The 95,294-nt window shown below is 63.6% G+C and carries 83 protein-coding genes, 3 tRNA genes, 1 rRNA gene and 1 pseudogene; 38 read left to right on the forward strand and 50 right to left on the reverse strand.

Translation table 11 applies throughout. The features are described from left to right. Window positions 1-281: 281 nt before the first annotated feature. The 5 genes from BLU39_RS26155 to BLU39_RS26175 all read right to left on the reverse strand — a co-directional run bounded on the left by BLU39_RS26155 (window position 282) and on the right by BLU39_RS26175 (window position 7,976). Complete coding sequence (locus tag BLU39_RS26155; protein ID WP_092718868.1) at window positions 282-3,452, reverse strand: efflux RND transporter permease subunit; 3,171 nt, start codon at window positions 3,450-3,452, stop codon at window positions 282-284. A 25-nt stretch (window positions 3,453-3,477) separates the two neighbouring features. Next, window positions 3,478-4,683, reverse strand: coding sequence for an efflux RND transporter periplasmic adaptor subunit (locus BLU39_RS26160; protein ID WP_092718869.1), 1,206 nt, complete (start codon window positions 4,681-4,683; stop codon window positions 3,478-3,480). 10 nt (window positions 4,684-4,693) lie between these two features. Next, a complete protein-coding gene (locus BLU39_RS26165; RefSeq protein ID WP_139178496.1) occupies window positions 4,694-5,926 on the reverse strand; it encodes a TolC family protein in 1,233 nt (410 codons plus the stop codon). A 91-nt stretch (window positions 5,927-6,017) separates the two neighbouring features. Continuing rightward, window positions 6,018-6,386, reverse strand: a complete 369-nt coding sequence (gene czcI, locus BLU39_RS26170; RefSeq protein WP_092718872.1) for a cation efflux protein, CzcI family — start codon at window positions 6,384-6,386, stop codon at window positions 6,018-6,020. 42 nt (window positions 6,387-6,428) lie between these two features. Continuing rightward, window positions 6,429-7,976: a C13 family peptidase gene (locus BLU39_RS26175; protein WP_092718875.1), complete on the reverse strand. Its 1,548-nt coding sequence runs from the start codon at window positions 7,974-7,976 to the stop codon at window positions 6,429-6,431. Between the two features lie 185 nt (window positions 7,977-8,161). On the opposite strand from BLU39_RS26175, the gene BLU39_RS26180 reads away from it, so the two are divergent. Then, a complete protein-coding gene (locus BLU39_RS26180) occupies window positions 8,162-10,108 on the forward strand; it encodes a GAF domain-containing sensor histidine kinase (protein ID WP_092718877.1) in 1,947 nt (648 codons plus the stop codon). A gap of 160 nt (window positions 10,109-10,268) precedes the next feature. Here BLU39_RS26180 and BLU39_RS26185 read toward each other — a convergent pair whose 3' ends face one another. After that, window positions 10,269-11,780, reverse strand: coding sequence for a DUF3369 domain-containing protein (locus tag BLU39_RS26185; protein WP_092718880.1), 1,512 nt, complete (start codon window positions 11,778-11,780; stop codon window positions 10,269-10,271). A 434-nt stretch (window positions 11,781-12,214) separates the two neighbouring features. Here BLU39_RS26185 and BLU39_RS26190 point away from each other — a divergent pair, with 434 nt between their 5' ends. Beyond that, window positions 12,215-12,718, forward strand: a complete 504-nt coding sequence (locus BLU39_RS26190) for a DUF3016 domain-containing protein (RefSeq protein ID WP_092718883.1) — start codon at window positions 12,215-12,217, stop codon at window positions 12,716-12,718. A 17-nt stretch (window positions 12,719-12,735) separates the two neighbouring features. Here the strand turns inward: BLU39_RS26190 and BLU39_RS26195 are convergent, their stop codons facing one another. The 3 genes from BLU39_RS26195 to BLU39_RS26205 all read right to left on the reverse strand — a co-directional run bounded on the left by BLU39_RS26195 (window position 12,736) and on the right by BLU39_RS26205 (window position 15,607). Then, window positions 12,736-13,527: a substrate-binding periplasmic protein gene (locus tag BLU39_RS26195; RefSeq protein ID WP_175539422.1), complete on the reverse strand. Its 792-nt coding sequence runs from the start codon at window positions 13,525-13,527 to the stop codon at window positions 12,736-12,738. 55 nt (window positions 13,528-13,582) lie between these two features. Further along, window positions 13,583-14,026, reverse strand: a complete 444-nt coding sequence (locus BLU39_RS26200) for a thioesterase family protein (RefSeq protein WP_034753479.1) — start codon at window positions 14,024-14,026, stop codon at window positions 13,583-13,585. A gap of 132 nt (window positions 14,027-14,158) precedes the next feature. Further along, window positions 14,159-15,607, reverse strand: a complete 1,449-nt coding sequence (locus BLU39_RS26205) for a PQQ-dependent sugar dehydrogenase (RefSeq protein ID WP_092718889.1) — start codon at window positions 15,605-15,607, stop codon at window positions 14,159-14,161. A 210-nt stretch (window positions 15,608-15,817) separates the two neighbouring features. Here BLU39_RS26205 and BLU39_RS26210 point away from each other — a divergent pair, with 210 nt between their 5' ends. Continuing rightward, window positions 15,818-16,924: an S-(hydroxymethyl)glutathione dehydrogenase/class III alcohol dehydrogenase gene (locus BLU39_RS26210; RefSeq protein WP_034753481.1), complete on the forward strand. Its 1,107-nt coding sequence runs from the start codon at window positions 15,818-15,820 to the stop codon at window positions 16,922-16,924. A gap of 140 nt (window positions 16,925-17,064) precedes the next feature. Continuing rightward, the gene (locus tag BLU39_RS26215; RefSeq protein WP_046682190.1) at window positions 17,065-17,298 is read left to right on the forward strand and encodes a hypothetical protein; all 234 of its coding nucleotides are present in this window, start codon (window positions 17,065-17,067) and stop codon (window positions 17,296-17,298) included. A 12-nt stretch (window positions 17,299-17,310) separates the two neighbouring features. Here BLU39_RS26215 and BLU39_RS26220 read toward each other — a convergent pair whose 3' ends face one another. Continuing rightward, window positions 17,311-18,315 (reverse strand): GlxA family transcriptional regulator, encoded by a 1,005-nt coding sequence (locus BLU39_RS26220; protein ID WP_092718893.1) that lies wholly within the window; start codon window positions 18,313-18,315, stop codon window positions 17,311-17,313. A gap of 151 nt (window positions 18,316-18,466) precedes the next feature. Here BLU39_RS26220 and BLU39_RS26225 point away from each other — a divergent pair, with 151 nt between their 5' ends. The 3 genes from BLU39_RS26225 (at window position 18,467) to BLU39_RS26235 (ending at window position 22,943) form a co-directional block, all read left to right on the forward strand. Next, a complete protein-coding gene (locus tag BLU39_RS26225; RefSeq protein WP_175539423.1) occupies window positions 18,467-21,586 on the forward strand; it encodes a polymer-forming cytoskeletal protein in 3,120 nt (1,039 codons plus the stop codon). Between the two features lie 89 nt (window positions 21,587-21,675). Next, complete coding sequence (locus tag BLU39_RS26230; RefSeq protein ID WP_092718900.1) at window positions 21,676-22,374, forward strand: dienelactone hydrolase family protein; 699 nt, start codon at window positions 21,676-21,678, stop codon at window positions 22,372-22,374. Window positions 22,375-22,526: 152 nt separating this feature from the next. Beyond that, window positions 22,527-22,943 (forward strand): SRPBCC family protein, encoded by a 417-nt coding sequence (locus BLU39_RS26235; protein WP_092718904.1) that lies wholly within the window; start codon window positions 22,527-22,529, stop codon window positions 22,941-22,943. Window positions 22,944-23,234: 291 nt separating this feature from the next. Here BLU39_RS26235 and BLU39_RS26240 read toward each other — a convergent pair whose 3' ends face one another. Continuing rightward, a complete protein-coding gene (locus BLU39_RS26240) occupies window positions 23,235-24,851 on the reverse strand; it encodes a M28 family peptidase (protein ID WP_092718906.1) in 1,617 nt (538 codons plus the stop codon). Window positions 24,852-24,985: 134 nt separating this feature from the next. Here BLU39_RS26240 and BLU39_RS26245 point away from each other — a divergent pair, with 134 nt between their 5' ends. Both BLU39_RS26245 and BLU39_RS26250 read left to right on the forward strand, forming a co-directional pair. Beyond that, window positions 24,986-25,867, forward strand: a complete 882-nt coding sequence (locus BLU39_RS26245; RefSeq protein WP_092718908.1) for an alpha/beta fold hydrolase — start codon at window positions 24,986-24,988, stop codon at window positions 25,865-25,867. A 200-nt stretch (window positions 25,868-26,067) separates the two neighbouring features. After that, window positions 26,068-28,230 carry a DEAD/DEAH box helicase gene (locus BLU39_RS26250; protein ID WP_092719030.1) on the forward strand — a complete coding sequence of 721 codons (2,163 nt, stop codon included), beginning with the start codon at window positions 26,068-26,070 and terminating at the stop codon, window positions 28,228-28,230. An 86-nt stretch (window positions 28,231-28,316) separates the two neighbouring features. Here BLU39_RS26250 and BLU39_RS28750 read toward each other — a convergent pair whose 3' ends face one another. Next, window positions 28,317-28,478 carry a hypothetical protein gene (locus BLU39_RS28750; protein WP_157808876.1) on the reverse strand — a complete coding sequence of 54 codons (162 nt, stop codon included), beginning with the start codon at window positions 28,476-28,478 and terminating at the stop codon, window positions 28,317-28,319. A gap of 189 nt (window positions 28,479-28,667) precedes the next feature. On the opposite strand from BLU39_RS28750, the gene BLU39_RS26255 reads away from it, so the two are divergent. Beyond that, a complete protein-coding gene (locus tag BLU39_RS26255; protein ID WP_092718911.1) occupies window positions 28,668-30,323 on the forward strand; it encodes a methyl-accepting chemotaxis protein in 1,656 nt (551 codons plus the stop codon). A gap of 92 nt (window positions 30,324-30,415) precedes the next feature. Here BLU39_RS26255 and bamE read toward each other — a convergent pair whose 3' ends face one another. Genes bamE through BLU39_RS26280 form a run of 5 tightly spaced genes read right to left on the reverse strand, consistent with a single transcriptional unit; the run spans window position 30,416 to window position 33,846 of the window. Beyond that, window positions 30,416-30,724: an outer membrane protein assembly factor BamE domain-containing protein gene (gene bamE / locus BLU39_RS26260; RefSeq protein ID WP_092718913.1), complete on the reverse strand. Its 309-nt coding sequence runs from the start codon at window positions 30,722-30,724 to the stop codon at window positions 30,416-30,418. Beyond that, window positions 30,721-31,506 (reverse strand): hypothetical protein, encoded by a 786-nt coding sequence (locus BLU39_RS26265; RefSeq protein WP_092718916.1) that lies wholly within the window; start codon window positions 31,504-31,506, stop codon window positions 30,721-30,723. Before BLU39_RS26265 ends, bamE begins: the two co-directional genes overlap by 4 nt. A gap of 47 nt (window positions 31,507-31,553) precedes the next feature. Beyond that, the gene (locus BLU39_RS26270; protein ID WP_092718918.1) at window positions 31,554-31,913 is read right to left on the reverse strand and encodes a nucleotide pyrophosphohydrolase; all 360 of its coding nucleotides are present in this window, start codon (window positions 31,911-31,913) and stop codon (window positions 31,554-31,556) included. After that, entirely contained in the window at window positions 31,910-32,371 is a 462-nt protein-coding gene (locus BLU39_RS26275; RefSeq protein ID WP_092718921.1) for a GNAT family N-acetyltransferase, read from the reverse strand. Before BLU39_RS26275 ends, BLU39_RS26270 begins: the two co-directional genes overlap by 4 nt. A 35-nt stretch (window positions 32,372-32,406) precedes the next feature. Further along, complete coding sequence (locus BLU39_RS26280) at window positions 32,407-33,846, reverse strand: cytochrome P450 (RefSeq protein WP_254789070.1); 1,440 nt, start codon at window positions 33,844-33,846, stop codon at window positions 32,407-32,409. Window positions 33,847-33,981: 135 nt separating this feature from the next. Between BLU39_RS26280 and BLU39_RS26285 the strand changes: the two genes are divergently transcribed. Then, a complete protein-coding gene (locus tag BLU39_RS26285) occupies window positions 33,982-34,839 on the forward strand; it encodes a helix-turn-helix domain-containing protein (RefSeq protein ID WP_254789071.1) in 858 nt (285 codons plus the stop codon). A 134-nt stretch (window positions 34,840-34,973) separates the two neighbouring features. Here the strand turns inward: BLU39_RS26285 and ilvB are convergent, their stop codons facing one another. Beyond that, entirely contained in the window at window positions 34,974-36,725 is a 1,752-nt protein-coding gene (ilvB, locus tag BLU39_RS26290) for a biosynthetic-type acetolactate synthase large subunit (protein WP_092718928.1), read from the reverse strand. A gap of 99 nt (window positions 36,726-36,824) precedes the next feature. Here ilvB and BLU39_RS26295 point away from each other — a divergent pair, with 99 nt between their 5' ends. Next, on the forward strand, window positions 36,825-37,286 hold the full coding sequence (locus BLU39_RS26295; protein ID WP_034784295.1) for an Lrp/AsnC family transcriptional regulator: 462 nt from the start codon (window positions 36,825-36,827) through the stop codon (window positions 37,284-37,286). Between the two features lie 96 nt (window positions 37,287-37,382). After that, window positions 37,383-39,881 (forward strand): TonB-dependent receptor, encoded by a 2,499-nt coding sequence (locus BLU39_RS26300; protein ID WP_092718931.1) that lies wholly within the window; start codon window positions 37,383-37,385, stop codon window positions 39,879-39,881. Here the strand turns inward: BLU39_RS26300 and BLU39_RS26305 are convergent. Continuing rightward, on the reverse strand, window positions 39,878-40,525 hold the full coding sequence (locus BLU39_RS26305) for a response regulator transcription factor (RefSeq protein ID WP_092719032.1): 648 nt from the start codon (window positions 40,523-40,525) through the stop codon (window positions 39,878-39,880). The two genes, BLU39_RS26300 and BLU39_RS26305, sit on opposite strands and share 4 nt — an antisense overlap. Window positions 40,526-40,533: 8 nt before the next feature. Next, window positions 40,534-41,445 carry a histidine kinase gene (locus BLU39_RS26310; RefSeq protein WP_175539424.1) on the reverse strand — a complete coding sequence of 304 codons (912 nt, stop codon included), beginning with the start codon at window positions 41,443-41,445 and terminating at the stop codon, window positions 40,534-40,536. 426 nt (window positions 41,446-41,871) lie between these two features. Here BLU39_RS26310 and BLU39_RS28815 point away from each other — a divergent pair, with 426 nt between their 5' ends. The 6 genes and pseudogenes from BLU39_RS28815 to BLU39_RS26340 all read left to right on the forward strand — a co-directional run bounded on the left by BLU39_RS28815 (window position 41,872) and on the right by BLU39_RS26340 (window position 49,078). Next, complete coding sequence (locus BLU39_RS28815) at window positions 41,872-42,687, forward strand: NF038120 family PEP-CTERM protein (RefSeq protein WP_217635116.1); 816 nt, start codon at window positions 41,872-41,874, stop codon at window positions 42,685-42,687. Window position 42,688: 1 nt separating this feature from the next. Further along, window positions 42,689-45,853 (forward strand): S8 family serine peptidase, encoded by a 3,165-nt coding sequence (locus BLU39_RS29220; protein ID WP_092718936.1) that lies wholly within the window; start codon window positions 42,689-42,691, stop codon window positions 45,851-45,853. Window positions 45,854-45,994: 141 nt separating this feature from the next. Continuing rightward, window positions 45,995-46,944, forward strand: a pseudogene (locus BLU39_RS26325) (IS1595 family transposase). Between the two features lie 116 nt (window positions 46,945-47,060). Further along, window positions 47,061-47,678 (forward strand): AIM24 family protein, encoded by a 618-nt coding sequence (locus BLU39_RS26330; protein ID WP_175539425.1) that lies wholly within the window; start codon window positions 47,061-47,063, stop codon window positions 47,676-47,678. Window positions 47,679-47,695: 17 nt separating this feature from the next. Further along, complete coding sequence (locus tag BLU39_RS26335) at window positions 47,696-48,337, forward strand: AIM24 family protein (protein ID WP_092718943.1); 642 nt, start codon at window positions 47,696-47,698, stop codon at window positions 48,335-48,337. Window positions 48,338-48,340: 3 nt separating this feature from the next. After that, on the forward strand, window positions 48,341-49,078 hold the full coding sequence (locus tag BLU39_RS26340) for an AIM24 family protein (protein ID WP_092718947.1): 738 nt from the start codon (window positions 48,341-48,343) through the stop codon (window positions 49,076-49,078). A gap of 1 nt (window position 49,079) precedes the next feature. Here the strand turns inward: BLU39_RS26340 and BLU39_RS26345 are convergent, their stop codons facing one another. Further along, window positions 49,080-49,889 carry an enoyl-CoA hydratase gene (locus tag BLU39_RS26345; protein WP_092718949.1) on the reverse strand — a complete coding sequence of 270 codons (810 nt, stop codon included), beginning with the start codon at window positions 49,887-49,889 and terminating at the stop codon, window positions 49,080-49,082. A gap of 41 nt (window positions 49,890-49,930) precedes the next feature. Beyond that, window positions 49,931-50,560, reverse strand: coding sequence for a head GIN domain-containing protein (locus BLU39_RS26350; RefSeq protein WP_092718952.1), 630 nt, complete (start codon window positions 50,558-50,560; stop codon window positions 49,931-49,933). 175 nt (window positions 50,561-50,735) lie between these two features. Between BLU39_RS26350 and BLU39_RS26355 the strand changes: the two genes are divergently transcribed. Further along, complete coding sequence (locus tag BLU39_RS26355) at window positions 50,736-51,293, forward strand: flavin reductase family protein (RefSeq protein WP_092718953.1); 558 nt, start codon at window positions 50,736-50,738, stop codon at window positions 51,291-51,293. A gap of 497 nt (window positions 51,294-51,790) precedes the next feature. On the opposite strand, the gene gdhA is transcribed toward BLU39_RS26355, so the two are convergent. The 3 genes from gdhA to yegQ form a co-directional block, all read right to left on the reverse strand. Further along, on the reverse strand, window positions 51,791-53,134 hold the full coding sequence (gene gdhA, locus BLU39_RS26360; protein ID WP_058048901.1) for an NADP-specific glutamate dehydrogenase: 1,344 nt from the start codon (window positions 53,132-53,134) through the stop codon (window positions 51,791-51,793). A 213-nt stretch (window positions 53,135-53,347) separates the two neighbouring features. Then, window positions 53,348-54,595 carry a DUF819 family protein gene (locus BLU39_RS26365; protein WP_092718956.1) on the reverse strand — a complete coding sequence of 416 codons (1,248 nt, stop codon included), beginning with the start codon at window positions 54,593-54,595 and terminating at the stop codon, window positions 53,348-53,350. Between the two features lie 183 nt (window positions 54,596-54,778). After that, window positions 54,779-56,140: a prephenate-dependent tRNA uridine(34) hydroxylase TrhP gene (gene yegQ, locus BLU39_RS26370; RefSeq protein WP_092718958.1), complete on the reverse strand. Its 1,362-nt coding sequence runs from the start codon at window positions 56,138-56,140 to the stop codon at window positions 54,779-54,781. Window positions 56,141-56,189: 49 nt separating this feature from the next. On the opposite strand from yegQ, the gene BLU39_RS29225 reads away from it, so the two are divergent. After that, a complete protein-coding gene (locus BLU39_RS29225) occupies window positions 56,190-56,315 on the forward strand; it encodes a hypothetical protein (protein WP_302848402.1) in 126 nt (41 codons plus the stop codon). Here BLU39_RS29225 and BLU39_RS26375 read toward each other — a convergent pair. The 6 genes from BLU39_RS26375 to BLU39_RS26395 form a co-directional block, all read right to left on the reverse strand. Continuing rightward, a complete protein-coding gene (locus tag BLU39_RS26375; RefSeq protein ID WP_092718961.1) occupies window positions 56,312-56,557 on the reverse strand; it encodes a DUF1059 domain-containing protein in 246 nt (81 codons plus the stop codon). The two genes, BLU39_RS29225 and BLU39_RS26375, sit on opposite strands and share 4 nt — an antisense overlap. Before the next feature lie 66 nt (window positions 56,558-56,623). Then, on the reverse strand, window positions 56,624-58,978 hold the full coding sequence (locus BLU39_RS26380; protein WP_092718963.1) for an acyl-CoA dehydrogenase: 2,355 nt from the start codon (window positions 58,976-58,978) through the stop codon (window positions 56,624-56,626). Between the two features lie 122 nt (window positions 58,979-59,100). Further along, a tRNA-Ala gene (locus BLU39_RS28755) sits at window positions 59,101-59,172 on the reverse strand. A gap of 73 nt (window positions 59,173-59,245) precedes the next feature. Further along, window positions 59,246-59,656: a hypothetical protein gene (locus BLU39_RS26385; protein WP_092718965.1), complete on the reverse strand. Its 411-nt coding sequence runs from the start codon at window positions 59,654-59,656 to the stop codon at window positions 59,246-59,248. Further along, window positions 59,656-60,594: a PEP-CTERM sorting domain-containing protein gene (locus BLU39_RS26390; RefSeq protein WP_092718967.1), complete on the reverse strand. Its 939-nt coding sequence runs from the start codon at window positions 60,592-60,594 to the stop codon at window positions 59,656-59,658. Before BLU39_RS26390 ends, BLU39_RS26385 begins: the two co-directional genes overlap by 1 nt. Window positions 60,595-61,021: 427 nt before the next feature. Continuing rightward, a tRNA-Phe gene (locus BLU39_RS26395) sits at window positions 61,022-61,097 on the reverse strand. A gap of 118 nt (window positions 61,098-61,215) precedes the next feature. On the opposite strand from BLU39_RS26395, the gene BLU39_RS26400 reads away from it, so the two are divergent. Beyond that, a complete protein-coding gene (locus tag BLU39_RS26400; protein ID WP_232731290.1) occupies window positions 61,216-61,986 on the forward strand; it encodes a hypothetical protein in 771 nt (256 codons plus the stop codon). A 20-nt stretch (window positions 61,987-62,006) separates the two neighbouring features. On the opposite strand, the gene BLU39_RS26405 is transcribed toward BLU39_RS26400, so the two are convergent. The 4 genes from BLU39_RS26405 to BLU39_RS26420 form a co-directional block, all read right to left on the reverse strand. Further along, the gene (locus tag BLU39_RS26405; protein WP_092718969.1) at window positions 62,007-62,447 is read right to left on the reverse strand and encodes a hypothetical protein; all 441 of its coding nucleotides are present in this window, start codon (window positions 62,445-62,447) and stop codon (window positions 62,007-62,009) included. Between the two features lie 146 nt (window positions 62,448-62,593). Then, window positions 62,594-64,987, reverse strand: coding sequence for a S9 family peptidase (locus tag BLU39_RS26410; protein WP_092718971.1), 2,394 nt, complete (start codon window positions 64,985-64,987; stop codon window positions 62,594-62,596). Window positions 64,988-65,079: 92 nt separating this feature from the next. After that, a complete protein-coding gene (locus tag BLU39_RS29230) occupies window positions 65,080-67,338 on the reverse strand; it encodes a putative bifunctional diguanylate cyclase/phosphodiesterase (protein ID WP_092718973.1) in 2,259 nt (752 codons plus the stop codon). An 88-nt stretch (window positions 67,339-67,426) separates the two neighbouring features. Beyond that, window positions 67,427-68,254, reverse strand: coding sequence for a YggS family pyridoxal phosphate-dependent enzyme (locus tag BLU39_RS26420; RefSeq protein WP_092718976.1), 828 nt, complete (start codon window positions 68,252-68,254; stop codon window positions 67,427-67,429). An 89-nt stretch (window positions 68,255-68,343) separates the two neighbouring features. On the opposite strand from BLU39_RS26420, the gene ptsJ reads away from it, so the two are divergent. Both ptsJ and BLU39_RS26430 read left to right on the forward strand, forming a co-directional pair. Next, on the forward strand, window positions 68,344-69,645 hold the full coding sequence (ptsJ, locus tag BLU39_RS26425; RefSeq protein ID WP_092719041.1) for a MocR-like B6 salvage transcription factor PtsJ: 1,302 nt from the start codon (window positions 68,344-68,346) through the stop codon (window positions 69,643-69,645). Between the two features lie 34 nt (window positions 69,646-69,679). Beyond that, on the forward strand, window positions 69,680-70,399 hold the full coding sequence (locus tag BLU39_RS26430) for a glutamine amidotransferase-related protein (RefSeq protein WP_092718978.1): 720 nt from the start codon (window positions 69,680-69,682) through the stop codon (window positions 70,397-70,399). A gap of 46 nt (window positions 70,400-70,445) precedes the next feature. Here BLU39_RS26430 and BLU39_RS26435 read toward each other — a convergent pair whose 3' ends face one another. Next, on the reverse strand, window positions 70,446-70,751 hold the full coding sequence (locus tag BLU39_RS26435) for a PsiF family protein (protein WP_092718980.1): 306 nt from the start codon (window positions 70,749-70,751) through the stop codon (window positions 70,446-70,448). Between the two features lie 264 nt (window positions 70,752-71,015). On the opposite strand from BLU39_RS26435, the gene BLU39_RS26440 reads away from it, so the two are divergent. Then, window positions 71,016-71,555: a DUF2058 domain-containing protein gene (locus tag BLU39_RS26440; protein WP_092718983.1), complete on the forward strand. Its 540-nt coding sequence runs from the start codon at window positions 71,016-71,018 to the stop codon at window positions 71,553-71,555. 41 nt (window positions 71,556-71,596) lie between these two features. Here BLU39_RS26440 and BLU39_RS26445 read toward each other — a convergent pair whose 3' ends face one another. The 4 genes from BLU39_RS26445 to BLU39_RS26460 all read right to left on the reverse strand — a co-directional run bounded on the left by BLU39_RS26445 (window position 71,597) and on the right by BLU39_RS26460 (window position 72,940). Continuing rightward, entirely contained in the window at window positions 71,597-71,836 is a 240-nt protein-coding gene (locus BLU39_RS26445; RefSeq protein ID WP_092718984.1) for a hypothetical protein, read from the reverse strand. Beyond that, a complete protein-coding gene (locus BLU39_RS26450; protein WP_092718987.1) occupies window positions 71,833-72,264 on the reverse strand; it encodes a VOC family protein in 432 nt (143 codons plus the stop codon). The genes BLU39_RS26445 and BLU39_RS26450 overlap by 4 nt, the downstream gene beginning before the upstream one ends. A 20-nt stretch (window positions 72,265-72,284) precedes the next feature. Further along, window positions 72,285-72,737: a helix-turn-helix transcriptional regulator gene (locus BLU39_RS26455; RefSeq protein WP_092718989.1), complete on the reverse strand. Its 453-nt coding sequence runs from the start codon at window positions 72,735-72,737 to the stop codon at window positions 72,285-72,287. Between the two features lie 127 nt (window positions 72,738-72,864). Beyond that, window positions 72,865-72,940, reverse strand: a tRNA-Phe gene (locus BLU39_RS26460). Window positions 72,941-73,126: 186 nt separating this feature from the next. On the opposite strand from BLU39_RS26460, the gene dkgB reads away from it, so the two are divergent. The 9 genes from dkgB (at window position 73,127) to BLU39_RS26505 (ending at window position 83,866) form a co-directional block, all read left to right on the forward strand. Beyond that, window positions 73,127-73,951 (forward strand): 2,5-didehydrogluconate reductase DkgB, encoded by an 825-nt coding sequence (gene dkgB, locus BLU39_RS26465; RefSeq protein ID WP_092718992.1) that lies wholly within the window; start codon window positions 73,127-73,129, stop codon window positions 73,949-73,951. Window position 73,952: 1 nt separating this feature from the next. Continuing rightward, entirely contained in the window at window positions 73,953-74,882 is a 930-nt protein-coding gene (locus tag BLU39_RS26470) for a TIGR03571 family LLM class oxidoreductase (protein ID WP_092718994.1), read from the forward strand. 66 nt (window positions 74,883-74,948) lie between these two features. Next, window positions 74,949-76,193 carry an FAD-dependent monooxygenase gene (locus BLU39_RS26475; protein WP_175539426.1) on the forward strand — a complete coding sequence of 415 codons (1,245 nt, stop codon included), beginning with the start codon at window positions 74,949-74,951 and terminating at the stop codon, window positions 76,191-76,193. Between the two features lie 171 nt (window positions 76,194-76,364). After that, entirely contained in the window at window positions 76,365-77,081 is a 717-nt protein-coding gene (locus BLU39_RS26480) for a DsbC family protein (RefSeq protein WP_230492381.1), read from the forward strand. 132 nt (window positions 77,082-77,213) lie between these two features. After that, window positions 77,214-77,672: a (2Fe-2S)-binding protein gene (locus tag BLU39_RS26485; protein ID WP_070292451.1), complete on the forward strand. Its 459-nt coding sequence runs from the start codon at window positions 77,214-77,216 to the stop codon at window positions 77,670-77,672. 10 nt (window positions 77,673-77,682) lie between these two features. Next, window positions 77,683-79,956 carry a xanthine dehydrogenase family protein molybdopterin-binding subunit gene (locus BLU39_RS26490; RefSeq protein ID WP_092719002.1) on the forward strand — a complete coding sequence of 758 codons (2,274 nt, stop codon included), beginning with the start codon at window positions 77,683-77,685 and terminating at the stop codon, window positions 79,954-79,956. Between the two features lie 13 nt (window positions 79,957-79,969). Further along, window positions 79,970-80,578, forward strand: coding sequence for a nucleotidyltransferase family protein (locus BLU39_RS26495; protein WP_092719005.1), 609 nt, complete (start codon window positions 79,970-79,972; stop codon window positions 80,576-80,578). Between the two features lie 27 nt (window positions 80,579-80,605). Further along, window positions 80,606-82,486 carry a M61 family metallopeptidase gene (locus BLU39_RS26500; protein WP_302848403.1) on the forward strand — a complete coding sequence of 627 codons (1,881 nt, stop codon included), beginning with the start codon at window positions 80,606-80,608 and terminating at the stop codon, window positions 82,484-82,486. Between the two features lie 216 nt (window positions 82,487-82,702). Then, entirely contained in the window at window positions 82,703-83,866 is a 1,164-nt protein-coding gene (locus tag BLU39_RS26505) for a GGDEF domain-containing protein (protein ID WP_232731291.1), read from the forward strand. On the opposite strand, the gene BLU39_RS26510 is transcribed toward BLU39_RS26505, so the two are convergent. The 7 genes from BLU39_RS26510 to rpe all read right to left on the reverse strand — a co-directional run bounded on the left by BLU39_RS26510 (window position 83,817) and on the right by rpe (window position 89,944). Continuing rightward, window positions 83,817-84,281, reverse strand: coding sequence for a hypothetical protein (locus BLU39_RS26510; RefSeq protein WP_092719010.1), 465 nt, complete (start codon window positions 84,279-84,281; stop codon window positions 83,817-83,819). The genes BLU39_RS26505 and BLU39_RS26510 overlap by 50 nt on opposite strands. A gap of 20 nt (window positions 84,282-84,301) precedes the next feature. Next, window positions 84,302-85,102 carry an indole-3-glycerol phosphate synthase TrpC gene (trpC, locus tag BLU39_RS26515; protein ID WP_092719012.1) on the reverse strand — a complete coding sequence of 267 codons (801 nt, stop codon included), beginning with the start codon at window positions 85,100-85,102 and terminating at the stop codon, window positions 84,302-84,304. A gap of 34 nt (window positions 85,103-85,136) precedes the next feature. Beyond that, entirely contained in the window at window positions 85,137-86,180 is a 1,044-nt protein-coding gene (trpD, locus tag BLU39_RS26520; RefSeq protein ID WP_092719015.1) for an anthranilate phosphoribosyltransferase, read from the reverse strand. A 65-nt stretch (window positions 86,181-86,245) separates the two neighbouring features. Next, window positions 86,246-86,809, reverse strand: a complete 564-nt coding sequence (locus BLU39_RS26525) for an aminodeoxychorismate/anthranilate synthase component II (protein WP_092719017.1) — start codon at window positions 86,807-86,809, stop codon at window positions 86,246-86,248. 1 nt (window position 86,810) lies between these two features. Beyond that, on the reverse strand, window positions 86,811-88,307 hold the full coding sequence (trpE, locus tag BLU39_RS26530) for an anthranilate synthase component I (protein WP_092719020.1): 1,497 nt from the start codon (window positions 88,305-88,307) through the stop codon (window positions 86,811-86,813). A gap of 246 nt (window positions 88,308-88,553) precedes the next feature. Then, window positions 88,554-89,270, reverse strand: a complete 717-nt coding sequence (locus BLU39_RS26535) for a phosphoglycolate phosphatase (RefSeq protein ID WP_092719023.1) — start codon at window positions 89,268-89,270, stop codon at window positions 88,554-88,556. Then, window positions 89,270-89,944 carry a ribulose-phosphate 3-epimerase gene (rpe, locus tag BLU39_RS26540; RefSeq protein ID WP_034753544.1) on the reverse strand — a complete coding sequence of 225 codons (675 nt, stop codon included), beginning with the start codon at window positions 89,942-89,944 and terminating at the stop codon, window positions 89,270-89,272. The genes BLU39_RS26535 and rpe overlap by 1 nt, the downstream gene beginning before the upstream one ends. Window positions 89,945-90,110: 166 nt before the next feature. Here rpe and apaG point away from each other — a divergent pair, with 166 nt between their 5' ends. After that, on the forward strand, window positions 90,111-90,485 hold the full coding sequence (gene apaG, locus BLU39_RS26545) for a Co2+/Mg2+ efflux protein ApaG (RefSeq protein WP_092719047.1): 375 nt from the start codon (window positions 90,111-90,113) through the stop codon (window positions 90,483-90,485). A 24-nt stretch (window positions 90,486-90,509) separates the two neighbouring features. On the opposite strand, the gene BLU39_RS28760 is transcribed toward apaG, so the two are convergent. Next, on the reverse strand, window positions 90,510-90,656 hold the full coding sequence (locus tag BLU39_RS28760) for a hypothetical protein (protein ID WP_165829277.1): 147 nt from the start codon (window positions 90,654-90,656) through the stop codon (window positions 90,510-90,512). 283 nt (window positions 90,657-90,939) lie between these two features. Here BLU39_RS28760 and BLU39_RS26550 point away from each other — a divergent pair, with 283 nt between their 5' ends. Next, on the forward strand, window positions 90,940-91,935 hold the full coding sequence (locus BLU39_RS26550) for a murein transglycosylase A (RefSeq protein ID WP_232731403.1): 996 nt from the start codon (window positions 90,940-90,942) through the stop codon (window positions 91,933-91,935). A 32-nt stretch (window positions 91,936-91,967) separates the two neighbouring features. Here BLU39_RS26550 and BLU39_RS26555 read toward each other — a convergent pair whose 3' ends face one another. Together BLU39_RS26555 and BLU39_RS26560 are read right to left on the reverse strand one after the other, a co-directional pair. Further along, entirely contained in the window at window positions 91,968-92,405 is a 438-nt protein-coding gene (locus BLU39_RS26555) for a universal stress protein (protein ID WP_070312619.1), read from the reverse strand. A gap of 137 nt (window positions 92,406-92,542) precedes the next feature. Beyond that, window positions 92,543-93,844, reverse strand: coding sequence for an MFS transporter (locus BLU39_RS26560; RefSeq protein ID WP_232731292.1), 1,302 nt, complete (start codon window positions 93,842-93,844; stop codon window positions 92,543-92,545). Between the two features lie 76 nt (window positions 93,845-93,920). On the opposite strand from BLU39_RS26560, the gene BLU39_RS26565 reads away from it, so the two are divergent. Both BLU39_RS26565 and BLU39_RS26570 read left to right on the forward strand, forming a co-directional pair. Continuing rightward, complete coding sequence (locus tag BLU39_RS26565) at window positions 93,921-94,697, forward strand: enoyl-CoA hydratase (protein ID WP_092719025.1); 777 nt, start codon at window positions 93,921-93,923, stop codon at window positions 94,695-94,697. Between the two features lie 372 nt (window positions 94,698-95,069). Then, a 16S ribosomal RNA gene (locus tag BLU39_RS26570) occupies window positions 95,070-95,294 on the forward strand; the annotation flags it as partial.

The raw sequence follows: 95,294 nt of genomic DNA on the forward strand, positions 1-95,294 counted from the left end.
GTGCTCAGGTCGGGAAAAATATTTGATCCGACCTTGCACGCCGCTTGACGGGGATAACAGTATCTACCTCTTGCGGCATACGCCAGCCGGTACAGCAGCGGCAGGGCGTAATCCGACGCCTCCGGTACCAACAATGTGTCGGATTAAGAGTGCCCTGTGGCCACGCTCATCCGACCTGCCTCTTGCGGCATACGCCAGCCGGTACAGCAGCGGCAGGGCGTAGGTCGGATTAGGCCTGAAAGGCCGTAATCCGACGCCACCAGCGCCAACAATGTGTCGGATTAAGAGTGCCCTTCGGCCACGCTCATCCGACCTGCCTCCTCTTCTTTCCTGCGATACGCGAGCCGGTATAACAGCGGCAGCACCAGCAAGGTCAAGGCCGTCGACGATAAAATGCCGCCGATCACCACGGTGGCCAGCGGACGCTGCACTTCGGCGCCCGTGCCCGTGGCAATGGCCATCGGCACGAAACCGAGCGAGGCCACCAGCGCCGTCATCAGGACGGGCCGCAAGCGCGTGATCGCGCCTTCGCGTATCGCATCGTGCAAGGGCATGCCCTGTTCGCGCAGTTGGCGGATGTAGGCGATCATCACGAGGCCGTTCAGCACGGCCACGCCGGACAGGGCGATGAAGCCCACCGCGGCCGAGATCGACATGGGGATGTCGCGCAGCCACAGGGCGACGATGCCGCCCGTCAAGGCGAACGGGATGCCGCTGAACACCAATACGCCATCCTTCACGTTGCCGAACATGGCGAACAGCAAGACGAAGACGAGGGCCAAGGCTACGGGCACCACCAGTTCCAGGCGTTTCGTTGCCGATTGCAGCTGCTCGAATTGACCGCCCCAGCTGGTCCAGTAGCCGGCGGGAATGGCCACTTGCGCTTGCAGCTGCTGCGTTGCTTCCGCAACAAACGAGCCGATATCGCGCCCGCGCACGTTGGCGCTGATGACGATGCGGCGCTTGCCGTCTTCGCGGCTGATCTGGTTCGGTCCCGGCGCCACTTGCAGGCTGGCCACTTCACCGAGCGGGATGAAGCGGGCACGGCCTTCCGCCGCCGCACCCAGGGGCAGGGCGATGGGCAGGCGTTTCAGTTGCTCGAGGTCGCTGCGCAGGCTGTCGGGCAGGCGCACGACGATGTCGAAGCGGCGGTCGCCCTGGAACAGGGTGCCGGCCTCTTGCCCGCCGATGGCCGTGGCGATCGCCGACTGCACGTCGGCGATGTTGAGGCCGTAGCGGGCCGTCTGCTCGCGGTCGATCTGCACCGTCAGCATCGGTAAACCCGTCGTCTGCTCGACCTTCACTTCCGTCGCACCGGGAATCTTGCCCAGCACGCCGGCGATCTTTGCCGCCGTACTGTCGAGGACAAGCATGTCATCGCCGAACAGTTTCACGGCCACGTCGCTGCGCACGCCGGAAATCAGTTCATTGAAGCGCAGCTGGATCGGCTGGGAAAACTCGTAGTTGTTGCCCGGTAAACTGGTGGCCGTCGCTTCGATTTCCGCCAGCAAGCGCTCGCGCGACTTTCCCGGTTCCGGCCATGCATTGCGGGGCTTGAGCATGATGTAGCCATCGGAAATATTCGGCGGCATGGGGTCGGACGCGATCTCGGCCGTACCCGTGCGGGCGAACACGCGCGCGATTTCCTGGTGGTTTGCCATGAGCTTGCTTTCCAGCTGCTGCTGCATGGCCAGCGACTGGCTCAAGCTGGTGCCGGGAATGCGCAGGGCCTGGATGGCGATGTCGCCCTCGTTCAGGCTGGGCACGAATTCGCTGCCCATGCGCGTGGCCAGCAAGCCCGACAGCACGACGGCCACGGCCGCACCCGTCAACACGACGGGCGTGTTGCGCATGACCTTGTCCAGCAGCGGCGCATACCAGCGCTTGGCGGCGCGCATGATGGTATTTTCCTTTTCAGCCACCTTGTCGCCGATGAACAGCGCCACGGCGGCCGGGATGAAGGTGATCGACAGCAGCATGGCGCCCAGCAAGGCAATGACGACCGTCAGGGCCATCGGCGTAAACATCCGTCCTTCCACGCCCGTCAGCGCAAAGATGGGCAGGTACACGACCATGATGATCAACTGGCCGTACAACAGGGGGCGGCGTGCTTCTTGCGATGCGGCAAACACTTCGTGTAAGCGTTCCTGCAAGGTGAGCGGCCGTCCCAGTTTCTGCTGCGCATGGGCCAGGCGGCGTACGCAGTTTTCCACGATCACGACGGCGCCATCGATGATGATGCCGAAGTCCAGCGCCCCCAGACTCATCAGGTTGGCGCTGACATGGTATTGCACCATGCCCGTAAACGTGAACAGCATGGCCAGCGGAATCACCATGGCCGTGATGACGGCCGCCCGGATATTGCCGAGGAAGAGGAACAGGATGGCGATCACCAACACCGCGCCTTCGAGCAGGTTTTTCTTTACCGTATTGATGGCCTTGTCGACGAGTACCGTGCGGTCATACACGGTGACGGCGTGCACGCCTTTGGGCAGGCTGCGGTTGATCTCCACCATCTTTTTATCGACGGCCTGCGAGACGGCGCGGCTGTTCTGCCCGATCAGCATGAAGACCGTGCCGAGCACCACTTCGCGGCCGTTTTCCGTGGCCGCGCCTGTGCGCAGCTCGCGCCCCAGCACCACGTCGGCCACGTCGCGGATGCGGATCGCCACGCCCTGCACGTTGGCGACGACGATGTTGCCGATGTCGCTTTTCGACGCCACCTGGCCCGGCGCGCGTATCAGCAATTGCTCGCCCTGCTTTTCGATGTAGCCGGCGCCCACGTTGCTGTTGTTGCGCTCGAGCGCCGTCACCACGTCTTGCAGGCTGATGCCGTAGGCGGCCAGTTTTTCCGGATACGGCGCCACCTGGTATTGCTTGGCGTAGCCGCCGATGGCATTGATTTCCGTCACGCCCGTGACGTTGCGCAACTGCGGCTTGATGATCCAGTCCTGGATTTCGCGCAAGTCCGTCGGCGTGTACGGCGTGCCGTCCGGCTTTTTCGCCCCAGGTTCCGTTTCCACCGTCCACAGGTAGATTTCGCCGAGGCCCGTGGAAACCGGGCCCATCTTCGGCGTGACGCCGGCAGGCAGGCTTTCCTTGGCTTCCTGCAAGCGCTCGTTGATCATCTGGCGCGCGAAATAAATGTCCGTGCCATCCTTGAAGATTACGGTCACTTGCGACAGGCCATAGCGCGACAGCGAGCGCGTCTGTTCCAGGTTCGGCAAGCCGGCCATGGCCGTCTCGATGGGGAAGGTGACGCGCTGCTCGGTTTCCAGCGGCGAATAGCCGGCGGACTGGGTATTGATTTGCACCTGCACATTGGTGATGTCGGGCACGGCGTCGATGGGCAGCTTTTGATAGCTGTAGATGCCCAGCGCAGCCATGGCGGCCACGGCCAGCATCACCAGCCAGCGCTGGTCGATGGCGAAGCGGATCAAGCGTTCAAACATGATGGTTTCCTTAGCTTTGACGTGATCAGTGTTCGTGGCCGGCAGAATCTTTGCCCAGCTCGGACTTCAGGACAAAACTGCCTTGCGCCGCATAGGGCGTGCCGGCGGCCAGGCCCTGCTTGATGTGCGTCAATGTGCCATCGCTGCGCCCCAGCACCACGGGCGTGGCCTGGTAGCCATCTTTCACCTGCACGAAGACGACGGGCTTGTCTTCCACCGTCTGGATGGCCGTGCTGTGCACGGTGACGGGCGCGTCCGCTTCGCCGGACACCACTTCCACCGTGACGAACAGGCCCGGGCGCCACGCCATGTCGGGGTTCTGCAAGCTGATGCGTGCCTTGGCCGTGCGCGTCTGCTCGCCCAGCAAGGCGCCCACGTAGGTGATCGTGCCTTGCGCGCTGGCGTCGAACGCGGACGCTTTCACTTCCGCCTTGCCTCCCATGCGCACGGTGGCCAGATCTTTCGCCGGCACGGCGATTTCCGCCCACACGGTCGACAGGTCGGAAATGACGAAGATGTTCGCGTCTTCCTTGACGGCTTCGCCCAGGGTGATGTGTTTTTCCAGCACCATGCCGTCGAACGGGGCGCGGATGTCGTAGCGGTTCAGCGGGCCCTTGCTGGTGCCGCTGGCGCCCAGCGCGCTGAGCTTTTGCTGCGCGTTCTGCACGGCGATTTCCGCTTCGCGCCACGCCTGCTGGGCCTGCAGATAATCCTGTTCGGCCGAAATTTTCTCGCGCCACAGTTTTTCTTCACGCTCATACGTGGAGCGGGCCAGCGACAGGCGCCGCTGCGCCGACAGCAGCGCGCTGCGCTGTTCCGACAATTCCGTGCTGGCGATGACGGCCAGCACTTGTCCCTTTTTCACCAGCTGGCCCAGGTCCGCCTGCACGGCTTCCACCACGCCGGCCAGGCGCGGCACGACGTGGGCCGTGCGGTCTTCATTGAAACGGATTTCGCCGGGCAGGGCGACCGTCGTCTTGATGCGGCCCGGTGCGACCGTGGCGATGACGACGCCGGCTGCCTTGCTTTGCGCCGCCGTCAATTCCAGCTTGCCTTCCACTTCTGCGTGGCCGTGTTCGTCTTTCTTTTCCGCATGGGCTTCCGCCTTGACGGCAGGGGCGGGCGGGGCGCTGGACTTGCCGGTGCCGAGGATCAGAAAGGCCAGCACGATGCCGGCTGCCGCGATGGAAGCGATGGCGATTGTCTGTTTTTTGTCGAGTGTGATATTCATGTTGGATTCCTTACAGGGAGGCGGGGGCGCCCAGCAGGCGCTCGATGTCGGCGGCGGCGTGCTGCGCTTCCGTCAGCGCGCGCAGGTATTGGTTTTTAGCTTGCAGCAAGGTGCGCTGGGCATCGAGCACGTCGAGGAAGGCGAACTTGCCGAACTCGAAACCCTTGCTGGCCGCGTCGTAGGCGCTTTGGGCGCCGGGCAAGATGTCGCGGCGCAAGCTTTCCACGTCGAGCCGGGCCGTGGCCAGGCGTTCGGTGGCGGCGGCCACGTCCGTTTGCACGGCGATGCGCGCGGCGGCCAGCTCGTCGCTGGCCTTGTCGCTGCGGCGCAGGGCGTCGAGTTTGTTGCCCGCATTGCGGTCGAACAGGGGCAGCGGCAGGGCCAGGCCGATGATGGCCTGGTTGCGGCCCAGCTCTTCCGAACGCTTCATGCCGATGCTGACGGTGACGTCGGGCGTGGCGCGCCGCTGTTCCACGTCCAGCATGGCTTGCCGCTGGGCCAGCGCGCTTTGCGCCTGGCGCACGGCCGGCGCCTGGGCCACGCGCGCGGCCAGTTCGCTGGCCGGGGGTAGCTCCGGCAAGGTTTCCAGGCGTCCCTCGGCGACACTGAAGCGTGGCGTGGCGTTGCCCCACAGGGCGGCCAGGCGCTTGCGCGCGCCGGCCAGGGTGCTGCGGGCCAGGTTCAGCTCCAGCCGCACGCTCGCTTCGGCGACCCTGGCGCGGGTTTCCTCGACGGGCGAAGCCTTGCCGGCCGTCACTCTACGGGCCGTGATGTCGCTGGCGCGCGCGGCCAAGGCTTGCGCGCTGTCGGCCAGGCGCAAGCCTTCCTGCGCGGCCAGCACGTCGACAAAGGCACTCGTGACGGCGGCGCGCGTGTCGGCTTGCTGCATTGACAGGCCCGCTTGCGCCAGGTCTGCGCCGCGCTGGGCGACGGCGGCGCGCGCCCCCCGTTTGCCGCCTAGTTCGATGAGCTGGTTCAGTTGCACGGTGGTGCTGCGCGTGGCGCGCCGCGTGTCTTCCAGCACGGTTTGCAGTTCCGGATTGGGCAGGGCGCGCGCCTGCTGCAGGGCGCCGCCTTGCGCCGCCAGTTCATGGCGGGCGGCGGACAGGGTGGCGTTGCCGCCTTCTGCCAGCGCCAGCGCGGCGGGCAGGGTCAACGGCGCGGCGGGTTCCACGCTCGATTGCGCGTGGGCAAAGTTGCCGGCCAACAGGCCAGCGGAAAGCAAGAAAATGAATCGGTGCATCGAATTCTCCAAAAACATGGAAAAAAATTCGACGGGACGCGCAGGCTCTCGCCTGGCTTACTGCGAAAAGTGATTGAAACGTCCCGTCGGCCTAGATGGCCGACGACCAGTCAGGGCGCTTGGGAGCGTCCGGGATGTGGGAAGCGTAAAAGAAGGGGGAGGTGTCCGCGTTGACGGAGGCCGTGTCGCCGACGGGCAGGCTGGAGCCGGCCGGCAGCCACGCGTGGCCGATGCCGTGGCAGACGTTGCAGTCGCTGTGCGGCTGGCCTTTTTTCTGCTGGTCCGCCACTTTTTTGTCGCCGGCAGGCTGCTTGTCCGCATCCGCCTTGTGCTGGTGGCTGTGGTGGCCCAGGTGTTGCGCCGCCTTGCCTTCCTCGTGCAGGCAATACGCGCTCGCCGCTGCCCAGGACATCTGGAGCGGAAGCACGAACAGCAGCAAAATGAGGAAGAATCGGCGCATGGTGACGGCTATTGTACAGAAAGAAAGAAGGCCGTGTCGTGCTTAACGCGGCTGGGCGCGCCACGCCTTCAGCTGTGCGGCGATGGCCTTGCCCTGGAACAGCTGCGGCTCGGAATGCTCTTCCGCCTCCATGCCGCCTTCGCGGAAATCGGCCGCTTCGCGCGCCTGCACCAGCACCTTGGCCTTGTCGAAGGCTTCCGCAAAGCCGGCGCTCTTGGGCAAGGCTTCCTTGAAATACGCTTCGCTGAAGTAGGTAAAATCGTTCTGGTCGTCGCAGCCGAACGAGGTGCGGTCGCTGCGCGCGGCCGTGATGATGAGGGTATTGTCGTCTTTTAATGGCGCAATGAAGCCGCCCGCATAGCAGGCCGAGATCACGATGACTTTCCAGCGGATGCCGCTGTGCTTGAGCATGGTGGCCAGCTCCTGCGCGGGCAGGCTGTGCAAGTCCATGCCGTTTTGCGCCAGCGCCAGTTCGTGCTCGGGCGAGCCGTGGCTGGTGAGGAACAGGAACAGGATATCGTTCTGCTTGTCCATCTTCGCGCCCAGGGCGTCGAGGCTGGCGGCGATGCTCGTGCGCGTGGCCATCGGCTGCTGCGCCACCGTGTTGCGGCTGTTGACGAGCATCAATGAGCGGTCCGTGGTGCCGTAATCGCGGTCGAACTGGCGCTGCACGAAGGCCGTTTCGCGGTGGAACACTTCCTGCGCGCCATCGCCGGCCACGCCCAGCAGATACAGATTGATTTTCTTTGCCGCATCGCGCGGCGCGATGCGGGCCAGGGCGCCGTCGAGCAGGGTGCGCTGGTTGTACAGGGCCAGCTCGATATTGTCGCGCGTGAGCTTGTCCAGGGCCGGGTCGTCCAGCTGGCCTTCCGTCCAGTTGCCGCTGTCTTCGCGCCGGCCATCGGCCTGCGCCACGGCGTAACGCAGCACGCCCTTGCCGTCGAACTGGCCATTCTTGAAGCCGCCCCGGTATTCGTCGCCGTCGGCCGTGCGCAGCACGCCGTCACCTTCGAATTTCCAGTCTTTCAGCTCGCCTTCGTAGTGGATGCCGTCGCTGGTGGTGACCCTAGCCTTGCCCTGCACCTGGCCCTGAACGAAGTCGCCTTCGAAGACGGTGCCGTCCGTGTCGGTCAGCTTGCCGGCGCCGTGCGGGCGCCAGTGCTTGAAATGGCCTTCGAAGGTGGCGCCGTCGGCGCCCTGGAAGCGGCCTTGTCCCTCGAAGCTGCCCTTGACGAAGCTGCCCGCATAGATTTCTCCCTTGGGCGAGGTGTAGCGGCCGATGCCGTCGAAGGCGCCCTGGCGGAAGGCGCCCGTGTATTCGACGCCGGACGCCTGGCGCAGCTTGCCCTGGCCGGAAAACACGCCGCGCGCGAAGCCCCCTTCGTAAAACGCGCCACTCGCGTATTCGAGCCGGCCCTGGCCGTGCATCTTGCCATCGACGAGAGGGCCGAAATAGCGCCCGCCATCGGCCGTTTCCGCCGCCGGCGCCTTGGCTGGCGCGGCGCACAGCGGCGGCATGCCCAGCGCGGCAAAGGCCAGCAGGCCGGCGAGGGTGTAGGGGCGAAGCGAGGCGCGTAGCGTGGCGGTCATGAGGACGGTCTGGTCTGTAGGAAGGGGCCTAGTCTGCCACTGTATCGCCAAGGTGGCAAATGCGCGCGTAGTGTGTGTTGCTCTGCCTCAAGGCAAGATTCTGCGTTTTATGCCGTGCCAAGGCGGGGCTGAACTGATAATATTGATTTTCAGAACATATACTTGCACAAGGTACATAGCCACCCATGGAAAGCCGTCTCAGCCGCCTGGAAGCCGTTCAAACCGTGTTGCTGGAAATCGGGCAGCGCTCGAGCACCTGCAGCGATATCAGCGAATTCCTGCAGGCGGTGCATGCGGCGCTGGGGCGCATCATGTATGCCGCGAACTTTTACGTGGCGCTCAGCGACCATGACGACGGCCTCGTGCGCTTTCCCTACTTTGTCGACGAATTCGACGCCGCGCCCGACCCGGACGTGGGCGTGCGCCTGGCCAGCGCCGCGCAGTCGCCCACGGCATGGGTCATCGTCAACCGCAAGCAGCTGGTGATGACGGCCGATGACGACGCCATGCGCGCCATCGGCGGCGGCGCCTGGGGCGGCGGCACGGCGGCCGAGCACTGGATAGGCTGCCCGCTGCTGGACCAGCAGCACCAGGTGCTGGGCGCCATCGTCATCCAGAGCTATGACGCGCAGCACCGCTTCAGCCTGGAAGACCAGGCCCTGTTCGCGCTGATCGCCACGCACGTGTCGAGCGCCCTGCAAGGCATGCAAAGCATGGACCGGCTGGAAAAGGCGGTGCAGGAGCGCACGGCCCTGCTGGCGCACGAAGTGGCCGAGCGGCGCCGCGCGGAAAACCTCCAGCATGCGCTGTATGAAATCGCCAACCTGTCGGCGCAGGCGGCCGACGCGACGACCCTGTACGCGCGCCTGCACGCCATCATCAGCGAACTGGTGACGGCCAAGAATTTCCTCATCGCCCTGTACCACCCGGACAACAAGGACATCACGATCCCGTATTTCGTCGACGAGAAGGATGCGCAGGCGCCCGTCAAGCGCTTTCATTACGGCATCGGCATGAGCTCGTACGTGCTGGCGCGCCGCAAGGCTTGCCTGCTGGACGCCAGCAGCTATGCGGCGCTGGTGGCCAGCGGCGAGATGGACGAGCCGCTGGGCAATGTCGGCATCGCCAGCTGGATGGGCGCGCCCATGCTGCTGGGCGAGCGCAAATATGGCGTGATCATCGTGCAAAGCTACGACGAATCCGTCGTGTATGGCCAGGCGGAACTGGACGTGCTGGCCTTCATGGCCAGCCACGTGGCCGTGGCGATGGCCCGCATCCAGGCCGACAGCGCCATGCGCCAGGCCAAGGAAGCGCTGGAAGAACAGAACGCGGCCCTGAACAGCGCCCTGAGCGCCTTGCAGGAAGCGCAGTCGGAACTGGTGCGCCAGGAAAAGCTGGCGTCCCTGGGGCGCCTGGTGGCGGGCGTGGCGCATGAAATCAATACGCCGCTGGGTATCTGCGTGACGGCCACCAGCCACCTGGTGCAGGAATTGAAACTCACGCGCGAAGACCTGGAAGGCGGCCAGCTCGACGAGGACGGCTTGCGGCAATTCTTCGACATCATCGACCAGACCCTGCGCATCATGACGACGAACACGCAGCGCGCCGCGGCGCTGGTGCGCAGCTTCAAGCAGGTGGCCGTGGACCAGTCCTCGGACGAATTGCGCAGCTTTAACTTGCGCAAATACCTCGATGAAGTCCTGCTGTCGCTGCAGCCCAAGCTGAAAGGCAAACCGGTGAAAGTGGAGATCGATTGTGCGCCCGAAGTGCAGCTGCGCAGCTATCCGGGCGCCGTCTCGCAGATCGTCACGAACATGGTGGTCAATTCACTGGTGCACGGCTTTGCCGAAGGCGAACCGGGCAAGATCAAGCTGTCCGCCAGGACGGTGGGCGAGATGCTGGAACTCGATTACAGCGACGATGGCATGGGCATGGACAGCGCCACCCTGGGCCAGCTGTTCGATCCCTTCTTCACGACCAAGCGGGGCTCGGGCGGCAGCGGACTTGGTGCGCACATCCTGTACAACCTGGTGACGGGACCGCTGGGCGGGACGGTGAAGGTGGTCAGCGCGCCGGGGATGGGATTGCATTACAAGATACGTTTTCCGCTGGAGCCACGTAGGTCGGATTAGCGCTTGCGCGTAATCCGACGCCGGCGGCGGTTTCAATGATGTGTCCTTGAAAACCTAAAAACGGCGGGCCGGATTGGCCCGGAGTGCCCGTGCTGGGGGCTTGGGCCGAAGCCACGTAGGTCGGATTAGCGGCGCAGCCGCGTAATCCGACGTACGCATGCTAATCCGGGAAACGCTGATTCAACGCCAGCGCTTCATCCAGATTCGCAATCAGCAACTCCACATACTGCGGATCGAGGTGGCTGCCGCTCACTTCGCGCAGGTAGCTGACGACGCGCTCGAGTGGCCAGGCGTCCTTGTAGCAGCGCTTGTGCATGAGGGCGTCGAAGACGTCGGCGACGGCGGCGATGCGCGCGTATTTGTGGATGTTTTCGCCCACCAGGCCTTGCGGGTAGCCGCTGCCGTCGTATTTTTCATGGTGCTGGTGGGCGATCACGGCGGCCGCCTTCAACAGCGGACGCTGCGAGCCGTCGAGGATGGACATGCCTACCGTCGGATGCTGCTTCATGATTTCCCACTCTGCCGCATCGAGCTTGCCCGGTTTCAACAGCACGGCGTCGGGCGTGGAAATCTTGCCGATGTCGTGCATGGGCGCCGCGTGGCGCAGCACCATCGTTTCCTCTTCCGACATGCCGGACGCCTGCGCCAGCAGCTGGCACACTTCGGCCATGCGGCGCACGTGGTTGCCGCCTTCGTGCGAGCGCGATTCGACCACGTCGCCCAGGCGCAGGATCAGCTCGGCCTGGGTATCGGTGATTTCCTGCGTCAGCAGGATGTTGTCGAAGGCGATCGCCACGCCCGAGCAGAATACTTCCAGCAATTGCGCGTCGAGGTCGGAGATTTCTTCCACGCCTTTCAAGACCAGCAGCGAGGCCTTGCCGCTGCTGTTGGGGAAATAGCCGACATAGGTGTCGCCATGCAGGCGCGAGATCTTGTTGCTCTTCGCGTCGTCCAGCTGCGACAGCAGGGACGGGCTGAGGATGCCGCCATCGGCTTCATGGTCGCCGATCTGCGCGAGGATTTCATAGTCCTGCTCGCCCGTGATGGCGCTGGCGCCGCGCAGGCGCAGCAGCATGCTCGTTTCCAGGCGCAGCAGGGCGACGACTTGCTGCAGCAGGCCGCTGGCGAAGTCGCGCAGGTTGCGCTGCTTGAAAATGTGCGCCGAGGCGGCGATGACCCGTTCCAGGCCTTCGCGGTAATGGAGCTGTGCCTGGCGCGCTTCTTCCACCTTCATGATGTCGCGGTAGGCGCGCAGGGCGGCAAAGGTGGTGGTGAACAGCTTGGTGCGGTCCAGTTCCGTCTTTTCCTTGTAATCGTTGATGTCGTAGTTGACGATCACCCGCTCTTCCGGCGCCTGGCCCGGCTGGCCCGTGCGCAGCACGATGCGCGTAAACTGGTTGCCCAGGTCTTCGCGCATCCAGCGCGCCACTTCCAGGCCGCTGTCTTCACGCTCCATCACCACGTCGAGGAAGACCAGCGCGATGCCTTCTTCGCGCGCCAGCACCTGCTTGGCTTCGGCGCCGCTGTAGGCGTGCACGAAGCTCAGCGCGCGCCCTTCGAGGCGGAAACGGCTCAGCGTCAGTTTGGTGATGTCGTGAATGTCGGGTTCATCGTCGACGAGCAGGACTTTCCAGGGAGGTAACTTGGGCGATGCTGAAGACAAAAATGACATAAGGACGAGTTCCGCTAAAAGGCATAACTGACGCAATGCTGAGACGCCCGCGCCAGGAATTCCTGTGCGCTCATACCGGCGTTGCGCGTTTTTCGGGCGCATTTTGTCGATTGTAGACTGACAGCTAAGTATTAACAATAAGCAAGAACAATTGACTAAAATCATGTAACACGCGTGCCAAAAAAGCACTTTAAATGCATGCTGCCGACACTATCTATACTTTATCGCTTAGGCAACTATATTTTCAAGACAATACTTTGTTTTAGTTAATATTGCCATGGAATCCGCAAAAAAATACGCTGCTCCGCCTTTCCGACGGCCAGCCGAAAAAGTAACAAGGTATGAATTGAGCGTCACAATCGGCTGGAGCGCGCTATATTGGACATGCATAAGAAGTGGCGCCATGCCACCCATATCTCCTGAAAGGGTACATCATGCAAAAGCAAACGACGCGCGCCTTGATCGCCGGCCTGGCCTTGCTGGCCAGCAGCGCGGCCTGGGCAGGAACCGAAGTGCATTTCAGCAAGCCGGATCAATTCACGGATGTGCCGTTCGATCCGCACGAGCGGGAAGACGTGCTCAAGGAGCTGACCCGGCATTTCGAGAAGCTGGGCGCGGCGCTGCCGCCAGGGCGCACCTTGAAAATCGACGTCACGGACGTGGATCTGGCGGGACGTGAAAATCCTTCCCTGCGTGCGGGCCAGGATATCCGTGTCATGAATGGCCGGGTCGACTGGCCGCGCATGCGCCTGCATTATGTGCTGGAACAGGATGGCAAGGTCATCAGCAGCGGCGACGCGGCCCTGTCCGACATGTCGTACCTGAGCCGTATCAATCCTTACTTCAGCACTGAAAAGTTGCGCTATGAAAAGCTGATGATCGATGACTGGTTTTCCGATACCTTTGGCGTCAAGGTAAAGCGCCATACGCGCAAATAAGCGCCGCTGCGCGGCGTTCAGTGCAGGTAAGCGCCTTCGATGCGCGCCAGCTCGCCGTTCTGCCGCATGGCGAGCAGGGCGGCATTCATCTTCTCGATGAAATCGGCCTTGTAGACGGGCGTGTTGCGCGCGCTGTAGGCGATGTAGGTGGCTTCGGACGACAGTTCCAGCACTTCGTGTAGTTGAAAGCCGTAGCGGGCCAGTTCGCCTTGCAGCTGGCGCGCCGTATGGCGTGCCGCGCCGCGGTCGCTGGCGTAGCAATCGATGCGCCGCAGCGCCAGTTTCTTCAGGTTCGCTTCATTGCCCTTGGCCGCTTCCAGGCGCAGCAGTCCCTGGCGGGCGGGTGCCATCAGCTTTTCCGACAATAAAAACCCTGTGTTGACGCCGATGGTCAGGCCCGCAAAGTCGGCGGGGAAATGCGTGCGCGGCGTGCGCATGACGGCGTCATGGCAGAACAGCACCACCGATTCGCGGTGCAGCATGGCCGAATACGGCTCCACGTACGAGCGTTCCGCCTTGCGCCCCGGTGGAAACAGGCCGAAAACCTGGCCCTTTTCCAGCGCGTCGAGCCCCCGTTTCCAGGGGCGCGGCTGCAATTCCAGCCGGTAGCCGGGCATCGCGTCGGCCGCCTGGCGCAGGATGTCGATATACATGCCCTTGAACACGCCGCTTTCCACATAACTGTACGGCGCGTAGTCGTCGTCGCCGTACAGGATGACGGTCTGCGGCGTGGCCAGGGCGGGCGGCAAGGTGCCCAGCAGCGCCAGGGCCAGGGCCAGGCATCGTCTTGCCGTAATTGCTGATTGCATGCCGCTCCACATTCAATGTCTTCCTGGCAAGCATACAGCATCGCGGCATGGCGAGCTAATCGATCCAGTTCACCTGTGGGAACTTGCTGCCAAATTCTTCCGGCATGGGCACGACCTGGCTGCGCTTGTAGTTGAAAAAGACAAAGCCGGACTTGGCCATCGCGATCAGGGTGTTGTCGCGCGGACGCGTGATGCGGAAAGTGATGTCGCCGCCATATTTATTGAAATCCATCACGCCCACTTCGAACAGCAGCTGGTCGCGCGCATGGGCTTCGGCGCGGTAGGTGGTGGCCAGGTCGGTGACGATGATGCCGGTGCCGTCCGCTTCGATGTCGCGCACGCCATATTCGAACAGGAAGCGGGCGCGCGCCTCGGAAATCATGGAAATCATGGAATCGTTGCCGAGATGGTTGCCGGCATTGATGTCCGTCGTGCGTACCGTCAGTTGCGAGGAATAGCAGTACTGGTCTTCGGGAAATTCAAGTTTCAAACGGGCCATGGTGTTCTCTTGAGCTGGGCGCAGGGCGCGACGGAAAAAACCAATTCTAGCCGGTTCCCCGCGCCCCGTCGAAAAACACCCTCTGCCGCGTGCGCGGGTCCGCTGCACTGACGCATGTCTGGTTGCGTACGCTTATTGACGGACAATGCGGTACACCTTGCCCGTGCCGCTCAGCATGTACAGCTCGTTTTGCGCATCCTGGCCGAACGACAGGATATTGCCCACGTTTGCGATGCCCCAGTCTTTCACGGCCGATGCCGTGCCATTGCTGTAGCTGAAGCTTTTCAGCCAGGCGCTGCAGTAGTCGGAGAACAGGTACTGCCCCGCCAGTTCCGGCATGGCCGTGCCGCGGTACACATAGCCGCCCGTGATCGAGCAGCCGCCGGCCGTATCGTGGCCGTATTCGATGGCCGGCAAGACCAGTCCCGCCTGGCTGCAACCTGGGCTGTTGTAGCACTGCGTGCCTTCCATGATGTTCCAGCCATAGTTGTTGCCCGCCTGCCCCACGGGGCGCACGTCGATTTCTTCCAGGTTGGCCTGGCCCACGTCGGCGATGTACAGCAACTGGGCCGGCACGTCGAAGGCGTAGCGCCACGGGTTGCGCAAGCCGTAGGCCCAGATTTCAGGGCGGCCGCCCGCCGTGGTAAACGGGTTGCCGGATGGGATGGCGTACGGCTGGGCCACCGTGCTGGCGCTGACGTCCAGGCGCAGCAGCTTTCCTAACAGCACATTCGTGTTTTGCGCATTGCGGGGCGGGTCGCCCGCGCCGCCGCCGTCGCCCGTGCCCGCATACAGATAGCCGTCCGGGCCAAAGCTGAGCAGGCCGCCGTAGTGGTTGCTGAACGTGGGGTGGGGAATCGTGAGGATGGTCAGCGCGGACAGGGGATCGGCCACGTTGGCGTTGCCGGCCGACACTTGGCGGCGCTCGATGACGATATTGCCGGCCAGGTCGGTGTAATACAGGAAGAAATAGCCATTGCTGGCGTATTGCGGATGGAAGGCCATCGACAGCAAACCCCGTTCGCCGCTGGTGCTGGTGAGCGTACTGATGTCGAGGAAAGGTGCGGCCAGCAGATTGCCGTTCTGCACCACGCGGATGCGGCCGGCCCGTTCGAGGATGAACAAACGGCTGTCGCCGGGCGGCGCCGTGAGGAAGATGGGCACGCTCAAGCCGCTGGCTACTTCCTGCAGGCCCAGGGCCAGCGGCGTGGCTGCCGCATACAGGACGCTGGCGCTGGCCGTCGCTCCCGCATTGACTTGCGCCTGCTGCGTGACGGGCGTGGGCGCCAAGGTCCCCGTGCCTTGCGCCACGCTGGCCGCGCTGATCGTGTAGGCGCCGGGCGCCAGGTCCGTCAAGGTGCTGCTTGCCGTCAATGTCTTGCTGTACGACGCAGGTCCCGTGACCGTGACGGCGCCCGCCACGCCGGCCGGCAAGCCGCCGATGGTGAGCGCCAGGCTGCCGGTGGTGGTACCGGGCGCTGGATCGTCATCGCCGCCGCCACAGGCGGACAGCAGGGCCAAACAGCATGCCAGCAGCAGGGCCAGCCAGGCTCGGGGAGAGCGGGAAAGGATATGGCGCATGTCAGTCTCCTGCGGGAACGGCGCAACGGCGACTCGAGGGAGCCTGTGCCAAGAATGCGCGTCTTGCTGCCTGCAGGTTTGTGCTGGCGCAAACGTGCGGCGCCATCGGACAAATGCGCCGCGTTTTCAGACAAGCGCGGAGCCAGCTGCGCCACCGCATTCGTAGCGGCCCGATAATGGCGCATCTGAAACCCAGCAGGAATGATACCCATGAAAACCAAAGCCGCGATTGCCTGGAAGGCGGGCGCCCCGCTGACCATCGAAGAAGTCGACCTGGCCGGCCCGCGCGCCGGCGAAGTGCTGGTCGAGCTGAAAGCCACGGGCATTTGCCATACCGATTACTACACCCTGTCCGGCGCCGATCCGGAAGGCATTTTTCCTGCCATCCTCGGCCATGAAGGGGCCGGCGTCGTCGTCGACGTCGGCCCGGGCGTGACGACCCTGAAAAAGGACGACCACGTCATCCCGCTGTACACGCCGGAATGCCGCCAGTGCAAGTTCTGCCTGTCGCAAAAGACGAATCTGTGCCAGGCCATCCGGTCCACGCAGGGCCGCGGCCTGATGCCGGATGCGACCTCGCGTTTTTCCCTGAACGGCCAGCCGCTGTTCCACTACATGGGCACGTCCACGTTCTCGAACTACATCGTCGTGCCGGAAATTGCCCTCGCAAAAATCCGTTCCGATGCGCCGTTCGACAAGGTCTGCTACATCGGCTGCGGCGTCACCACCGGCGTGGGCGCCGTCCTGTTCTCGGCCAAGGTGGAAGCGGGCGCCAACGTGGCCGTGTTCGGCCTGGGCGGCATCGGCCTGAACGTGATCCAGGCGGCCAAGATGGTCGGCGCCGACAAGATCATCGGCATCGACATCAACCCGGCGCGCCAGGCCATCGCCCGCAAGTTCGGCATGACCCACTTTATCAATCCGAACGAAGTGGAAAACGTCGTCGACGCCATCGTGCAGCTGACGGACGGCGGCGCCGATTATTCTTTCGAATGCGTGGGCAACACGACCCTGATGCGCCAGGCGCTCGAGTGCACGCACAAGGGCTGGGGCAAATCGTTCATCATCGGCGTGGCGGCGGCCGGGCAGGAAATTTCCACCCGCCCATTCCAGCTGGTGACGGGGCGCGAATGGCGCGGTTCGGCCTTCGGCGGCGCGCGGGGGCGCACGGACGTGCCGAAGATCGTCGACTGGTATATGGAAGGCAAGCTCAATATCGACGACCTGATCACGCACCGCTTGCCGCTCGAACGCATCAATGAGGGCTTCGACCTGATGAAGAGCGGCGAATCGATCCGTTCCGTGGTCCTGTATTAATCGTATTGTATTAATCCTATCATCCTATCGGACTGTACTCATTGCGCAACACATGACGGACGGGGCAGGGCGGCAGGCTGTACTTCGCCGCCTGCCCCTGCTAGGGTGTAGACATCACCGCCTTGCTTTGGGAGCCGTTCATGTTTGCCACTGCCTATCTCGCGACCTTGCGCCGCATGCTGCCCGTCTTCCTTGGCGCGGCCCTGTCTTCCCTGCTCGCCTTGTGGTGGAGCAATGCCGCCATCCTTGCCACGCCCGCCATCTGGCTGGCGTTGCTGGCCACCTATCTGCTGTGCGCGCTGATGTTTACGCCGCTGGCCTGGCACCGCCAGCAGCTGGCCACGCGCCACGTGCGCACCAACAAGTCGCGCTGAGCTTCCCTGCGCCTAGCGCGCCGTGCTGGAAAAGCGCTCGCGATAATCGCGCGGCGTGATGGCGAGCTTCTTTTGAAACAGGCGGCGCAGCCTGTCCTCGCTATGCAAGCCCGCCTGTACGGCCACCTGTTTTAAGGAAGACACATTGTCCTCCAGTAAACGGCGCGCCACTTCGAAGCGGGCCGTGTCGATGAATTCCGTGGGGCTGGTCCCCGTTTCGCGCTGGAACACGCGCGTAAAATTGCGTTCGCTCATGGCCAGCCTGGCCGCCAGCAGCGGCACGGTGAGTTCTTCGGCAAGATGCTCCATGATCCAGCCCTGCAACTGGCGGATGGTCGGATGCGTCGTCATCTGGCTCGACAGGTGCACGGAAAACTGCGACTGGCCGCCGGGCCGCTTCAAATACACGACCAGGTCGCGCGCCACTTCCAGTGCGATATCGCGGCTGAAATCGTCTTCCACCAGGGCCAGCGCCAGGTCGATGCCGGCCGTCACGCCGGCGGATGTCCAGAATTTCCCTTCCCGCACGAAAATCGCATCGGCATTGACCTGTATCAATGGGTACCGCTGGCGCAGGCTGTCCACGGCACTCCAGTGCGTGGCGGCGCTCTTGCCGTCGAGTACGCCGGCTTCGGCCAGGAAGAAGCAGCCCGTGCACAGGGCCGCCAGCGTGTCGATGCGGGGCGCCGCCTCGGCCACCCAGGCGGCGAGGGCGGGGATGTCCTGCAAGACTTGCTCGACGTGGTGGCAGCCGACGATGACGGCCAGGTCGGGCAGGCGGCTGGCATCGAGCGCCTTGCTCGCGTGCAGCGACATCAGCGTGTCGGACTCGACCGGGCCGATGGCCGTCGAGGCGATGCGCACGTCGTAGCCGCCGGGCAGGTTGCGCAGGCGCAAATGGGTGTTGGCGTAGTCAAACACCTTCATGGCGCCGATGGCTTCGAGCGCCTTGAAGCCGGGATAGACGATGATGTCGACGGTGCGCAAGGGGAATTCTTTGGGGCTGTGCTTGATCATGCGATATGCGCGAGGGTGAAAAATACTGCCATAATGCAATAACAGCGAGGACATAGATTAGCATGGAATAAGCCACGCGCCCGCTGTCTTCCCATTCATCGAATTCCTGGATATCGTGCGCTTACTTCCCTTTTTTGTCTCCCTGACACTGTTGCTATGCTCAACTTTTGCCCAGGCGGCCACGCTCAATTTCAACGGCGGCGCCGTCAGCGGCTGTACCTTGCCAGCATCAAGCACCCAATACACTTGCCCCAGCCTGATCATGGGCAGCACCGACAATGTCGTCATCGCCAGCGGCTATGGTGTGACGGTCAACAGCGACGTGACCATCGGCTATAACCAGGGCTTGAGCATGAGCGGCACGGCCGCCCTGACGGCCAACCGGAATATCGACATCAGCAATGTCAATCCGCCCAGCCTGAAGATCACGGGCGGCAGCCTGACGGCCAAAGGCGGCAATTTCAATACAGGGTCGCAGGGCGGCACGGTGATCGTGGCCGATATCTCGGCGGCTTCCGTCTCTCTGGGCGGTACGCCCGTCAAGGTGACGGGCAATATTACGGCCACGGGCAATATCGACATTTCCTCCGGCTCGACGCTGAACGGCGCCATCAGCGGCGGCTCGGTCAGCAGCAACTCTAACGTCACGATCAGCGGCAGCGTGAAAGCCAGCGGCAGCGTCAGCATCGGATCAAGCTCGACCATAACGGGGCCCATCAACGGCGCAAGCATCACTACCAGTTCCAAGGTCACGATCGCGGGCGACGTGACGGCCGTCAACTCCTTCAGCCTCGGTTCTGGCAGTAATCTGAAAGGCACGACGAAGGCGCCCGTCGTCAGCATCGACGCGTCCAGCAGCCAGGTGCAGGGCGATATTACGGCCAATACCTCGCTGACTGTTGGTTCCGGCAGTCAGATCAAAGGTGACCTGATATCGCCGACGATGGAATTGCAGTCGGCCGGCATCATCGTGACGGGCGATGTCAAGGCCAGCAAATCGCTGGTCATCGGTTCGAGCACGGTGGTCACGGGTGATGTTGACGCCGGTGAGGTATCTCTTGCGGCAACAAAATCTTATATTGGCGGCAATGCCTTGGTGGACCACATCACGCTGGAATGGGATACCCGCGTGTATCAAACCATTACCTGCAGAGCCTACACGCCAGCCAACCCCTGCAGCTGCGTGACGAACAACAGCGGCTACCCCGTTGGCAGCGTGAGCGGCCCGAAATGCGGCCCCGCCACCCCGACCGGGCCTCATCATTTCCAGATCGATCATTCGGGCAATGCCCTGACGTGCGCACCGCAGACGGTAACGGTGACGGCATGCGCGGATGCCGCCTGCAGCGCCAGGTACACAGGCGGCGCGAGTGTCACTGTCAGTCCTGGCGGCGCGACGACGCAGATCGGCAGTAGCGGCGTGGCGACGGCCAGCGTGCGCCAGTACACTGTCGGTACGGCCGCCCTGGGCCTGACGAGCGTGCCCGTCGCCACGGACCCGCTCGTATGCAAGCGCGCGTCGGACAACAGCCGCAGCTGCGACATGAGCTTTGCGGCGACAGGCTTGACGGTTACTCCCGTCAATCACAATTCCGCCGTGGCCACGGCATTCAAAATCAGCGCCTTGCAAGACAAACCGAACGAGCAAGCCTGCGTGCCTCTGTTTGCGAATGCCAGCAAGGATCTGACCCTCAGTTGCAGCTACAGCAATCCCTCCACCGGCACCTTGCCGGTCCTGGTCAAAGGGACGGGGACCTTCGTTCCATTGGCCGCGAGCACCGGCAGCGCGTGCAGTGCGACGGGCCAGTCCGTCAACCTGGCATTCGATAACGCTGGCGTTGCCACGGCAACCATGTCTTATGCCGACGTGGGCAAGCTGACGTTGACGGCGAAATATGAATCGGCCAGCGGCGATGACAAGGGCTTGAAGATGCAAGGCAGCGGCACCGTGGTGGTCGCTCCATACAATTTTGTTTTCAGTGCGATCGCCACGCCACAGCGTGCGGGCCTGGCCGTGACGGGCGTGCCGTCGGCAACGGCGGTTAACGTATCTGCACGGAACTTTTTGAATGCAGTCGCACCCAACTTTGGCCGGGAATCGACGCCGCCAACCGTGCTGCTGGGACGTACTGTCGTCGAACCCACGTTTGCCGGCCACGCCGAGCCGTCGGCCGATGGCGGCCTGGACTTCAACGGGGGTGTCCTGAGCGCTACGGGCATGAGCTGGAAGGAAGTGGGATCTGTTCAATTTACGGCCAGTCTGATCAACTACCTGGGATGGCAGCTGCCTGCCGTTAACGGTGTCGTTCCACCGCTGGCAAGCGGCACGAGTGGCCAGGTGCAGTTCATCCCGCATCACTTCATCACGGAACTGATCAAAAAGGATGACGGTGACAAGCCGGCCGCCGCCAACGGCATCGCCACGCCGTGCGCTGCGCCGCTCACCTGCGCCAATGACGGGGAAAAAGGCCGCTACGCTTACTCGGGGCAGGCGATAGGCGTGCGCGTGACGGCGCGCGCCTTTGGCGAGACGACGACCCAAAATTATGACGAGCTCAATCCGAGCGTCCTGGCGCCCGTGCTGCTCGAAGGCCTGGATGCGGCCACGGGCACGATTTCCTTTCCGCCGAGCACCTCCGATGGCAGCAGCCGCCTCACCGATGGCAGCAAGGCACAAGTCACCATCACCAGCGTGGCGCCCGCGAAATTCACCCTCGGCGTTGCCTCGCCCATGGTCGCCTACCGTTTTCCAGGCAAGGCAGGCGTACCCGTGAAGGTGGCGCCCACCGACGTGCGCTTGCGCGCCAGCAGCACCTATCCCGGCGGCGCCGTCGTCAGCTCAATCTCGCCATTGATACAGAACGAGGCACGGATGACTGTGCTGTCGGGGCAATGGCAGGTAGCCCACGGCTATGGCTCCGAATTGCTGCCCCTTAAACTGGCCGTGCAAGTGCAGTACTGGAATGGCAAGAAATGGACCACGAATCTGCTCGACAGTATCAGCGCGTTCAACAAGTCGGACATGGTGTTGGCCAATTGCAAGAAGACGCTGGACTGCAGCAAGCTGGCCGTTGATGACCGGACCTATACCGTCGCTCAAGGGGCGCTGCCGCAAATCAATCTCCTGACCTTGCTGGCGCCCGGCGCCGGCAAGGCCGGCAGCGTGGACGTTTCCGTTGGCAACCATCCCTACCTGGGCAGCACGGTGGGCGTCGCCGTCTTTGGCATCCTCAGATCGGGCCCCGTGATTTACCTGCGCGAGATCTATTAGCCTGGACCAAGGGCAGGCGCAGAAAGGCGGAAAAACCAGTAACATGGCTGGCTGTGGCATTCCCCCCCAACCTCAGACTGGAGTTTTCTATGAGCACAACTTCGCAGTGGATCGATATCGCCGGCCCGGACGGCACCTTCCAGGCTTACCTGGCCGTGCCGCACGTGGGCAAGGGCCCCGCCATCATCCTGTTGCAGGAAATTTTCGGCGTAAACGAGCACATCCGCGCCGTGGCCGACCAGTACGCGGCCGATGGCTACGTGGTGCTGGTGCCCGACCTGTTCTGGCGCGCCGGCGCGCATATCGAACTGGGCTATGACGCGGACGGCTGGAAGCGCGCCGTCGAACTGATGCAGGCCACCGACAACCCGCATGCCGACGCCGATATCGCCGCCACCGTCGCCGTCCTGCGCGCGCGCCCTGAAGTGACGGGCAAGCTGGCCTCCGTCGGCTATTGCTTCGGCGGCCGTCTGTCGTACCAGGCAGCCGCGGCCGGCCTGGTTGACGTGGCCATCGCCTATTACGGCGGCGGCATCCAGAACAAGCTGGACCTGGCCGACCAGATCAAGGTGCCGCTGCTCATGCATTTCGGCGGCCAGGACAGCCATATCCCGCCGGAAGCCGTGCAAAAGATCGCCGAGCGCTTCGAAGACCGGCAAGATGTGGAAATCCATATCTACCCGGGTGCCGAGCACGGTTTCAACTGCACCCATCGCGACAGCTACCAGCAGCGCGCCGCCGCCCAGGCACATGGCAATTCGCTGATTTTCCTGGCAGAAAATCTGTAAGACTGCCTCGCCAGACTGGCCGGCCGCCATTGCCGAATCCAATACGCGCCCAGCAGCAATGCCGCATGGGCGCTAAAATAGCGGCTGTGCCGGGCAACTCCGGCCGGCCGGGCGCCGCGCCCGGCAAACCTGGATGAGGAACCGAATTAAAGATGGCCCAAGTAATTGTTTCTGTAACGTTGGCGGCAAGCGCCGAAAGAGTGTGGGATTTTATCGGCGGCTTCCAGTCGCTGGCTGAATGGTCGAGCTCGATCAAGACCAGCTTGTCCGAGCACGGCGGCCGCGTGCGCCGCCTGAAAACCACGGACGGCGCCGTCATCGCCGAACGCCTGCAAAGCTACAGCGAAGCGGACAAGAGCTACAGCTACACCATCGTCTCGGGCCCGATCCCCGTCAAGAACTACCGTTCCACCCTGCGCGTGACGGGCGAGCCGGGCGCGAACGAGTGCGTGGCGCAATGGTCGAGCGAGTTCGACGCGGCCGAAGGCGTGGAAGAGGTCATGGTGGGCGCGTTTCAGCATCTGTATGAGACGGCGTTTGTCGACCTGAAACGTATCATGGCCATCTGAAGCCGCGTATCCGGCATTCCCACCGGCGCTAACAATGTTGTCGGATTACGCAGCTGCGCCGCTAATCCGACCTACGGGACTCAAGCACATGTCCACGTTGGCAAATGCCTGTCATCCGCCACTTCATCGCCGCGTAGGTCGGATTAGCGAGGCCTCGCCTCGCGTAATCCGACAACATTGTTGACAAGGCTGCGTTGTCGGATTACGCGGCTGTGCCGCTAATCCGACCTACGGGATTGTGGCCGGCACGCTTGTAAAAACACCGGCCAAGGCCGGTGTTTTTCATGCAGCCTAGCGTTTTACTTTTCCAAACGCCTCGCCCTTGTTCCATGTCGGCAACTGCTTGTCATTCGCTATTTCATAGCCGAGGTTCAGGGTGAACTGTGCCTGCTGCACCATGCCCGACAGATCCCACGACGGCTTGTACTCATCGGTGACCTGGTGGTAATCCTTCTTGAAGGCAACCAAGCGCTCGCCCGACGCTTTCGGCTCCTTGACGAAGTCGAACGAGCCGTCGCCGGAAAACACGGCCGAACCGACGTTGAAGGCGGGCACGCCAGCCTTGGCAAACGCAAAATGGTCGGCCCGGTAAAACGCGCCGGACAGGTCGGGGATCGTCGGCGCCAGGCGCAAGCCCATGCGCTTGGCGACCTTGGCGGCGCTCGCGTACAGGCTGCTGCGCTCGGCGCCGGCCACGCCGATGTCGTGCGTCTTGCCGACGAAATTCATGCTGTCGAGGTTCAGGTCGGCGGCCGTCTTCGCCAGTGGCCACAGCGGCGCGCGCGTGTAGGCGGTGCTGCCCAGCATGCCCGTTTCCTCGCCGGCCGGCCACAGGAAGATCTGCGTGCGGCGCGCCGGCTGTTTCACGGCCACTTGCGCCATGGCCAGCAAGGCCGCCGCGCCCGAGGCGTTGTCGATGGCGCCGTTGTAGATGTGGTCGCTCTGGCCGCTGCGTTGGCTGCCTTCGTCATCCTTGCCCAGATGATCCCAGTGCGCCGAGTAGATGACGGCTTCGTCCTTGAGCTTCGGGTCCGTGCCCTGCACGATGCCGGCCACGTTGAATTGTTCGATGCTGCGCACTTGGCTGTCGAGCGCCACCTTGACCGTCGCGTTCAAGGCGACGGGGCGGAATGCGCGCGTTTCCGCCTGTGCGCGCAAGGCGTCCAGGTCTTGCCCGCCCGCCTGGAACAGCGCGCGCGCCATGTCTTCCTGCAGCCAGCCTTCCATCGCATTGCCCGCGCCCGCCAGGTTGAAGCGCTCATGGCCGAAACCGTTGGCCGGCACCGACCACGGATACGAAGCCGATGCCGTCGTGTGTATCAGCAGCACGCCAGCCGCGCCCTGGCGCAGCGCTTCTTCGTACTTGTAGACCCAGCGGCCGTAATACGTGAGCGACTTGCCGGCGAAGCGCTGCGGTTCGGCGCTGGTCGGCTGCGGGTCGTTGACCATCATGATGACGAGCTTGCCCTTCAGGTCGACGCCCTTGAAATCGTCCCAGTTTTCTTCCGGGGCGCGAATGCCGTAGCCGGCGAACACGACGGGCGCGTCGAACGCCACTGTCTGCTGGCCATTCGCCGCGCCAAAGACGATGTCCTTGCCGAAGGCGGGAGACAAGGTCTTGCCGCCCGCGCTGAAGGTGACTTTGCTTGATGGCAAGGCCTTGCTGCCGACGATGGTCAGCGCCTGGCGGTAGCTGCCATCCTTCAACGGTTGCAGGCCGGCCACGGCCGCCTGCGTTTCCAGGTAGCGCACGGCCAGGTCGCCGCCGCGCTGGCCCGTGCCGCGTCCTTCGAGCAAATCATCGGCCAGGAAGGACAGGTGGGCGCGCAGGGGCGCTTCGGCCACGAGCGGTTGGGCGAGGGCGGCCGTGCTGAACAGGCTGGCGGCGAGGACGAAGGGAAAGCGCATGACAACTCCAAAAGTGAATACGGGAAAGCAAAGCAGCGGCAATCTTACTCTACCGCAATGCTCCAGCGTAGCGCGCGGCGTGCGTGCGCCATTGCGGCCACAATGGCTGCTCGTTCACCTACAAGGAGCGTTCCATGACCAGCCCTAACTTGCAATCGAGCAATACCCTGCTTACGGCCGACGGCACATTGATCTACTACAAGGACTGGGGCAGCGGCCCGCCCGTCGTCTTCAGCCACGGCTGGCCCTTGTCGTCCGACGCGTGGGAAGACCAGATGTTTTATCTGGCCTCGCGCGGCTACCGCGTCATCGCGCACGACCGGCGCGGCCATGGCCGCTCGAGCCAGCCGTTCGACGGCAACGACATGGATACCTATGCCGACGACCTGGCCGCCCTGATCGACGCGCTGGACTTGACGGGCGCCACCCTCGTCGGCCACTCGACGGGCGGCGGCGAAGTGGCGCGCTATATCGGCCGCCACGGTACCGGGCGCCTGGCCGGCGCCGTGCTCGTGGGCGCCGTGCCGCCGCTGATGCTGCAAACCACGGAAAACCCGCTGGGCTTGCCGCTATCTACGTTTGACGCCATCCGTGCCGGCGTGCAGGCCGACCGCAGCCAGTTTTTCCAGGACTTGAGCGTGGCCTTCTATGGCTACAACCGGCCCGGTGCGCAGCCGTCGCAGGGCGTGCGCGACGGTTTCTGGCGGCAAGGCATGCAGGCGGGCATGCCGGCTTCCTACCTGTGCATCAAGCAATTTTCCGAGACGGACTTTACGGCCGACCTGGCCAAATTCGACGTGCCGACCCTGGTGATCCATGGCGACGACGACCAGATCGTGCCGATTGCCGCCTCGGCGCGGCGCACGGCCGAGCTGATCATCGGCAGCAAGCTGCTCGTGTATGCGGGCGCGCCGCACGGCCTGGCGACGACGCACAAGGACAGGCTGAACGAGGACTTGCTCGAATTTTTGCGCCACTCAGTCGATGCGGCAAGCAATATCGAGGCGCATCTGTAAAGTAATCGAATCTATTGCAAAACATATAATATTGCTTGGTTTTTGCACCAATTGCGTGCGGATCGCCGATTTTTCTGCGTTTTAGACTGCAAAAAATGGCGTTCTGCCGCCCCGTTCCACCCGGTAAGGTCCAGTAAAGAGTAAACTAGCGGATACACTCTTTCGCATTGGGCGATTCGAGCGAACTTGTGAGTGATTTCATGTCTGATACACCAATTTCCTTATTTTCCGACCTTAACCTGAGCGAGCCGCTGATTCGCGCGCTCAAGGATGTCGGTTACGAAACACCGTCGCCTATCCAGGCGGCCACGATTCCATTATTGCTCGCGAACCGCGACGTGCTGGGCCAGGCGCAAACAGGTACGGGTAAGACCGCCGCCTTCGCCTTGCCTATCCTGTCGCGCATCGATCTGAAACAAAGCTCACCCCAAGCCCTGGTCCTGGCACCGACGCGCGAACTGGCCATCCAGGTCGCCGAAGCGTTCCAGGTGTACGCCGCCCACATCCCTGGCTTCCACGTGCTGCCGATCTACGGCGGCCAAAGCTACGGCCCGCAGCTGTCGGCCCTGCGCCGCGGCGTGCACGTCATCGTCGGCACCCCAGGCCGCGTCATCGATCACCTGGACAAGGGTTCGCTCGACCTGTCCAAGCTGAAAACCCTGGTGCTCGACGAAGCCGATGAAATGCTGCGCATGGGCTTTATCGACGACGTCGAACGTATCTTGAAAGAAACCCCGGAAGGCCATCAAACGGCGTTGTTCTCGGCCACCATGCCTTCCGTCATCAAGCGCATCGCCACGACCTACCTGGTGAACCCGGCCGAAGTGACGGTGGCCGCCAAGACGGGCACGGCCGACAACATCCGCCAGCGCTACTGGCTCGTGTCGGGCATGCACAAGCTCGACGCGCTGACCCGCATCCTGGAAGCGGAAGCGTTTGACGGCATGATCATCTTCGCCCGCACCAAGCTGGGCACGGAAGAGCTGGCCGGCAAGCTGCAAGCCCGCGGTTTCTCGGCTGCCGCCATCAATGGCGACATCCAGCAAGCCCAGCGCGAGCGCACGATCCAGCAGTTGAAAGACGGCAAGATCGACATCCTCGTGGCAACCGACGTGGCCGCCCGCGGCCTGGACGTCGAGCGCATCAGCCACGTCGTCAACTACGACGTGCCGCACGATCCGGAAAGCTATACCCACCGCATCGGCCGCACGGGCCGCGCCGGCCGCAGCGGCGAAGCGATTCTGTTCATCACCCCGCGTGAAAAGAACTTGTTGAAAGCCATCGAACGCTCGACCCGCCAACCGATCGGCATGCTGGAACTGCCAACGATCCAGGCCGTCAACGACGTGCGTATCGCCAAGTTCAAGGAACAGATCAGCGAAACCCTGGCCCTGGGCGAACTGGAGCAGTTCCAGTCGCTGATCGAAGATTTCGAACGCGAGCAAAACATTCCCGCCATCGAAATCGCCGCCGCCCTGGCGAAGATGGCGCGTGGCAATGTACCTCTGCTGCTGGACAAGAACAAGGCGCGCGAACAAGCCACGTGGCAAGACGACCGTCCTGCGCGCCAGGACCGTTTTGACCGCCCTGAGCGCAATGACCGCTTCGAGCGCAATGACCGTTTCGATCGCAACGAGCGCAGCGAACGCCCGGCCTTCCCGAAAAAGGAACGTATCCAGCGTCCTGCCGACGCCGGCATGCAGACCTTCCGCATTGAAGTCGGTCATCAGCATGGCGTGAAACCAGGCAATATCGTGGGCGCCATCGCCAACGAAGCGGGCATCGATTCGAAAAACATCGGCCGCATTGAAATCTATGACGACTACAGCGTCCTGGACTTGCCGGACAGCATGCCGAAAGAATTGCTCGATCAGCTGAAAACCGTGTGGGTCGCGGGCCAGCAGCTGCGTATCAGCCGCGACGGCGACGCGCCGGACCTGGCGCCGCCAGCCGCGCCGCGCAAGCCGTTCGCCGCCAAGTCCGCGCCAGCGTTCAAGGATGCGCCAGCGGACGCGGGCGACGCAGCCCCCGCGCCGCGCGCGCCGAAGAAGGAACGCCCACGTCCAGGCGTGACGGCTTACCGTATCGAAGTGGGCCGCGAGCACGCCGTGACGCCAAGCAACATCGTCGGCGCCATCGCCAACGAAGCGAACCTGGAAGCCAAGCATATCGGCCGTATCGATATCTTCGACAACTTCAGCGTGCTGGACCTGCCGGAAGGCATGCCGCCGGAAATCCTCGACCACCTGAAATCGGTCGTGGTCTCGGGCCAGAAGCTGCGCATCAGCCTCGATGACGGCACGACGGAGCGCAAGCCGGCACCGCCGCGTCCGAAGTCTCCTCCCCGTAAGACTTACAAGTAAGCCATCCCCACGGGCGCTCCGGCGCCTGTGTCGCGGATTGGAGACATATCTTCCACTGGCGCGTTCGCGCCAGTTTTTATTTTCCCTCAAGAAATGAATATTGTTGCCGCGTTATGGTTGGCGGCAGGCGTCGCCATGCTCCGGCCATTGCGCCAGTTTCCTTGCGCCTTTTTATCGGCGCATGCGCCGTATTTATTAGCTGTCGCGCCAACAAATAATTTTTTATTAATTATTGTATCTGTGTTCAATTTGAATTTTGCATTTCAATAAAATCAATCAAGTTGAATCAAAGTAAATTATAAAACATAAATGAATTAACTTTTATAAAATTGTTTGACCAGTGTCACTGTCACCTGGGCGATATGTCATGGGTGCTTGATGTGGTATATTGTTTTTATGTTTTTGTTATGCTAGTTGAAAAAAATAGAGGAGCGACGATGCGGGTCAATACGCCAATCACGCAGAATGAATACGTATTAAATGAAGGCATGACGATTGTTTCCACGACGGATTTACAGGGAAACATCAATTACGCCAATCAGTATTTCATTGAAGTCAGCGGCTTTTCGGAAATGGAACTGCTGGGTGCGCCACAGAATATCCTGCGTCATCCCGATATGCCGGCCGAAGCGTTTGCCGACCTGTGGGACACCATCAAGACGGGCATGCCATGGACCGGCATGGTCAAGAACCGCTGCAAGAATGGCGATTTCTATTGGGTCTTCGCCAATATCACGCCCGTCATCGAAAACGGCCGCCCGATCGGCTATATGTCCGTGCGCACCAAGCCCACGCGCGAGCAGATCAACGAAGCGGCAGCCCTGTATAAAAGTTTCAAGGACGGCAATTCCGCCAGACTGGCGATCCGCAATGGCCGCATCGTGCGCCAGGGCTGGGCCGCCAAGCTGGCCGAGTGGCGCAAGCTGAGCCTGTCGCAAGACCTGGCCCTGCATTGCATCGTCTTTGGCGTGGTGCTGGCCATCCTCGGCTGCGCCGTGTGGAATATTGATGGCGACACGAGCACGGCCACGCGCAGTTGGCTCAGCGGCGCTGCCGCCGCGGCCGTGGCGCTGATGCTGTATTTCTGGGCCCACCTGCACAATTCCCTCGTCGCGCCGCTGGGCGAGGCCATCACGGTGGCGCGCAAGATGGCCGGTGGCGACTTGACGGGCGTCATCGACAAGGTGCGCGACGACGACATGGGCCAATTGATGGCGGCCTTGCGCCAGACGAATATCAATTTGCACAGCATCATCGGCGACGTGCGCGCCAACTTCGAGGATATCCGCATCACCACGGCCGAGATCGCCACGGGCAATATGGACTTGTCCAGCCGCACGGAATCGCAGGCGTCCAGCCTCGAACAGACGGCGGCCAGCATGGAAGAACTGACGTCGACGGTGCAAAACAGCGCCGACCATGTGGACACGGCCAACAAGCTGGCGGCGCAGGCGTCGACCGTCGCGGCCAAGGGCGGCACCATCGTCAGCGAAGTGGTCACCACGATGGATGAGATCAGCACCTCGTCGCGCAAGATTCTCGATATCATCGGCCTCATCGATGGCATCGCCTTCCAGACGAATATCCTCGCCTTGAACGCGGCCGTGGAAGCGGCGCGCGCGGGCGAGCACGGCCGCGGTTTCGCCGTCGTGGCCGGCGAAGTGCGCAGCCTGGCACAGCGCTCGGCAACAGCGGCAAAAGAAGTGAAAAACCTGATCGACCATTCGATCGCCACCGTGAATGCGGGCAGCGTGCTGACCAGCAATGCGGGCGCCACCATGACGGAAGTGATCGCCTCGGTAGCCCGCGTGACGGAAGTGATGGACGAGATTTCCTCGACCACGCGCGAACAGAACCAGGGCATCGGGCAAGTCAACCAGGCCGTCATCCACATGGATGGCATCACGCAGCAGAATGCGGCGCTGGTGGAGCAGGCTGCGGCGGCCGCCACCAGCCTGGCGCAGCGCACCGACAGCGTGGCCCAGTCGATCGGCATCTTCAAACTGAAGGCCTCGCCCAAGCGCAAAACGGCTGGCGTGGGACGCAGCGTGGGGGCGGGCGTGGCGGCAAGGGCCTTGCTGAAGGCACGCTAATTACCCCAACGGCGAAAGGCCGGGGTCCGTCACTGCGTGACCGGAATGCTTCCCATTGGGAGCATTCCCCCCAGTTTGCTTTTGGGGTACTTTTACTGCTTCACCCGATACACTTCCCCGCTGCGCACCTTCTTCACCACCCCATCCCCGCCAAACAACATCACGTATTCCCCCTGCGCGCCCGAGGCGGCCGGGTAGGTGTACATCCACACTTCATTGCCACTGTCGAAGCGGATGGACGTACTCTCTCCCAGCGCCGCGCGCACCTGTTCACGCGTGCTGCTGCCGACCTGCACCGTGTGTTCCAGGGTTGCGTAAGGCACGTCTTTGCTTGCCTGCAAGGCGCGCGTGCCGGAGCAGGCGGCCAGCAGCGCCAGCGCGAAGACAGCGAGCCACTTCATGGCGCCACCTCGTCCATATAGTTAAATTCCAGCAGGGTGTCGTCGGGCCAGCTGCTATCCCACAGGGGCGCGTAATACGTGCGGTCGAGCAAGACCTGGCAATCGCAATAGGGCAGCGAGGCGGGCGTCTGCTCGCCGCCCGCGTACAGCATCCTGAACGGCAACGCCAGGCGGCGCTCGCCATGCACGAGGGTCACGCCGAACAGGGGACGCTCCGTGAAAAACAGATAATTGCCGTCCGGCTCGGAGCATACTTTATCCGTGCTGTAGAGCATGCTGGACAGCCAGGCGATGATTTGCGGGTCGTTCGAGATCAGGCCCGAATCCATGCCGGCGCGGCATTCCAGGCGCAAGTCGCCCAGGCGCCGCGTGCCGGGCGGCAAGCCGGGCGTGATCACCTGCGCGCGCCAGCTCATGGTCGTCGCCTTGCGGTTGGCGATCAGCACGGCGTCTTCGCGCGCCGCTTGCGCGTTGCGCACGGGAGCAAAGCTGTTGTCCTCTGCCAAGGGTAACGGGATGCTGACCGTGTCGCCGGCGATGCGCAGCTGCACGCCCCTCATGTCCACGCCAGGCTGGCGCGGCAGCAGACGAAAGCGCAGGCTCGCTTGCGGCGCCAGCGCACGGTCGCGCTCGAAGCGGTCCACGCCCTGCAGCATCTTGCGGTACGATTTATCGACGGGGTCGCGCGTGGCGTCCACCTTGACTTGCGGCACGGGCGCGGTTTGCGCGAGCGCAAAAGTTCCGGGAAGCAGCAATGCAAGCAGGAGGAAAAGGGTAGCCATGCGGCCATGCTACGCCGATTCCGCGTTGCGCCACGCACGCGTGGTTGTCAGTATTGCGTGGATTTGCGCGCGTCGCCACGCACCTGCTGCGCCGGGTATTTCTGCGCGTTCAGTTCCATCTTTTCCAGCACGGCCGCGTGCAGGTCGACGCCGCTCTTGTCGGCCAGGCGCACCAGATACATCAGCACGTCGGCCAGCTCGTGGCGGATACCCGCGCGCTTCGCTTCGTCCAGTTCGGCGTCCGCGCCCGTGGGCAGCCACTGGTAGTGTTCCACCAGTTCCGCCACTTCGACGGACAGGGCCATGGCCAGGTTTTTCGGCGTGTGAAACTGGTCCCAGTCGCGCTCGGCGGCAAAGGCGCGCAGGCGCGCGCGGATGTCGAGCAGGCTGTCGGCTGGCGCGTTCATGCTGCCACCTGCAGCGGTTTTTCCATGAAGACACTGAACGGATCGTCCGGATAGTCGCCGTAGGGTCCGCGCCGCTGATAACCGTGGCGCGCGTACAGGGCGATGGCCTCGGGCTGGTGGATGCCTGTTTCTAACGTCAGCAAGCGGCAGCCGCGCGCCAGCGCCTGTTCTTCCAGCAGGGCCAGCAGGCGCTTGGCCAGGCCCAGGCCGCGGCTGTCCGGGTGCACGTACATGCGCTTGACCTCGCCGAAATCGGGCGTGACGACGATGGCGCCGCAAGCGCGCGCCGCGCCGGCCGCATCGCGGGCGACGGCGAACAGCAGGGTATCGGACGGCACGGAGGCCAGGTCCAGCGCATACGCGCATTCGGCCGGATACAGCGTCTGTTGATAGGCATCAAGCTCGGCGATCAGGGTTTGCACGTCGGCTTGCTGTGGCGATTCCAGGCGGATGGTCATGGGGAAATCAAGTGGATGAGATATTCCCCATGGTATCACTGCGGCCGCGCCAGGCGCATCGTCAGGCCGATGGGCGACATCACAAAGCCCATCAGTTCCTGCGCCTCGCCGCCATCGGGCGTGTCCACGCCGGCGATGTCGAAGCTGCCCAGCAGCGTGGCCATGGCGATCTTGATTTCCAGCAAGGCCAGGTAGCGGCCCGGGCATGTGCGCAGGCCGGCGCCGAAGGGCATCGAGGCGCGCTTGTTGTTCGCTTCGCCGCCTGCCAGCCAGCGCTCGGGCTGGAAGGCCTGCGCGTCGGGAAAGTGCGCATCGGACACCGTATCGTTGCGCATCACGCACCACACGAGGGTGCCGGCCGGCACGGCGATGTCGGCGACGACCGTATCGCGCAGCGCTTCGACGGGCAGGAAGGGCGCCACCGGTTTCAAGCGCATGGCTTCGCTGGCGCAGGCGCCCAGGTAGTCGAGGCTATCCATCTGTTCGATGGTGAAACCGGCCACGTCAGGCGCCAGGCGCCGCACTTCCTCGCGCGCCCGCGCCAGGGTGTGCGGATTGCATTGCAACAGATAGATCATCCAGGATACCGTGTTGGCCGTCGTGTCTTCGCCCGCCAGCAGCATGGTCAGCACGTTGCCGGCCACGTTGCGGTCCGTCACGCCGCTGCCTTCCAGGTCGGCGGCGGCGATCATCGCTTCGAGCAGGTTGGGCGGACGCTCGCGGCGCGCCGGGTCGCGCGCCATGCGCGTGCGCGCCTGCTGTACCAGGTCGGCCACGGCGGCGGACAGGGCCGCCACGTTGCGGTCCAGGCGCCGGTCGACGGGCAGCTTGACGTAGCGCCAGTACGGAAACATCGACAGGCTGCGCCGCGCCACGGCGGGCAGGATGTCGTCCATGTGGCGCTGGATCACGTCTTCGCCCGATTCGAGCGTGTTGACTTCCGTGCCGAAGGCCAGGCCGGCGATGATGTCGACCGTGTAGCGTTTCAGGTCACCGTCTAGGTCGATGGCCTGGCCTTGCGTGGCGGCCAGATGCCAGCGCCGTTGCAGGCGCTGCGCCACCGTCACCAGCGCCGGAAAATACGCCTTGATGGCGCCGGGCGCCATGCCGGCCATGACCATGCGGCGCTGGTTGCGCCATTCCGTGCCCTCGGCCAGGAACAGGCCGGGGATGCCGCCCATTTCCTCGGAGACGAGGAAACTGCTCAGGGGCCGGCGAAAACCGTCGGGCCGGTCGCGCAGCACGGCACCGACGGCCTCGCTGTCGGCCACCACCAGCACCAGGGTGCGGCCGAACCAGGCGCGCATGTAGGGGCCGTAGCGCCGCACCCACTGTTCCACGTCGCGGTGGATGCGCGCGAGCTTGATTTGCAGGCTGTTGCCGACGATGGGCAGGGCGAATGGCCCCGGCAAGCGGCGGATCTGGCGCAGCGGCGCGGTGGTGGCGGGCGCGGCGGCATGGTCGAGTGGCGGCATGAACATCTCCTGTCGATACGGTGAAAGTACGCGGATTGCTTGCAATAATGGCCACACTCTACTCGATCGCGGCCCGCTTGTATTGAATGAATACGACATCGTGCGCGGCCAGAAATTGTCGGTACAATCGTCGCCATGCCTGCCGCTCCTACGCCCTTGAGCCTCCTGATCGCGCCGCGCACCGCGCTGGCGTCCTGCGTGCGCGCCTTCCTCGTGCGCGACACCACGGGCTGCGCACCGTTGCCGCCGGCCCAGCGCCTGAACCGCTTTCCCGCCGCGCCCATGTGCAGCATCATCTGGACCGTCGCCGGCGACGTGGAAGCGGCCGCGCCGGGACTGTCGCTGCCGGACGTGCGCATGCCGCCCGCGCTGTTCGGCGGTCCCCGTTCGTATCCGCTGGTCAGCTACAATCCCGGCCCCGTACATTCGTTCATCGTGATGTTTTATCCGGCCGCCCTGCATGCGTTGACGGGCGTATCGATGGATGCCTTGCTGGACCAGTTTCGCCCGCTCGATGCGCTGTTCGACGCCGACTGGCTGGCCTTGTCGGACGCCGTGCTGGCCGCGCCCGATGACGCGGCGCGCATCGCGCTGGTGGAAGATTTTCTCGCGCCGCGCTGGCAGCGGGCGCGCACGAACGGCGACCATCCTGCCGGCGCCATCCAGGACTGGGTACGCCGCCTGGGCGTGCAGGCGGCATCGACGGGCCTGGCCAGCGGCGCGCGCAATATCGAGCGCCGCATCAAGGCCTGGGCCGGCCAGCCCATGCGCACCTTGCGCCGCATGCGCCGCGCGGAACAGTCGTTTCTCGACGCGCGAGAATCCATGCTGCAAGGCAACGCTGCATGGAGCGATATCGCCGCCGAGGGCGGCTACGCCGACCAGGCCCACCTGTGCCGCGAAGTGCGCGCCATCACGGGCCTGAGTCCCACGGAACTCGCGCGCGCCAGCCGAGAGGATGAAAGTTATTGGATCTATAGAATATGGGCGTAATCCGGCCGGTGGTGATGTCGGATTACGCGGCGTACCGCCGCTAATCCGACCTACCCGTGGTGGCGAGTGGTGATGTCTGCCGAATATGGGCGTAATCCGACAACATGGTTGGCGTGGCCGGCGGTGATGTCGGATTACCGCTCGCTGTACACCTTGCCCTTTGACAGGGTCACTTCATGGTGCCCCGCGCCGGGCGCCATCATGGGGAAGCAGTTTTCCTCGCCGTGCACGCGCACGTCGAGGAAGTAGGGGCCGCTTGATGCCAGGCAGGCCGCCAGCGCCGCGTCGAGCTCGTCGCGCTGGCTCACCGTGTGCGCCTGCCAGCCGAAGGCGCGGGCCAGGGCGACGAAGTCGGGCAGCGCTTCCGTGTAGCTGTGGCTGTAGCGCCCGCCATGGATGAGTTCCTGCCACTGGCGCACCATGCCCATGTAGCCATTGTTCGACAGCACGACCTTGACGGGCAGGCGGTGCTGCACGGCCGTGGCCAGTTCCTGGATATTCATCAAAATCGAGGCGTCGCCGCTGACGCACACGACGCATTTTTGCGGATGGGCGATCTGCGCGCCGATGGCGGCCGGCAATCCATAGCCCATGGTGCCGGCGCCGCCCGAGGTGAGCCAGCGGCGCGGCTGCTCGAAGCGCAAGTGCTGCGCCGCCCACATCTGGTGCTGGCCCACGTCGGTGGACACGATGGCGTCCTGTCCAGCCAGGGCCGCCTGCAGGCGCCGCATCAGCGCCTGCGGTGCTATCACGTCAAGCGTGTCGTCGAACGCCAGCGAGTCCTGCGCGCGCCAGCCATCGATGCGCTGCCACCACGGCTGGCGGTCCGCCAGCAATCGTCCGCGCAGCTGCGCCAGCAGGGCGGTGAGCACGGGCGCGCAATCGCCGCGCAGGGCCACGTCGGCGCGCACCACCTTGCCGATCGACGCCGGATCGATATCGACGTGGATGATTTTCGCGCCGGGGCAGAAGGCATCGAGCCTGCCAGTCACCCGGTCGTCGAAGCGGGCGCCGACGCAGACGATCAGGTCCGCATGGTGCATGGCCAGGTTCGCTTCCAGGGTGCCGTGCATGCCCAGCATGCCGAGGAAGGCAGGGTGCGAGGCGGGAAAGGCGCCCAGTCCCAGCAGGGTCAGGGTGCACGGCGCGGCGGCCAGCTTCACCAGCTGCTGGAAAGCGGCGCAGGCATCAAGGCCGGAATTGATGAGGCCTCCGCCGCCATAGAACACGGGCTGGCGCGCGTTGGCGATCAGGCTGGCGGCCCGTTCCAGCTCATTGCTGTCGGGCAGGGATGCAGCCACTGCGGCGGCGGACGGCAGCGGCGTGTGGTCCGCGACGGGAGCCAATTGCATATCCTTGGGAAAATCGATCAGCACGGGGCCGGGCCGGCCTTGCGTGGCTTGGATAAATGCTTCGTACACGACGGCGGCCGTTTCGTCGGCCGTGCGGATTTGCCGGTTCCACTTGGTGACGGGGCGCGAAATGCCCAGCGCGTCGCATTCCTGGAAGGCGTTCGTGCCGATGCTGGTGGTGGCCACCTGGCCGCTGATGCAGATGACGGGCACCGAATCGCACAGGGCGTCGAGCAAGCCCGTGGTGGTGTTGCTCATGCCGGGGCCGGAGGTGACGAAGACGACGCCAGGCCGGCCCGTGCTGCGCGCATATCCTTCGGCCGCGTGCACGGCCGCCTGTTCGTGGCGCACGAGCACGTGGCGCAAGCGCGGTTGCGCGTGCAGCGCATCGTACAGGGGCAGCACGGCGCCGCCGGGATAGCCGAAGACGGTATCGACGCCCAGGGCCAGCAGGGTGTCGATCAGGGTGCTGGCGCCGTTGCGCGGCGCAAGATCGTGGGCGGGGGCGAGGAGGGGAGCGGGATCGGGTTTCATGGCCTTATTTTCTGCCTGATGCGGCAGAAAAGGCTGCTGGTTTTCTCGTATAAAATGCTTTTATCAGCAAAATTTGCTGCAAATATGGAAGATTGCAAAATGAAGCTCGACAAATTCGACCTCGCCATCCTGACGGCCCTGCAGCAGGACGCCCGCATCAGCCTGCACGAGCTGAGCGCCAAGGTGGGCCTGACCTCGTCGCCATGCTGGGCGCGCATCAAGCGCATGGAAGACGATGGCGTCATCGAGGGCTATACGGTGAACGTCAACGCGGCCAAGGTGGGGCTTGCCGACACCGTCATCGTGCAAGTGACCCTGGACGACCATTCCGACCAGGCCCTGTTCGAATTCGGCCACGCGCTGGCCATGATCCCGGAAGTGCTGGAAGCATTCCTCGTGTCGGGCGACTACGATTACTATTTGCGCATCGCCGTCAGCGATACGCGCGACTATGAACGGTTGCTGCGCGAGCGTTTATACAAAATCCCCGGCATCCGCCACAGCAAATCGAGCTTCGTGCTGCGTCAATTGAAGCAGAGTTACTTGCCGCTGCAGCGCTAAGTTACCCTGCACGGCGGGAGTTTTTCCCTAGTTCATCGATGGTGGCTGCCCGATACTGGACAGACATAAAAACCATGATAAAAACTGGGGACCCGCATGAAACTGACTTTATTGGCCGCCGCCGCCATGGCGCTGTGCCAGGCGCAGGCCGCCGAGCCTGCTGCCGCCAGCCTGGCCGCGAACCTGGCCGCCTCGGGCGACTTGCCTACCGTTATCATCACGGGCAGCATGCCGCTGCCCACCGTGGAGCCGCCGCGCGATGCCCTGGCCGCACCCGTGCAGATGGCCAGCGCGCAGCAGATCGCCGCCAGCGGCGCGCTCGATATTTCCGCCTTCCTGCGCCGCAACCTGGGCAGCGTCTACGTGAACGAAGTGCAGAGCAACCCCTTTCAGCCCGACGTCAGCTACCGCGGCTACACGGCCTCGCCGCTGCTGGGCACGCCGCAGGGCTTGTCCGTGTACCTGGACGGCATGCGGCTGAATCAGCCGTTTGGCGACGTCGTCAGCTGGGACTTGATACCGCGCATGGCGATCGCTTCGCTGACCTTGATGCCGGGCTCGAATCCATTGTTCGGTCTGAACACCCTGGGTGGCGCGCTGGCCCTGCAAACCAAGGATGGCAAGACCAGCCCAGGCACCGCCATCGAGGCGCGCCTGGGCGCAAACAAGCGGCGTGCCGTTGAGGTCGAGCATGGCGGCAGCAATGCGCAGGGCTGGCACTGGTATGTGACGGGCAACCGCTTCAAGGAAAACGGCTGGCGCGACGATTCGCCGTCCGACGTGCGCCAGCTGTTTGGCAAGCTGGGCTGGAGCGATGCGCGCACCGATATCGCCGTCACCGTGGCGCACGCGGACAATGCGTTGACGGGCAACGGCTTGCAGGAACAGCGCATGCTGGCGCGCGACTACCGCAGCGTCTACACCAAGCCGGACTTGACGGAAAACAGGTCGACCCTGCTGAACCTGACGGGCAAGCACCAGGCCGGCGCTGCCTTGCTCTTGTCCGGCAATGTCTACTACCGCAAGATCGATACGCATACCATTAATGGCGACCTCAACGACGAGTCGCTCGACCAGTCCGTCTACCAGCCCGGCGCGGCCGAGCGCGCGGCTCTGACGGCGGCCGGCTACACGGGTTTTCCCGCCAGCGGGGCGAATGCGTCCAATACGCCTTTCCCGAAATGGCGCTGCATAGCCAACGTGCTGCTGAACGACGAGCCGGCCGAAAAATGCAATGGCATGATTAACCGCAGCCATACGCGGCAGGAAAATTATGGTTTTTCCGGCCAGTTCACCGCGCTGGCCGACGTGGCCAGCATGCGCCATGCCGTCACGGCTGGCGCCGCCTATGATACGAGCCACGCCACCTTCCGCCAGACGAGCCAGTTCGGCTACCTGAACCCGGACCGCGGCATCACGCCCGTCGACTTCTTTGCCGATGGGACGGAAATCGACGATGACGGCACGCCCGTCGACAATCGGGTCGACTTGAGCGGGCGCATGCGCACGTGGAGCGTGTATGCGAGCGACAGCATCGCGTTCAATCAAGACCTGACATTGACCGTCTCCGGCCGCTACAACCGCAGCACGGTGCACAACCACGACGCCATCACGCCCGGAGGCGGCCGCGGCTCGCTCGATGGCGATCACCGTTTCAGCCGCTTCAATCCCGCCATCGGCCTGGCCTACGCACCGGCTGGCGGTGCCAGCGCCTATCTCGGCTACAACGAAGGCAGCCGCACGCCGACGGCCATCGAGCTTGGTTGCGCCGACCCGGAAAACCCGTGCCGCCTGCCCAACGCCATGGCCGGCGACCCGCCCTTGAAACAGGTGGTGACGAAGACGTGGGAAGCGGGCGTGCGCGGCCAATGGGGCGAGGTGGCGCGCTGGAGCGCGGGCCTGTTCCGCGCGGAAAATCATGACGACATTCTGTTCGTGGCCGACAACCAGGCCGGTTTCGGCTACTTCAAGAATTTCGGCAAGACGCGCCACCAGGGCGCCGAATTGGCGCTGGACGGCAAGGCGGGGGCGCTGGACTTCGGCGTCAACTACACGTGGTTGCAGGCGACGTACCAAAGCCGGGAAACCGTCAACGGCAGCGCCAACAGCAGCAGCGACGCGCAGGCGCCCGGTCTCGAAGGCAATATCGTCATCACGCCGGGCAAGCGCATTCCGCTCACGCCCAGCCATATCCTGAAGGCGCACGTGGAGGTTCAGGGCGGACGCGACTGGACGGTGGGCCTGGCCATGACGGCCGTGTCGAGTGCCTATGCGCGCGGCAATGAAAACAATGCGCACCAGGCGGGCGGGCCAGCGTACTTGGGCGCGGGCAAGAGCGGCGGCTACGCCGTCGTGGAACTGAACGGCAAATACCAGCTGACACGGCAACTGAGCGTGTTCGCCCAGGTCAATAACCTGTTCGACCGACGCTATGCGACGGCGGCCCAGCTGGGCGCGACGGGTTTCGACGCCAACGGCAATTTTAGCGCCCGGCCGCTGCCGGCCGTGAACGGCGACTATCCGATGGTCAACGCGACCTTCCATGCGGCGGGCGCGCCGCGCAGCGTGAATGTGGGCTTGCGCTACGTGTTTTAAGGGTGGACGTGCTCGATGACCCCGTTGCGTAATGCAAGATGGACCAAGGCGGCGGGGCCGGGCACGTCAAGCTTTTCCTTGATGCAGGTCTGGTGGTTGGCCACCGTCTTGCTGCTCACGTGCAGCAGGCGGGCGCAGTCGGCGGCGCTGCGGCCTTCGGCCAGCAGGCGGAAGATTTCGAATTCGCGCTGGCTCAAACTGCTCAAGCGTTCCGCCTCCATGCGGGCCGTGCCTTGCAGCACGCCGGGCGCGCTGTGCGGGTCCAGGTAGCGCCGGCCAATGTGCGCGGCGCGCACGGCGTCGACCAGGTGTTCCGGATCGGCCTGCTTGCTGACGAAGCCGCAGGCGCCGCCGTCAAACGCGCGCGCGATCAGCTGCGGCGTGTCGTGCATGCTGAAGACGAGCACGCGGGCGCCGGCATCGCGGGCGAGCAGCTTGCGCAGCAATTCCAGGCCGCCGATGCCGGGCATGGACAAATCCGTCACGCAGACGTCGGGCGCGTGTTCCTGGTACAAGCCATACGCCGTCTCGCCATTGCCCGCCTCGGCCACGACGGCGATGTCGCCGCCTTGTTCCAGCAAGCGCCGGTAACCGGTGCGCACCACCGGGTGGTCGTCCACCAGCATCACGCGGATCGGGGTCATGGCCGCGTTCATGCCGCACCGGCCGCCAGCGGCATCGCCACTTCGATGCGCAAGCCATTGCCCAGCGCGCTGATCCAGCGGATATGGCCGCGCAAGCCGGCCACTCTTTCGCGCATGCCCAGCATGCCGAAGCCATCCGCCGGCGGTTTGTCCGGATGCAAACCCTGGCCATTGTCTTCGATGGCCAGGTGCAGCAAGCCGTGCGCATCGGCGCGCAATTCCACCGTGGCCCGGTCGGCGCCCGCGTGGCGCGCCACGTTCGTCAAGCCTTCCTGCACCAGGCGGTAGATGGCGGTGGCCGTGCCGTCGTCGAGGTCGGCGGGAATGGCATGCGGCGCGAAATGGCAGGCGATGCCGTGCTGCTGGGCCCAGCTGCCGCACAGCGCCTGCAGGGCAGCCTCCAGGCCCAGGCTGTCGAGCACGGGCGGGCGCAGCCGGCGCAGCATGGTGCGCACCATCGCATGCAGCGCTTCCGACGAGCGGGCGATGCTGGCCGCGCACGCCTGCACGTTCGCCTGGTCGCCGTCGCGCGCGCGCAGGATGTAGCTGGCGGCGGCGCGGATGGCCGTGCAGTCTTGTCCCACTTCATCGTGCAGCTCGCGCGCCAAGGCGCAACGCTCCTCTTCCTGCGCGCGCAGCAGGCGCTGCGTGAGGGCGCGGTTTTGCGCCAGCAGCAATGCCACCTGGCGTCCGCGCCGTATGGCAAAGCCGGCCAGCGCCAGCGCCAGCAGCAGCAGGCTCAGGGCCAGTTCGTCGAGTTGCCAGTGTTCGTGGCGCCCGAGCGCGTAACTAACCCGTTCGGCCAGGTCCAGCCTGGCGGCCAGCAGGAAAAAAGCCAGCGCCAGCGCGCAGCACACGAGGATGCGCCGTGCCGGCCGCGTGCCTGAGCGGCCGTTGCCGGCCAGTTGATGGTGTTCCATGATGCGGCTCCCCGAGCACAGTCGATCCTCTTGTTGTGCAAGCTTCATGCCATCGGCGCAGGGGCCGTGGCTGGCGCGTGTCGGGAAAGACAAGTGTTCCAGGATGGAACAGGTGTACCGCGATGTGACGGGGATGACGGCACGGCAGGCGCGGTTTTCGAGCTTATCTGAAGTCGCGCCGGCGCGCTGGCGCGCACGTCTGCGGTGCGAGGCATTGTTGTTCCTATGTAACGTTGAGATTGCTCAAGCTTTCATAGATAAAACAAAACAAAGTTTCGCAGAGTTAGATTAAAAATAAATAAATGATATTAAAAATATGATATTTGTTTTATGCGATTTGCTATATTTGTTGACACTTTTGTGAAAAAGCTGAAAGCGGGCGCCAGACCTGCCGACCTATCTATCCACAACAACCAAGGGAATAGAATGAATCGTCTATCACATGCGCGGGTATCGCCCGCCACCGCCAATCTGCCCGCTACCCGCGGCCGCACCATCGTCCTGGCCGCGCTGGCCACCTTGTCCGTGCTGGCCTCGGCACCGGCCTTGGCCGATGTCCTGACCTTCGACTCGCTGCGCCCCGACGTGTATGAAAGCGGCCAGACGCTCAATACGTCGAGCTACAACCTGCTGTTCGTGGCCGATCCGACCACGGCGGCCGGCGGCGGCGTCAGCGGCGTGGGCGCCATCCTCGATGGCCGCGTGGGTTCGTCGTGCGATATCGCCGCCTGCCCGCAGGGCGCCACCGGCAACTACCTGGCCATCCTCAACGATGGCGGCGTGAATTTCGCGCGTGCCGACCGCCAGGCGTTCAGTCTGGCCGGTTTCGACTATTCCTTCATTGCGCCCGTCTCCGGCTTGCCCAACATGCAGTGGGGCCAGCTGCAGCTGAGCGGCACCCTCAGCAACGGCCAGGTGATCAGCACCTCGCTGGCGTTCCCGGGCCAAGGCAGCGACGGCAATTACCATTTCCAGAGCGCTTCCCTGCTGGGCGGCTTCAGCAACTATTCCTTCACGGGCCTGACCTTCAACGCCTGCATTTTCAATGACACTGGCGCGTGCAGCAATTCCATCGACTTCCCCGCCTTTAACCAGGGCCAGTTTGCGCTCGACAATATCAACGTCAGCGCCGTGCCGGAACCGTCGACCTACATGCTGCTGCTGGCCGGCCTGGGCGCCATCGGCATGCTGTCGCGCCGCCGCGCCGTCAAGTTTGCCGCTTCCAACGTGCAAGGAGCGTGAGATGAAACTACGTCCCGTCCCTCTTGGCATCCTCCTGCTGGCCGCCAGCCTGGCGCAAGCGGCGCAGGCGCAGGAACGCCGCTCCTACATCGTGCAGCTGGTCGACAAGCCGGCCGCCACCTACACGGGCCAGGTCGACGGCCTGGCCGCCACCAAGCCGGCCCCGGGCACACGCATCAACGTGGGCGCCGCCGATGTGCAGGCCTACCTGAGCTACCTCGACACCAGGCAGGCCGCCGTGGCCGGCACCGTCAGCGCGGCTGAAATCACGCACCAGTACAGCGTCGTCTTCAACGGCTTTTCCGCCTTGCTGACGGACGATGAAGTGCGGGCCCTGAAGAAAAACAGCGGCGTGGCCAGCATCAGCGCCGACTCCATCCTGCAGCTCGACACCAGCTACACGCCCACCTTCCTGGGCCTGGACAAGCCGGGCGGCCTGTGGGAACAACTGGGCGGCAAGGCGCACGCGGGCGAAGACATCATCATCGGCATCGTCGACAGCGGCATCTGGCCCGAGAACACGGCCTTTGCCGACCGCCTCGACGAGAACGGCGTGCCCAGCCACAGCGGCAGCAATGTCGTGTACGGCGCGCCGCCGGCCAGCTGGCAAGGCACGTGCCAGACGGGCGAAGGTTTTAGCGCCGAGAATTGCAACAACAAGCTGATCGGCGCGCGCTACTACCGCGCCTCCACGTCGGCGCTGCACTGGACGGAATTCCTGTCGCCGCGCGATTCCGTCGCCGGGCTGACGGGGCACGGCGGCCATGGCACGCACACGGCGTCCACGGCCGGCGGCAACAATGGCGCCCTGGCCACCTCGAACGGCGTGTCGCTGGGCAAGGCCTCGGGCATGGCGCCGCGCGCCCGCATCGCCGCCTATAAAGTGTGCTGGACGGCCGCATCGACGGGCCGCAACGGTTGCGCCACGGCCGACAGCGTGGCCGCCATCGACCAGGCGGTCAAGGATGGCGTCAACGTCATCAACTTCTCCATCGGCCCGAACGCCGGTGGCGGCGCCTTCGACGAACCGACGGAAGTCGCCTTCCTCGGCGCGGCGGCGGCCGGCGTGTTTGTCGCCACGTCCGGCGGCAATTCCGGTCCATCCACGCCGGCTCCCGACGTGCCGGCGCCCGTCTCGCACATCAGCCCGTGGCTGGCGACGGTGGCCAATTCCACGCACAACCGTTTGTACGCGGGCAATGTCATCCTCAGCAACGGCACCAGGCTGGAAGGCGCATCGAGCAATGCGAAGACGCCGGCGCTGCCGCTGATCCGCTCGCGCGACGCGGGCCTGGCCGGCGTCTTGCCGACGGACCTCAATTTGCTGCGCTGCTTCGGCGGGGCCGATGCCACCTCCGCTTATCTGGACCCGGCGAAAGTGGCGGGCAAGATACTCGTGTGCGACCGTGGCGGCAACGTGCTGGTCAACAAGAGCGCGAATGCCAGGACGGCGGGCGCGGCGGGCGTGGTCATCGCCAACGTGGCCGGCGGCGCCAACACCATCATCAACCAGGCGCACACGCTGTCGACGGTCCACCTGGCGCAGGCGCAGGGCGACGCGCTGAAGGCTTTCATGGCGTCCAATCCGGACGGCACGGCGGCATTGGACGAAATCCATACGATCGCCGACACGACGGTGCAGGCGCCTATCGTCAGCGACCGTTCCTCGCGCGGGCCGAACGTGGCCAACGCGAACATCCTCAAACCCGACCTGTCGGCGCCCGGCACCAACATCCTCGCCGGCGTGACGGCCGACCTGACCCCGGCGCAGCGCGATGCCGTGGCGGCCGGCGGCGTGGCGCCCGTGGCGGAGTGGGATTTCTATTCCGGCACCTCGATGGCCAGCCCGCACGTGGCCGGCGTGGCGGCCCTGCTCAAGCAGCAGCATCCGGGCTGGTCGCCCGCGGCCATCAAGTCGGCGCTGATGACGACGGCGTTCAGCACGTATCCCGATGGCTTGAACGGTTCCGTGTCGTGGGATGCCACGGCGAAGAACTCGGGCCAGCTGCCATGGGGCCAGGGCGCCGGCCACATCGCGCCGAACAGCGCGGCCGATCCCGGCCTCGTGTACGACGTGTCGGAAATCGACTATGCGCGCTTCCTGTGCGGCCTGAACCTGAAGGTCTACAGTCCCGCCACGTGCCAGGCCGTCGGCACCATTCCTGCCTACAACCTGAACCTGGCGTCGCTGACGGCGGCCAACGTGCTGGGCACGCAAGTGCTGACGCGCACGGTGACCAACGTGGGCGCCAGCAGCGCCGTCTACAACGTCTCGGCCAGCCTGCCCGGCTACACGGTGGCGGTGACGCCAACGAGCTTGAGCCTGGCGCCGGGCGCCAAGGGCCAGTACCAGGTCAAGCTGACGCGCACCACGGCGCCGGCCAATACCTGGACCTACGGCGCCCTGAGCTGGACGGATGGCACGCACACGGTGCGCAGCCCGCTGACGGCGCGCGGCACCTCGCTGGCCGCCATTCCGCTCGTCAGCAGCGAAGCGGCCACGGGCAGCAAGGTGCTGACCCTGGGCACGGGCTTCACGGGCGCGCTGGTGGGCGTCAAGTCGGGTCTCGTCGAAGCCGTGCGCCAGACGCGCACGATCGGCCAGGCGGTGACGGGCGCTGCCGCATCGGCTGCCTGCAAGGCGGGCGGCGCGACGGGCGTGAACGTGCACAACGTGGTGGTCCCGGCCGGCACCCTGGCGGCGCGCTTTGCCACCTACGACACGGAAACGACGGGCGGCGCGAATACCGACATGGACATGGAGGTCTACAACGCCGCCAATGTGCTCGTCGGCAGCAGCGGCAATGAAAGTTCCAATGAGCAGGTGGAACTGCGTCTGCCCGCCGCCGGCACCTACAAGGTGTGCGTGATCGGCTTTGCGCCGCAAAACGGCCAGGCCGACTACACCTTGTCGTCGTGGGTGCTGGCGCCGGGCTTGAACAACGGCAGCTTCAAGGCGCTGATGCCGGGCACGGCCTTCATGGGGGGCACCGCGTCCGTGTCGCTGAGCTGGTCCAACCTGGCCGAAGGCAAGCGCCACCTGGGCGCCGTCGGCTACCAGGTCGCTGGCGTGGTGCAGGGCGTGACGGTGGTCGAGGTCAATACCAATGATCCCGTGCCGCTGTTCCAGAACGCGCGCGGCGCCAAGCCGGTACTGGCCGAGTAAACCGTTCATTGGGTGAACACAAGGCGTGCCTCCGGGCACGCCTTTTTTTTTAGGCTCTGTCATCGATAAATAGGGAAAATGCCGGAATCTTCCTGTGGCCGTGCTGTCTGACTCTGCATACTCACTCTGCGGGAGCCAATCATGCGGCCAGCCGAATGGATTACTTTGATTGCGCAGTTTGCCCGGTTGAGCCAACGCCAGCGGCAGGCAGGCATTGCCCTGCTGCATGGCAACTCTCCACACGACGCGACCATCGCGCTGCTGGAAAGTGTGGCCCAGCCGCGATTGGCCTGTCCCGCCTGCCACTCGGCGCACTTGCACCGGCACGGCCATGCGCACGGCTTGCAGCGCTACCGCTGCGTTCCCTGCGGGCGCACCTTCAATGCGCTCACCGGCACGCCGCTGGCCCGCTTGCGCCACAAGGCGCTGTGGCTCGACTACGCCGATTGCCTGCTGGCATCGGATTCCGTGCGCAAGGCGGCATTGCAGCTGGGCGTGCACCGCAACACCACCTTTCGCTGGCGCCACCGGTTTTTATCGCTGGCAAGGACGGACCGGCCGCACGGCCTGCACGGCATCGCCGAAGCCGACGAGCTGTATCTGCTGGAATCGGAAAAGGGAGCCAAGAAAATGACGCGTCCGGCCCGCCGCCGGGGCGGCCATGCCCACAAGAGCGGCATTTCCAATGAACAGGTCTGCATCCTGGTGGCGCGCGACCGCACGGGGCAGACGCTCGATTTCGTCACGGGCAAAGGCTGCATCGCTGCCTGTTGCCTGTCATCGACAAGGACCTGCTGCTGGTGACCGACAGCCATGCCGCCTACCGGGCTTTTGCGAGGGAAGCTCGTATCAGCCACCAGGCCGTCAACTTGCGCGCCGGCATCCGTGTACAGGGCGCCGCCCACGTGCAGAACGTCAATGCGTATCACAGCCGATTGCGACAATGGCTGGGTCCGTTTCATGGCGTGGCGACGCGCTATCTGCCGAACTATCTGGGATGGCGCTGGATACTCGATGCCAGGCGCATCCGTTCGCCTGAAACGTTATTGAAGGCAACACTGGGCGCATTCCCACATCTGACGGTGACATAGCCTTTTTTTAATGGAGACCCCCGTTCGGGAGGAATAGCACTTGCATGGCGGTAAGGCCACCGGTATCTTGTCGGCTGGCCAAGGCTTTGTGGCCTGGCATACTTGGGGAGTCGCGCGTGACCAGTTTCCGCACCAATACCGACCGCCTGCTGGAAGTGCGCCTGCAGGATGAAAAAGTGCTGGCGATTGCCGGCGCGATGGTCGCCTATACGGGCAGCATCAAATTTGAAAAGTCCCTGCTCGGCGGCGAGGGCATCTTTGGCGCGCTCAAGCGCAAGGTGACGAACGAAGGCATGCATCTGATGCAGGCTGGCGGCACGGGCACCGTGTTTTTCGCGCAGAATGCGGCCGAGATCACCGTCATGGCGCTGGCCGGCGAAAAGCTGACCATCGAAAGCAGCAGCCTGCTGGCCTACGACACGGGCCTGAAGACGGGCACCAGCTTTGCGGGCCTGCGCGGCGCCAGCTCGGGCCAGGGCCTGTTTTCCACCACCGTCGAAGGCCACGGCAACCTGGCCGTCATTTCGCGCGGCAACCTGATCATGCTGGAAGTGACGCCGGCGCACCCGCTGCGCGTGGACCCGGACGCCTTCGTCGGCTTCAAGGGCGATATCCGCCAGGAATTCGTTTTCGACGTCAACTGGCGCACGATGATCGGCCAGAGCTCGGGCGAATCGTACCAGCACAAATTTACAGGCCAGGGCGTGGTGTTCATCCAGCCCGCCGAACGTTAAGTTAGCGAGGACCCGCGATGCCTGTCTATCAGCAGATCAATGAAAAGATGCTTGAGGTCAAACTCGGCAATGAAGAAGTGTTCGCGCGCAAGGGCGCCATGGTGTCGTACCAGGGCGACGTGGCGTTCAGCCGCTCCTTCCTGGCCGGCCAGGGCGTGCAAAGCCTGGCCATGCGCGCCGTCACGAACGAAGGCTACGCCATGATGTCGGCGCGCGGCACGGGCAGCGTGTTTTACGCGCAGGGCGGCCTGTTCGTCACCATCGTCCCCGTGCGCGGCGACACGTTTTACGTGGAAAGCGATTCCCTGCTGGCCTTCGATGCGCGCCTGACGGCCGGCACCATGTTTCTCGGCAACCAGGGTGGCGTGCAGGGCGTGGTGCGCGGCATGGCCTCGGGCCAGGGCTTGTTTACCACCACATTGCAAGGCACGGGCGAAGTGGCGATTTTGTCGGACGGCAACGCCATCGGCTTGCCCGTCACGCCGGACGTGCCCGTGTTTGTCGACCCGCAAGCGTATATCGGCCACACGGGGCAGCTGAGCTCGACCATCGTCACGGACTTGAACTGGAAAACTTTCGTCGGCCAGGCGTCCGGCGAATCGTACCAGGTGAAGTTCACGGGCCAGGGCACGGTCTACATCCAAGCGAGCGAAAGGTAAGCCATGACGATTTACAACCCCGATACCTTGCCGAAGAACGATAACCTGAACCGCTTTTCGTATGTCATCGACGTCAAGGAACAGATCTTCATTCGCAAGGGCAAGATGATCGCCTTCTATGGCGAGCTGCGCTTCGAAGCCATGGGCAGCAGCGTGCTCGACCTGATCGTGCGCAACGCCTTCAATGCGCCGAAATACGTGCACCACTTTGTCGTCGCGCAAGGGCAGGGGCAATTGATTTTGGGCGACAACGGCAACGACCTGGCGTGCTACGACCTGGACAACGCCAACATGACCATCCGGGCGAAAAACCTGCTGGGTTTCACGAAGGATGTGATTTGCCAGGAATCGACCTTGCCCGGCTACCTGACGATGATAGGCACCGGTAAAGTCATCGCTTCGTCGAACGGCCCCGTGCATTTCCTCGAGTTGCCGTGCCGCGTGGACGAGCAGGCCGTGCTGGGCTGGGCCGATTGCCCCAGCCCTTCGTATCACTACGATTACGCTCACGTGCAGGGCTGGGCCTCGGCCGCCGGCGCGCTCACGGGCTTTACCCTGTCGGGCGAGGAAAAGCAGATCGACTTCACGGGCGCCGGCACGGTGCTGGTGCAGTCATCCGAGCTGGACGTGACGGGCAGTTCCGCCCTGGCCAACCTGCTGGCGCAATTGCCGATGCTGGGCAAGGAAGACCTGGGTACCTTGAGCCTTTCCGTCCAGCAGCAGATGAAAGAACAGCGTTAAGCTACTTGACGGTCGCCCAGCTGGGCGGCCGCTTTTCTAAAAAGGCGCTCACGCCTTCGTCCGCATCCTCTTCCATCATATTGCGCGCCATCACGTCGCCCGCATACGCGTATGCATCGTCCAGCGGCAGCTGGCGCTGCCGGTAGAACATCTGCTTGCCGTAGCGGATGGCCGTCGGGCTTTTCGCCATGATCTGCTGCGCCAGGCGCGCCACGGCGTCGTCGAGCGCCGCGTCGGCCACCGTTTCATTGATCAGGCCCCAGTCGGCGGCCGTGTCGGCGTCGATGAAGCGGCCCGTCACCAGCATGTCGAAGGCCCGCTTGGGCGACACATTGCGCGACAGGGCGACCGATGGCGTGGCGCAGAACAGGCCCACGTTGATGCCGGACACGGCAAAGCGGGCGGACGCGCCCGCCACGGCCAGGTCGCAGCTGGCGACCAATTGGCAGCCGGCCGCCGTGGCGATGCCGTGCACGCGGGCAATCACGGGCACGGGCAAGGTTTGAATGGCTTGCATCACGCGCGAGCATTGCGCGAACAGGGTTTGATAATACGCAAGCCGGCGCGTGGCTTGCATCTGGCGCAAATCGTGACCCGCGCAAAAAGCCTTGCCTTCGGCGGCCAGCACGACGCAGCGCACGTGCGGCTGTTGCGCGATGGCATCGAACGCTTCCTGCAGCGCGGCCAGCATGGTTTCGGACAGGGCATTGAATTGCAGGGGGCGGTTCAGCCGCAGGGTGACGAGGCCGTCGTGCTCCTCGCGTAGCACCAGCGGCGCTTCGGTATCTTGGGTATCTTGTGTTGCGGTCATGCGGTCTCCTGTGGCCTGATGGCCTTTTTTATGGAAAAATCTTATTTGGCGGCATTGACGCTGCCGATGCCGGCGATCGACTTGTGCACGATCTTCGGCTTGCCGTAATAGGTCAGTTCGCCCATGCCGCGCACGACGGCGTTCAGTTCGCCCGAGGAATACACCTTGACGGAGCCGATGCCGTCGAAATTGACGTCGACGTTTTTCGCCAGCAAGGCTTTCGTATCCACTTCGCCCACGCCTTGCGCCTTCAGGCGCAGCCAGTCGACCTGGCCATCGGCGGCCAGGCGGCCCGCGCCCTTGTAGCTGATGTCGACTCTTGGGCCATTGAGCTTGGTCAATATCTTTTCGCCCGCGCCTTCCGCGATCAGCTTGCGCAAGGTGGGCATGGTGATGATGACGCGCGGGTCGCCCTCTGTCTTCTTGATATCCTTGTCCTTCATGGAAATTTTCAGCTCGCCATCGACCACTTCCGTAATGACGCCGCTGAGGAATTTCTGGTCGCCGCGCAGCAGCAGGCTTTGCTCCTTGCCCGATTCCACTTCGATGCTGATGGGGCCGCGGATGTCGATGGCGTTGAAGGCGGCTACCGTGCGGGTTTGCTCGTCGGCATGCGCGAGGGTCGAGAGGCAGGCGAGGGACAGGACTGACAACAGGAACAGAGGACGCATGGCGGTTTCCTTGAGTAGTTGATCAGTGTATTCTATGTTGCAATATCTCCAAGAGGGAGAAATTTGCGATGAACGGCACACGACGCGGTGCCGATGACACGCCGCCGCCGGCCAGCCGCGCGCCCGGCAAGGCGCCGTTGGTCTATGCTATGGCGTACCGCGTCCTGGAGACCAGATGAAAAATTACCACAAAGAAGATTATCCCGTCGCCGATATCCGGCGCTTCCTCGAACCGGGGCCCGTGGTGCTCGTCAGTTCAACGTGGAAGGGCGAAAGCGACGTCATGACCATGGCCTGGCACATGCCGATGGAATTGACGCCATCCTTGCTCGGCTGCTTCATTTCCGATGCGAACCACAGCTATGAAATGATCAAGCGCAGCATGGAGTGTGTGATCAACCTGCCCACGGCCGACATGGTCGACCAGGTCGTTGCCATCGGCAATTGCAGCGGCGAAGACACGGACAAATTCATGGCCTTCGGCCTGACGCCGCAGCCAGCCGAACAGGTAGGCGCGCCCCTGATCGCCGAGTGCTACGCCAACTTCGAATGCAAGCTGGCCCAGGTGGCGGGCAATCCGAAGGGCGGCTTCTTCATCTTCGAGTGCGTGAAAGCCCACGTGGCCACCTCGCCCAAGCTACCGGAAACCCTGCACTACCGTGGCAACGGCGAGTTCATGGTATCGGGCCGCACCATCAGCCGCAAGAGCCTGATGAAACCCGAGATGTTGTAGGTCGGCGTAGGTCGGCGTAGGTCGGATTAGGCGCAAGGCGCCGTAATCCGACACCACCACCGGCCATGCCAACGATGGCGTCGGATTACGCGCTTGCGCGCTAATCCGACCTACTACCGTGGCAACGGCGAGTTCATGGTATCGGGCCGCACCATCAGCCGCAAGAGCCTGATGAAACCTGAGATGTTGTAGGTCCGCGTAGGTCGGATCAGGCGCAAGGCGCCGTAATCCGACACCACCACCGGCCATGCCAACGATGGCGTCGGATTACGCGCTTGCGCGCTAATCCGACCTACTACCGTGGCAACGGCGAGTTCATGGTATCGGGCCGCACCATCAGCCGCAAGAGCCTGATGAAACCTGAGATGTTGTAGGTCGGCGTAGGTCGGATTAGGCGCAAGGCGCCGTAATCCGACACCACCACCGGCCGTGCCAACGATGGCGTCGGATTACGGTTCTTCGAACCTAATCCGACCTACGCTTCATCCGAATTGCGGTCAGATCACGCCCTGCGCCAGCATCGCATCGGCCACTTTCACGAAACCGGCGATATTGGCGCCATCGACATAGCTGACGGAACCATCGGCGCGCGTGCCGTATTGCTTGCATGCGGCGTGGATGCCTTGCATGATCTGCAGCAAACGCGCATCGACTTCCTCGCGCGGCCAGGAAATTCTGGCCGCGTTCTGGCTCATTTCCAGGCCGGAAGTCGCCACGCCGCCCGCGTTGCTGGCCTTGCCCGGCGCGTACAGCACGCCGGCCGCTTCGAACGCTTTCGCCGCTTCGATGGTGGTGGGCATGTTGGCACCTTCGGCCACGCATTGCACGCCATTGGCGATCAGGGTGCGCGCATCGTCGATGTGCAATTCATTTTGCGTGGCGCAGGGCAGGGCGATGTCGACCGGCACATGCCATGGCGACACGCCCGCCTCGAAGCGCACGCCTGTGCGCGCGGCGTAATCGCTGACCCGGCCATACAAATGGTTCTTGACCTCCATCAGGATGGCCAGCTTTTCCGGCGTAAAGCCTGCCTCGTCGATGACGGTGCCGCTCGAATCGGAGACGGTGATGACTTTCGCGCCCATGGCCATGGCTTTTTCCACCGCATACTGCGCCACGTTGCCCGAACCGGAGACGGACACGCGCATGCCTTCGAACGAGCGGCCCCGCGTTTTCAGCATTTCCTGCGCAAAATACACGGTGCCGTAGCCCGTCGCTTCCGGACGCATCAGCGAGCCGCCGAAGCTGGCGCCCTTGCCCGTAAACACGCAGTCGGCGCGGTTGCTGAGCTTTTTCATCATGCCGGCCATATAACCGACTTCGCGCCCGCCCACGCCGATGTCGCCGGCCGGCACGTCCGTGTCCGATCCCACGTGGCGGAACAGTTCGCTCACGAAGGCCTGGCAGAAGCGCATCACTTCGCCCGGGCTCTTGCCCTTCGGATCGAAGTCGGAACCGCCCTTGCCGCCGCCCATCGGCAAGGTCGTCAGCGCATTCTTGAATGTCTGCTCGAAGGCGAGGAATTTCAACACGGACAGGGTGACGGAAGGGTGGAAGCGGATGCCGCCCTTGTACGGTCCGATGGCCATGCTGTGCTGGATGCGGTAGCCGCGGTTGACTTGTACTTGCCCATGGTCATCGACCCACGACACGCGGAACATCACCACGCGCTCCGGCTCGATCAAGCGTTCCAGCAAGCCTTGTTCCGCGTATTTCGGGTGCTGCTCCAGGAACGGCCACAAGCTCTCCATGACTTCGGTGACGGCTTGCAGAAACTCGGGTTGACCTGGATTGCGTGCGGCGACATGCTGGACATACTCGTGGGCAGATGCGTATTTCATCAGAATTCCATGGAGGTAATCGGTTATTTGGGCAACTATCATCGCAGATTTTGCACAAAAATGGTGCGGAAATTTGGTTTTGAGGGGTTTCTGCTACATTGTGGGGATTTTTTAAGACGCTGCTGCCGAGGCGAGCCGTAAACGACAACGCCAGCCCGAAGGCTGGCGTTGGTGTCATTCTTGCGTGCCTGGCTGGACAAGCCAGGAAAGGGATCACCCCGCCATGCCGCGCAGGATCAAGCCCGTGATGTAGGCGCCATAGGTGCCCAGCGCATAGCCGAGCACGGCCAGCAGCACACCGACGGGGGCCAGGGCCGGGTGGAAGGCGCTGGCGATGACGGGGGCCGAGGCGGCGCCGCCGATGTTCGCTTGCGACCCGACGGCCATGAAGAACAGGGGGGCGCGGATCAGCTTGGCGACGAGCAGCATCAGGCCGCCATGCACGGCGATCCAGATCAGGCCCAGCAGGAACAGGAAAGGTTTGTCGAACAGGGCTTTCAAGTCCATGTGCATGCCGATCGTGGCCACCAGCACGTACAGCATGGCCGAACCGATGGTCGAGGCGCCCGCGCCTTCCAGGCTGCGCGCCCGGGTAAAGCTCAGCAGCAGGCCGAAGGTGGTGGCGAGCACGACGATCCAGAAGAAGTTCGACGTCAGGCTGTAGTCCTGCAAGCGCCACTCGGCGGGCAGGGTGCTGATCCAGCTGATGATGGGGCCGGCGAGGAAGTGCGACAGGCCCGTCACGCCCAGGCCCACGCCGAGGATGATCATGATATCGGTCAGGTTGGCCACGCGCGCGTGCTGGGCGCGGTAGCTTTCGATGCTGTCCTTGAGCGCGTTGATGGCGGACAAATCGGCACCCGTCCAGCGGTCGAAAACGCCCGCGCGGCCGGCCAGGAACAGCAGCACGGCCGTCCAGACGTTGGCCACCAGCACGTCGACGGCGACGAACTGGCCAAACAGGGTGGCGTCCACTTCAAACACTTCCTTCATGGCCGCCTGGTTGGCGCCGCCGCCTATCCACGAGCCCGCGACAGTCGTCATGCCGCGCCAGGTGTCGCCGGCCACCGTTTCCGGGTGGATCAAACGCAGCGCTTCGAACGAGACGAGGGCGCCCAGCATCACGCCCAGGGTGCCCGTCAGGAACATGATGATGGCCTTGGGCCCCAGACGGATGATGCCGCCGAAATCGATGGCCACGCACAACAGGACCAGCGCGCTGGGCAGCAGGTAGTCGCGCGCCACGGCGTACAGGCCGGAGGCGTTGCCGTCGATGATGCCGAAGGTGTTCAGCAAGGCCGGGATCAGATAGCACATCAGCAGGGACGGGATATACGTGTAGAACTTTTTCCAGAAGCCGTCGGGGCGCGAGGCGCTCCAGAAGACGGCTCCCAGGGTCATGGCGAGCAGGCCGAGGACGACGGCGTCATTGGTGATCAGGGCGGGTGTGGCAGGTGGCATCGGGGATTCCGGTGAACGTGTCAGGGACGCACGGGATGCCGATCAGGCCCCCGGGCGCGGGTGGCCGTATCGTATAGCAATGTTGAAGCCTAAACAAATTATTTAGGTAGTAGCAGCTGGATTTTTTCTTGTCAAATCAAACACTTGGAAACTGCTACGCTACCTGATGCGGCAGACTGGCGGTTACAAATAACGGGCCAGCAAGGCTTTGTCGAGAGCGCCGTCGAGTTCGATGTGCACGAAGTGGCCGCTGCCGGGCGCCACCTGGATGTCGCTGCCGTCATCGGCCAGCATGCGGGTAATGGTGACGTCGCGGTTGCCGCCCGGATGCACGGCCTCGATGCGGTCGCCCACGGCAAAGCGGTTTTTCACTTCCACCCTGGCCCAGCCGTCCGTCACGCCCAGCACGTCGCCCACATACTGGCTGCGATCCGCCTCGGACGCGCCGCGCATGTAGTTCTGGTGCGCCTGCGTGTGGTGGCGTTGATAGAAACCGTCCGTGTAGCCGCGGTTGGCCAGGCCTTGCAGCTGGCCCAGCAGGCCGATGTCGAAAGGGCGGCCCGCGACGGCGTCATCGATGGCCTGACGGTAGACTTGCGCCGTGCGCGCCGCGTAGTACAGCGACTTGGTGCGGCCCTCGACCTTGAGCGAGTCGACGCCGATTTTCACGAGGCGCTCGATGTGTTCGACGGCGCGCAAGTCCTTCGAATTCATGATGTAAGTGCCGTGCTCGTCTTCGAGTATCGGCATCAGCTGGCCCGGGCGCTGGGCTTCCTCTATCAGATAGGGCTGGTCGGCCAGCGGGTGGCGCGGCTGCTGGTGCAGGGCGGAAAACGCGTTGTTGTCGGCCTCGGCCAGCGCCTGGTGGAATTCCAGCGGCACCACCTGCATGCCGCCCAGGTCGCCGCTGGCGTCTTCCGTGGCGTTTTTCACCTTGTAATCCCAGCGGCAGGAATTCGTGCAGGTGCCCTGGTTCGGGTCGCGGTGGTTGAAATAGCCGGACAGCAGGCAGCGGCCCGAATAGGCGATGCACAGGGCGCCGTGGACGAAGACTTCCAGTTCCATTTCCGGGCAGCGCTGGCGGATTTCCTCGATCTCGTCGAGCGACAGTTCGCGCGACAGAATCACGCGCGTCAAACCCATGCGGTGCCAGAATTTGACGTCGGCCCAGTTGACGGCGTTCGCCTGCACGGACAAGTGCACGGGGACGTCCGGCCACTTGTCGCGCACCATCATGATCAGGCCCGGGTCGGCCATGATCAGCGCGTCCGGGCGCATGGCGATCACCGGTTCCATGTCGCGCAAATACGTTTTCAGCTTGGCGTTGTGGGCGAAGATATTGCTGGCGACAAAGAACTGCTTGCCGCGCGCATGGGCGCCATTGATGCCCTCCTGCAAGGCTTGCAAGGTCGAAAAGTCATTATTGCGCACGCGCAAGCTGTAGCGCGGCTGGCCCGCGTAGACGGCGTCGGCGCCATAGTCGAAGGCGGCATGCATCTTGGCCAGGGAGCCGGCAGGCAGGAGAAGTTCGGGAGCGTGGCGCATGGGCGAGGGGCAAAGCCGGCGATTGTAGGCGGGCCGGCGCCAGATTGCCTTGCCTTGGGTCAAAGGATTTGCATCCGGTGCCGTCTGGCTGCCGGTGATCGTCGTGCCTGCGGCGCTGGTGCCGCTCGTGCCGGGCTTGCGCGGGCAGAAACCGGCGCAAGCCCTGGCAGGCTAGTGCGCGTGCGCGGCCCCACTGCTGCCGGCCTGTCCCGTCATGGGCAGGTGTTCGGGCGGCATGCCATCCTTGAACAGTTGACGCAGCTGCTGGCGCAGTTCCGGCGTGTCCTGGTGATGGTGTACCGAGACAGCATGCTCCACGGCAATGCCCAATAGCTCTTCCTCGCTGTCGGCCGAGATGGCCACCGAGCAATGCGTGTCGCTTGGAAATTCCCGGCAATCGATGAATTTGCGCGTCATGATCGACTCCTTTCTGCAAAGAGCGGGCACAGCACCCGCTCAATTCAGTATAGGTCGCAATCTGGCCTAGGCTGCGCGGCTGTTGATATCGGCCCCGTGTACCGGCAAGTGTGTCGGCTGCCCCGCAGCGGCGGGAAAATCGTCGACCTGTATCAAGCCATCGACCAGGCGCGCATAGTCGAGCAAGGTGTTGTGCTCCTGGCAGCTGACCGAGCCCGCCGCCTTGGCTGCGGCCAGCCACTGCTGCATGGCGGACAGGCTTTGCGGCAGGTGCCGCAGGGCCGCGCCTTCGGGCGTGTCTTTCAGGCGCTTTTCGATGTGCAGGACGTCGGGCAGCAGTACTAGTGCCCGCTCGGCGCAGGCCACGGGATCGCTGCTTTCGCTGGCGACGTGGCCGTCGCCCAGCAGGCGCTCGCGGTCGGCGCCCGGCGTTTGCAGGGCCAGCGCCACCTCGCTGCCCAGTTCGTCGGATGGCGGGCGATGGGGCAGGCCAAACGGGAACAGCAAGGTGCGCAGCAGCACGGCCAGCACGCGCGCGGGGAAATTGTCGAATACGCCCGTCAAGCCCTGCTGCGCCTTGACCAGCGCATCCTGCAGCGACCAGTGCACATAGGGCAGGTCGGCGGCGAAACGGCCATCGTCTTCGTAGCGCTTGAGCACGGACGACGCCAGGTACAGCTGCGCCAGCACGTCGCCCAGCCGGGCGGACAGGCGCTCGCGACGCTTGAGTTCGCCTCCGAGCACGAACATAGACATATCCGTCATGACGGCAAACGCCGTCGACAGCCGCGTCAGGGCGCGGTAGTAGGGCGCCAGTGCGGGCGCGCCGGCGTCGGGTGCTGCCGCCAGGCGCGCGCCGCCCAGTCCGTACCACAAGCCCCTGGCCAGGTTGCCCAGTACAAAGCCGACATGGCCAAAGAAGGCGGCATCGAAATCGCGCAAGGCTTTGCGGCCATCGTTTTCCTGGACGGCGGCCATTTCCCTGAGCACATACGGATGCGCGCGGATGGCGCCCTGGCCGAAGATGATCAGGCTGCGCGTGAGGATGTTGGCGCCTTCGACGGTAATGGCGATGGGGATTTGCTGATAGGCGCTGGCCAGGAAATTGTTGGGTCCCACACAGATGCCCTTGCCGCCGAGGATATCCATGCCGTCATTGACGAGCGCGCGTCCCCGTTCCGTGACGTGGTATTTGACGATGGCGGAAATGACGGCCGGCTTTTCGCCCAGGTCGACGGCGTGCGCGGCCAGGGTGCGCGCCGCATCCATCAGGTACAGGTTGGCGCCCATGCGGGCCAGCGCTTCCTGCACCCCCTCGAACTTGCCGATCGGCATGTTGAACTGGCGCCGCACGGCCGCATACGCACCGGTGCCGCGCACGGCCATCTTGCCCATGCCCACGCTGGACGAGGGCAGCGAAATGGCGCGCCCGGCCGCCAGGCACTCCATCAGCATGCGCCAGCCTTTGCCCACCTGCGCCTGGCCGCCGATGACCCAGTCGATGGGAATGAACACATCGTTGCCCGACGTGGGGCCGTTCTGGAAGGCGGCGTTCAAGGGATGGTGGCGCCGGCCGATCACCACGCCGTCGTGGCTGGCGGGGATCAGCGCGCAGGTGATGCCGGGCGCATCGTTGCCGGACAGCAGATGCTCGGGGTCGCTGGTCTGGAAAGCCAGGCCCAGCAAGGTCGCCACGGGCGCCAGGGTGATGTAGCGCTTGTTCCACGTGAGGCGGAAACCCAGGGCAGGACGCCCCTCATGCACGCCCATGCAGACCACGCCCAGGTCGGGAATGGCGGCCGCGTCGGAACCCGCGTACGGGCTGGTCAGGGCAAAGCAGGGAATCTCGGTGCCGGCGGCCAGGCGCGGCAGATAATGGTTTTTCTGTTCTTCGGTGCCGTAGTGCAGCAGCAGTTCGGCCGGCCCCAGCGAATTGGGCACCATCACGGTCACGGCCAGCGCCGAGCAGCGGCTCGACAGCTTCATCACCACTTGAGAATGCATATAGGCGGAGAACTGCTTGCCGCCGTATTGCCTGGGGATGATCATGCCGAGAAAGCCTTGCGCCTTCAGGTAGTCCCAGGCCTGGGGCGGCAAATCCTGCGTCTGCTGCGTGTCCCAGTCATCGACCAGTTCGCACAGCCGCTCGACGTCGTGGTCGAGAAAATGGCGTTCCTCGGCCGTGAGCGAGGCGCGTCCATAGCCCAGCAGCCTGGACCAGTCGGGCTTGCCGGAAAACAGCTCCGCATCCCACCACGTGGTGCCCGCCTCGAGGGCGTCGCGTTCCGTGTCGGACATGCTGGGCAGGATGCGCTTGAACAGGGCCAGCACGTGCGGCGTAAGCAGGGCGCGGCGCACGGGGCGGACCGCGAACAATAGAACCAGGCCCAGCAGGGCCACCAGCAGAGCAATCTTGAGCATGCGATATCTCCCTGTTATATGACAACAGGATAGGCCGAGATGGCCGATGTTACTGTGCGGTATAGCGCATACGCACAACGCCAACCCGAAGGTTGGCTTTTTACTATGTCCTGCTGAATTCTTGGTGGCCCGGGGCGGAATCGAACCACCGATACAGGGGGGCAAGCCCTACGCGATGACGCGATAGGCGTGCCCGAGCGCAGTCTGATTGGCATAGATGGCCATGCTAAGTTGCAGTGCACCGCTAGTAGCGATAGCCGTCGCTGCTTATTTCGTCTTGTAAGCCTCTTTTTGAAACGCGATGCCAAAAAAAGCCGGTTCCGCAGGCTTTTCCCGACCACGATAGTAGGAGATAACGGCCCAGCTAGATGACATACTGTTGGGTGCCCACTCCACCTGCGACTTTATGGGAGAGCCGACGACTTCCGCAATAATCGTATGTCGCGTCAACTTATCAAGGGAGAACGTTCCAACCTTAACTGGAACGCTCGGCGAGTCGCCCGCATTGCCTTGTGAAGGCATGCCCTGATAAACCAATTTCCTGTCCAGGTAAATGCGAATCGCGACGTGCGGATCCGCATTCACAAGCTGTAGCGACACGTCGGATTGCAGCGGCGTCGTGGCATGACCCATCAACGAAACACCAAGAAAAACGGAGGCCAGGACGCCGCGTCGCATTAGGCGCTCATCAGTGCATTGTTGGGTGCCGGGCGTGCGCGACGGCGGCCAAAGCCGATAACCGTGGCCAGGCCCAAGATCATCATGGCCCAGGATGTCGGTTCCGGTACTGGAGAAACAGTTGCGCTCGGGTCGAGGTTGATCTGCGAGCTGGTGCAGCCCTGGATCTGGCACACGGCCAGGATGTCTACGCCCGACAGCAAAGCACGTTCGCCGGCATTAAAACCTGGCAAGGCCAACGAGGTGTTGTTGAAGAACCCGTTGTCGGCAATACCGTCAATATGGGTGCCGCTGACGGCCACGCCAAAGCTGGCGGGTAAGCCGGAAAGCGATGAGGAAATTTCCAACATATCTCCTGTTGCATTGATGACGTTGTCAAAACGTTGAGTACCGGATGAAAAGCCCAGCGAGTGCTCTGCCTCGTGCAGTATCAGCGTCAGAAAATCATACCCGCCAGAGGCGGCTGTTGTGTTCGCAGCGCCAAACCGGCTGATGTTAACACTGCCGCCGCCCAGTGTAGCATTGACCGACGCGATGTTGAACTCGGAGTTGTCGGTTGGCGTTGTGTCCAAAAACAAGGAGGTTGCCGTGTTATCGACAATGATGGTCGTCGTTAAAGGACGACCATTGGCATCAGTCGTGTCGATAATGGAGGTTCCAGCTGCCGAACGGCTCGAAAGATCGCCCAGCTTGAAAGTAATGGTGGTCGTCAATGGCAGCAGGACCGCATTGCTCCAATAGTTCAGAGCGGTCTGAGTGTTGTATTGAAACAGGCTGGTGACATCGGTCGCGCCTGTGGAGTGGGTGTTCGACAGCATGCCCGAGAGGTTTTGATACACGGTGCCAAGCTGCGAGTAGTCGGCGTTCACGGTCATTGCCGATGCGTGTGCCGCACCACAAGCCAAAGCTAAAGCAATAACAACCTTTTTCAAATTCATATAATTCCCGATAATTTTAATTTATTGTAAATATTTCCCAAGGATCAAGGAAATATCGCATAATGACCAGTTGCGTTACAATTATGGCACTACAATTATCAATAATACATGTCTTATAAACATCGGTAAATAGATATAATTTTTACATGCTTTTTGTTTTAGCCTTGACATTCATGCGCCATTCAGCGTTTATCGGGTCAATAGCACGGCAAGGTGGGCAACGCACATACTTGATGCCGCCCTACAGCACCTACACGCTGTCGTCGAGGGGTGACTGGCGTCCTTTACGTTAATTGCAGAAGCGTTCGGGGCAGGCGGGGGGAGGGATTTGGTAGAGGCTGGCCGGAAATCGACCTGATCGAGGACTGTGCATCCCCAAAACGACAACGCCCACTTCGATGAGTGGGCGTTGCGTGAATGATGTTCTTGGTGGCCCGGGGCGGAATCGAACCACCGACACAAGGATTTTCAATCCTCTGCTCTACCGACTGAGCTACCAGGCCAAGGCGGCGAATTATAGCAGAAAGACTTTCCACCTGACCAGAGCTAGCTGTGTTCAAATGCAACAGATGGCCAAAACATGGTGTTTTGGCATCCTTGTATGAACTGAAGGGAATGGCGATGCAGCGACGTAATGGCGTGCAATGGCTGGTGCTGGGCGGCTTGTTCAGCGTGGTGTGCGGTGTGGCGCGGGCCGATGGGCTGGCCGATCTGAATGCGGCGCTGGCGCGGCTGCAGGGGCAGACGCCGATCAAGGCGCAGGTGGAATCGAAAAGCTGGCGCCGCGAAGGCGAGGGCAAGGAGGCGGAAGAAGACAGCGGCCAGGCCACGGTCACCGTCGACGGCGGGCCGGCGGGCTTGCAAGTGCTCTATGGCAAGGAGTTGCTGGCGAAAGTGGAGGCCGAGCAGCGCGCCAAGGTGAAAGATCCCAAGGTCAAGACGCCGATCGGCTTTGCGCTGGGGGAAATGAAGGCGACGGAGCTGCGCTCGATGGTGTCGGCGGCGGACGCTCTGTCGCGCGAGATCGAGGAAGCCGTGTTCAGCGGCGAAAAGGTCGACAGCTACAAGGGCAAGCCGGCGCGCCTGCTCAGCTTTACCTTGTCGCTCGACAAGGTGCCTGAGAAAGACCGCAAGTATGTGAAGAAGTTTGAAGGCGGCATCGAGGTGTGGATCGCCGCGGATGGCACGCCGCTGGCCAGCCGTTTCCACTTTGACGTCAGCGGGCGCGCCTTTGTCGTCGTCAGCTTTACGCAAAAGACGGACGAGACGCGCCAGTATGGCGTCAGCGGCGACCATTTATTGTTGCTGCGCAAGGAGAGCAAGAATGCCACCTCGGGCGCGGGCGAGAAGGTGGAAAGCAAGATCGTCAAGACTTTGCAATTGCAGTCCTGACGTGTTGCCGCATCATTCCCTTACATGGCGGCGTTGCCGCCCATGGCGCTCTTTTGCAGCACGCAGCGTCCCGCTTCGCAGGTGGCGCCCGGGTCCGTGACGATGGAGCAGGTCGACATCATGCCGTCCGCCTGCTGCTGCTTGCGGCTGGCCTCGGCTTGCGCCTGGGCCAGGGCCTTGAGTTTCTTGCCGTCATTGTTCTTGCTGGACCAGGCCAGGTAGCGCTCGGGGCCGCCGCAAGCTTTGGCGCCGATGGCGATGGTTTGACATTGCTGCGTGGAATCGCAAGCGGCGGCGCCCACCTCCGCCTGGATTTGCGCCAGCAAGCCGGCATTGCCGGGTGCGGGCGGCGCATCGTCTTGCGTGGGGGCGCTGCCGCAGGCGCTGGCGGCCAGCAGCAGGACGCTGGCGCAGGCGGCGCGCAGCAGTGGCAAAAGGGTGGAGTAGGTAGATGTGTGCATGCCCTTATCATGTGCCAGGCTTGCGTAAATGGCAAGCGCGATTCGCGCGCTGGCCGCACATCGTGCAACCGATCGTTGGACACGCCGCCGCGGCCGCTGAATGGGCTCAAGCATAAAAAATGCCCGCATACAGCGGGCAGGGAGGTTTATTTCAGCGTGCGCTGGAACAACTGATAGATGCGGCGGTATTCGTCATACCACGCTTCCGGCTGCACGAAGCCGTGGCGCTCCATCGGGTAGCTGGCCATTTCCCAGTTATCCTTTTTCAGCTCGATCAGGCGCTGCGACAGGCGCACGGAGTCCTGGTAAAACACGTTGTCGTCGATCATGCCGTGGGCGATCAGCAGGTTGCCCGTCAGCTTGTCCGCGTATTCGATCGGCGACGAGATTTTATACGCTTGCGGATCGAGTTCCGGCGTGTTCAGGATGTTGGCCGTGTACTCGTGGTTGTAGGTGGTCCAGTCCGTCACGGGGCGCAGGGCGGCGCCCGACTTGAAGATGTCCGGCGCGCGCATCAGGGCCATCAGGCTCATGAAGCCGCCATAGCTGCCGCCATAGATGCCCACGTTCCGGATGTCGCCCTGGTGCTGCTGCGCCAGCCAGTTGGCGCCATCGATGAAATCTTCCAGTTCCGGGTGGCCCATCTGGCGGTAGATGGCCGTGCGCCAGGCGCTGCCGTAGCCGAGCGAGGCGCGGTAGTCGACGTCGAGCACGATGTAGCCTTGCTCGACCAGCAGGTTGTGAAACATCTGTTCACGGAAGTAGACGGGATAGCGCTCGGTCACGTTCTGCAGGTAGCCGGCGCCGTGCGCGAACATGACGACAGGGTAGCGCTTGCCCGCTTCCAGCTGCGCGGGCCGGTACAGCTTGGCCCAGATCGGCGCCGCGCCATGCGTGGACGGCACTTGCACCAGTTCCGGCATGACCCAGTTGCGCGCCTTGAAGGCGTCGCTGCGCGTATCCGTGAGGATAGTCGCCTTGCCGCCGGCAACGGAAATCGTGGCCAGCTGGGCCGGCATATAGCTGGTGGAATAGCGCAGCAGCAGCTTGCCGTTGTCGGGCGACAGGCCGAAATTTTCCACGCCTTTCAAATTCGTGACTTCGCGCGCGCCGCCATCCCTGGCCGTGCTGGCGCACACTTCATACGTGCCTGGCGCCTGCCGGTTGCACAGAAAATAGGCGGTCCTGCCGTCGCGGCTCCACTCGACGGCGCTCACTTCCCACTGGCCGCTGGTCAGTGCGCGTGCCGGGGCCGCGCCCGTTTTCGTGTACAGGTGGGCGTAGCCGCTTTCCTCGGACAGATACCACAGGGTGGCGTTGTCGGGCAGCCAGCCGAATTCCTCGGCACGGCGGTTGACCCAGGCCGTGTCGCTGACGCGGTGCACGGGCACGAGGGCGCCATTGGTCAGATCGACGCTGGCGAGCCAGCCGTCTTTGTTGTCGATGGCGCGGATGCGCACGGCCGCCTTGCTGCCGTCATCGGCCCAGGCGATGCCGTCGCGCTGGGCGTCGATGCGCACGGCACGGTTGCCTTTCAACGGCGGCAGCTTCTGTTCCGCGCGCAGGGAGGCCAACGGATCGGTGGCGATGCCCGGCAGGCTGTCAAAGGCGATCTCGCGCACCTGGCCCGTGCGCAGGTCGGCCAGTGTCAGGCTTTGCGCAATCGGCATGTTGCGGCCCACGCGCGTGCGTTCGTCGTCCGCTTCCGGGTAGCCCGTTTCCGTCACGTAGCGGGCCAGTTTGCCCAGCTTGCCCTTTTCGGCGGCCTTGTCTTGGGTGACGAACAGCAGCCAGCGGCCGTCCGGCGACAGGGCGCTGCCGGAAATCGTCACTTTCTCGCCCAGGTAGATCGGTTCCGGCGCGCGCGTGGCGTCCAGGCGGCGCTCTTCGTGGCGGCGTTCGCGGTTTGCGTCGCGGTCTTCCTTCTGGCGCGCCAGGTTGACGATCAGGCGCAGCTGCAATTCGCGCAGGGCGTCCGCTTCCGGCTTGGCGTCCGGGTCCTTGGCCGCGCGCAGCAGGGCAACGGGGGCGCTCAGGCGATCAAGACGGTTCCAGCTGAACCAGTCGGTGCCGCTGCGGTATTGCACGGCGCCGCCGTCGCTGGAATATTGCGGGTCGCTGATGGCCGTCACGCCGCGCGTGATCTGGATCAAGGCGCCGTTTTTCAGGTCGCGCTCGAACAGGTCGCCATTGCGCAGCAGGATGGCGCGCGTGCCGGCCCGGTTGACGACCATCTGCTGGCCATCGAGGTTGGCCAGCTGCGCATCGTCGACCTGCTTGCCGCTATTGAGTCTGGCGTTCGCGCCGGCGACTTGAAACGTGTCGCGCAGGGGCGAGCCGAGGCGTTTTTGCTTGTAATACAGCTGGCCATTCCAGCCCCACCATGCCGCTTCGACAGGGGTGCCGATCCAGTCGGGATCGGCCATGGCCTGGTCCAGCGTGATCGGCGTGGGCGTGGTGGCGGTGGAGGAGGGGGCCGCATGCGCGGCGGGCAGCAGAGAGAGCAGCAGGAGCGGCAGCAGGGGAAGAACCAGACGCATCGGGGATCGCTTTAATCAAAGGGGATGGTGAAGGTACAGGCTATGAGGCCGGTATTCTAGCGGAGGAGTTGCGTGCAGGAAATGTCGGAAAGCTAAGCTTGACGCCCGGCCAGCCAGGTCAGGAAGTCGGGCAAGGGCATGGGCCGTGCGTACAGGTAGCCTTGCAAACCGTCGCAATCGTGGGCGATCAAAAAGTCGGCCTGCTCCTGCGTTTCCACGCCTTCGGCCACGACGCGCAAGCCCAGGTGGCGCGCCATGGCCAGGATCGCTTGCACGATGGCCGTGCCGCGCGCATCGTGCGGCGTGTCGTCGATGAAGCGCTTGTCGATTTTGAGTTCGTACAGCGGCATCGAGGTCAGGTAGGCGAGGCTGGAATAACCGGTGCCGAAATCGTCGATGGAAAAGCGGATGCCCAGCTCCGCCAGTGCGCGCATGCGCGCCAGCGAGGCGTCGCGCTGGTCGATCAGCAAACCTTCCGTCAATTCCAGGATCAGGGCGCCGGCCGGCGTGCCGTGTTCGGCCAGCGCCGCCTGTACGCGGGAAGCGAAATCGGGCTGGCGAAACTGGGCCGGGCTGACGTTCACCGACAGTGCGACGGGCTGTCCCGCCTGCGCCAGCACCCTGGCGGCGCGGCACGCTTCGCGCAGCGCCCAGTGCCCGAGCCTGACGATCAGCCCCGATTCCTCGGCAATCGGAATGAACACGCCGGGCGCGATATGGCTGCCGTCCGCCTGCGGCCAGCGCATCAGCAGTTCGGCGCCCGTCACCCGGCCATGGCGGTCGAGCTGCGGCTGCACGTGCATGCATAAGGCACCGTCATCGAGGGCGCGCGCCAGCGCCCGTTCCAGGGTCAGGCGGCGCTCTACGCCCGCCTGCATGGCCGCTTCGAAGAAGGCGATGCCGTTGCGCCCTTCCGCCTTGGCGCGGTACATGGCGATGTCCGCTTCGCGCAGCAGGTCGTGTGCCTGCTGCTCCATTTTCGGCAGCAGGGTCACGCCGATGCTGGCGCTGCAATGATAGGACTGCGCGCCGATCTCGAAGTCGCGCGCGATGGCGGCGCGGATTTTCTCGGCCACCTGGGCCGCCGCGCGGGCGGCGCTGTCCAGGTCATTGGCCAGGTGCGCCAGCAGCACGACGAATTCATCGCCGCCGATGCGCGCCACCGTGTCGGCCTTGCGCATCAGCTGCGCCAGCCGCTCTCCCGCCAGGCGCAGCAGCGCGTCGCCCGTGGCGTGGCCGCGCGCGTCGTTGATGTGCTTGAAGTGATCGAGGTCGATGAACATCAGCGCGCTGATGGACTGGTCGCGCGGCGCGGCGGCCAGCAGGTGGCCGATGCGGTCCATCAGCAGGCGCCGGTTGGGCAGGCCCGTCAGCACGTCGTAGAAGGCCAGGCGGTGGATGTCCGCTTCCGATTTCTTGCGCTCGTCGATTTCGCGCTCGACGGCCACCCAGTGCGTCTGCCTGCCGTCCGCATCCGTGAACGGCACCAGTTCCGCCTCGACCCAGTACGCCTTGCCGGCCTTGTCGTAGTTCAGCAGCTCCGCGCGTGCCGGCTGGGCGCGGGCCATGGCGGCGGCGATGCGCGCCAGCTCGCCCGTATCGGTGGCGGGGCCCTGCTGGAACAGCAGGCTGCGGCCCATTACCTCGGCGCGCGCATAGCCGCTGCTGCGCTCGAACGCGTCGTTGACGAAGATGATGCGCGTGGCCGGCGTTGCGTCGGCGGTGGCATCGGCCACTTCGGCGATCATCACCATGTCGTTCAGGCGGGCCAGCGCCGTGGCCGTCAAGCGCAGGTCGGCATTCAGCTGCGACAGGGCCTGGCTGCTGCGTTCCAGGTGGCGCAGCAGGAAGGCGCAGGACAGGGTCAGCACGGCGGCGATGAACAGGAAGTTCAGGGCCACGATCAGCGCGCGCAGCACGGGCGAATCGGGCACGCCCTGCACGTGCAGAGCCACGTCGGGATGCAGGCCGAGCAGGAAGATGGTCAGCGACGTCAGGGCCAGGGTCGACAAGGCTGGCCGCATGCCCAGCAGCAGGGCCGCCAGCACGGGCATGAGCATCATGTAGATCTGGCTGACGGGGCCGATTTTCATCAGCAGGCCCACGCCCACGAGATAGGCGACGATGAGAAATTGCCATACGCGCCAGTGGTAGGGCATGGCGCGCCAATGCCAGATGGCGCCGATCCAGCCGATGGCCAGCAAGTCGAGGGCGACTATGGACCAGATAGCTTCGCGCGCGGCCAGCAGGGCGCTGGGGATGGCCGTCGCCACGCCCAGCAGCAGCACCGCCTGCAGCAGGCGCGTAAAAATCTGTCCGCGCCAGTGCGCGAGATCGTTCGACGCGGCCACGCTGCCATCCTTTCCCCAGGGAGCTGTGCTGCCGAGCTGAGCAGTATGGTAAAAATATTACGCGGTATCTTTCAGCATGTCATCTTGATCATTCGGCATGATTGACGGCGCGACCACCTTCCGCTGTCGGCCAGTAGTGGCTATCGGGCGTGTCCCGCGCGCCGAAGATGGCCTGGCCGACGCGCACGACGGTGGCGCCTTCTTCGATGGCGATTTCATAATCGCCGGACATGCCCATCGATAGCTCGTCGAGGCTGACGCCAACGGGGGCATCCTGGCGCAGCCGGTCGCGCAATTCGCGCAGCAGCACGAAGCAGCGGCGCACGCGCACGGCTTCCGCCGACAACAGCGCCAATGTCATGAGTCCGCGCACGCGCAGCGACGGGAAGGCGGACAGCTGGCGAAGGAAGACGGCGACCTCGTCCGGCGGCAAGCCGTACTTGCTGGCTTCTCCCGAGGTGTTTACTTGCACGAACACGTCGAGCCCGCGCCCTTCCGCTTGCAGGCGCCGTTCCAGCGCCTCGGCCACGCGCAGGCTGTCGAGCGCCTGGAATTCGCTGGCAAAGCGCGCCACCAGCTTGGCCTTGTTGGTCTGCAAATGGCCGATCACCGACCATTGCAGGTCGGCCAGGTCCGCCATCGCTTCCCATTTTCGGTCCGCCTCCTGCGGCTTGTTTTCTCCCAGCATGCGGCAACCGGCGGCGTAGGCCAGGCGCAGGCTCGCCTCGGGCTTGGTCTTGCTGACGGGCAGCAGACGCACGCCGGACGGATCGCGCCCGACCCGCTGGCAGGCGGCCGCCATGCGCGCATGCACTGCCGCCAGATTGCGGCGGAAGTCGTCCACCGACACGGCTTGCGGCCAGCGCCCATGCCGCTCGTGCATGGTGGGAGTGAGCAGGGGAGTGTCTTTGTTCATGTGTCGGCCTTGTGTCAGTCTTAGCGGCAGGAGGTGCGGGAGTGGTGTACTATTGTCCTATGCCAAAATATATCATGTCTGAGACTATCGTGAAGATTGCCGGAAAAACCGCCGCTGAACTGTTCGACTGCATCCGCGCGCTGACGCAGGCGGGCGAATTGCTGCCGGGTCAGGAGTTGCCGACCGTGCGCGAGCTGGCCGCGACCTTGGGCGTCAACCGCAATACCGTGTCGCTCGCGTACCAGCGCCTGGTGACGGCCGGCATCGCGGTCACGCAAGGGCGTCTGGGCACGGCCATCCGCGCGCAGCGCGATCCCGGCGAGCAGGAAGGCTTGCTTCCCGGTTCGCCCTTGGCCGACGTGGGCGGCGGCAATCCGAACCTGGCCTGGCTGCCCGACGTCGGCGCGGCCCTGGCGCGCAAGCCATATCGTCCGCGCCTGTATGGCGAGGCCACCGTCGACCCGGAACTGGAAGTGCTGGCGAGGCGCTGGATGGCCGGCGATTGCCCCGAAGGCCACGACATCACCGTGACGAATGGGGCCGTCGATGCGGTCGAGCGCCTCCTGGGGGCGTACCTGGCCGCAGGCGACAAGGTGGCCGTGGAAGACCCGTGCTTCGTCAGCAGCATCAACACCTTGCGCATCGCCGGGCTGCACGCCGTTGGCGTGGCCGTCGATGCCGAGGGCATGCAGGCCGGGGCGCTGGAGCGGGCGCTGGCGCAAGGCGCGCAAGCCGTCATCGTGACGCCGCGCGCGCACAATCCCACCAGCTGCAGCCTGAGCGCGGCGCGCGCGGACCAGCTGCGCGCGGTGCTGGCCGCCTACCCGCACGTGCTGGTCATCGTCGACGACCATTTCTCGCTGCTGTCCACGGCCGGCTACCAGGACGTGATACCCCCTGCGGCCCGGCGCTGGGCGCTGATCCGTTCCGTGTCGAAGATCTTCGGCCCCGACCTGCGCCTGGCCGTCGTCGCCAGCGACGGGCAGACTGCCCACCGCCTGCGCCTGCGCCTGGCGCCCGGCACGAACTGGGTCAGCCATCTCTTGCAGGATGCCGTCAGCGCTTGCCTGTCGTCGCCCGACGTGTCCGCGCAGGTGGTCCTGGCCCGCGCCGACTATGCGCGCCGCCGCGACATGGTGGCGGTGGCGCTGGCGGCGCAAGGCCTGGTCTGCGCAGGTCCCGCCGATGGCCTGAACCTGTGGCTGCCGCTGCCGGACAGCAGCCAGGCGGCCGTGCTGGCGCTGGCCCGGCATGGCTGGCTGGTGCGCGGCGGCGAAGCCTTCGGCGTGCAGGCGCCGGCGCACGGATTGCGGATCACCGTGTCGAGCATCGATGAAGCGGGCGCGCAGGCCTTCGCCCGCGTGCTGGCCCAAGTGCTGGGCCGGCCATAGTTTTTTTAGTTACTCGCCATAGGAAGGGAACATCATGAAAGTCCATTTCATCGTGCATGAAGCGTTCGAGGCGCCGGGCGCCTATGGGACCTGGGTGCGCGAGCGCGGCCACGAGGCCACGTATTCCCGCGTTTATGCCCTCGAGCCGCTGCCCGCTTCCATCGCGGACATCGACCTGCTGGTCGTCCTGGGCGGTCCGCAGTCGCCGTCGACGACGCGCGAGGAGTGTCCGCATTTCGATGCGGCAGCCGAACAGGCCCTGATTGCCGCATGCGCCGCGGCGGGCAAGGCGGTGGTCGGCGTTTGCCTGGGCGCGCAGCTGATCGGCGCGGCCCTGGGAGCGCCCCATGCGCACAGTCCTGAAAAGGAAATCGGCAAGTTTCCCATCATGCTGACGGCGGACGGAAAGGCGAACGGCAAGTTCGCGCATGTCGGCGACGTCCTGGAAACGGGGCATTGGCACAGCGACATGCCGGGCCTGACCGGCAATGCGAAAGTCATCGCCTATAGCGAAGGCTGCCCGCGCCAGATCGTCGAATACGGCAATCTGGTGTACGGCTTCCAGTGCCACATGGAGTTCACGCCGGAAGTGGTCGAGCTGCTGATCGCCGCGTCGGAAGCAGAACTGGCCACGCTGGCGTCGCACCGCTACGTGCAGCAGCCAGCGATCCTGCGCGCCCACGACTGGCAAGCCATGAACGGCCAGCTTTTTATCTTCCTTGACCGCCTGATGCAGGCGTACGCGGCGCAATAAAAACGCCAGCATGATGCTGGCGTTGTGGGGGCAAGCGGCGAGGCGCTTATTTCTTCGGCGCGCTCAGGCATTCCTTCATGAAGGCCTTGCGGGCATCGCCCTTCATGTCCTTGGCGTCGACATTGCACGCTTTCATCTTGTTTTGCTGCGTCATGGCCGGCGCCGGCTTGGCGCTTAGGCATTCTTTCATGAAGGTCTTGCGCTCGTCGCCTTTCTTGCCGGCCGCATCCGCATTGCAGGTCGTCATTTTTGACTGTTGGGCCGTCTTGGCGACGGGCGCCGCTTCCGGTGCGGCGGCAAAGGCGGTGCTGGCAAACGCGGTGGCGATGCAGAGGGCGATTAATTGTTTCATGGTAAATCCTTTAGACGCAGTCGGTGGAAGGGGACGTGCAATCGGCAGGCAATGCCGATATGCAGAACGTAACTAACTATATGACATTTATCAACAAAATTTCCACGCGAGTGTGTCTTTTTGTTACTGGCAGGCACAAGGCGCCTGCCAGCCAGCCCGGGCAGCCATGTTGCGGCGGCAGCGCCCCGGTTTTTTGCTATGCTAGCGTCTTTCCCCCGGCCGATGCCGCTGCCTTGGCCGGCGCACCCTCAATACGGAGTAGTTATGGTCTCGTTGCAAGAGCAGTTTTTAAAGGCCGGCCTGGTCGACAAGAAGAAGGTCAAACTGGCCAACCAGGACAAGAGCAAGCAGAAAAAGGACGAGCGCAAGAGCGGCACGCAAAGCGTCGACGAGGTGCGCCTGGCCGCGCTCGAGACCCAGCGCAAGAACGCGGAACGCGCGCGCGAACTGAACGCCCAGCGCGACGCGGCCGCCAACCAGAAAGCCATCGTGGCGCAGATCGCGCAAATGGTGCAAAAGAACCGCCAGAGCAAGGGCAACAACGGCGACGTGCCATACAACTTTACATTTAATAACAAGATCGAGCGCATCTACGTCACGGCCGCCGTGCAGGCCCACCTGGTGGCGGGCCGCCTGGTCATCGTCTGCCTGGGCGGCGCCGTGGAACTGGTGCCGCGCGTCATCGCCGACAAGATCGCCGAACGCGACCCCGCCATCGTCGTGCGCGTGAAACAGGCCAGCACGGAAGTCGATGAGGACGATCCGTATGCGGCGTTCCAGATTCCCGATGATTTGATGTGGTAAGAGGATGATTACCCGGCGCCTAGTGCGCCGGATGTGAGTCGCTACGGGCCGGAAACGGCCCGTTTTTGCGTGCTGTCGCGTCGCTTGCTCAAATGCGGCAGCGCGAACAGGTACAGGCCGGAAACCAGCATGAGGAAGAGCGGGGGCAGTGGCGCGTAGCTTATCCACGGCGGCGGTTCGGCCCGGTGCACAGCCCTTGCCGCGAAGTTGGCCATTACCGTCAAGGTGAAAACGATGGATAGCCAGCGGTGGCTTTGCCGTATCCCATGGCGCCAGTTCATGGCGATGTCCGCACAGGCGATTTGGCCGCGGCCCCGATCATTTTCCATCCATTGCCGGAAGGGTCGCGAAAGCCGGCATCCACCTGGCCGTAGCGATCCACGGGTTCCTGCGTGAATTCGACGCCGCATTTGCTCAGGCGCTCGTATGCGGCGCGGCAGTCGTCCACCAGCAGCACCAGGGGCGGCATGGCTCCCTTCGCGACGATTTCATGCAGGGCTTGCGCGGTTGCCGCGTCATGTATCGGCGGTCCGGGAAGGAACAAGCCGAGTTGGAAAGATGGCTGGTCCGCAGGCTGCACCGTCAGCCAGCGATAGTCGCCATTTCGGACGTCCGTGTGGACGCGAAATCCCAATTTTTCGACGTAGAACGCAAGCGCTTCTTCCTGGTCGCGCACATACAGGCCGACCACATTCACACTTTGAGTCATATCAGCTCCTTGAAATGAAGCTACAGTTTGCCAGTGGCTTTCCTGCGCCGCTTCTCCAAAACTGCGATATTCAGATTGGGCCGTTCGGCATCGCGCATGACGCACTCGGGAATATGCTCGCCCAGGTGCGGGGTTGAGCGCTCGCGCATTCGCAGCTCGCCCGGGCTTGCGCCCGTGATGTCGCGGAAGATGCGGCCAAAGGTGCCAAGACTGGTCCAGCCGGTTTGCAGCGCGATCTGCGTAATGGGCAGATCGGTGCCGCGCAGCAGTGCCGTGGCACGTTCGATGCGGCGGGTAAGCAAGTAGCGGTGTGGGGGCAGGCCGAAGGCCTTTTTGAATTCGCGCGCGAAGTAGGCCACCGAGACGGCGCTCACTTGCGCAAGCCGGTGGACGGGCCAATCCTCATCGGGGGCGCCGTCCATTCTATCTTTCGCACGCAACAATCGCCGCAATAGCAGGGGACTCTGACCCATCCTATCCTCGCGCCAAACTGCTGGTTATCGGGACCGCCCACAGGAGCGGGGGAGGCCGATACGGACTTCTCGGCCACAAACGAAAACGCCAACCGGCGAGGGTTGGCGTTCTGTAACAACTAATTCTTGGTGGCCCGGGGCGGAATCGAACCACCGACACAAGGATTTTCAATCCTCTGCTCTACCGACTGAGCTACCAGGCCAAGGTGGCGAATTATAGCAGACCAAAACGGGAATGCAAGAGCCGGCTGCGACTTTTCCCGGATTTCCTGCATGGGCATCATCTTACTTGCGCGTGAATCAAATATGATTTGATATAAACGGTATTTTTCTCAACAAAGGATGGGCGCATAGTGTCGTCATCGTTACCGACTCGAGAGGACTGTCGCATGAACACGACTACCCGACACACCGCCATCCCTGAAATCGGCCTGGGCACTTTCCGCCTGCAGGGCCAGGTCGTCATCGATTCCGTCACCATGGGCCTGGACGTTGGCTACCGCCATATCGACACGGCGCAAATCTACGGCAATGAAGCGGAAGTGGGCCAGGCGATCGCCGCCAGTGTCGTCCCGCGCGACGCGCTGTTCGTCACGACCAAGATATGGATCGACAACCTGCAGCGCGACAGGCTGATTCCCAGCCTGAAGGACAGCCTGCACAAGCTGCGGCTGGAGCAGCTGGACCTGACCCTGATTCACTGGCCGTCGCCGCAAGACGCCATTCCCGTCGCCGAGTATATGGAAGCGCTGGCGCAGGCCAAGGCGCAGGGATGGACCAGGGCCATCGGCGTATCGAATTTCACGAATGCGCAACTGCGGCAAGCCATCGATACGGTGGGCGCCGGGGAAATCGCCACGCAGCAGGTCGAGATCCACCCCTTCCTGCAAAACCGCAAGGTCATCGATTTCGCGCGCAGCCAGGGCATCCACATCACGGCCTACATGCCGCTCGCGTATGGCAAGGTGATGGCGGACCCCGTGATCGCGGCCATCGCCGCGAAGCACGGCGTGACGCCGGCGCAAGTGGCCCTGAGCTGGTCGCTGCAACAGGGCTTTGCCGTGATCCCGTCGTCGACCAGGCGCGCCAACCTGGAAGCGAACCTGCATTTCCAGCGCATCACCCTGTCGCCGGACGAGATGGCGCAGATGGCCACCCTGGAACGGGGCGAGCGCCTGGCCAACCCGGACGGCCTGGCGCCGCAGTGGGATTGAGATGGGTGCCATGACGAAGCTGGGGCAGGGCGGTTTCAGTATCGGCCTGGAACTGCCGCTCGATAATGACTGGTCGTCCGCGGGACGCCAGGCGAATGCGGCGTCCGGCCGCGTGCCGGGCGAACCGGACCTGAAACAGCACGCGGCACTGGCAAAGCTGGCCGACCGCCTCGGTTTCAAGGCCCTGTGGCTGCGCGACGTGCCCCTGTACGACCCGTCGTTCGGCGACGCGGCCCAGGTCTTCGAGGTGTTTACTTACCTGGGCTACCTGGCCGGCATCACGGAGAATATTTTGCTGGGCACGGCGGCCGTGGTGCTGCCGCTGCGCGAGCCGGTGCTGACGTTAAAAGCGGCGGCCAGCGTCGACCAGTTGAGCGGCGGGCGTTTGCTGCTGGGCGTGGCCAGCGGCGACCGGCCCGTCGAGTATCCCGTGTTTGGCCGCGACTTCGGCCAGCGTGGCGCCGCTTTCCGCGAACAGGTCGCCATGCTGCGCGACTGGGGCGAGACGCGCCTGCCGCCCGGCATCCGCCTGCTGCCGCCACCGGCCGCGCCTTTGCCGCTGCTGGTGGCGGGACTGGCGCAGCAGTCGCCCGCGTGGATAGGCGCGCAGATGGATGGCTGGCTCGCCTATCCGGGCACGCCGGAAGACCATGCGCGGCGTTCGGCGCAATGGCGTGCCGTGGCCGGAGACGACAAGCCTTATGTCAGCTTCATCCACCTGGACCTGGGCGAAGATCCGAACTTGCCGCTGCAGCGCTTCCGCTTCGGCGGGCGCACGGGGCGCGATGGCCTGATCGCCGAACTGCACGCCATGCGCGAAGCCGGCGTGCGGCATATCGGCCTGCAGCTGCGGCAGAACCGGCGCCCGCTGGCCGAGACGATGCAGGAGATCGCGGACCACGTGTTGCCCGTGTTTCATGGCGCCGCTTGATCTGAGGCGCGCGTCCTGTACTTCCGGACTATCTGAAACAGGTGGGGCAAACGCTATAATGACCGCATGAACAGTCCCACTTCCCCCACCATGCGGCGCTTCATGCACAGCCACAGCGACGTTTGCATCGTCGGCAACGGCGCCATCGCGAAAACCACGGCGCTGGCGTTTGCCCAGGCAGGACAAAGCGTCACCCTGCTATCTCCGGCGAGCCCGCCCGCATCCACGTCCGCTTCCGCCGCCAAGCCGGTCGAGGCCAGCTGGGATGTGCGCGTGTATGCGCTCAATCACACGGCGCACGACTTGCTGTCGTCGCTGAAGGTGTGGGGCGCCCTGGAAGCCGACAGGGTGGCGCCCGTCGACGCCATGCTGGTCAACGGCGACGGCGCGCAGGCGGGCGGACTCGGTTTCGACGCGTATGGCGCCCATGTGGGTGCCCTGGCGTGGATCATCGAAGACCGCAACCTGGGCCAGGCGCTGGACGCCGCCCTGAAATTCGCGCCGAACGTCAGCGTGCTGCAGGGCCGCGCCAGCCGCCTGGAATGGACGAACGATTCGGCCATCGTGCACCTCGATGGCGGCGATACCATTACCTGCGCGCTGGTGGTAGGCGCGGACGGCGCCCAGTCGTGGGTGCGGGGCCAGTGCGACATCGGCCTCGATTACCGCTCGTACGGCCAGCGCGGCGTGGTCAGCAACTTCGCCTGCGAAAAGCCGCACCATGGCGCGGCCCACCAGTGGTTTACGGGCAGCGAAGGCATCGTCGCGCTGCTGCCGCTGCCGGGCGAGCGCGTCTCTCTCGTCTGGTCGGCGCCCGATGCGCTGGCCGATACCTTGATGGCTGAACCGGCCGACGCGCTGGCCGCGCGCCTGGCCGCATACTGCCAGGACAAGTTGGGCAAGCTTACGCCTTTGCAGCCGGAGCTGGTGCGCGCATTCCCGCTGACCCTGATGCGCCCGCACGCCATGGTGGCGCCGCGCGTGGCCCTGGTCGGCGACGCGGCCCACGTGGTGCACCCGATGGCCGGCCACGGCATGAACCTGGGCTTTGCCGACGTGGCGCAGCTGGTCAAGACGATCGCTGAACGCGAAGCGCACCGCGGCATCGGCGACGAACGCGTGCTGGCCCGCTATGCGCGCGCGCGCAAGGAAGACGTGCTGCTGATGCAGCTGGCCACCGATGGCCTGGCGCGGTTATTCGGCGCTGATCTGGAACCGTTGCGCGTGGTTCGCAATTTGGGATTAAACTTGCTGGATAAATTACCTGCCCTGAAGCGAAAAATGATTTCGCACGCCTTGGGACATCCGTAAATATCAGCGTATCTTAAGATATCGCCGGATAATGGTATTAGTGAAAATTCAAGGTCGCCGCAGCTGGTCTGCGGCGATCGTTTTGTTAAAGAGATAACGGCGCCGGGCTCCCTGCCAGTTTCGCCGGGCGTTTCAAGTGGAGAAGTGATAGTGATAACAATGAACAGTAGCATGAGCAAAATCGCCTTGCTGATGGCCTCGGGCCTGATGATGTCGTGCGCCGGCGCGGAAACGCCGACGGAAGCGAGCATCAAAAAGCTGATCGAGCCGCGCCTGGGCGAAGGCGCCAAGGTCGATTCGGTCAAGGAAACGCCGTACGGCGGCCTGTACGAAGTGCGCACGGGCGGCGACATCCTGTACACGGACAAGAGCGCGCAATATCTGTTCGTCGGCCACGTCTTTGACGCCAAGACCTCGCAAGACCTGACCAAGGTGCGCCTGGACGAAGTCAACCGCATCAAGTTCTCCGACCTGCCGCTCGATTCGGCCATGAAAACCGTCAAGGGCAATGGCAAGCGCGTGATTGCCGTGTTCGAAGATCCGAACTGCGGCTATTGCAAGCGCTTCCGCCAGAATGCGCTGAAGGAAATCGACAACGTCACCGTCTACACCTTCATGTACAACATCCTGTCGCCCGATTCGATCGCCAAGTCGCGCAATATCTGGTGCTCGCCGGACCGCAATAAGGCCTGGGATGACTGGATGCTGAACGGCAAAGTGCCTGCCGCATCGCCAGCCAATTGCGCCAACCCGCATGAAAAAATCCTGGCCCTGGGCCAGCAGCTGCGCGTTTCGGGCACGCCAGCCATCTTCTTTGCCGACGGCAGCCGTATTCCTGGCGCGGTCGATGCGAAAACGCTGGAACAGAAATTCTCGACCATTAAGTAATCCGGGCTGTCGCCAGGAAGGCTGGACGGCGCGCCCTCGCAAGGCGCGCTTTTTTTTGCATTTTTTTCCGCTGTCGTATCATCAAGTGTTGTTCGTAGACGCCATAACAATCGAAAAAAGGGGAAGCAGCAGATGATTACCTTGAATATCAACGGACGCGACACGCAAGTCGACGCCGATCCTTCCACGCCCATCCTGTGGGCGCTGCGCGACAACCTGAACATGACGGGCACCAAGTTCGGTTGTGGCGCGGCCCTGTGCGGCGCCTGCACGGTGCACCTCGACGGCCAGCCGATCCGCTCGTGCATCACGCCGATTTCCTCGGTGGGCGCGCAAAAGATCACCACCATCGAAGCGATGGAAAACGACCAGGTGGGAAAGGCCGTGCAGGCGGCATGGGTGCGCCACGACGTGCCGCAATGCGGCTACTGTCAAAGCGGCCAGGTGATGAGCGCCACGGCGCTGCTGCGCACCAACAAGTCGCCCAGCGACGCCGACATCGACGGCGCCATGAGCGGCAATATCTGCCGCTGCGGCACCTATCAACGGATCCGCGCAGCCATCAAGGACGCGGCCAAGACCCTGGCCTGAGGAGAACGGCATGCGTATCGAATGGTTGAATCAGGAAGCATTGCAGCATGGCGGCGTGACCCTCGGTGCGGCGCTGGCATCGGCGCCGGTGGCTGTGGTTGGCGCGGCCGATGGCGTCTCGCGGCGCGGTTTCATGAAGGCCGGCGCGGTGGCTGGCGGCGGCTTGATGCTGGGCTTTTTCCTGCCTGGCGCAGGCAAGCTGGCGCAGGCGGCCGATGCCGCTCCGGCCAAGCCCGTGTATGCGCCGAACGCCTTCTTGCACATCGCTCCCGATAACACGGTGACGGTGCAGGTGAACCGGCTGGAATTTGGACAGGGCGTGCAAACGAGCTTACCCATGCTGATCGCCGAGGAACTCGACGCCGACTGGAGCCTGGTGCACGGCGCGCTGGCGCCCGCCGGCGAGCAGTACAAGGATGCCGCCTACGGCATGCAGATGACGGGCGGCTCGGGCAGCATCGCCCACTCGTTTACGCAGTACCGCGAAATCGGCGCCAAGGCGCGCGCCATGCTGGTGGGCGCAGCCGCCGCGCAGTGGAAAGTCAATCCCGACCAGGTGCGCGCCGCCAAGGGCGTGCTGTATGGCCCCGGCGGACAAAAGGCGACGTATGGCGAGTTTGCCGATGCGGCCATGCGCCAGCCCGTGCCCGCCACCGTGAAGCTGAAAGACCCGCGCGAATTTTCCATCATCGGCAGACCCGTGAAACGCCTGGACGCAGCAGCCAAGTCGACGGGAAAACAGCAGTTTGGCATTGACTTCAAGCCGCCCGGTGCGAAAGTGGCCATGGTGGCGCGTCCGCCCGTGTTTGGCGCCAAGGTGGCGAAATTCGACGCCAGCAAGGCGAAAGCCATCAAGGGCGTGCTCGAGGTGCTGGAAGTGAAGACCGACCGTGGCGGCAGCGGCGTGGCCGTCATCGCCGACGGCTACTGGCCCGCCAAGCAGGGACGCGATGCGCTGGCGATCGAGTGGGATACGAGCGCCGTGGAAAAGGTCAGCAGCGACAAGCAGCTGGCCGCCTTCAAGGCGCTGGCGAAAACGCTAGGTACCGTCGCCAGGCCTGCCGACATGGGCAAGCTGGCGTCGGCGCCGAAAAAGATCGAAGCCGTGTACGAATTCCCTTATCTGGCGCACGCGCCGATGGAACCGCTCAACTGCGTCGTCGACCTGCAAGCGGACAAATGCACGATGTGGGTCGGTTCGCAATTCCAGACGGGCGACCAGGCGGCGATTGCCGCGACTTCCGGCCTGAAGCCGGAGCAGGTGACCTTGCACACGATGATGGCCGGTGGCGGCTTTGGCCGGCGCGCCGTGCCTAGTTCCGATTATGTGGTCGAAGCCGTCAACGTCGCCAAGGCCTACCGGGCGGCGGGCAAGAGCGGCCCGTTAAAGCTGATGTGGAGCCGCGAGGATGACATCAAGGGCGGCTACTACCGGCCATCGCATGTGCACCGCGCGCAGATCGGCCTCGACGCCAAGGGCAAGATCCTCGCCTGGGACCACACCATCGTGGGCCAGTCCATCATGGCCGGCACGCCGTTCGAAGCCTTCATGGTGAAAAATGGCGTCGACGGCACCATGGTCGAAGGCATGGGCGAGCCGTACACCCTGCCGATGAAGCTGTCCGTGCACACGGCCAAGGCGAACGTGCCCGTGCTGTGGTGGCGCTCCGTCGGCTCGACGCATACGGCCTTCGTCATGGAAACCCTGATCGACGAGGCGGCGCATGTGGCGAAGATGGACCCCGTCGCCTACCGCAAGCAGCTGATCGACGCCAAGCACACGCGCCACATCGCCGCGCTGGACCTGGCCGTGGCCAAGTCCGGCTATGGCAAGAAGAAGCTGCCGAAGGGACAAGCCTGGGGCGTGGCCATGCACGAGTCGTTCAATTCCGTCGTCGCCTACGTGGTGACGGCGTCGGTGGTGGAGGGCGCGCCCAAGCTGCACCAGGTATGGGCGGGCGTGCATTGCAACCTGGCCGTCAACCCCTTGACGATCGAGGCGCAAGTGCAGGGCGCCGCGCTGATGGCGCTGGGCATGACCATCCCTGGCGCGGCCATCACCCTCAAGGAGGGCGTGGTGGAGCAGCAGAACTTCGGCGACTACCCCGTGCCGCGCATGCCCGACATGCCTGTGATCGAAGTGCACCTGGTGCCGTCGGGCGATGCGCCGACGGGCATGGGCGAACCGGGCGTGCCGCCATTGGCGCCTGCGTTTGCCAATGCGCTGTTCGCCCTGACGGGCAAGCGCCTGCGCAAGCTGCCGTTCGACCTGGCGGCCGCATGACGGTAGTGGTGTCTTGAGTACGGTCGGCATCTTGCTGGCAGCCGGAAGGGGGCGCAGGTTCGACCCTTCCGGCGTACAGAACAAATTATTGCAGCCACTGGCCGAGGGCCCGCATGCGGGTTTGCCGGTGGTGGCGGCGGCGGCAAAAGCCATGCTGGCGGCCTTGCCGCGCGTGCTGGCCGTGGTGCACGCAGACGACACGCAGGTGGCGCGCGTGCTCGGCGCGCTGGGCTGCGAAGTGCGCGTCTGCCATGACGCCGACACAGGCATGGCCGCCTCGCTCACCTGCGCCATCGATTATGTGCGCGGCGCGCCGGGCTGGCTGATCGCCCTGGGCGACATGCCTTTCGTGGAAGCGGCTACAATCGCCGCCTTGTCGCAAGCCATCGACGATGGGGCGCGCATCGCCGTGCCCGTGTTCCAGGGACGGCGCGGCAATCCTGTCGCGTTCAGCGCCTTCCACTTGCCGCTGCTGCTGGCGCTCGATGGCGACCAGGGCGCGCGCAGCATCGTCAACAGCCATGCCGTATGCGAAGTGACAGTGGACGACGGCGGCATCTTGCGCGATATTGATACACCTGACGATTTGTCGCCGGTGCATGGCGCGCCCGGGCGATTGTAGAACATCCATGCCAGACACGAGGAAAACATGAAGAAAGCACCGATTAAAAAAATCACCGCAAAAGCCTCCGGCAATGCCATAAGCAAAGCCGCAGCGAAAACCAGGGCGAAAGCCGCACCGGCCGCCGGCATCATCTACAGCATCGCCGCAGCGGACCTGGCAGGCCACATGTTCAAGGTGACGTTGACGGTCAAGTCGCCGGCGGCCATCGGTCAGGTATTTTCCCTGCCGGCCTGGATCCCGGGCAGCTACATGATCCGCGAATTTTCGCGCAACATCGTCAGCATCCGCGCCGAATCCGAGGGCAAGGCCGTGGCGCTGACCAAACTGGACAAGCACTCGTGGCAAGCCGCCCCGTGCAAGGGTCCGTTGACGGTCGAATACGACGTGTATGCATGGGATCTGTCCGTGCGCGCCGCCCACCTGGACCAGAATCATGGCTTCTTCAACGGCACCAGCGTATTTCTGCGCGTGCTGGGCCAGGAATCCGACGCCCATGAAGTGCACATCGTGCAGCCCAAGGATGCGGCCTGCAAGGCCTGGAAAGTGGCCACCACCCTGCCGGAACTCAAGGCGAAGCGCTACGGCTTCGGCAGCTACCAGGCGGCCAACTACGATGAGCTGATCGACCACCCGGTGGAGATGGGCGACTTCGCGCTGGCCACCTTTACCGCGCATGGCGTGCCGCACGATATCGTCGTCACGGGCAAGGTGCCGAACCTGGACCTGGACCGTCTGTGCCGCGACCTGAAAGCCATCTGCGAAACGCAGATCGCCTTCTTCGAGCCGAAGACAAAGAAAGCGCCGATGGAGCGCTATGTGTTCATGACCATGGCCGTCGGCGACGGTTACGGCGGCCTCGAACACCGCGCCTCGACGGCGCTGATCTGCGCGCGCGCCGACTTGCCGACGACGGCGTCCACCAGCAACGAGATCGGTGACGGCTACCTGAAATTCCTCGGCCTGTGCAGCCACGAGTACTTCCACACCTGGAACGTCAAGCGCATCAAGCCGGCCGCGTTTGCGCCGTACAACCTGCAGGCGGAAAGCTACTCGCCGCTGTTGTGGATGTTCGAAGGCTTCACCAGCTATTACGACGACCTGATGCTGGTGCGCGCGGGCCTGATCGACGAGGCGGCCTATTTCAAGCTGCTGGGGAAAACCGTCAACAGCGTCTTGCGCGGTAGCGGCCGCACCAAGCAAAGCGTGGCCGATTCCAGCTTCGACGCCTGGGGCAAGTACTACCGTCAGGATGAAAACGCGCCGAATGCCATCGTCAGCTACTACACCAAGGGTTCGCTGATCGCGCTGGCCTTCGACCTGACGATCCGCACGAAGACGAATGGCGAGAAATCGTTGGACGACGTGATGCAGGCGCTGTGGCAGCGCTATGGCCGCGATTTCTACAAGGGCAAAGCGCGCGGCGTGACGCCGGCCGAAGTCGAAGCCCTGTTCGATGAAGTCTCCGGCACGCGCATGAAGCCGTTCTTCGAACGCTACATTCGCGGCACGGACGACGTGCCGCTGGCGCGCCTGCTGGCGCCGTTCGGCGTGAAATACAGCGACGCGCGCAAGGCGGAAAAAGCCAGCCTGGACGTCAACCTCGGCCGCGACGGCAACGACGCCAAACTGGCGCAGGTGCATCAGGGCGGCGCCGCCCACGCAGCCGGCCTGTCGGCGGGCGACGTGCTGGTGGCCATCGATGGCTTGCGCGTGACGGGCACCAACCTGGATACCTTGCTGGGCCGTTACGCCGTCGGCGCCAAGGTGGCGGTCCACGCCTTCCGCCGCGATGAGCTGATGACGTTTGCGGCCGTGCTGCAGGGCGACCGCGTGCCGGGTGTCAGCTTGAGCCTGCTGCCGGCGCCAAAGAAAGCCACGGGGCCGAAGCGGCCTAGCGCTGTATAAGCTGTTCGTCATGCGGTAAGACAGAAAACCGGCCTTCTGGCCGGTTTTCTATTTCAGGCTGCCATTTCAATGGCAACTGATCCGCCGGCACTGCCGGCTTGCCATCATATTTACTGCAAATGAACTAATTTTTCTTTAACTAAACTAAAATTGCCGAATTGATTCTTTTAGATCGCACCCAACGTGGAAACCCTCGATCCCCGAACGATTATGCTGATGACGACCCTGATGTGCGGAGCCATGAGCATCGTCATGTTCTCCGTGTATCGCAGCTTCCGGCGCGAAGTGCAGGGACTGGGGCATTGGGCGGCCGGCTTGTTGTTGCTGGTGTGCGCGTCCCTGCTGTTCGGTACGCGCGAAGTGCTGCCGCCGGCATGGTCCATGATCGCGGCCAATGCGGCGCTGGTGGCCGGCATCGGCCTGTCGATGCTGGGCACGGAGACATTTTTTGGCCTGGCGCCCAGCCGCCGCGCTTATCTGCTGATACTTGCCCTGGCCGTCGCCGGCAACAGCTGGTGGCTGCTGGTGCGCCCCGATTTCTCGGTGCGCGTGGCGCTCTTTTCCCTGCTGGTCTTCCTGTTTTATGCGCGTCAGGTGCAACTGGTGTGGCGCCATGGCGAGCGCCATTTCTCGAGCTTTTTCTTTGGCGCGCTGATGTTGCTGCAAGCCGTCGTGGTGCTGGCGCGCGGCGTGTCCGCCCTGGTGCATGGCGGCGCCAGCGTGAACCTGATGGTGGCTGGCACGCCGGCCGGCATCTATCTGGCGGTCGCCAATTTCATGGCGCTGCTGCTGACGGTGGGTTTCATGACGGTGGCCACGCGCCGCCTGCAGCAGATACTGGAGCGCCGCTCGACCCACGATCCGCTCACGCAAGTACTGAACCGGCGCGGCTTTGGCGACGCCTATGCGCGCGAGACGGGCAATCTGCGGCGCCGCCGTTTGCCGCTGACGCTGCTCAGCATCGACCTCGATTACTTCAAATTGATCAATGACCGCTACGGTCACGCGGTGGGCGACCAGGTGCTGGCGCACGTGGCCACCGTTATCAAGGGCGCCTTGCGCGAATCGGATTGCGTGGCGCGTTTCGGCGGCGAGGAGTTCGTCGTGCTGATGCCAGACATGCCGGCGCATAACGCGCTGGGCGTGGCCGAACGCATCCGCGCCTTGCTGCACGAGCCCAGTCGGCTGCCACCGTGTACGGTCAGCATCGGCGTCGCTTGCCAGGCATCGGTGGTGGAGGGGCTGGAACAGTTGCTGTCGCGCGCCGATGCCGCCCTGTACCTGGCCAAGGAGCGGGGACGCGACCGCATCGAACTCGATGCTTGCGCGGTTACTGGGGACCGGACAATGTCCGCAGCTGGAAGCGGTACTGGTCGTTGAACAGGAAGGTTTCGGAGAAATCGAAGGTCCGGGCGTGGCGGCGCATCAGGTGCCCGGCCGGCGGAAACGCGGTGTGCACGCGCCGCACGGCGGCCAGCGCCGCAGCCGATGCTTCGCTGTCGCGCGAACGGTGCACGTGCACGTTTTTCAGCTCGCCGTCCGGGCCCACGCTCAGGTCGAGCACGACGATGGCCGGCAGCATGGGCGGCAGGCGCCCACTGAACGTGTATTCCCCATTGGCCGCCATGATCTGCTGTGCCACCAGCGACTTGTAGGCATCGATGCTGGCCGCCAGCTGTATCGCGGCCGGCGTGCGAGGGAGCGTGGACGTGGGCGTATATGCCGCAGGTGGTGGCGTACTTTGGCAGGCTGCCAGCAGGCTGGCGGCGGCAAGGATAGTGATTGCGTATCTCATGGCTGCCAGCCTATCATGGTTTAACCGAACAGGCGTTCCAGTTCCACGCCGGGGTCCGGCGCGCGCATGAACGCTTCGCCCACGAGGAAACTGTGGATATGCGCATCGCGCATGCGTTGCACGTCGGCCGTGGTATGGATGCCCGATTCCGTAATGATCAATTTGTCTTGCGGGATGCGCGGCAAGAGATTGATGCTCGTGTCCAGCGACGTCTCGAACGTGCGCAGGTTGCGGTTGTTGATGCCGATCAGCGCGCTCTTGAGTTTCAAGGCCGCCGTCAGTTCGTCGCCGTCATGGCTTTCGATCAGCACGCCCATGCCCAGCTCGTGCGCGCACGCTTCCATCTCCGCCATCAGGCCATGGTCGAGCGCCGCGACGATCAGCAGGATGCAGTCGGCGCCCATGGCGCGCGCTTCATAGATCTGGTACATGTCGACCATGAAATCCTTGCGCAGCACGGGGATGGCGCAGGCGGCGCGCGCCTGCTGCAGATATTCCACGCTGCCCTGGAAGAACTGCTCGTCCGTCAGCACGGACAGGCAAGCCGCACCATGCGCCGCGTAGCTGGCGGCGATATCAGACGGGCGGAAGTCGGCGCGGATCACGCCTTTCGACGGCGACGCCTTTTTGACTTCGGCGATGATGCCGGGCTTGCCGGCGGCGATGTGCTGGCGCAGGCTCGCTTCAAAGCCGCGCAGGCCGGCGCGCAGTTCGCTGTCGCTTTCCACGTCGCCGCGCAGGCTGGCCAGGCTGCGGCGGGCTTTGGCCTTGGCCACTTCATCGGCCTTCACGGCCAGGATTTTATCGAGTATGTCGGACATGATGGTCGCTATTCTATAAAGGAGGGCGGGAGGCTTACGCTTGCGCCGGGGTGCCCAGCTGCTGCGTCACCTGCACGAATTGATCGAGTTTCGCCAGCGCGGCGCCCGAGCTGACGGCGGTGCGCGCGCGCGCCAGGCCGTCTTCGATCGAGCTGGCCACGCCGGCCGCGTACAGGGCCGTGCCCGCGTTCAGGGCGACGATGTCGGCGGCAGCCCCGGGTTCGCCGCGCAGCGCTTCCATCATCTTGGCTTTCGATTCGGCTGAATCGGCCACCTTCAGGTTGCGGCTGGCGATCATCGACATGCCGAAGTCTTCCGGATGGATTTCATATTCGCGGATTTCGCCGTTGACCAGTTCACCGACGAGGGTAGAGGCGCCGAGCGACACTTCATCCATATTGTCGCGGCCATACACGACGATCGCATGCTGCGCGCCCAGGCGCTGCAGCACGCGCACCTGGATGCCGACCAGGTCGGCGTGGAACACGCCCATCAGGATGTTCGGCGCACCGGCCGGATTCGTCAGGGGGCCCAGGATATTGAAGATCGTGCGCACGCCGAGCTCCTTGCGCACGGGCGCCGCATGCTTCATGGCCGCATGGTGGTTTGGCGCGTACATGAAACCGATGCCCGTCTGCGCGATCGACTGGGCGATCTGCTCGGGCTGCAGGTTGATGTTGACGCCCAGGGAGTCCAGCACGTCGGCGCTGCCGGACGAGGACGACACGCTGCGCCCGCCGTGCTTGGCCACGCGCGCACCGGCGGCGGCGGCCACGAACATCGAGGCGGTGGAAATATTGAAGGTGTGCGCGCCGTCGCCGCCCGTGCCGACGATGTCGAGCAGCTTGGTGGTGTCGGCCATGGGCACCTTGGTGGAAAACTCGCGCATCACTTGCGCGGCGGCGGCGATTTCGCCGATGGTTTCCTTTTTCACGCGCAAGCCCATGGTCAGGGCCGCGATCATGGTGGGGGACATTTCGCCGGACATGATCTGGCGGAACAGGTACAGCATTTCGTCGTGAAAGATCTCGCGGTGTTCGATGCAGCGCAGCAGGGCTTCTTGTGGGGTGATCGGCATGATGCTTCCTTCTTCAATGATGGCGCAGGAGGACACTGATGGCACGCCGGGGCGCGCGCATGGGATCAGCGCTCGAGGAAATTCTTCAGCAGGGCGTGGCCGTGTTCCGAGAGGATCGATTCGGGGTGGAACTGCACGCCCTCGATATCGTATTCCCGGTGGCGCACGCCCATGATTTCGCCGTCGTCCGTCCACGCCGTCACTTCCAGGCAGGAAGGCAGCGAGGCGCGTTCGATCGCCAAAGAGTGGTAGCGGATCACTGTGAAGGGGCTGGGCAAGCCTTTGAAAACGCCCACGCCCGTATGCGCGATGAGGGAAGTCTTGCCATGCATGACTTGCTTGGCGCGGATGACTTTACCGCCAAACGCTTCGCCGATGGCCTGGTGGCCCAGGCACACGCCCAGTATCGGCTTCTTGCCGGCGAAGTGCTTGAGCACTTCCACCGAGATGCCCGCCTGCGCTGGCGCTTTCGGGCCGGGCGAGATGCAGATGCGGTCCGGGTTCAGCGCCTCGATCTGTTCGATCGTGATTTCATCGTTGCGGTAGACCCGCACGTCTTCGCCCAGTTCACCGAAATACTGCACGATGTTGTAGGTGAAGGAGTCGTAGTTGTCGATCATTAGCAGCATCTTAAAACTCCCCATCCAGGCCATCTTGCACTTGTTCGGCGGCGCGCAGCACTGCCCGCGCCTTGTTTTCGGTTTCCTGCCATTCCATTTCAAGGACCGAGTCGGCCACGATGCCGGCCGCGGCCTGCACGTACAGCATGCCGTCCTTGATCACGCCCGTGCGGATCGCAATCGCCACATCCATTTCGCCGCCGAACGACAGGTAGCCGCAGGCGCCGCCATAGATGCCGCGCTTGGTGATTTCCAGTTCGTCGATCACTTCCATGGCGCGCACTTTCGGCGCGCCCGTCAGGGTGCCGGCGGGGAAGGTCGCGCGCAGCACGTCCAGGTTCGACAAGCCTTTCTTCAAGGTGCCTTCCACGTTCGAGACGATGTGCTGCACGTGCGAGTATTTTTCGATGACCATGCGGTCGGTGACGTGCACGCTGCCCGTTTCCGCAATGCGGCCGATGTCGTTGCGCGCCAGGTCGATCAGCATCACGTGCTCGGCGATCTCTTTCGGATCGGCCAGCAGCTCGGCGGACAATTCGGCGTCGCGCTCGGGCGTGGCGCCGCGCGGACGCGTGCCGGCGATGGGGCGCAGGGTGACTTTCTTGCCGCCGTCGGCCGTGTTCTCGTTGCGCACCAAAATCTCGGGCGAGGCGCCGATGATCTGCATGTCGCCGAAATTATAGAAGTACATATACGGCGACGGATTGAGCGAACGCAGGGCGCGGTACAGGGTCAGCGGCGAGTCGACATACGGCTTGCGGATGCGCTGGCCGATCTGCACCTGCATCAAGTCGCCGGCCATCACGTATTCGTGCGCCTTGGCGACGGCCTTCAGGTAGTCTTCCTTGGCAAAATCGCGGATGGTTTCCGTGCGCACGGAGGCGCTGGTGACGGGCGCATCGACGCCGCGGCGCAGCATCATGCGCAAGTCCTTCAGGCGCTGGCGCGCTTTGCTGAACGACTCGGGCTGCGACGTGTCGGCGTAGACGATCAGGTAGAGTTTGCCGGACAGGTTGTCGATGACGGCCAGTTCCTCCGTTACCATCAGCTGGATGTCGGGCAGGTTCAGGTCATCCTTCGGCGCGCCGCCGGCCAGCTTTTTCTCGATGTGGCGCACGGTGTCGTAGCCGAAGTAGCCGGCCAGGCCGCCGCAGAAGCGCGGCATGCCGGGGCGCAGGGCGACCTTGAAGCGCGACTGGTACTGTTCGATGAAGTCGAGCGGATTGCCTTCATGCTCTTCGATCACGACGCCGTTCTTGACGATTTCCGTGTGGCTGCCGTAGCTGCGCAACACAGTCGTGGCGGGCAAGCCGATGAAGGAATAGCGGCCGAAGCGTTCGCCGCCGACGACGGATTCGAGCAAGAAGGTATTCTTGCCGCCTTGCTGGGTTTGCGCCAGTTTCAGGTACAGCGTGAGCGGGGTTTCCAGGTCGGCGAAGGCTTCTGCGATCAGGGGGATGCGGTTGTAGCCTTGCTGGCCCAGCGATTTGAATTCGAGTTCGGTCATGTGTCTCTCCATGCCGCCAGGGTACGCGTGTGCACGATGCACTAGCCCTGCGGTGGGTTATCAAAAAACCTGCCGGTGCATGCGGTACGCAAATGCGCGCGTGCAGCCGACAGCAATCTTACACGGCTCGGCCCTCAGGCCTGCCAGGATTGCCAGCGTCGCCAAAGCCAGGCCTCAATCGAGCCGGTTTGGGTGACATTGTGTTTTTTGATGAGAAACGTGTTCACGATATGGTGTTGGGTTTGGTCAGTATGCTGGTCTGTTGTGCATGCTAATAAAATGCGCCGCTTCGAGCAGCGTATTTACTATACCATCGGAATCGGTCTCGTGTATAGAGTGTCCGTGGTTGTAGCCATACGGTACGGTCAATACGGGACAAGCCGCAGCCCTGGCCGCTTGCGCGTCGTTCGATGAGTCGCCGATGGCCACCACTTTGGCGGGCGCCAGATCGAAGTCCGCGCACACTTGCAGCAGCGGCATCGGGTCCGGTTTCTTCCTGGGCAGCGAATCGCCGCCGTAGACGATCTCGAAATACTGGTCCAGGTTTTTCTGTTTCAGCAAGGGCAGGGCGAAGGCGATCGGCTTGTTGGTGACGCAGGCCAGGCGCAAGCCCGCCGCCTTCATCGCCGCCAGCCCCGCTTCCACGTCCGGGTACAGGGTGCTGAACTGGCCATTGATGGCCAGGTAGTGGCGCTGGTAGCCGTCCATCGCCTGCTCGAAGCGCTGTTCCACGCCGGCCGCGTCGAAGTCGAGGGCCAGCACGGTGCGGATCAGGTTTTCCGAGCCCTTGCCGACCATCAGCTTGATGGCGTCGGCGCTGATGGGCGCCAGGCCCAGTTCGGCGCGCATGCCGTTGATGGCGACATGGAAATCGGGCACGGTGTCGAGCATCGTGCCATCGAGGTCGATGATGGCGGCGCGCACGCCGGCCAGTACGTGGTCTTTCACCGTGCCCGCTTGCATCAGGCGCCCTTGACGGCTGCCAGCTCGGCGCGCATGGCGTCGATGACGGCTTTGTAGTCGGGCTTGCCGAAGATGGCCGAACCGGCGACAAAGGTGTCGGCGCCGGCGGCAGCGGCGGCGGCGATGTTGTCGATCTTGATGCCGCCATCGACTTCCAGCATGATGTCACGGCCCGATTCGTCGATCATGCGGCGCGCTTCGGCGATTTTCTTCAGCGCTTGCGGAATGAAGGACTGGCCGCCGAAGCCTGGATTGACGGACATGATCAGGATGATGTCGATCTTGTCCATCACGTGTTCCAGGTAGTGCAGCGGCGTGCCCGGGTTGAATACCAGGCCCGATTTGCAGCCATTGTCGCGGATCAGCTGCAAGGAACGGTCGACGTGATCCGACGCTTCCGGGTGAAAGGTGATGATGTTCGCGCCAGCCTTGGCGAAATCCGGGATAATGCGATCGACAGGCTTGACCATCAGGTGCACGTCGATGGGTACTTGTACGTGCGGGCGGATCGCTTCGCACACCAGCGGGCCGATGGTCAGGTTCGGCACATAGTGATTGTCCATCACGTCGAAGTGGATGATGTCGGCGCCGGCGGTAACGACGTTGCGCACTTCCTCGCCCAGGCGGGCAAAGTCGGCGGACAGGATGCTGGGAGCGATACGGAATGTAGTCATGGTGGAGTAGCCAAAGGATAGAAAATGCGAAGATGCGCTATTTTACGCTTGACGCCGCTGCCATGCCTTATTGAAGCACGATGAAACACGGAATACGCATCGCGCGATGGTCTATGCGTCGCGCGCGACACACAATACGACTGGCAATGTCTGAATAGGAATGACGATGGCGACTTATGAATTTACGGTAACGGTCAAGACGCAATACCTGCCCGAGCAATCGGCACCGGACCAGGGGCGGCACGTGTTCAGCTACACGATCCGCGTCGTCAACACGGGCACGGCTGGCGCGCAGCTGATTTCGCGCCACTGGGTCATCACGGATGCGAACAACAAAGTGGAAGAGGTGCGCGGCCTGGGCGCCGTCGGCCACCAGCCGCTGCTGCAGCCGGGCGAGCAGTTCGAATACACGAGCGGTACCATGCTGGGCACGCCGCAAGGCTCGATGCACGGCGAGTATTTCTGCGTGGCCGAAGATGGCCATCGGTTCGAAGCGCCGATTCCCGAGTTCGTGCTGTCCGTGCCGCGCACCCTGCATTGACGCAACGCCGGGGGCTTGCGCCCCTTACTTCAGTTTTTCGGTGCTGTCCTGTTCTTCGCCGAGCTGCTTGCGTGCAGGCGGTGCGGGTTTTTTACCCGAATACATGGTCCACCAGACTATAAATGCCAGCAAGAAGAACGCCACCAGCGCCTCTATCATCAAGATCCACATACGCACCCCTATGTTATTTACCCGCAGCTTAGTATTTACCCGCCGTCTGTTGACACGCGGTAGTCTACCCGTTTCAATCGGCGCCGTCGCGCTTGCGTTGTCCGCCTGTACCACGCCGCCGGCGGAGCCGGTCGCCGCGACTGGCAAGGCGCCGCCCATCGCCCCGACCGTCGTCAGGCCGGTTCCGGCCAAGCCTGCCGACGCCAAGGATGCCGCGGATGTGGCGGCGCCCACCTTCGTGCCCGCCAAGTTTGCCGCCTTGCCAGGCTGGGCACGCGATGACATGCGCGCCGCCTGGCCCGCCTTCATGGCCTCGTGCGGCGTGCTGGTGAAACGTCCGGACTGGAAGGAATCGTGCACGATCGCGCGCCAGGTGAATGCCGATAGCGACAAGGCCATCCGCCTGTTCTTCGAGACCTTCTTCGTGCCCAATCAAGTCATCACGGCCGATGGCGCCAGCACCGGCCTCGTGACCGGCTATTACGAACCGCTGCTGCACGGTGCGCGCAAGCGGGGCGGTCCATACCAGACACCGCTGTACAAGGTGCCCGACGACCTCGTCTCGGTGGATTTGTCCGGCGTGTATCCGGAACTGAAAAACATGCGCTTGCGTGGCAAGCTGGTCGGCAAGAAGGTGGTGCCGTACGCGACGCGCGCCGACATCGAACGCGCCACGTCCGTCACGGGCAAGGAATTGCTGTGGGTGGATGACGAAGTCGAGGCCTTCTTCCTGCAAGTGCAGGGATCCGGGCGCGTGCAGCTGACCGATACGCAGGAAACCGTGCGCGTGGCGTATGCGGACCAGAACGGCCATCCGTACAAATCGATCGGCCGCTACCTGGTCGACAAGGGCGAACTGACCCTGAGCCAGGCGTCCGCGCAAGGCATCAAGGCGTGGATCGCTGGCCATCCCACGCGCAAGGATGAGTTGTTCAACGCCAATCCCAGCTATGTGTTCTTCAAGGAAGAGCGCCTGCCCGACCCGAAAGTGGGGCCGAAGGGTGCGCTGGGCGTGCCGCTGACGCCGCAGCGCTCGGTGGCCATCGATTCGCGCTTTTTGCCGCTGGGCGCACCCGTGTTTTTGGCCACCACGCAAGCCAATAGCGAGATTCCCATGCAGCGCCTGGTGATGGCGCAGGATACGGGCGGCGCCATTCGCGGGCCTATCCGTGTCGATTATTTCTTTGGCTTTGGCGCGGAAGCGGCCGAGAATGCGGGCCGCATGAAGCAGAGCGGCGCCGTGTGGGTGTTGTTGCCGAAGCAGGCGCCGGCGCGCTAGGGAAAGCGTCGCCGGGCAGTTCGAGGTGTGACTTAGCGCAAGACCATCACGGGTAAATGGGTGTGGGCCAGCACTTTTTGCGTTTCGCTGCCCACGAACAGCTTGTTCAAACCCTTGCGGCCATGCGAGGCCATCAGGATGATGTCGCAATGGTAGGTCTGCGCCGCATTGACGATTTCATCGTGCGGGCTCGGCGACACGGCGACCACGCCTTCGAAAGGCACGCCGGCGGCGCGCGCCGCTGCGCCGATCTTGTCGATGGCGCGTTGCGACGCTTCCTGCATCTGCTGTTCATACAGGCTGGCGTCGAGCACGATGCCGCCGTCCGCCATCGGCGAGAACGGGAACGGTTGCACCACGCTGATGGCGACCAGCTTGGCCTTGTTCAATTGGGCGAAGGCGAGGGCGGTCTCGGCGGCTTTGTCGGACAACGGCGAGCCGTCGGTGGGAAATAAGATGGTGTTAAACATAGCGTGCTCCTCAAGTGATGTAAGACAGCTTATGGATTTACATCAATTAAAACCTTGATATAAATCAAACCTCACAGGCTTTGGCGTGAATAGTGTCGCCAAGGCAATCTTTTGCCAGTGTATTCCCGTTCACCGCTTCAGGTGCGCACTCTACGCAGCGGCGTGCCCCACACCATGGCCACCGTCAACACGATGCTGCCTGCCGCGATGCAAGCGAGGCCATTGCGCACGCCAAAATGTTCTGCTACCCAGCCGGCGGCCAGCGCGCCCAGCGGCGCCGTGGCCACCGTCAGGAAGCGCATGGTCGACGTCATGCGGCCCAGCATGGGGTCGGGCGTAACCTTCTGGCGCAAGCCCAGGTAGGGAATAAAGAACAGCATCACGCCGCAATCGAAAAAGAACATCAGAACGGCATAGGCGACGGCGCTGGCCGCTGCGCTACCGAACAGCGCGGCGGGAATCGTCGGCGTCAGGGCAAAACACACGGACGTGGAGGCCAAGCCGATGAGGATGGTGCGGCCCGTGCCATAGCGCCTGGTCAACGGCTTGACAATGAAAGCGCTGAGCAGGACGCCGGCGCCGCCGAGCATTTGCGTCATGCCCAACACGCCGGGGCTCATGCCCAGGTCGCGCGTGGCGAACAGTACCGTCAAGGCCATGCTGGCGTAAAACAGGAAATGCCAGATGCCGGCGCCCCAGGCCAGCGCGCGCAGCAGCGGTTCGCGCCAGACGAACAGCAAGCCGTCGGCGATGTCGCGCAAAGCGTGCTTGCTTGACGGCGCGGGGCGCGGGTCGCGCACGCTCATGGCGCGCAGATTGAAGACGGAAACCAGATAGCCGCACGCCGTGCACAGGATGGCGACGGGCGCCGACAGCACTTGCACGAGCACGCCGGCCAGGCCGGGACCGATCAGGCGCGAAGCCGATTCGGTGGCGGCAAATTTCGATTGCGCATCGATCAAGCCGTCGCGGCCCACGAGGAAGGTCAGAAACACCTGTTCGGCGCCGCCACCGACGACGAAGCCCGTGCCGATGATGAAGCCCACTATATATAACCATGGCATCGACAGCACGCCGCACCAGTAGGCCACGGCCACGCTGGCCAGGGCCAGGCCCGACATGCTTTCGCTGAACAGCATGATCGGGTGCTTGCTGCGCCGGTCCAGCAGCACGCCGACGGGCAAGCCGAAGAGGGCGAACGGCAGCGCCTGCAGCGCGACCAGCACGCCCATCTGTTCCGGCGTCGCATGCAGCAAGAGCACCGCGCACAGTGGCAGGGCCAGCGAGGTGATCTGGGCGCCGAAGCAATTGAGGCCGTTGCTGAACCACAGGCGGCGAAAATTGACGCTGGCGGCGCTGCCGTCGCCGCGCAGGTAACGGGCGCAATACTGGAAGAAGGAAGAAAAAATATGCTGCTCGATAAAAAAGATCGGGCTCACAATAATAGCAGCGCACCTGCCGCGCCGCTGCCGTTAGCCGCTACAATCGTTGCACCGTTCATCGAGAGGAGACACCATGCAATACGAAGACCTGATCATCGACATCCAGGACAAAGTGGCGGTCATCCGCCTGAACCGCCCCAAGGCGCTCAATGCATTGAATGAGAACATGATGAATGAGCTGGGCGACGCCTTGCTGAAGTTCGATGCGGATGATAATATCGGCTGCATCGTACTCACGGGCAGCGAAAAAGCGTTTGCCGCCGGTGCCGACATCGCCGCCATGGCCGACTATACCTATCCAGACACCTATACCCAGGGCTACATCAGCCGCAACTGGGAGCATATCCTGCGCGTGCGCAAACCCGTGGTGGGCGCGGTGGCCGGCTATGCGCTCGGTGGCGGTTGCGAACTGGCCATGATGTGCGATTTCCTGATCGCCGCCGACAGCGCCAAGTTCGGCCAGCCGGAAATCAAGGTTGGCGTCACGCCGGGCGCGGGCGGTACGCAGCGTTTGCCGCGCGCCATTGGCAAGGCCAAGGCCATGGACCTGCTGCTGACGGCGCGCACCATCGATGCCGCCGAGGCGGAACGCATCGGCCTCGTGTCGCGCGTGGTGCCGGCCGATAAATTGCTGGAAGAAACCCTGGCCGCCGCCAAGACCATCGCCGCCATGCCGACCTCGGTTGCCATGATGATCAAGGATTGCGTCAACCGCGCCTTTGAAACCACCTTGACCGATGGCGTCGCCTACGAGCGCCGCTTGTTCCAGGCTGCTTTCGGTACGCCTGCACAAAAAGAAGGCATGCATGCTTTCCTGGAAAAGCGCTTGCCAAACTTCGACGGTCTTTGATATGATTCGCCTCCTCGCAAAACGACGCACACAAAACATGGTGTTGCAGAGTAAAAACGGGGAGCAAAAGAAGGTTGACGAAATGCTGCAAACGCTTCATACTCTTCCTTCTTCGCAGCTGACAAACACAACGCTTTGTCGATAGCGCGAAAGCAGTAACCGAATACAGTTCTTTAACAATTAACAGTCGATAAGTGTGGGCATTTGATGTAAGTGCAGCGTCAATCTTCGGATTGGCGTCTAACTTAAAATATCAAATGTTCACAAGAAATAATGAAATAGGATACTTCTTCGGAAGTAGCCTGTCAGTTTTTTGAGTGAGCGACCCGTCAGCAATGACGGTGCCGGTAAAACGGCAAAGTAACAGAGATTAAACTGAAGAGTTTGATCCTGGCTCAGATTGAACGCTGGCGGCATGCCTTACACATGCAAGTCGAACGGCAGCACGGAGCTTGCTCTGGTGGCGAGTGGCGAACGGGTGAGTAATATATCGGAACGTACCCTGGAGTGGGGGATAACGTAGCGAAAGTTACGCTAATACCGCATACGATCTAAGGATGAAAGTGGGGGATCGCAAGACCTCATGCTCGTGGAGCG

The organism is Janthinobacterium sp. OK676 (assembly GCF_900103595.1).
Taxonomy (GTDB): Bacteria; Pseudomonadota; Gammaproteobacteria; order Burkholderiales; family Burkholderiaceae_D; genus Janthinobacterium.

Bases quoted from the DNA above. Each gene is read 5' to 3' on its own strand.
- BLU39_RS26155 (WP_092718868.1), bottom strand. From the start codon at position 3,452: ATGTTTGAACGCTTGATCCGCTTCGCCATCGACCAGCGCTGGCTGGTG.
- BLU39_RS26160 (WP_092718869.1), bottom strand. From the start codon at position 4,683: ATGAATATCACACTCGACAAAAAACAGACAATCGCCATCGCTTCCATC.
- BLU39_RS26165 (WP_139178496.1), bottom strand. From the start codon at position 5,926: ATGCACCGATTCATTTTCTTGCTTTCCGCTGGCCTGTTGGCCGGCAAC.
- czcI (WP_092718872.1), bottom strand. From the start codon at position 6,386: ATGCGCCGATTCTTCCTCATTTTGCTGCTGTTCGTGCTTCCGCTCCAG.
- BLU39_RS26175 (WP_092718875.1), bottom strand. From the start codon at position 7,976: ATGACCGCCACGCTACGCGCCTCGCTTCGCCCCTACACCCTCGCCGGC.
- BLU39_RS26180 (WP_092718877.1), top strand. From the start codon at position 8,162: ATGGAAAGCCGTCTCAGCCGCCTGGAAGCCGTTCAAACCGTGTTGCTG.
- BLU39_RS26185 (WP_092718880.1), bottom strand. From the start codon at position 11,780: ATGTCATTTTTGTCTTCAGCATCGCCCAAGTTACCTCCCTGGAAAGTC.
- BLU39_RS26190 (WP_092718883.1), top strand. From the start codon at position 12,215: ATGCAAAAGCAAACGACGCGCGCCTTGATCGCCGGCCTGGCCTTGCTG.
- BLU39_RS26195 (WP_175539422.1), bottom strand. From the start codon at position 13,527: ATGCAATCAGCAATTACGGCAAGACGATGCCTGGCCCTGGCCCTGGCG.
- BLU39_RS26200 (WP_034753479.1), bottom strand. From the start codon at position 14,026: ATGGCCCGTTTGAAACTTGAATTTCCCGAAGACCAGTACTGCTATTCC.
- BLU39_RS26205 (WP_092718889.1), bottom strand. From the start codon at position 15,607: ATGCGCCATATCCTTTCCCGCTCTCCCCGAGCCTGGCTGGCCCTGCTG.
- BLU39_RS26210 (WP_034753481.1), top strand. From the start codon at position 15,818: ATGAAAACCAAAGCCGCGATTGCCTGGAAGGCGGGCGCCCCGCTGACC.
- BLU39_RS26215 (WP_046682190.1), top strand. From the start codon at position 17,065: ATGTTTGCCACTGCCTATCTCGCGACCTTGCGCCGCATGCTGCCCGTC.
- BLU39_RS26220 (WP_092718893.1), bottom strand. From the start codon at position 18,315: ATGATCAAGCACAGCCCCAAAGAATTCCCCTTGCGCACCGTCGACATC.
- BLU39_RS26230 (WP_092718900.1), top strand. From the start codon at position 21,676: ATGAGCACAACTTCGCAGTGGATCGATATCGCCGGCCCGGACGGCACC.
- BLU39_RS26235 (WP_092718904.1), top strand. From the start codon at position 22,527: ATGGCCCAAGTAATTGTTTCTGTAACGTTGGCGGCAAGCGCCGAAAGA.
- BLU39_RS26240 (WP_092718906.1), bottom strand. From the start codon at position 24,851: ATGCGCTTTCCCTTCGTCCTCGCCGCCAGCCTGTTCAGCACGGCCGCC.
- BLU39_RS26245 (WP_092718908.1), top strand. From the start codon at position 24,986: ATGACCAGCCCTAACTTGCAATCGAGCAATACCCTGCTTACGGCCGAC.
- BLU39_RS26250 (WP_092719030.1), top strand. From the start codon at position 26,068: ATGTCTGATACACCAATTTCCTTATTTTCCGACCTTAACCTGAGCGAG.
- BLU39_RS26255 (WP_092718911.1), top strand. From the start codon at position 28,668: ATGCGGGTCAATACGCCAATCACGCAGAATGAATACGTATTAAATGAA.
- bamE (WP_092718913.1), bottom strand. From the start codon at position 30,724: ATGAAGTGGCTCGCTGTCTTCGCGCTGGCGCTGCTGGCCGCCTGCTCC.
- BLU39_RS26265 (WP_092718916.1), bottom strand. From the start codon at position 31,506: ATGGCTACCCTTTTCCTCCTGCTTGCATTGCTGCTTCCCGGAACTTTT.
- BLU39_RS26270 (WP_092718918.1), bottom strand. From the start codon at position 31,913: ATGAACGCGCCAGCCGACAGCCTGCTCGACATCCGCGCGCGCCTGCGC.
- BLU39_RS26275 (WP_092718921.1), bottom strand. From the start codon at position 32,371: ATGACCATCCGCCTGGAATCGCCACAGCAAGCCGACGTGCAAACCCTG.
- BLU39_RS26280 (WP_254789070.1), bottom strand. From the start codon at position 33,846: ATGCCGCCACTCGACCATGCCGCCGCGCCCGCCACCACCGCGCCGCTG.
- BLU39_RS26285 (WP_254789071.1), top strand. From the start codon at position 33,982: ATGCCTGCCGCTCCTACGCCCTTGAGCCTCCTGATCGCGCCGCGCACC.
- ilvB (WP_092718928.1), bottom strand. From the start codon at position 36,725: ATGAAACCCGATCCCGCTCCCCTCCTCGCCCCCGCCCACGATCTTGCG.
- BLU39_RS26295 (WP_034784295.1), top strand. From the start codon at position 36,825: ATGAAGCTCGACAAATTCGACCTCGCCATCCTGACGGCCCTGCAGCAG.
- BLU39_RS26300 (WP_092718931.1), top strand. From the start codon at position 37,383: ATGAAACTGACTTTATTGGCCGCCGCCGCCATGGCGCTGTGCCAGGCG.
- BLU39_RS26305 (WP_092719032.1), bottom strand. From the start codon at position 40,525: ATGACCCCGATCCGCGTGATGCTGGTGGACGACCACCCGGTGGTGCGC.
- BLU39_RS26310 (WP_175539424.1), bottom strand. From the start codon at position 41,445: ATGGAACACCATCAACTGGCCGGCAACGGCCGCTCAGGCACGCGGCCG.
- BLU39_RS28815 (WP_217635116.1), top strand. From the start codon at position 41,872: ATGAATCGTCTATCACATGCGCGGGTATCGCCCGCCACCGCCAATCTG.
- BLU39_RS29220 (WP_092718936.1), top strand. From the start codon at position 42,689: ATGAAACTACGTCCCGTCCCTCTTGGCATCCTCCTGCTGGCCGCCAGC.
- BLU39_RS26335 (WP_092718943.1), top strand. From the start codon at position 47,696: ATGCCTGTCTATCAGCAGATCAATGAAAAGATGCTTGAGGTCAAACTC.
- BLU39_RS26340 (WP_092718947.1), top strand. From the start codon at position 48,341: ATGACGATTTACAACCCCGATACCTTGCCGAAGAACGATAACCTGAAC.
- BLU39_RS26345 (WP_092718949.1), bottom strand. From the start codon at position 49,889: ATGACCGCAACACAAGATACCCAAGATACCGAAGCGCCGCTGGTGCTA.
- BLU39_RS26350 (WP_092718952.1), bottom strand. From the start codon at position 50,560: ATGCGTCCTCTGTTCCTGTTGTCAGTCCTGTCCCTCGCCTGCCTCTCG.
- BLU39_RS26355 (WP_092718953.1), top strand. From the start codon at position 50,736: ATGAAAAATTACCACAAAGAAGATTATCCCGTCGCCGATATCCGGCGC.
- gdhA (WP_058048901.1), bottom strand. From the start codon at position 53,134: ATGAAATACGCATCTGCCCACGAGTATGTCCAGCATGTCGCCGCACGC.
- BLU39_RS26365 (WP_092718956.1), bottom strand. From the start codon at position 54,595: ATGCCACCTGCCACACCCGCCCTGATCACCAATGACGCCGTCGTCCTC.
- yegQ (WP_092718958.1), bottom strand. From the start codon at position 56,140: ATGCGCCACGCTCCCGAACTTCTCCTGCCTGCCGGCTCCCTGGCCAAG.
- BLU39_RS26375 (WP_092718961.1), bottom strand. From the start codon at position 56,557: ATGACGCGCAAATTCATCGATTGCCGGGAATTTCCAAGCGACACGCAT.
- BLU39_RS26380 (WP_092718963.1), bottom strand. From the start codon at position 58,978: ATGCTCAAGATTGCTCTGCTGGTGGCCCTGCTGGGCCTGGTTCTATTG.
- BLU39_RS26385 (WP_092718965.1), bottom strand. From the start codon at position 59,656: ATGCGACGCGGCGTCCTGGCCTCCGTTTTTCTTGGTGTTTCGTTGATG.
- BLU39_RS26390 (WP_092718967.1), bottom strand. From the start codon at position 60,594: ATGAATTTGAAAAAGGTTGTTATTGCTTTAGCTTTGGCTTGTGGTGCG.
- BLU39_RS26400 (WP_232731290.1), top strand. From the start codon at position 61,216: ATGCAGCGACGTAATGGCGTGCAATGGCTGGTGCTGGGCGGCTTGTTC.
- BLU39_RS26405 (WP_092718969.1), bottom strand. From the start codon at position 62,447: ATGCACACATCTACCTACTCCACCCTTTTGCCACTGCTGCGCGCCGCC.
- BLU39_RS26410 (WP_092718971.1), bottom strand. From the start codon at position 64,987: ATGCGTCTGGTTCTTCCCCTGCTGCCGCTCCTGCTGCTCTCTCTGCTG.
- BLU39_RS26420 (WP_092718976.1), bottom strand. From the start codon at position 68,254: ATGAACAAAGACACTCCCCTGCTCACTCCCACCATGCACGAGCGGCAT.
- BLU39_RS26430 (WP_092718978.1), top strand. From the start codon at position 69,680: ATGAAAGTCCATTTCATCGTGCATGAAGCGTTCGAGGCGCCGGGCGCC.
- BLU39_RS26435 (WP_092718980.1), bottom strand. From the start codon at position 70,751: ATGAAACAATTAATCGCCCTCTGCATCGCCACCGCGTTTGCCAGCACC.
- BLU39_RS26440 (WP_092718983.1), top strand. From the start codon at position 71,016: ATGGTCTCGTTGCAAGAGCAGTTTTTAAAGGCCGGCCTGGTCGACAAG.
- BLU39_RS26445 (WP_092718984.1), bottom strand. From the start codon at position 71,836: ATGAACTGGCGCCATGGGATACGGCAAAGCCACCGCTGGCTATCCATC.
- BLU39_RS26450 (WP_092718987.1), bottom strand. From the start codon at position 72,264: ATGACTCAAAGTGTGAATGTGGTCGGCCTGTATGTGCGCGACCAGGAA.
- BLU39_RS26455 (WP_092718989.1), bottom strand. From the start codon at position 72,737: ATGGGTCAGAGTCCCCTGCTATTGCGGCGATTGTTGCGTGCGAAAGAT.
- dkgB (WP_092718992.1), top strand. From the start codon at position 73,127: ATGAACACGACTACCCGACACACCGCCATCCCTGAAATCGGCCTGGGC.
- BLU39_RS26470 (WP_092718994.1), top strand. From the start codon at position 73,953: ATGGGTGCCATGACGAAGCTGGGGCAGGGCGGTTTCAGTATCGGCCTG.
- BLU39_RS26475 (WP_175539426.1), top strand. From the start codon at position 74,949: ATGAACAGTCCCACTTCCCCCACCATGCGGCGCTTCATGCACAGCCAC.
- BLU39_RS26480 (WP_230492381.1), top strand. From the start codon at position 76,365: ATGAGCAAAATCGCCTTGCTGATGGCCTCGGGCCTGATGATGTCGTGC.
- BLU39_RS26485 (WP_070292451.1), top strand. From the start codon at position 77,214: ATGATTACCTTGAATATCAACGGACGCGACACGCAAGTCGACGCCGAT.
- BLU39_RS26490 (WP_092719002.1), top strand. From the start codon at position 77,683: ATGCGTATCGAATGGTTGAATCAGGAAGCATTGCAGCATGGCGGCGTG.
- BLU39_RS26500 (WP_302848403.1), top strand. From the start codon at position 80,606: ATGAAGAAAGCACCGATTAAAAAAATCACCGCAAAAGCCTCCGGCAAT.
- BLU39_RS26505 (WP_232731291.1), top strand. From the start codon at position 82,703: ATGACGACCCTGATGTGCGGAGCCATGAGCATCGTCATGTTCTCCGTG.
- BLU39_RS26510 (WP_092719010.1), bottom strand. From the start codon at position 84,281: ATGAGATACGCAATCACTATCCTTGCCGCCGCCAGCCTGCTGGCAGCC.
- trpC (WP_092719012.1), bottom strand. From the start codon at position 85,102: ATGTCCGACATACTCGATAAAATCCTGGCCGTGAAGGCCGATGAAGTG.
- trpD (WP_092719015.1), bottom strand. From the start codon at position 86,180: ATGCCGATCACCCCACAAGAAGCCCTGCTGCGCTGCATCGAACACCGC.
- BLU39_RS26525 (WP_092719017.1), bottom strand. From the start codon at position 86,809: ATGCTGCTAATGATCGACAACTACGACTCCTTCACCTACAACATCGTG.
- trpE (WP_092719020.1), bottom strand. From the start codon at position 88,307: ATGACCGAACTCGAATTCAAATCGCTGGGCCAGCAAGGCTACAACCGC.
- BLU39_RS26535 (WP_092719023.1), bottom strand. From the start codon at position 89,270: ATGCAAGCGGGCACGGTGAAAGACCACGTACTGGCCGGCGTGCGCGCC.
- rpe (WP_034753544.1), bottom strand. From the start codon at position 89,944: ATGACTACATTCCGTATCGCTCCCAGCATCCTGTCCGCCGACTTTGCC.
- apaG (WP_092719047.1), top strand. From the start codon at position 90,111: ATGGCGACTTATGAATTTACGGTAACGGTCAAGACGCAATACCTGCCC.
- BLU39_RS28760 (WP_165829277.1), bottom strand. From the start codon at position 90,656: ATGTGGATCTTGATGATAGAGGCGCTGGTGGCGTTCTTCTTGCTGGCA.
- BLU39_RS26550 (WP_232731403.1), top strand. From the start codon at position 90,940: ATGCGCGCCGCCTGGCCCGCCTTCATGGCCTCGTGCGGCGTGCTGGTG.
- BLU39_RS26555 (WP_070312619.1), bottom strand. From the start codon at position 92,405: ATGTTTAACACCATCTTATTTCCCACCGACGGCTCGCCGTTGTCCGAC.
- BLU39_RS26565 (WP_092719025.1), top strand. From the start codon at position 93,921: ATGCAATACGAAGACCTGATCATCGACATCCAGGACAAAGTGGCGGTC.